The sequence below is a fragment of the Natronorubrum halobium genome, assembly GCF_051351675.1.
Lineage (GTDB): Archaea > Halobacteriota > Halobacteria > Halobacteriales > Natrialbaceae > Natronorubrum.
Window position 1 is genome coordinate 2,819,972 of sequence record NZ_CP195595.1, and the last position, 114,775, is coordinate 2,934,746.

The window sequence follows — 114,775 nt, forward strand, 5'->3', positions numbered from 1 at the left end:
ACTGATCGACGAACGCGACGCCTACATCGCGAATCACCTCGAACAACTCCGCATCCAGGGGTACGACGTCATCGCCGTCGTCGGCGCCGGTCACAAAGCCGGCATCGAACGCCACCTCGAGAACCCGTCGGAGATCCCGACGCTCGAGTCGCTCTCCGGAGCCGCTTCGGGAAGACGGTTCTCACCGCTGAAGATCGTCGGCTACCTGGTGACGCTCGGCTTCGTCGGCTTCTTCTTCCTCCTGATCATGGCCGGCGTGCAGGATACGTTCCTCCTGCAACTGTTCGCCGCGTGGTTCCTGTTCAACGGCTTCTTCGCGTTCACGCTCGCGCGCCTCGCCGGCGCTCGCTGGACCAGTGCCGGCGTCGGCGGCTCGGTCGCCTGGCTGACCAGCATCAATCCGCTGCTGGCTCCGGGCTGGTTCGCCGGCTACGTCGAACTCAAATACCGGCCGGTCAACGTCCGTGACATCCAGCAGCTCAACGAGATCGTCGGCGACACGGAGCGACCGATGGAGGACGCGTTCTCCGAAATGTTCGACGTACCGCTGTTCCGGCTCATCATGATCGTCGCGCTGACCAACGTGGGGAGCATGATCGCGACCCTGCTGTTCCCGATCGTCGTCCTGCCGTGGCTGGCACCCGAGATCGGCGGCGTCGACGCGCTGATGGGCGAACTCATCCGCGGGGCCGAAAACACGCTCGAGTTGCTCCGAGGGTGGTTGACGTGAGCACGCGAACCCGTCGGTCGGAGCCCGAGTTAACCTTCAGCAGCAAGGAACTGTTCGATCTCGCGGTCGCGTGGATCACGCTCTCGGTCGCGTTCGCGCTGTTGTTCGCGCCGATTCACCGTGCGCCGGTCGCGATCGGCTACTTCGCGGCGATGGTCGGGTTGAGTTTCGTCACCGTCGGCGTCGCCTTCCTCCTGCACGAACTCGCGCACAAGGTCGTCGCGATCGAGTACGGCCAGATCGCCGAGTTCCGTGCGGACTACCAGATGCTGTTTCTGGCCATCATGGGCGCCCTGGTCGGGTTCCTCTTCGCCGCGCCGGGAGCCGTCTACCACCGGGGCCGGATCACGAAGCGGGAGAACGCGATGATCGCCCTCGCCGGACCGATCACCAACCACCTCCTCGCGCTCATGTTCCTGCCGCTGATGATCTTTCCGAGCGTCCTCGGGACGATCGGTCAACTGGGCGTCGCGATCAACCTCCTCCTGGCCGCGTTCAACATGATCCCCTTCGGTCCGCTCGACGGAAAGTCGGTCTACGACTGGCACAAGGGCGTCTTCGCGCTCGTCTTCGTCCCGAGCGTCCTGCTCGCGGGGTACGTGTTGCTGTTCGTCGGGCTGTTCTGATTCTCGTCGGCCGACCGAACGCGGTTTTCCATCCGACCCCGCTCGAACTGCGGTATTCGATCGGTGACTGCGTCTCGCAGCGAGATATACTATATAAATCCGTCGCTACTTTGTGATGTAGAGTGATCTATTAGACAAGGTTTTTGGTCCTGTAAGCCGAGCATCAGGACGAGCCGATCGCGTTGCTGACACGACGCGCGGCCGCCACTCGAGAACCTGATCACAATGCCCGATACGACACCGCACGCGGTGCCCTGGACCGGCCAGGCGCGAGCGTTCACACGGCGTCACGTACAGCAACTGCGTCGCAACAAACTGATCGTCTTCCTCGCGGTCGGCTGGCCGGTCGCGTGGTACTTCCTGACGATGGCGTTTTTCATCGAGGGCGTCCCCGCCGGCGACCTCCCGTACGTCAAGGCTTCGCAGGGAATCACCTACGGACTGTTCGGCGCGTTCACCGTCACCATCGCGGTGTTCGCCGGCGAGTTCGCCCGCGATCTCGAGGGCGACCGGTATCGAAAACTCCGTGCGATGCCGGTGTCACCGACCGCGGATCTCGCCGGCCGGTTCGCCGCCGGCACCGCACTCGGCGGGTGTTCCTATCTCGTGACGATCCTCGCCGCGGCCGCTCACGGCGGGTCCTTCGAAGTGGGGCAGTTGCACGCGATTCAGTTCGTAATCCTCGCTCTCTCGTTCGTCCTGTTCTGTACGATCGCGATGGCGCTGGCCCTGCTTCTGGCGCTCGTGATCACCAAGCCGGAACATATGACGACGATTTCGGTCGTCGTCGTGCTGATGGCCTTCTACCTGACGGGGTTCAACGGAACCGTCCCGAGCCTGATCGGCAGCGATCCGGCGTTCGTCAACTACCTGCCGAACTCGCTGGCGACGCGGATGCAGATCGCCGCCTGGGCGGGCACCGAGAACGTCGACTTCATGACGCCGCCGGAGGCCCCGGTATCGCTCGAGTACGGGACGCTACTGGTCGGCTACGCGGTCGGACTGTGCGCCCTCGCCGTCGCGATCGTCCGACGGTTCGCCTACGGAGGTGAGGCCTGATCGTGACGACCGATATCTCGGACACCACGGATGGAGAGCCGGCCGATCGACCGCACGAACCGCTGCTCGAGGCCCGGAACGTCACGAAGGGGTTCGGCGACGGACGGGTCCTCACCGGTCTCGATCTGACGGTCGAGGAGGGGGAGTTGCTCACCCTGATGGGGCCGAACGGCGTCGGGAAGTCGGTGTTCCTCTCGTGTCTCGCCGGGAGCAGCCGACCCGAGACCGGATCGATCGAACTCTTCGACGGGCGCTCGCCGACCGAGGCGCGATCGGCGACGAGCGTGATGTTACAGGGTCAGTCGATCGATCCGGACCTGACCGGGCGGGAGAACATCCGGTTCTACGGCGACCTGCATCCGGGCGCGACCGAGGACTGGCGCGAGCTGGTCGATCGCCTCGAACTCGCCGACGACCTCGGCCGTCCGGCGCGGGAGTACTCCGGCGGGATGACGCGGAAACTCGAACTGGTGATCGCGCTCACCGTCGACGCGGAGCTCTACCTGCTGGACGAGCCGACCGCGGAACTGGATCTCTCGATGATCCAGGTCGTCCACGACCTGTTGCTCGAGTACCGCGCGGCCGGAAAGACGATCCTCGTGACGAGCCACGCGCCGCTGGACGCGGGGATCGCCGATCGGATCGCGTTCGTCCAGGACGGGCGCGTCGTCGCCACGGACGAGCCGACGGCGCTGCTCGAGGAGTTGCCGCCGGTCGTCCGGATTCGCGGGGCGATGGCGCCCGAATCACCGTTCCTCGGCGATCGGGTCTTCCAGCGGGGCGACGAAATTCGCGGGTTCGTGCCGCCGGGCGCCGATCTCGAATCGATCGAAGGCGCGATCGACCGGAAGCGAGAACGCGCGACCGTCGACCGCGACTCGCCGTCGTACACCGATCTCTTCAACTACTACACGTACGTGCAGCCGGCCCGGGTCGACGGGTCATCGGCCGAACCGACGGACGGTGACCGGCCCGATCGGTCCGGATCCGAGAGGAGCGAGGTGAGCCGACGATGACGGACAACGTCGACCGGACGGACGACCCCGCCCCGGACGGACAGCCGGACGTCGACGCGTTGCGCGAGGACATCCGGCAGATCAAGTCGGCGATGGCCATCGAGGATCGGTATCCCGGTCAGCGACGCCTGTGGCTCGTCCACGGCGTCGTCGTCGGATTGGCCGGCGTGCTGACGAACGTTATGTTCGTCTACCCGTGGCCCCAGTACGTCTACATTCTCGTCTGGGCGGCCGTCTTCGCGCTGGTCGGCTACACGCAGTGGCAGACGTCCGTCCGCGCCGGCATCGACGTCGACGATCCCACCCCGAAACCGAGCTGGAAGGTCGTCTTCGGGACGCTCGTCGCCGGGCTGTTCGTCCTGACGTCGATCGTCGACCCCGTGCTCGCCGACGTCGAGAGCGTCCTGCGGGGAGCGTTCTTCTTCAGCGTCGCGTTTACCGTCCTCGGGATGGGGTATCTGCTGGCCGGCACGATCCTGCGAGCCTACCGGATTCGGGCGATCGACCGCTATCCGTTCTACAGCAACGGCAGCTGGATCCTCCTCTTCGCCTGGCTGATGCCGTTCGTCGAGTGGCTCCACTACGCCGGCTACGCCGTCTTCGGAATCCTCTTTTTCCTGCACGGGGCAGGGACGTACTACCTGCTGACCTATCGCGTCGCCGACTGACCCCCTCATGGAATTCGACAAACTCGTCCACCAGCCGACCCGACTGCAGATCTTCGCCTATCTCTACCGCCACGACCGGGCGACCTTCTCCGAAATTCAGGACGAACTGGGCATCACCGACGGCAACCTCTCGGGACACGTCCAGCGTATGGAAGACGCCGACGCCGTCACCGTCGAGAAACGGTTCGTCGACCGACGGCCACAGACCACCTACGAACTGTCCGAGGAGGGCCGAGAGACGTTCGAATCCCACGTCGACACGCTCGAGGCGCTGCTCGAGCAACTCGAGCGAGACGACGACGAGTGAGCCGCGTTCGGCGCGTGAACTCCCGGCCGCTCCGGGACCGGTGACCTTTTGCTCACCCCGGGAGGTCGTTCAGACATGACCGATTCAGCGGACGACGGGAGCGAGGAACGGCTCACCTACGCCGAGACGGGCGTGGATATCGACGCCAGCGAGGACGCGACCGCGGCGCTGCTCGAGGCGTTCGGCAGCGGCCTGACGACCGAGTACGCCGGCTTGCTCGACATCGGCGACCGCTATCTCGCGCTCGCGACCGACGGCGTCGGCACCAAGCTCCTGGTGGCGGAAGCGATCTCGGACTTCTCGACGATCGGGATCGACTGCATCGCGATGAACGTCAACGACCTCGTGGCCGCGGGGGTCGAACCCGTCGCCTTCGTCGACTACCTCGCGATCGACGAACCGGACGACGACCTGACGAACGAGATCGGCGAGGGACTCGCGGTGGGCCTCGAGGAGTCCGGCATGACCCTTCTCGGCGGGGAGACGGCCGTCATGCCCGAGGTCGTCTCGGGTTTCGACCTCGCGGGCACCTGTGCCGGACTCGCAGCGAAGGACGACATTCTCGACGGCGAGGCCGCGGTCGGCGACGCGCTCGTCGGCTTCGCCTCCAGCGGGATCCACTCGAACGGGCTGACGCTGGCTCGAGAGGCCGTCACCCGAGACCACGACTACACCGACGAGTTCCCGCCGGATCCGGACCGAACGATCGGCGAGGAACTGCTTCGGCCGACGCGGATCTACACGGACTTGCTCGAGCCGATGCGCGAACACGACGTTCGGGCCGCAGCACACGTCACGGGCGGCGGCTGGACGAACCTGCTCCGAATGGGCGATCGACGGTACGTCGTCGACGATCCGTTCCCAGCCCAGCCGGTCTTCGAGTTCGTTCAGGAGGAAGGGAACGTGACGGACGAGGAGATGCACCGCACGTTCAACGTGGGTACCGGCTTCGTCGTCGCCGTTCCCGAAGACCGGGCCGACGACCTCGTTGCCGACACCGACGGGCGGATCATCGGTCACGTCGAAGACGGCGAGAGCGTGGAGATTCGCGGCCTCTCGCTCGAGTAACCGTCGAGAGAGCGATTCGGCTCCAGGGTGGTCGTCGCGTTTTGAACGGGGGCATATCCTGTCGTGAGTGACAACCGTGATATTAACACTCTCGTCGTTGAGCACAGATTCATGGACCGAAGACGATTCCTCACAGTCACGGCAACGACCGCGACGGTCTCGCTCGCGGGCTGTGCCTTCGGAGAGAGCGAAGAACTGGACGCGGAACTCGAGGACGACGGCACGGAATCTTTCGAGGCCGACGAGGGCGACGAACTCGAGGTCACCGTGACCGTCGAAGACGAGGGCGAAGTCGACGTCTGGATCAGCTACGATCTCGACGAAACCGTCGAGAACGCGGACGACGAGGAAGACGCGGCGAGGGCGTACTCCGGGCCCGTGCTCGACGAAACCGTCGAGGGCGAGGAGACGTTCGACGTCGAAATCCCGACCGACGGCTACTACGAGGTGACGGTGACCGGCGGCTCGGCGCGGGTCACCGTCGAGTGAGAGTACGGCCGATCGATTCGTCGCCGTCGCCGCCCTCGCTGCGGACGGTGTCGGCCCCGAACGAAACGCGCTCGACCGCGCAGCTATCGATCCGACTCGCTCGCTTCCGTAAACTCCGACTGATCCGCCTTCCCGGTCGCCGCGCGGATCGCGTCGTACTCCTCGTCGCTGTAGGCGATGAACTGAACGTCCTCGAGCGACTCGGGTTCGAAGCGCTCGATCTCTTCGCCGATGATTTCGGCTCCCTCGGTGAGTTCGAAGCCGGCGACGCCACAGCCGAGCGCCGGAATCACGACCGACTGACAGCCGAGTTCGTCCGCGCGCTCGAGCGCGTTCCGGGTCGCGTCGCGAACGCTTTCAGCCGTCGCCTGTCCGTCCCCGTAGTGGGGCATCGCCGCCGCGTGGATCACGTACTCGGCGTTCAGATCGTAGGCGTCGGTGACCGCGACTTCGCCGAGGTCGACCGGTCCCTTCCGCGTGGCGTCCTCATTGATCTCCTCGCCCGCACCTCGCCTGAGCGCACCGGCGACGCCCGAGCCCATCTCGAGGCTCGTGCCGGCCGCGTTGACGAGCGCGTCGGCGGACTGTGCGGCGATATCGCCCTGGACGATGTCGTACTCCATACGCGCGGGTGCGGCGGCGACCAGTTTGAAAGTGGTCCATGCAGCCGTCGAGGCGACGCGAACTCGTCAGCTCCCAGAATCTTAGGCCGACCAAAACCTTTTTAGATTTAGGTTCGCCTAACTTCACCTGATGGACGTACCCGCCCGCACGCAGGATTCCGACACCGACGAACGCGAGGAGCCGACGGCAGTCGTGAGCAGCCACGAGCCCCGCCCCGGCAAACTCGTCTTTACCGAACGCGGCAACACCGACGGCTGGATCGCCACCGATCTCGCCGTCGACCTCGAGCGGTGAGTCGGTCGAACCCGTCGAATCCGCCGTAGCCGGTCGATAGTCGCTTCGGGACCGTGTTCAGCGAGCGCGTTCGTAATCATCGATCTATCTATCTCGACTCCGACTCGAGCGACGACGCGTTCGTCTCCGCCCGTCGGAATCTCTCGTTTCTCCGGACCGTACAGCCGCGAACGATTCGTATTCCGCTCACGAAACCGACGACGATTCTCGTCGGTGTCGCGCTCTTCGCCCGGATCCGCTATCGGCATCGCTGAGCGCTCTCTAACCCGCATTCAGGAGCCGTAGCGCGATACGACCGAGCGCACAGCCGACGCTCGCGATGGACGAAAACGGCGAAAAACGGAGCAACTACCGCCGTCGGTCGGCGCTTACTTGGTCGCCTCTTCGAGCACGAGGGTGTCGTCCTCGAGGTAGTGCTCGAAGTGGTGACCGTCTTCCTCGAGCGTCACGAGGATCTCACGCAGGATCTCGGCGGTCGCGTAGTCGCCGAGGTTCTCCGCGAGTTCGATGCTGTCGCGCATCGATTCGATGATGTCGCCGTACATCTCGAGGTCGTTCTGGAACATCGTCCGGATGTCGTAGACGTCCTCGCCCTCGAACTCGACGGTCGCGCGACGTTCCTGGTTGGTCGGACCGGAGACGGGGACGCCACCGAGCGCCTGGGCACGCTCGGCGATGACGTCGGCCCCTTCTTCGACGTGCTCGTAGGCCTCCTCGAGGAACTCGTGGAGCGGGAGGAACTCCGCACCTTCGACGACCCAGTGGTGCTTTTTGAGCTGGTGGTACAGCACGTACGAGTTCGCCAGTTCCGTGTTGAGCGCTTCGACGATCTGTTCGGCTTTCTCCTGATCGAGACGGAGTTCGTTCTCCTCGACGACGTCGGCTTGCTGACGGACGGTCTTCTGGGTGCTCATCGTACGATGACAGTACACGCGCATTCCACTTAAAGATTTCCCATGACAAAATATTTCTTCATAAGACGAGAACTCGAGTTGGTGAATAGCGCATTATATTTTTCGTCAAGTCACCCCGTACCGCGTGTCGGTTGCTACCTCCACGCGTAATGTAGTTTTTTCGAGGGTGAGTAAACATTTTTAGTGCTGGCGTCCGAAGCGTCGGTATGGCAACGAGAGTCGCACAGCGGAGAGAGCGGATCTACGTCGACGGGGAGTGGCTCGAGATGGATAACGTCATCACGGTCTCGGATCTCGCCGACGGCGGCACCTTCGCACAGGTCGACGCCGCGGATCCGGCGACGGCACAGACCGCGCTCGAGGCGGCCCACCGGATCAAGCCCGAACTGCGCGAGACGACGGTCGTCGAGCGCGCAACGTGGTGTGAGGCGATCGCCGAGGGGCTTCGCGAGCGCGAAGAGGAACTCACGGAGATCATCGTCCGCGAGGCCGGCAAGCCCGTCTCGTCGGCCCGCGGCGAGGTCGGCCAGGCCGCGGAGCGATTCGACCGCGCGGCAGAGGAGGCCCGGAACATCGTCAGCAAGGGCGAGTTCCGCGAGGGCTCGACCGAGGGCCACGAGGGCTGGCAGGCCATCGTCAAACACGAGCCGATCGGTGCGGTGCTCTGTATCACGCCGTACAACTACCCGCTGGCTACGACGGCATTACAGGTTGCCCCTGCACTCGCCGCCGGCAACAGCGTCCTGCTGAAACCCGCCAGCAAGACGCCGATTTCGGCCGCGATCCTCGCGGACATCATCGCCGACGTCGACGGCATTCCGGACGGCGCGTTCAACTTCGTTGCCGGCGAAGCCAGCGAAATCGGTGACGTGCTGTCGGGCGACGACCGCGTCAACGCCATCGCGATGACCGGCTCCTCGGGCGCTGGGAAACACGTCGCGCGCGAGAGCGGGATGGTCAACCTGCACATGGAACTGGGCGGCAACGCGCCAGCGATCGTCTTCGACGACGCGGACCTCACCGACGTCGCGGGCAACTGCGCCAAGGGTTCGTTCAAGTACGCCGGCCAGCGCTGCTCGGCCGTGTCTCGCGTGCTCGCTCATGAGTCGGTCCACGACGACCTCGTCGACCTGATCGACGGGCAGATGGACGCCTGGCAGGCCGGCGACCTCTTCGACGAGGATACGGCCTTCGGTCCGCTCATCAGCGAAGCGCAGGCCGACTGGGTCGAGGAACTCGTCGAAGACGCCATCGACAAGGGCGCCGACCTCGTCCGCGGTGGCGAGCGACGCGCACCCGAGGGCGTCCCGGACGAACTCGGCAACCAGTTCTTCGAACCGACGCTGCTCGCGAACGTCCCCCGCGACGCCCGCATCGTCGACGAGGAGCAGTTCGGTCCCGTCGCCGTCGTCACCACCTTCGAAGACGAGGAGGAGGGCATCGATATCGCCAACAGCTCCGACCTCGCGCTCGACGCCGCCGTCTTCACCAGCGACCACAACCGCGCGATGGACGTCGCGAATCGCGTCGACGCCGGCGCCGTCCGCATCAACGGCGCGCCGAGCCACGGACTCGGCGACATTCCCTTCGGCGGCAACAAGGACTCCGGTATCGGCCGCGAGGGGCTCGACGCTTCGATCCACTCGATGCTCCGCAAGAAGAGCATCGTGCTCTAAGTCGGCGCCACGCGATCCTCGCTGACCCCGCCACCCGCATTGCGACCGCTCTCGTTTCTCGTCCGCTACTACAGTCGGCACTGACACCCCCGAGAGCGCTCGGTTAACAAAGGTACGTCTAACTTATCGGCCGTGAGAGTGACAGCTATGACTCGCGACGTACTCGTCGCCGGCGAGACGCTGATCGACTTCTTGCCCGAGCGATCGGGATCCCTCGAGGACGTGCCGGGCTTCGAGCGCCGGCCCGGTGGCGCTCCGGCGAACGTCGCCGTCGGCCTCGCCCGCCTCGAGCACGCGCCGCAGTTCTGGACCCGGGTCGGCGACGATCCGTTCGGTCGCTACCTCGAGTCGACGCTCTCCGACGCGGGCCTCCCGTCGCGGTTCGTCGAGTTCGACGCCGACGCGAAGACGACGCTCGCGTTCGTCACCCACGACGAGACGGGCGACCGCGAGTTCAGCTTCTATCGCGACGGAACGGCGGACACGCGCCTCGAGCCCGGTCGAGTCGACGACGCGACGCTCGCGGACCTCGACTGGGTTCACGCGGGCGGCGTCACCCTCGCGAGCGGCTCGTCTCGAGCGGCGACGCTGGATCTGCTCGAGCGGGCGTCTGCGGCGGGTTGTACCACCTCGTTCGATCCGAACTTCAGGCCGGAGCTGTGGCCTGACGGGGAGACCTTCGCTCGCGTGGGTCGGGACGCCCTCGCCCACGTCGACGTCTGCAAGGCGACCGTCGAGGAACTCGAGCGCCTCGGGTTCGAGGCCGAGTCGTCGCCGACGGACGGCGGCTCCGCGTCGAACGCCGGATCGGCGTCGAAGCCGGAAGCGCTCGCTCGAGCCGCGCTCGAGTACGGACGCAGCACCGAGATCGACGGAACGGGGCCGCACACCGTGTTCGTCACGCGCGGGAGCGAGGGCGCGCTCGCGGTCTCGTCCGCGCGTGCGGCGTGGGCGTCCACGGACTCGACGGCGACGACAAACGCGGCAGACGACGACTCGGCACCGATCGTTGCTGACCACCCCGGGTTCGACGTCGACGTCGTCGACACGACCGGCGCCGGCGATGCGTTCGTCGCCGGCGCGATCGTCGCCGTACGCGACGGGCGGTCGCTCGAGGGGACGCTCGAGTTCGCGACTGCGGTCGCTGCGACGACCACGACCGACTCGGGAGCGATGACCGCGCTGCCGACTCGAGACGGGGTCGACTCGATTCTCGAGAACGGGGAGAAGAGCCGGCCGGACGGGATCTGAGCTGGTAATACCGAACACGGTGGCTGCAAGCCAACGGCCTATCGTGGTTCGGTCCCGTTCCTCTCGTATGTCTACGGACTTTCGGGACGGCCTCTCCTTCGGGAAGACGGTCGTCGGCGGAATTCAGGAGAAGAACGTGCCGTTCATGGCCGCGAGCATCGCCTACCAGGCGTTCATTTCGTTGATTCCGTTGCTCGTGCTGGTCTTCTTCCTCGTGACGCTCGTCCCCGACGAGGAGTTCGCGACGCAGGTCACCGAGACGACCCAGGGATTCCTCCCGGAGAGCGGCCAGTTGCTCGTCGAAGAGTCGCTCGAGGATTCGCCCGCGACGGCGGGCTCGACGATAATCGGGATCGTCGTCCTCCTGTGGGGGTCGCTGAAGATATTCAGGGGACTGGATACGGCGTTCTCGGAGATCTACGGGACGACGAACGACGCCTCCTTCGTCGAACAGCTTCGTGACGCCATGCTCGTCTTCGGCGCGATCGGCGGCGCACTGGTCGCGGCGGCCGGCATGGGTATCGTCTTCGCGTTCCTGCCGGACGTTCCCGGGTTCGGCGTGTTGCAGTCGCTCCTGCTCGTCGTCGTCCTCACGGCCGCGTTCTATCCGATGTACTACTACTTCCCCGACGCCGAGGGGATCTCCAAGCGCGAGGTCATTCCCGGCGTCGTCCTCGCGGCCGTCGGCTGGATGGCGCTTCAGTCGCTCTTTCGAGTGTACGTTTCGTTCGCCGCCGACGAGGGGGGCGGAGCGGTCGGCGCCATCCTCCTGCTGTTGACGTGGCTGTACTTCGGCGGCCTCATCCTGCTCTCGGGGGCCGTCGTCAACGCGATCGGAACCGGCTATCTCGTGCCCGAAGACGAGTCCGAGACCGAGGACGAGGCCGTGGACCTGTCCGAGGAGTCCATCGCCGCGAGCGATCGCGACTCGTTCGTCGACGACGGCCAGCGAGAACGCGAGCGACTCGTCGACCGCGCCGAGAGCCTGGAGCGCGAGCGGAATCAGCTACGGCTCGACCTCGAGGCCCAGCGCGACCGTCGCTACCGACTCGAGGATCGCGTCGACGACCTCGAGGCCAAAAACCGGGACCTGTCGGAGGCGAACGAACGGCTGCGACGGGAACTCGAGGAGCACCGGCGAGCGGCGGCGGAGGTGCCGGCGTGGCGACGGGCGATACGAACGGTGGCACACCACGTCCAGACGCTGAAGGTCGGCACCGTCGAGCGACGGCGGGAGTAGCCTGGAGAGAGTCGGGAGACCTTAGTGACTCCCGCTCGCACTCGTAGCCGTGTCGTACCCCGTTCGAGACGCTCGACGCCGGATTCAGGACGAGCACGCCGCAATCGTCGAGGGGATCGACCGCTGTGCAGCACAGGTCGCCGAACCCTGGGATACCGCCCGCACGACCGATCCTAACGCGGTCGTCGACGGGCTTCGAGGAGCCCTCGAGGCGACCGGGCTGCTCGAGCAACTCCCGCTCGTACTCTCCGATATCGTCGACGCGACGGGCTACGGGTTGCAGGCGCAGCCGGTCGCCGCGCCGCCGTACGTCGTCGTGACGAGTCGCGGACCGGTGCTGCGGGCGACCATCGATCCCGGGCGGCTGGTCGTTCGGTTCGACGTCTTCGATATCGTCCGTGATCGAGAGCCGACGCAGCCGTCGGCCTATCGGCGCCGAAACGGCGTTCAGATCTCGGTCTCGCTCGAGTGAACGTTTTTGTGGTCTCGAGCGAAACGGAGCAGCCGATGCATCCACGCGCCACGGCCTTCGCCGAACGCGCCCGTCAGGAGTACGAGTTCGACCCCGACGTCGAGGAGTTCCCGGAGGGGACGAAGACGGCAGCCGACGCGGCCGACGCGGTCGGCTGTGACGTCGGCCAGATCGCCAGCTCGCTCGTTTTCGACGTCGACGGCTCGCTCGTCGTCTCGGTGACGAGCGGTGCGAACCGCGTCAGCGAATCGGCGCTCGGGGACGCCTTCGACGCCCCGTCGGAATTCGTCTCGATGGCCGACGCTGACAGGATTCGCGACGAGGTCGGCTGGTCGATCGGCGGCGTCCCGCCGTTCTGTCACGAGCAGTCGGTTCCGACCGTGCTGGACGAAACGTTGCTCGAGTACGAGACCGTCTGGGCCGCCGCCGGCACGCCGGAGGCCGTGTTTCCGATCGACCCGGCGGAACTCCAAACGTACGCCGACGCGGAACCGGTCGCGATCACCGACTGAGATCGGTATCCACCACTCTCGACGCAACGGTCCGTTCTCAGTTCGACACCGCTGTTACTAGCATCCCACCCTATATCTGCCACGGGTTAATAACTAATGAGTTTGTAATAATAATACTTTTATTCGACGGGGCGCATGTCCGGGTATGAAGCCGACACGACGAACACTACTGCAGGGCAGTGCCGGACTCATCGCTGCGAGTACGTTCGCCGGTTGTCTCGACGACGTCGGACTCGAGAACAGGGAGTTCGACTCGGGGTACGCCGCGTTCTTTACGCTGTGGGACTGGGCCGAGCGGGTCAGCGGTGACGAAATCGATTTCGAGGATCCGGTCGGAACCGGCGAATCGGGGCACGGGTGGCAACCGAGCGGCGACCTCACTCGCGACATCGCCGACGCGGGCGTCTTCGTCTACCTCGACACGCCCGAGTTCTCGTGGGCGCAGGACGTCGCGGAGACGCTCGAGGCAGACTACGACGACGCGGCCGTGATCGACGGACTCGCCGGCCTCGACGATCGACTGCTCGACTGGGATCACGAGGGTCACGACCATGGCGACCACGACGGCGATGACGACGATCACGATGATCACGATGACCACGACGATCACGGCGACGACCATGACGACCATGGCGACGATCACGATGACCACGACGATCACGACGATAACCACGAGCACGACCGCTCGTCGGTCGATCCGCACGCCTGGCTCGACCCAGTGCTCGCACAGGATATCGTCCGGAATATCGCCGACGGACTCTCCGAGGTCGATTCGGACAACGCCGAGACGTTCGAGGCTAACGCCGACGAATACGTCGCCGAGCTCGAGGAACTCGACGAGGCGTTCGAATCGATGGTCGCCGACGCCGACCGTCGCGTCGCCGTTCTCGCCGGCCACGATTCGTTCACCTACCTCGAGGAGCGCTACGGGTTCGAACTCCACACGCCGATCGGCGTCTCGCCGCAGGAGGAACCGAGCCACGACGCCATCTCCGAGACGATCGACCTCGTCGACGAGGAGGGGATCGATACGATCCTCTACGACGCCTTCGATGCGCCCGAAGGCGACTACCCGACCCTCGTCGAGACGATCCTCGACGGCAGCGACGCGACCGACGCGATGCCCCTCTCGCCCGCGTCGGGCACCCTCGAGACGTGGAACGAGGAGGGCTGGGGCTACCTCGAGCAAATGGAAGAAATAAACGTCCCCGCGTTCAGAGAGGCACTAGACGCACAGTGACCGCCGTCAGTCTCGAAGACGTAACGTTCGCCTACGGGGAGCAGCCTGCCGTCCAAGACGTCTCGCTGGACGTCGAGGAGGGCGACTTCCTCGGCCTGATCGGCCCCAACGGCTCGGGCAAGACGACGCTCCTGCATCTCATGCTCGGGCTGCTCAGCCCCGACAGCGGACGGATCGAACTGTTCGAACGGCCGGTCGACGAGTTCGAAGCGGGCGAACGGATCGGCTACGTCTCCCAGCAGGCGACCAACCGCGGCGGGACGATGCCGGTCACCGTCCGCGAAGCCGTGACCATGGGCCGGTTCGCCCACGTCGGTCACGGACGGATTCGAGACGCAGACCGAGAAATCGTCGACGAGGCCCTCGAGACGGTCGGGATCGCGAACCTCGCCGACCGACAGGTCAACCAGCTCTCGGGCGGCCAGCGACAGCGCGCGTATATCGCCCGGGCGATCGCCTCCGAAGCGGACTTGCTGGCGCTCGACGAGCCGACCGTCGGCGTCGACGCCGAGTCTCGAGACGCGTTCTACCAGTTGCTCGAGTCGCTCAACGACTCGGGGATCACGATCATCCTGATCGAACACGACATCGGCGTCGTCACGGATCGAGCCGACCGAATCGCCTGTATCAACACCGAACTCTTCCACCACGGCGACACCGAATCGTTCGTCGAAAGCGACGCACTCACCGAAGCTTACGGCGCGACGGGTCAAGTCGTCCATCACCATCACTGATGAGTCGGACCGGATCCCTTCGTCGACGGGTAGAATATCTCGGCATCGGACTGACTGCTCTCCTCGCGGTCGTGATGGTCGGTTTGCTCGCCGTCGATGCGCTACGGGCGTATCCGTTCGTCGGCGAACTGTACGACCAGGCCCGGATCGCCGGTTGGTGGGCTGATTACTACCTCGGAACGAACGTCTTCTATCATCCGTTCATGTGGCGATCGATCGCGACGGGCGTCCTGATCGGCGTCGTCGCGCCGCTGGTCGGGACGTATCTCGTCCACCGCGAGATGGCGCTGATCGGCGAGACGTTGGCCCACACCGCCTTCGCCGGCGTCGCGATCGGGCTGCTGTTCAGCGCCACGACGGATATGGGCGTCTCGCTGTTGCTCGCGGCGCTGGTCGTCAGTATCCTCGGCGCGCTCGGCGTCCAGTGGCTGACCGAACGAACGGACACCTACGGCGACGTGCCGATCGCGATCATGCTGACCGGCAGCTTCGCCGTCGGGACGCTCATCATCAGCTACGGTCGCGGGATGACCGGGATCAACATCGAGGACTACCTCTTCGGGAGTATCTCCGTCGTCACTCCGTCGGGAGCCCGGCTGATGGCGGTCCTCAGCATCCTCGTCGTCGCCGTCGTGATCGCGACCTACAAACAGCTACTCTTCATCACGTTCGACGAGCAGGCCGCCCGCGTCGCCCGACTCAACGTGACCTGGTACAACACCCTGCTGATCGTGATGACGGCCGTCGTCGTCGTCGGCGCGATGCAGATCCTCGGCGTGATCCTCGTCGCCGCGATGCTCGTTATCCCGGTCGCGGCCGCCACCCAGATCGCCCGGAGCTTCCGCGAGACGCTGTTCTGTTCGATCCTGTTCGGACAGCTGTCGATCCTCGGCGGCTTCGCGGTCTCGATCTCTCGTGGACTCCCCACCGGCGGCTCCATCGTCGTCGTCGCGATCACCTGTTACCTGCTCGCGATCCTCGCCTCGAGTCGCTCGACGGCGGCGATTTCGACGCACTGATGGGCGTGCGTCCTCGAAACGCCCGCTCCCAGTCGGCGGGAGCACGCCGCACGTTTAACACCTTTGTCGGTCAAACGTCGAGCGATGGGACGGTTATCCGCACTCTTCGACCCCCGGACCGTCGCCGTAGTCGGTGCCACTGACCGCGAGGGCGCCGTCGGCCGCGCGATCCTCGAGAACTTGCGAGACGAGTTCGACGGGGACGTCGTGCCGATCAACCCGACGCGCGACGAGGTGCTGGGACTCGAGTGCTACGGAGACGTGTCGAGCGCGCCGGCGATCGATCTGGCGGTGGTCGTGGTCCCGCCCGACGCCGTGATCGAGACGCTGCGCGACGCCGGCGAGGCCGGAACGGAGAGCGTCGTCGTCATCACCGCCGGCTTCTCCGAGACGGGCGGCGAGGGGGCTACTCGCGAACGCCAGTTACGCGAGGTCGCCGCCGAGTACGATCTCGACGTCGTCGGCCCCAACAGTCTGGGGATCATGTCGACGCCGAACGGCATGAACGCCACGTTCGGTCCCGAAAGCGCGGGCGAGGGATCGATCTCCTTTATGAGTCAGTCGGGGGCCTTCATCACCGCCGTTCTCGACTGGGCCAACGAACAGGAGATCGGCTTTCAGGACGTCGTCTCGCTGGGTAACAAGGCCGTTCTCGACGAGACCGACTTCGTTCGCGAGTGGGGCGACGATCCGAACACCGACGTCATCATCGGCTACCTCGAGGGGATCGACGACGGTGACGAGTTCATCGACGCCGCCCGCGAGGTGACCGACGACACGCCGATCGTCCTCGTCAAATCCGGTCGGACTGACGCCGGGGCGCAGGCCGCCTCCTCACATACGGGCGCCATCGCCGGCAGCGAGCGAGCCTACGAGGTCGGCCTCGAGCAGGCCGGCGTGATTCGGGCGAACTCCGTCCAGGGACTGTTCGACTACGCGCGGGCGCTGTCGGGACTCCCCGAACCCGAGAGCGACGGCGTCGCCGTCGTCACGAACGCCGGCGGTCCCGGCGTGCTCACGACCGACGCGGTCGGCGACTCGCGCCTCGAGATGGCAACCTTCACCGACGAGACGATCGACGCGCTGACCGAGACGATGCCCGAGGAGGCCAACGTCTACAACCCGATCGACGCCATCGGGGACGCGGACGTCGAGCGCTTCGGCGAGGCGCTCGACATCGCGCTCGGCGATCCGAACGTCGGCAGTGCGGTCGTCGTCAGCGCCCCGACCGCCGTCCTCCAGTACGACAAACTCGCCGAGACGGTGATCGAGAAACGCGAGGATCACGAGACGCCCGTCGTCACCTGTCTGATGGGCGGCGAGCGGGCGCGGGCCGCCGAGGAGGTCCTCCGGGAGTTCGGCATCCCGAACTACTTCGACCCCGCGCGGGCGGTCTCCGGGCTTGACGCGCTCGCCCGCTTCCGGGAGATTCGCGAGCGGACGATCGACGATCCGGAGCGCTTCGACGTCGACCGCGAACGCGCCCGCGAGATACTCGCGCGGGCCACGCGCCGCGACGACAACCGACTCGGCGTCGAGTCGATGGACCTGCTCGAGGCCTACGGGGTGCCGACGCCCGACGGCGAGATCGTCGACGACCCGGATCGGGCACGCGAGGTCGCGGCGTCGATCGAGGGCGACGTCGTCATGAAGATCGTCAGCCCCGACATCTCGCACAAATCCGATATCGGGGGCGTCAACGTCGGCGTCGCGAACGACGACGTGTACGACGCCTACGAGGATCTCGTCGCTCGAGCGCGCAACTACCAGCCCGACGCGGCGATTCTGGGCGTGCAGGTACAGGAGATGGTCGACCTCGACACCGCCACCGAGACGATCGTCGGCGTGAACCGAGACCCGCAGTTCGGTCCCCTCCTGCTGTTCGGTCTCGGCGGCATCTTCGTCGAGATACTGGAGGACACGTCGGTTCGCGTCGCCCCGATCGGGGCGGACGAAGCCCGGGAGATGGTCGACGAGATTCAGGCCGCACCGCTGTTGCGCGGCGCCCGCGGGCGCGACCCCGCCGACGTCGAGGACGTCGTCGAGACGATTCAGCGGCTCTCACAGCTGGTGACCGACTTTCCGGCGATCCTCGAACTCGACGTGAACCCGCTCGTCGCGGGGCCGGACGGCGTACAGGCGATCGACCTCAGACTGACCGTCGACACGGAGACGCTCGAGACGGACGATACGGAGGAACCATGACCGACACCGAATCCACGGACCCACCCACTGACCCCGAGACCGGCACCGAAACCGAGGCGGCCGAAGACGAATCGACCGCGACCTCGACGAGCGACGCCACGAGCGAGCGGGACACCGACACGATCCTCGTCGCCTCGCTCGAGGAGAGCACCGGCAAGACGGCGATCACGCTCGCGCTCGCCCGCATCGCCCAGCGCGAGGGCGACAGCGTCGGCTACATGAAACCCAAGGGAACTCGTCTGCAGAGCAACGTCGGCAAGACGCTCGACGAGGACCCGATGCTCGCTCGAGAGCTGCTCGATCTGGAGGCCGAGATGCACGACTTAGAGCCCGTCGTCTACTCGCCGACGTTCGTCGAGCAGGCGATGCGCGGCCGCGAAGACCCCGCGGAGCTCCGGGAGCGCGTCGTCGAGGCGTTCGAGACGCTCGCGGCCGACCGAGACCGACTGTTCGTCGAGGGCGGCGGCGAGTACGACGTCGGTGGGATCATCGAACTGACCGACGTCGACATCGCGGCGCTACTGGACGCCCGCGTCGTCCTCGTCGCACCCTACGCGGTTCCCGGCGACGTCGACGACGTGCTGGCCGCTGCGGACGCCTTCGGTGACCGCCTGACCGGCGTCGTCTTCAACGACGTCGCGGACGCCGCGTACGATCCGCTCGAGACCGACGTGGTGCCGTTTCTCGAGGGACGGGGCATCGAGGTCTTTGGCGTGGTGCCCAGCGAGCGGACGCTCTCGGGCGTGACGGTCGCCGAACTGGCGGAGGAACTCGGCGCGACGACGCTCGTCGACGAGGGCACGGACGGCTACGTCGAACGGTTCAGCGTCGGCGCGATGGGGGCTGACAGCGCCCTGCGTCACTTCCGGCGGACGAAAAACGCGGCCGTGATCACGGGCGGCGACCGCGCCGAGATCCATACGGCCGCGCTGGAGGCGCCCGGGGTGCGCTGTCTTATTCTGACGGGCGGCCACCGGCCGTCGGGCGCGATCATCGGGCAAGCGGCGGAGCAGGGGCTGCCGATCCTGTCGGTCCAGACGGACACGCTCACGACCGTCGACCGGGCCGAAGATATCGTCCGTAGCGGGCGGACGCGCGACGCGGAGACCGTCGACCGGATGGAGGAGCTGTTGTCGGATCACACGGCCGTCGACGCGATTCTCGAGGACCGGCAGTATTAGCATTCGGGCAGACGACGGTTCGGATTTCACGTATGCACATCTCGACGACTGTCGTGTCTGACCAAGATTAAAGAGTCCGCCACGCATGAGGCCAGACATGGACGACACTCCGCAAGAAATTACCTCTCTCGTCGGACGTGAGGTGTACTCGAACAACGGCGTCTTCGTCGGCGAAGTCGAAGACCTCCGCCTGAACGTCGACGGCCAGGCCGTCACCGGACTCGCACTCGGCGACCTGAACTCCGAACTATTCACGGGCGCCTCCCACGGCGGACAGGGCGTTATCGTGCCCTACCGCTGGGTTCGCGCCGTCGGCGACGTGATTCTGATCAACGATGTCGTCGAACGCGTCCGCCAGCCCGACGAGGAAGAGGACGAACTGATCGCCTGATCTGGGCTCGACGCTGTTCGTTGCGAGTCGATACTGCGCCGTGAGCGAGTCGCAAATTGCTCCGTGCGTACGGATGTGAGAGCTGAAAACAGGTCCGCCGCTCGATTCTATTCGTCCGTCAGTTTCCGTTCGATCCTTCGCTGGTTCCCTCGACGCCCATCGCGTCGAACAGCGTCCGTTTGACCGCTTCCTCGGTCAACTCGAGCAGCGTATCCCGCGTATCCTCCGAAATCTCGATGCCGGTGAAGATGCCCAGCGGGATCTCCGCGCTGGCCTGCGTCGAGTGGCCCGCGGTCTCGCCCATCTCGCCGTAGGCGTCCTCGAGCACCTTGCCGATGTTGATGCGGATGTCCTTCGAGCGACCGGCGAGGAAGATGGTCTCGTCGGCGATTCCGAAGACCGCCGTGGTGGTGACTCCCTCGAGGTCCAGCAGGTGGTTGGCGGCCTGGGTCAGCGCTTCGCGGTCGCGGACCAGTCCCGCGTTCGAGACCAGGTGGCTGCCCTGGACGTCCCGGTTGGTGATCGCTTCGGCGAGGACGTCCAGCGTCTCGGGGGACATCGACGGCGACTCGACCTGCTCGAGCGTGTCGTGGTTGGCGAAGGGGTAGAGATAGGCCGCGGCGGTGAGATCGGCGGGGGTAGTGTCGCGTTTGAAATCCAGCGTCTCAGCCCGGATACCGTAGAGGAGGGCGGTCGCGACCTCCTCGGAGACGTTCATATCGAACTCCTGAATGTATTTCGTCATGATCGTCGACGTCGAGGACATGTTGGGACGGATGTCGACGAACTCGGGTTCGTACTCCTCTTCGGGTTCGTGATGGTCGACGATGATGTCGACCGAGAGGTCCATCTCCGAGGACGTCGCGTGGTCGACCAGCGCGACGGTGTCGTACACCGTGTGATCCTCGATCTCGTCCCACTGGACCAGATCGATCCCCAGCAGATTGACGAACGCCCGGTTCTCCTGGTGACCGACGTCCCCCAGATAGATGATATCCGACTCGATGCCGAGATGGGTAGCGATGGCCTGTAAGGCCGCCGCACTCGCGATCGAGTCCGGATCCGGGCTGTCCTGCGTAACGATCGCCAGTCGTTCGGAGGTCTGCTCCAACAGCTGGGCGAGTTTCCCCGCGTTGTACTCGAGTTCGCCCGACTCGAGGGCGCGAAGCGCGGACTCGGCGATCACCGAGGAGGGGTTGATGACGATATCGGCGCCCAGTTCCTCGAGTTCGTCGCCGGAGACGGGATCGCTCGCGCGTGCGACGACGAACTGCGTGTCGTCGACGTTCCGGATGTGTTCGACGGCCCGTTTATTGGATTCGACGTCCGAGGCGAGGATGAGGACGACGTCGCGGTCGGCGACGAGGTCGGCCGTTTCGGGTTCGGAGATGTCGGCCGTACGAGCGTCCAGGTCCTGGTCGCGAAGCGACTCGACGCGGCTCTCGTCGCGATCGATGATCAGGACGTCCTTGCCCTGTTCGACGAGTTCCTCCGCGACGGCGTAGCCGACGCTCCCACAGCCCAAGATCGCGTAGTCAGAGATCGACGAGATCGTAACCCCCGTACTCATTGAACGTGTGGTCGGACCGACCACACTTAACGCTCCCGAAGATTGTTACGTAGCGAATTGAGCTTTCGTGAGAATGCGGCCGTCGTATGGCGGGATTACACGGAGTACAGGAGAAAGCCCACGGCTTTAGCCGTGGGATGAATCCGTCACGTCTGAATACAACTACGACCCTGTAGCCCGCCAGCAATCCCTACGTTTACAAACCAATCCACCGACACATAACGTGTGAGCGGCCGACCACGACGCACGAACGAGTACACTGTCAAACCCGTCAGCGAGCGGTATCGGCAGTGTCTGTTTGAGTGGTTGGCCGCCCATGCCCCCTTGTGGAATCAAATCACCTACCGGCGTCCCCAGAACGAAGTTCTGGTGGGCCATCCAGACGCTTCGCGTCTGGAGACGGCGACAAGAATACTTCGCCACCGACGGTGACGTCTGGGACGCCGAGTATACCGACCTGTACGACGAGTATGCGCCCATACTCGGCAAGGCCGCATGCCAGCAAGTCGCTCGCAAAAACAGTGAAGCCTGGCGCAGCCACTTCAAACTCCTCAAGAAATACCACGACGATTCAGGCCCCGCGGTCACTGAGAAACCCAATCCCCCGGGATACTGGGGGAATCGTGACGAGGGGTATGAGTTGCACGGTCTCGTCCGCAACGATCTCTACACGTTCGACTGGGACGAGGACAGGAGTATCCTCGAATTCGGCGTCGGAGATGCACTCGAAGAGAAGTACGACTTCGAGTACCAGGAACGCGTCACTGTTGAAGTTCGCGGCAATCCACAGTGGGATGGTGACGATTCGCGATTGGAACTCGTCTACGACGAAGCGGCTACCGTGCTTCGTGTCAAGCATCCGGTTCGCATTCGGCCAGACAAGCTACGTGAACAGCGATTGGATGCCTTCACTCACACACTCAACCCAGAGAACACGACGCATGAAGCTGCCATCGACGTGGGAGCAAACAACACGCTCGCAATCGTCACCACCACGGGAGAAACCGCAGTCTACCACGCTCGCCCAGAGTTCGAACGCTTCCAACTGTTGTCCGAATTGATTGCCGAATTGCAATCAGCGCTTCCCGAGAACCAGTACACGAGCGAGCGAATTCAGCGCGTGTACGATGAGCGTGGAGAGAAACGTGACCATTCGCGTGACGCTGCGGTGAAACACGCGGCGGACTGGCTGCTCGAACGCAACGTTGATACTGTGTACGTCGGCGACCTGACTGATGTATTGGATACACACTGGTCGGCGGACGTGAACGAGAAAACGCACGTGTTCTGGTCACACCGGCAACTCGTCGACCGTCTCGAACTAACACTCGGCGATGTCGGCATCACCGTCGAACAGGTGAGTGAGGCGGAGTCGAGTAGCGAGTGTCCCGCGTGTGGAAGCGAGGACGTGTCTCGAGACGGCGATTCGTTCCGCTGTCACGACTGTGAGTTAGACGCGCACAGTGACGTTGCAGGGGCGTGGAATCTGCTGCAAACCGAGGGTGGGCCGATGGCGCGGCCTGCCGCCCTATCCGCTGAACGCGATAGGGACGCACCCCGAGATGGGGCGTACTGGGAGTGGGATGGACACGACTGGACACCCAGCAGTTTTGGGGAACCGTCGAGTCCGTTCGACCAAACCAGTGTCGGCGAACCCGCAAGTTCACAGCCGGGGTGATCTGCTGGCCGGATTGCCCACGGAGGAATCCCACGACTTCAGTCGTGTGGAGGACGTCAATACGCTGTGATCCCGTTGACGTATGGTTACCCCTGCCACGACGCCGTCTAAGGGAAACGTATATCCCTGCCCGTGAAAAAGTCGCAGGTACAGGGCCGGTAGCTCAGTTAGGGAGAGCGTCTGACTCTTAATCAGACGGTCGCGTGTTCAAATCGCGCCCGGCCCGCTTCTGCGAGGAACAATTCGTGACGAGCAGAGCGGCGACCGCGATTTGAACGCAGGGAACACGTAGCGCGAACGAAGTGAGCGACCGTGTGACCGTGTGTTCATAATCGCGCCCGGCCCGCTATCCTGCTGCGAACAAACTCGTGAGCAGCAGGTCGCGGATCCGAAGCGATTTGAACTAGACCAGAAAGGCGCAGCGAAGCAAGCATTTCTGGGCGTAGTTCATAATCGCGCCCGGCCCGCGTTCTGCTACGAGCGCTTACGCGAGAGGCGATGTCCCGATGTGATCACCGGAACGGAAACTACTCAGTATCGTCCTCGAGACGGACGGTAACCTGCAGACCGTCGCGAACGACGATGTCGAACCCGTTGTACGAAAACTCGACACGGAGATCGGATCCGTCGCGACGGTCGTGCGGCTCGAAGAGTGCGTTGAGTGCGTCCGGGTTGACAGCATCGTAGAGGGGCGGTAGCTCGAGCGGATCCGCCCCCGAAACAGCGGCAACGGCCTTGATTACGGCGAGCGATGCCGTCTGTGTTCCCGCAAAGTCGTGGTGGACGCTGTTCGACGAGGTACTCCCGGCAGTAGCGTCGAAACGTGATTCTGGCTCCATAAGACTACTTGCTCTAACGGCATCGTTCTTCTATAAAAGGTTGTCCAAACTCGTTCCGTGTATATGATTGACCATGTACTTTTAGCCGTTAGCAGTGCTGAATATCGCATCGAATGTAATTTCCACTGGACGTAGTCAGTTCGACTACTCAGCCCTGCGGGTTCGCGTCTCGCTCGAGGCCAGACAGACCCGGGCCGGTGATCGCTGAACCGGGATGGCGTGATGCGGCGATTCAGGCCGCCGTCACCGGTCGTCCCGAACACCGTCGGGGAACTCGTTGCCCGCGAGACCGACGGCCCCGGAATCGCTGGTGATGCGAAGGGAATACCCGTCACCGGCGGACCGCCCGACGGTGTCTTCGATCGTGACGTCGTCTCCGCCGTTGACGACGATCGGCGTGTGTGTCGTCACGAACTCGCTGTCGGCGACGACGTACTCCGATCCCCGAAGCTCGAGCCCGCGTCGACTGTCGCCGCCCACCTGCTCGACGTCGAGGCCGACGAACTGACAGCCGGATCGCTCACAGAAGATCGCGTGACGATTTCGGGTTCCCGTCGCGTCGCCGGTGATTCGAACGTCCTCGAGGACGACCGGCTCCGCGTCCTCGCCGAGGATTCGAACCGCGTTGGCGCTACCATCGATGTCGATAGCAACGTCCTCGAGGGTCGTCGCTCCCGCTGTGGGATCGATCCGAATGCCGCTGTTCGGCCGGTCGCCGACGGTGAGTTCGGAACTCGAGATCGCGGCGCTGTCGACGCCGTTCATGATCCTGATCGCGTCGCCGTTCGGCTGCGGGACGTCGACGGTGACGTTCTCGAGTTCGTGGTCTCCGCCGTCGAGTCGAATCGCGTGCTGGCCGTTCGAGTCGTGCGGATCGTCGTCGACGACGACGGTCGCGTCTCTGATCCGACCCGTCGTTCCGCTGAGACGGACCGACGCGGTGGTGCTGTTCTGGAACCGGCCGCCGTCGACACCGACGCGTCCGGTCTCGTTCGACGCGTACAGCCCGTTGTCGGGGAACCCGCCCAGGCTGCAGTCCTCGAAGACGAGCGTTCCGCGGTGGTCCGGGTTGACGACGATGCCGGTCGCACCGCGCCACATGTTCCCCGCGTTCGGCGTCTCGTCGGCGTGGATGGCGCCGTCCTCGGCGCGGAACCGGGCGACGATTCCCTCTCCCTCGGGTTCGGTGACGTTGAACAGCCCCGGCCCCCAGGTTCCGCTGTCGTGGACGCCGCGGACGGTGACGTTCCGGACGACGAGTCCGTCTTCGACTTCGACACTGATGACGCGGATCCCCGTCTCGTCGGCGGTCTGGTCGACCTCGAAGCCCTCGAACCGGAGGTCGCGGCCGGGGACGTCGCTGGTCCCCAGTCGGAACAGGCGATACTGCGGTCCGTCGAACTCGTGGTAGGTCGCCGGGACCAGCGTCGCGTTCCGGCCGACGAATCCGACGTTCTCGAACCCGGTGACCCGCAACTGCTCGTCCATGTAGTATCGTCCCTCCGGGAACTCGAGGAGCGTATCGTCGCCGACGACCTCCCGTAACACGGGCGTGATCGATTCGTTCCCCTCGGGATCCGCGCCCGCTTCGACGACGTCGACGACGGTCTCGTACTGCTCCTCGATTTCCTCCTGGTCTTCGGTTTCGTTCGACTCCTCGGTCTCCTCCCGCTCTTCGGACTCGTCAGGCTCCTCGGCGGGACACTGGTTCCCGGACTCGTCCGCGACCGCCACACCGGTGACCGATAGCGTCCCGAGTCCGACGAGACTCCCTCTCAGATACGATCGCCGCCCAATCCTTCGACTGCGTGAATCGTCTGAAGTCACGTTCATCGCTCCGCAACGGGGGTTATTACGTATATTCGACGTAATCCCTCCCGAAACTGTCGCAGTTTTTGAACGAGTCGAGCAGCCGTCTCCGGCAGGCTCACGCCCGTCTGACGCGCGTATGACGTTCGGTCGCTCGAGTGCTTAGCGGAGAACTAAGCGAAGACGCCGCCGACGGTGGCGAGCGAAACTGTTGCGCTGACGCGGAGGGTTCGGTTTCGAGTACATCAAGTAACGTCGCTGTCAGTATCGAAACCCGTGGACCGTCTCGACAGCTACTTCCTCGTCGATCGGCGTCTCGAGTGCCTCGTTCGTGGGCAGTACGTTGGATCCGAAGGCGGTGACCAACCCGGATTATAAGACGAACCGTACCGTACGTCTCGAGCGACTATGTCTGTCACCTACGAGGGAATCACGTTCGAACGGATCGGCCACGCGAGCAAGCGGCTCGAGACCGACGACGGCCGAATCATCTACATCGATCCGTGGGGCGAAGTCCTCGAAGACGAACCGGGCGACGGCGATATCGTCTTCGTCACGCACGACGACTTCGATCACTACGATCCGGACGCGATCGAGGCCGTTGCGGGGCCGGACGCCACGGTCGCCGTCTACGAAGACGTCGATACCAGCGACCTCTCGTACGATGTCGTCGACCTCCCCCACGAGGGCGAGACGACCGTCGAGGGAATCGACGTGCAGTCGGTACCCGCCTACAACGATCCGGAGGGCGAGCACGTCGACGACGACGGGAGTCCCTTCCACGCCGAGGGCGAAGTGATCGGCCTCCTGATGACGCTCGAGGATACGACGATCTTCTTCCCGTCGGATACGGACTTCCTCGAACACCACGAGTCGATCAGCGCGGACGTGTTCGTGCCGCCGATCGGCGGCCACTTCACGATGGACCGCCACGAGGCCGCCGACTTCGCGCGAAGCGTCGAGGCCGAACTGGTGCTGCCCGAGCACTACGACACCTTCGAGCCGATCGAAACCGACGCCGACGCGTTCGCCGAGGAACTCGAGTCCGACGGCGTCCGCGTCGAGTTGTTCTGAGACGCGACGGACCGCCTGGGCGGCTCCGTCAGTACCGATTCGGGACCGACGGTTCCGCTCGACGAGCGGACTGACAGTCCGAGAACACCAATGGATATAATATTCAGTAAAGTGAAGTGATTCGTGCGCACGGAACGCGCCACGAGGTGAAGGTGGTCTGTGGGAGACTCTTCCCTCGTGCCTCACGCAGCTCCCGTTCGGGAGCAAGGGTCACTTGGGGGTGACCCTTGAAATAACCACTTGGAGTGTTGTAGAAAATGTAGCCGTAAAGACAGATGTCCCGGTTGGAGGTGTGAGCGTTGACGCTTTCCGGGAGCAGTATCGAAAATCCGCCGTCGTGCAGGACGAACCTTAGTCGAACTAATTCTCGCAGTGACGACACGACTCGAGCATCGCCGATTCGACGGTATTTGTCTTCCCACGCCCTGGGAACTCCCGACGAGTGAAATACCGGTTCGGGCCGAACGATCGGGTATGTCAGCCGAGCCACCCCGGACCGACGACGAGATCAGACGAGCGGTCGTCGACCGCGTGCGGGACGTCCAGGTTCCCGGCGGCGACCCGATCAGCGAGCAACTGCTCGAGGACGTCGCCGTCGAGGACGCGATCGTCACGTTCGTCGTGAACTTCGGCCGCCTCGACCAGCGGATGGGGGAGCGTATCACCGACCAGTTGCAGGGTGTCGGACTCGCGATCCGCGGCGTCGAGCACGCGCGAGTCGAAGCGGTCGAGGCGGAGGCGCCCGAGACCGGGCTGCCCGTCACCGGCGTCGACTCGCTGATCGCCGTCGGGAGCGCGAAGGGCGGGGTCGGGAAGACCACGGTGACCGTCTCGCTCGCGAAGGCGCTCGACGCGGCGGGTCTGGACGTCGCCGTCTTCGACGCCAACGTTCACGCGCCCGACGCGCCGGACCTGCTGGACGCGGAGGGGCCGGTGCAGTCGACGCCGTCGGGCGGTCCGATGCCCGTGCTGGCGGACGGGATCGAGGTCATCAGCGTCGAACTGATCGCCGAGGACGGGCCGGTCGCCTGGCGCGGCGCGATGGTCCACGACGTCGTCACCGACCTGCTGGGGAACGCCGTCTGGGCGGACAGAGACGTGTTACTCGTCGATCTCCCCCCGGGAATCGGCGAGGCCGTGACCACGCTCGTCCAGCAGGCCCCGCTCGACGGAGCCCTGCTCGTCAGCACGCCGACCGGCGCGGGCGTCCGGTCGACCGAGCGAACCGGTGTGCTGTTCGAAGCCTACGGCGTTCCGACGATCGGCGTCGTCCCGAACATGGTCGCGACCGATGAGGAGGGCTTCGAGTCCCCGTTCGACGGCGACGGCCGCTCGCTCGCGGACGAGATCGATTCCGTCGAGGTCGCAACCGAATCGCTCGAGCCAGTTCCGTTCGATCCGGCGCTCCGGGAGCCAGTAGCGATCGATTTCGACGAGCCGTCGACGCCGGGAGCGGCCTCGATCGCGTCGCTCGCAGCGGACGTCCGGGAGTTCCTGTCGGGATCGAACGGCCCCGAGGTGCCCGAGGACGCGGTCGACCTGCGCGGCCTGCCGCCGGCCGCGATCCATCGGCAGGCGGTCACCGAGTTCGGCGTCGTCGGTGACACGTCCGTCTCGATACTGATGCGCGGCGATCCCGACGAACTCGTCGACGTCGTCGCGGAGAGCCTCGAGCACGACGAACGCGCGCTCACACGGACGGCGATCGGCGACCTCGGCCGCGACGGATGGGTCGTCGAGTTCGAACTCGAGGCCGACGTGTCGACACCGTCGACGACGGAGCCAGCGGCGTAGACGGTCGGCGTTTCCCTCGAGACTGACTGCGCTCGATTTTCTCGCGCGTACGGACGATCTCCCCACGGAGACCGGTCCCGATATAAAGACCCACTATTGGGAGGATTCCGGGCGAGACGTCCCCAGAAGGTGGGAACAGGCGATTTTGGTTAAACGATGGCGGCCGCAGATTGAGCCGTGATGGAACACGGACATCCACCGACCGAGCGGCGCTGTCCGCACTGGCGGGCGACGGTATCGCCCTCCGACGACCGCCACGCTACGTGCGCGGGGTGGTACGATGAGTGAGACAGACGACGGCGGACTCGATCTGACCCGACGAGAGCTCGGCGCGGCGGCGGCCGGCGTCGCCGGCGCGTCCGGACTCGGACTGCTCGGGTTCCGACGGCTGACCGACGACGCCGAAACCGACGCCGACGACGGCCCGATGAACCCCTTCGAGGAGTATCCGAACCAGGGGTGGGAAGACCACTACCGTGACGTGTGGGAGCCCGACGACTCCTACATGCTCACGTGCACGCCGAACGACACCCACAACTGCTACCTCGAGGCCTCGGTCAAGAACGGCGAAATCACGCGCCTCGGTCCCTCGATGAACTACGGCGAGGCGACGGACCTCGACGGCAATCAGGCGAGCCAGCGGTGGGACCCCCGGGTCTGTAACAAGGGCCTGGCGATGGTCGATCGCTTCTACAACGAACGCCGCGTCAAGGCACCGATGGTCCGCGAGGGCTTCATGGAGTGGGTCGAGAACGGCTTCCCCCGCGACCCCGACGGCTCGATGCCCGCCGAGTACGCCGAGCGCGGCGAGGACGACTTCATCGAGGTCTCCCACGAGGAGGCCCACGAACTGGCCGCTCGCACCTTCCTCGAACTCGCCGACCACTACAGCGGCGAGAGCGGGGTCCAGTCGCTGCTCGAGCAGGGGTATGACGAGCGGGTCGTCGAGGAGACCCAGGGTGCGGGCGTCCGGACGATGAAGTTCCGCGGCGGGATGCCGCTGCTGGGCGTCATCAAGCTGTTCGGCCAGTACCGTAACGCCAACTCGATGGCGCTGCTGGACAATCACGTCCGCGACGTCTCCGAGGACGATGCCCTCGGTGCGATGGGACTGGATAACTACTCGTTCCACACCGACTTGCCGCCGGGCCACACGATGGTCACCGGCCAGCAGACCGTCGACTTCGACCTCGCGAGCATCGAGTACGCGGACCACATCGTGCTCGACGGGATCAACTACCTGACCTCGAAGATGGCCGACTGTCACTGGCTGACCGAGGCCAAACTGAAAGGGTCGAAGCTCACCGGGATCTTCACCGACTACAACGCGACGGCCTCGAAGTGCGACGAACTCATCACGGTCCGGCCGGCGACGGATTCGGCGCTGTTCCTCGGCGCGGCGCGGGTGATCATCGAGGAGGAACTGTACGACGAGGACTACGTCCGGAAACACACGGACCTGCCGCTGCTGGTCCGGATGGACGACAACGAGATGCTCCGGGCCAGCGACGTCTTCGAGGACTACGAACCCGCGGACCTCGAGAAGACTGACGCCGTCGGCGACGACGCGGAGCGACCCGGCGTCGACATGACGGACGTCGACGAGCAGGTCATCACCGAAGAACTCCGTCGGGAGTGGGGCGACTTCGTCGTCCACAACGGGGAGAGCGACGAGTTCGAGCCGGTCACGCGCGACGACATCGGGGACGACTTCGACGTTCCCGCGACGATCGACGGCGAGTTCGAGGTCGAACTCGCGGACGGTGACACCGTCGAGGTCCGGACGGTGTTCGACCTGATCACTGAGTACTTGGTCGGCACGTGGGACCTCGAGTCGACCGCCGAGGTGACCGGCACGGATCCGGAGGCGGTCGAGAACCTGGCCCACGACTTCGCGGACAACAAGCAGAGTACGATGCTGCTGACCGGGATGGGGCCGAACCACTACGCGAACGCCGACCAGCACGGCCGCGCCGCGTTCCTGCTGGCGTCGCTGACGCGCAACGTCGGCTATCAGACCGGCAACATCGGCAGCTATTCGGGCAACTACCGGATGGCCTACTTCAACGGCGTCGGGCAGTACGCCTTCGAAGACCCGTTCGACGTCGAACTCGATCCGGACGAACCGGCGCGAACCGACAAGCGCTGGGACGCCCACTCGGCGCACTTCTACACGAACCTCGACAAGCCGCTGAAGGTCGACGGCGAGTACTTCCAGGGCGACTCCCACATGCACACGCCCACGAAGTCGATCTGGGTGTCGGGGTCGAACTCCATCCTCGGCAACGCGAAGGGGACCTACAAGATCATCGAGAAGATGCTGCGCACCGGGAAGATAGAGGCCTTCTTCACCAACGAATGGTGGTGGTCGATGACCTGCGAGTACTCCGACATCGTCTTCCCGGCGGACTCGTGGGCCGAACACCACGTCCACGACATCACCGCCTCCGTGACGAACCCCTTTATCACGACGATGCCGGAGACGGAGATCGGCCGGATCTACAACACGCTGAACGACGCCCAGCACTACAAGGGCGTCGCCGAGCAGCTCGCCGAACTGACCGGCGACGACCGGTTCGCGGACTACTGGGCGTTCATCGACGAGGAGGAGTACCAGGCCAAGCCGTACCTCCAGCGCATCCTCGATCACTCCAATGCCGTCAAGGGGTACGACGTCGAGGAGCTGTTAGACGACGCCAGAGAGGGAACGCCGGCGATCATCATGACCCGGACCTACCCCAAGCACGTCGGCAACGAGCAGACCCAGGACAGTCAGCCCTGGTACACGAAAACCGGGCGACTCGAGTTCTTCCGCGAGGAGGAGGAGTTCGCCGAGGCCGGCGAACACATCCCGCTCCACCGAGAGCCGATGGACGCGACCCCCTACGAGCCGAACGTCATCGTCGACGACAGCGACAGTCCGGTGATCGCGCCCGAGACGCCCGCCGACCGCGACTGGGACGGCGAGGAGAAGGCCCACGATACCAACGATCGGCAGGTCCGCAACGTGGTCAGGTCGCCGAGCGAACTGATCGATACGGCCCACCCGCTGACCGAACTCGAGGACGGGTACAACTACGTCTACATGACGCCGAAGTACCGCCACGGGACCCACACCTTCGGGAGCGACCTGCCGAACATCGCGGTCTGGTGGAGTAACTACGGCGACATGGGTCGCGAGAACGGCCGAGACTCCTTCGATCGGCGCAAGCCCTACATCGGCGAGGGGTACATCGAGATGAACCCCGACGACGCCCGCGAGGAAGGACTGCAGGATGGCGACTACGTCTGGGTCGACGCCGACCCCTCGGATCGTCCGTTCCCGGACTACGACCCCGACGACGAGGACACCGAGTATACGCGTGCGCTGATGCGAATCCGCTATCAGCCAAGCCTCCCCCAGGGCGTCACCCGTAGCTGGATGAACGTCAGCCAGACCTCACACAAGAGCTACGAGGCCCAGGAGGAGCGCGACGACGGGATGGCCAAGGCCGAGGACACGAACTACGTGTCGATGTATCGTAGCGGCGGCCACCAGTCGATGACGACGACCTGGCTTCGTCGGACCTGGATGACCGACTCGATGGCCCGCAAGGACATGCTCGGGCAGAACATGGACGTCGGGTTCGAACCCGACGTCCACGCCGCCAACGGCGCGCCCAAGGAGTCCTTCGTACGGATCGAGAAGGCCGAAGACGGCGGCGTGAACGAGGACGGCGAACCCGGCGGAGACTGGAATCCCGTCGAACGCGGGATCCGACCCACTCAGGAGGACGACGAGATGAAACGGTACCTGAGCGGCGGCTTTGCGAGCGAGTCAGACGACTAATACGAGGTGACCACAAATGGCAGAAGTTTACAATTGGCAGATCGGACGCGAGATGGATTTCCCGTACGCTGAGTCCCGACCGGATCGACAGTGGGGCGCAGTGTTCGATATCAACAAGTGTATCGCGTGTCAGACGTGTACGATGTCGTGCAAGACGACCTGGACCAACGGCGAGGGCCAGGAGCACATGTTCTGGAACAACGTGGAGACGAAGCCCTACGGCGGCCATCCGATCGGGTGGGACAGCGAGATTCTGGACCGACTGGGCACCCAGAACTGGGGCTCCGACGGCGTCTACGAGGGCGACACGATCTTCGAGACGAACGACGTCGACTGGGACGACATGCTGATCGACGACGACATCGGTAACCAGCACGCGGAGGGCGTCGAGGGCTACCGCCCCGACGACGAGGACTGGGCCCACCCGAATATCGGAGAAGACGAGCCGGCCGGCGAATCGTTCGAATCGGACACCCACATCTCGGGCGAAGAGGAGACCCACCCGATGTGGTTCTTCTACCTGCCCCGGGTGTGCAACCACTGCTCGTTCGCCGCCTGTGCGGGGTCCTGTCCGGTCCAGGCGGCCTACAAGCGCCAGGAAGACGGCATCGTTCTCATCGACGAGGACAGCTGTCAGGCGGCTCAGGAGTGCGTGCGCGCCTGTCCCTACGGGAAGTCGATCTACAATCCCGCGAAAGGCAACTCCCAGAAGTGCGTCGGCTGCTACCCCAAGATCGAGCAGGGGATGGTTCCGCAGTGCTTCGAGAACTGCCTCGGCAAGATCCGCCAGCACGGCTGGGTCAACCCGCCCGAGGAAGCCGATCCGGACAACCCGATCGACTTCATGGTCCACGAGGCGGAGGTCGCACTGCCGCTGTACCCACAGCTCGGTCTCGAGCCGAACGTCTACTACGTCCCGCCGATCAACGTCCCCACGGACTACCTCTTCCAGATGTTCGGCCCCGGCGTCGAAGAGGCCAAGGAGACCTACAGGGCCGCCCGTCGCGGCGACGAAGCACACCGGAAGCTTCGCGGACTGCTCCACCTGATGGGATCGACCGAGTGGCGCATCGAGCAGTTCGAAGTCACCGACGAGGAAGCGATCGGGTACGACGGGAGCGGCTCGACCGTCGCCCGCGTCCCGATGGAAGAACCGCGGTACGAACGCGAGCGTTTCGACTCGCAGAACAACGCCTACCGACTCGACGTCACGTAACGATGACACCAGACATCCCAGACACGCACGTCCACCGCGCACGACTGTACAAGCTCGCGTCGCTGGGCTTCGACCGTCCGGACGACGAACTCGAGATGGCCCTCGTCTCGGGCGAGTTCACCAGCCAGTTGGTCGAATCGGCCGCACACCTCGAGGACGACGAACTCCGCGACCGCGCCGAAGCCGTCGCGGAGGCGGCGCCGACCGATCCGGAGGACGTCGACGAGCGCTACTCCGACTGGGCGACGCTGTTCGGTTACGAGAAGGGCGGCGAGATACAGCAGTACCAGATCGAGTACAGCCCCGGAACCCTCGTGACCAGCACGGACACGCTGGCGGATCTCTCGGGGTTCTACAGGGCCTTTGACCTGTCAATCGCGGCGGGGAACCGCGAACGGGCGGACCACCTCTGCCTGGAACTCGAATTCCTCTCGCACCTGGCCCTGCAGACGGCCTACCTCGAACTCGACGAGGACAAGAACGGAATCGAGATCGTCACCGACGCACAGGGTGACTTGCTCGAGGATCACCTCGGTCGCTGGATCCCCCGGTTCAACGAGACGATCCAGGAGGAAAGCGAGGTGTCGTTCTACCGGACCCTGGCGGAACTGGTCGAACGGCTCGTCGAGGTCGACGTCGAGCGGTTCGACGTCGAGCCGAAGGTCTTCGACGAGACACCGCCGTCACCGCTCGACGACTTCACCGACGCGGACGAGGGAGACTTCCGGTGTGGGACCTGCGGAACGACGCCCTCGCCGGCAGACGGGCAACGGGGCGGCCAGGGGTCACCGGAGCCACAGCCGCCACGAGGCGATCGGAACGGGCCGTACTGATCGAACGGGCGACGCGCCCGCTCGAGTCGGGTATCCCGCGATGCTCCGTCGGTCCGTTCGAACGTATCTTGTGTTCGCGTCCCGAATCGAGCGTGGTAGCGTATGAGTCACGGATCACCGCCCCGAATCGTCTGTCTCGCCGGCCCGAGCGGTTCGGGCAAGACCACGCTCGCCGAGACGCTCGTGCCGAGACTGGCCGACCACGGGCGCGTCGCGACCGTCAAATCGATCCACCACGACATCGAGATCGATACGCCCGGGACCGACACCCACCGCCACCGAACTGCGGGCGCCGAGACCGTCGTCGGTATTACTCCCGAACTCACCTTCGACATCAGCACGCGCGGCAAGCGTGATCCAGCCGAGGATCCCGCGAGTACCGGGGTTTTCGACACCGACGACCCCGAACTACGGGCTCTCGCGAGCACGCTCGCGCGCCTCGAGCGCCGGGGCTACGCGTTCGTCGTCGTGGAGGGCTTCTCGGCGGCACCCCTACCGACGATTCTCGTCGGCGACCGCGATCCGTCCGCGATCGGTGGCGAAATCGTCGGCCGCGGGGGTGACAGTATCGACGACCTCGTGGAAACCGTCCGGTCGCTCGACCCCACTCCGATTCTCGATCGTCTCGCGGACGATGCACGCGAGAACGAATCGCTCGAGAGCGACGACAAGTAGTACCGACGATGCGGCGGAACGCGAGACAGCGCGGTCGACTGGTCCGCGACGAGAACCCGTCGGTCGGACCGCAGGAGGGTCGGGCCGTCTCGGCGCGGTCGATCGAACGGTCGCCTGCTCGGCCGCGCTCGGCCTCATCGCGGCGGTCGCCGTGCAGTCGCCCGTCGGGCTCTCTCGACGGCACTACTAGTATTGTGACAAGAAGTCGGAAATGATTGCGATACGGAACAGATCACTCAAACTGTCATTCGGCATTGTCGAGGCTAATCTCTTTGGAAGTGGGGTTATTGGGATCGTCGCCGTAGCAGTGATTGAGAATCATGACATCGATTGCAGACATCGAGATTCCGGCCGAAGGAACCGGGGCTGGCGAGCTGTTCGAGGCCGTCCCATCGCTCACCTGTGAAATGGAGCGAGTGATCGCCTCGAGCGGCCACGGACTCTGGCTGTCGGGCCCCTCACAGGACGCGATCGAAGACGCGCTCGACGACGCTGCCGCGATCGGCGGCTACGCGTTGATCAACAGCGACGAGGACCGGTGGCTGTACGACATCGAGTTCGAACCGGACACCGTCGACGTCTTCGAACTGGTCATCCAAGAGGAGGGGACGGTACTGAGCGCGTCGGCCTCGAGCGGCACGTGGCTGTTGAGCATCCGATTCACCGATCGGGAGAGCGTCAGTTCGCTCTACGACCGACTCGACGAGGAGGGCGTCGTTCCGACGATCGTCCGCCTATTCGATCTGGCGGAGGAGAGCCACTCCCAGTGTGGCCTCACCGCTCGCCAGTACGAGACCCTCGTCGCGGCGATCGACCACGGCTACTTCGAGATCCCGCGCGAGGTGTCGATGCAGGAACTGTCCGAAGAACTCGGTATCTCCCACCAGGCGCTCTCGGAGCGACTCCGCCGCGCCTACCGGGCCCTCGTCACCTCGGAGTTGAACGTCTCCGAAGACGAGACCGTCGCCCCGCCGATGCCGTCCGACTGAATCGACCCCGACTCCCCGACAGCTATCGCTCGAGACTGCACGACGCCGACTGCCATCCGGCATCCCGGCAGCACTCGATGTTTTCACGCGAGAACGCCACCAGCCACGCTGCGTCGAGCGACTGCTCGGTAGGTGGCCGACTCGGTAGCGACGAACGAGTACCGTTATGTCGCCTGCCAGTCACTGTCGAGCCATGCACGTCGATAGCGACGACGGAATTCTTCGGATCGCGTTCGACCGACCGGGTGCGCTCAACGCCATCACGAGAGAGACCGCCGTCACGCTCGCCGAGACGATCGACGACGCCTCGCCGGAAGAGTACCACGCGATCGTCCTCACGGGCGAGGGTGACGCGTTCAGCGCCGGCGGCGATCTCCAAGCGCTGGCGGAGTTCCCCGACTCGGCACGGGACGCCTACGAGTCGGTCACCGACAGCTTCGGACGGGTCGTCGAGGCGATGCTCGAGTCGTCCGTCCCGATCGTCGCGAAGGTCAACGGCGACGCCATCGGAGCCGGGTTAGCGGTCGTCGCGCTCGCGGACATCGCCTACGCCGCCGCCGACGCGACCTTCTCCTGTGCGTTCGTCCGGGTCGGCCTCATCCCCGACACCGGCGGGACGTTCATGCTGCCGCACATCATCGGCCTGCGCGCCGCGAAGAAACTCGCGTTCACCGGCGAGTTCTTCGACGCCGAACGGGCCGCCGACCTCGAGTTGGTCAACGAGACGGTTCCGGCCGACGAACTGGACGACCGCGTCGAGGAGACCGTCGAACAACTGCGGAACCGCCCGACGGAGATCGTCGGCATGATGAAACAGGCGATGCACGAGAACATGAGTCGCCACTGGTCGGAGTCCCTCGACTACGAGAACCTCCTGCAGGTGCAGGCCCGAACCTCCGAGGCTCACGAAGAGGGGGTCACGGCGTTCCTCGAGGGCCGCGACCCCGAATTCGACACGTAACCGGACTAACACGCTAGATCGTGACTTCGACGGGATCTGGTACGGAACGTGTCACTACTCGAACCGCAAGCCACCGCAAGCACCACCAACTTCCACGGGTTCGCCGTCTAGTAGAGTGTAATGTCTCCAGAGTTTACCGACGACGACATCGGCAAGACCGTCGTGAACGCGAACGGCGAAGAAGTCGGTCTCGTCGCAGACGTCGAACACGGCACAGCGCACGTCGAACCGGACCCCGGAATCACGGACACGATCAAGGCGAAACTCGGCTGGGGCGGCACCGACGACGACACCTACCCGCTCCAGGAGGGCTCGGTAGCCCAGGTGACGGGCGACGCGGTCCACCTCGAGAGTGATCTGTCCGGCAGTGCTGGCGGCGGTGCCACCAGCGCCGGTGGGACCACGGACCTGGACGCCGGCTCCAGATCGACCGACACTGATGCGGGGACACCGGATACGGAAACTGGTACCGGAACGACGACTGGCACTGAGACCGGTGCCGGCGCGGCTGGCGCCGGAACGGATCGCGGAACCGGTACGGGTGACGACGATCTGATCGGCGACGACGATGATAGCCTGATCGGTGATGATGACGATGGCCTCACCGACGACGATGATAGTATGATCGGTGACGACGACGACGGCCTCACCGACGACGATGATAGCCTGATCGGTGACGACGACGACGGCCTCACCGACGACGATGATAGCCTGATCGGTGACGACGACGACGATCTCATCGGCGACGACAACGACAGAGCCGCTACCAACGACGACGATCTCATCGGCGACGACAACGACAGAGCCGCTACCAACGATGACGACCTTATCGGCGACGATGACGACGATCTGACCGGTGACGACGATAACGATGGCCTCACCGACGATGACGACGACCTCATCGGTGACGACGACGACGATGACGACGTCCTCGACGACCGAGACACTCGGTAGTCCCGATCACGACGTCGTCTCGAGTCGCTGTCGGTAGCTGCCTTCCGAACCGTACTTTTTGTTCGACGGGCCAGAACTGCCGATCGATCGCTCGGACGGAGACTGGTGCTCGCGCTGTCGGACTGTGCCTCGTTGTAAGCGAATGATCACACCCAAATGCGCCGCGAGACACGAATCGTAGGCAAGCGGGACGTTCTACCACGCGACTCGGGTCGATGTGAGCCGTGGCGCGAGGGTCGTCGCTACTCTGCCTGTTCGTCGTCTTCGTCGTCTTCGTCGTCTTCGTCGTCGGTCTCGTCTCGTCCTTGCTCGGCCGAGATCTCCATGTCGTCCTGTGGCATCTCCTCCTGATCGTCCACCTCTTCGGTCTCCTGTTCCGGCAATTCGGACGATTCGCCGGCGTCGAACTCCTCCGGGGACGACCCGCCACGCTGCCCCTGAGCGATCGGCTGTCGCTGCCGATCCTGATCGGACTCGCGTCGGTCCGCGTCGGTTCGCTGTGAGTACTGGTCCCGCAGACGTCCCTGATCGGTCTGGCGCTGCGACGACTGGCCGAACTCCCGACCTCGAGGTCGCTGTTCCTGATCACGTCCTCGATTCGACTGGTCGATTCCGCGCTGCTGGTGTGGCTGGGACTGTAGCCCCTGGTGTGACCGGTGTGAACTGGCCTGTGTCTCCGACTGGAACGACCGTCGACCCGACTGGTGATCCGGTTGTGAAGACTGGGGTTGTGGCTGTTGGCCCTGCTGCGTTTCCTGCTCGAACTGGCCGCCGGTATCCGTCTGCTGGGATCGTTGCCGGCCGGCCGATCCGGACGGCTCGCCGCCGTACGTCCCAGTCTGTGAGACCCATTCGCCAGTCTGTGGGTACTGCTGGCCCTGCTGGCGGGTGTGCTGTCCCGTTTGCTGGCTGGTTTGTGGCTGGCCACCCATTTGCTGACCGGACTGTGGCTGGCCGCCCATCTGTTGGCCGCTCGTCTGGCTAGCCATCGGATAATTCCCGGTCTGACCCGATTGTCCCATCTGTCCGCTCGTCTGTCGTCCACTCGGCTGACCCATCTGGGCACCGGTTTGCTGGCCGGTCAGTTGCTGACCGCCCATTCGACCACCCGACTGGTGAGTGCCCTGCTGGCCGCTCATCCGCTGCTGACTGCCGAACTGTTGTCCCGTCTGCTGCTGACTGCCGAACTGCTGGCCTCCCATCTGCTGGCCCTGTCCCGGCTGGGACTGCGTGGCGGCCTGCACGCCCTTCTCCATCGCACGTTCCATCTCCGGCACGACGGCCTCGAGGCCCTGCAGATAGCTCTGCATAATCGACTGCGTAAACTGTTGGCCCGGGAATCCTTGCATCATCGACTTCGTGATCTCGAGGCCCTGCTCCTGAGCCGTGTCCTGCCACCGCATCGCACTCAGGGTCATGCGCGCCATGTTCCGCTGGAGGTCGACGGCCTGTTCGAAGACCTTTTGGCCCTGGTTCATCGTCGACCGCTGGATCTGTTCGGTCGGCTCTCGCTGCGACTGCTGGGATTGGTGGTTCTCTCTCATGGGTAGTCACTCGAGGATCGGCGATCCTCGCTCACCCAGCAGGGGGACGGAGGGTCCAATAAAGGCCGCCCTCAGTTCCACTCGGAAGAGCGAGACCAATTAGTGAAACGACGCGCCGCGCTCGAGAGACTGCGAGAAACGATGGAAACGGTAACCAGAACCGACGGTCACGGCGAACTGTCACGAGCCGACGCGATTCCGTGCTGGCTCCCGTGTCGCCGTGATCGACGCGGGTGAACGATGAGTAATAGGCGGTTGACTCGCCTCGAGAGTTCGCTCAGGAGTCCGAATCCGGCTCACCGTGGGTCACACCGTCGCGTTCGTCGGCTCGCATGCGTCGCAGTGCCCCCCGGGCGTTGCTCGCTTCGTAGCCGAAGAAGACGTCATTCCCGTAGGCTTCGGCGACTTCGGTGGCGTGGATCAGGTTGTCGATATCGACGTTTACCGCGTACAATTCGATATTAAACGGCGTCTCGAGCGCGCTCTCGAACCCCCGGGCGATCGTCTCGAGCCAGTAGGTCGTCTCGTAGGCCATGTCGTACAGCGGAACGACGAACTCGTCGACGTGTTCCTCGAGGGCCTCGAGGTCGATCCCCGCTCGCTCGTAGAGGTGGCCGGGATAGGGATCGGGGTAGAGCGTCATGTAGACGCGACCGGGGATGCGCTCGACGGCCTCCTCGACGAACTCGGTGATGACGCCGGCGCGCCACTCGAGGCGGTCGTCGTACTCGCTGGCTTTGAACGATTCCTCGCAGACGCCACACCGGCAGTACTCGGCGCGCGGAAAGCCGATATCGTCGAGTCGAACGTCCTCGTTGGCGTCGACGCAGTCGTCGATGATCTCGAACAGGCCCTCGCGGTAGTCCTCCCGGGAGGGGCAGATGTAAGCCCAGTCGAAGTACGTCCGGTCGCGCGTGGCCGGGCGTCCGAGGTCGTCGACGGGAACCAGCGACGGATCGGCGTCCGCGGCGGCGTTGTCGCCGAAACAGGACACCATGTTCACGCCGTCTTCGATCGGTTCGGCGGACCGGCCGGTCACGTCTTTGACCTCGTAGAAGCCGCGGTCGAACTCCGGCCAGCGAACTTCTTCTGCGTTGCGCGTGACGACGCCGTACATACTGTAGGGTACGGCGCCGCATCCGTAAACCGTTCGGAATCGAACGGCGCTGTCTACCGTTACTCGACTGGGTCGTACTCGACCTCTTCGATATCGACGTCGGAGGAGCCGCTGAGTACGACTTTCCAGAGGACGGCGATGACGAACAGGGCGACCAGGATTTTGACTGTACGAGACATGTACATCTAGACACTACATTGCAGCCCACTTAGATATTCTGGATACGTTGCTAGAAATGAAGAACGGTTTACCGGAGTCCACTCGCCGCCAATGTTCTTCCCTCAGGTGTCGATCAACGACGCGATCTCCTCGCGGACGATCGTCCCGCAGTACGCACAGCGCACGCCGTCGTCGAGCACTTCGAACTGGGACGTGACCGGTTCGTCGCCGGTCGTGATACAGCCCGAGTTGGGACAGAAGAGCACGTCTTCGACGATTTCGGGGCGGTCGACGCGGTGTTTTTCGATCACCTCGTAGTCGCGGACGATGTTGATCGTCGCGTCCGGCGCGATCAACGAGAGCACGTCGACCTCGTCCTGGCTGAGTTCCCGTCCCTCGACCTTCACGATGTCCTTGCGCGCGAGTCGATCCGACGGGACGTTCATCCCGACCGAGAGCTCCTCACCCTCGCTGCCGTCGATGCCGAGAATCGCCAGCACGTTCAGCGCCTGTCCGCCGCGAACGTGGTCGATGACGGTTCCGCTGCGGATCTTGCTGACGCGCAACTGGTGATCGTCGCCACTTTCGGGGTCGCCGGCGTTCGTGTGCTCGTCGCGTCCGTTACTCATCGCCATCACCTCCCTCTTGCAAGAACAGATCGAGCAGCGCCATCCGTACCGGCACCCCGTTGTGCGCCTGATCGAAGTAGGCCGCGTACTCCGTCTCGTCGATCGCCGGTGCGATCTCGTCGACCCGCGGCAGCGGATGCATGATCGTCAGGTCGTCGCTCGCGGCCTCGAGCGTCTCCATATCGATCTGGTACTCGCCGGCGACCTTCTGGTACTCCTGTTCGTCGGGGAATCGCTCGCGCTGGATGCGGGTGACGTAGAGCACGTCCAGCGAGGGCAGGACCTCCTCGAGCGAGTCGTGTTCGCGAATCCCGGCGCCGCCGTCGGCCTGGTGGAGGTCGTAGACGACCTCGCGGGGTAACTGGAGGCTCTCGGGGCTGACGAAGTGCTGGCGCGCGTCGAAGTTCGTCAGCGCGTAGGCCAGCGAGTGGACCGTCCGACCGTACTTCAGGTCGCCCATGATCCCGATGGTGAGGTCGTCCAGTCCGGCGTTCTCGCGGATCGTGTAGAGATCGAGCAACGTCTGCGTGGGATGGTGGCCCGCGCCGTCGCCGGCGTTCAACAGCGGGACGTCGACGAACTCGCTGGCCATCGTCGCCGCGCCCTGCTTGGGGTGGCGCAGGACGAGCGCGTCGGTGTAGCCCTCGATGACTCGAACGGTGTCGGCGAGCGTCTCGCCTTTCTTGACGCTCGAGGATTCGACCGAACCCATGTCGACGACGTCGCCGCCGAGGCGTTTCATCGCGGTTTCGAAGCTCATCTTCGTCCGCGTACTCGGTTCGAAAAAGAGCAGGCCGAGCAATCGGTTCGCGTGACGATCGGCGACGGCCGAGGGATCGGCGTCGATCTCGGCCGCCCGGTCGAGGACGGTCTCGATGTCCGCCCGCGAGAGTTGTTTGCTCGTGATGAGGTGATCGTGGCGCATTCGTTCGTGTTAGCTCTTGGCGTCCCCTTGAATCTCTCCATTCGACATCGTCGGTAGCGCCAGCCGGTTCGGCCTGTTCGCCCGCCCGGTGCAGCGTCCCGTCGCACCCCATCGAATCACCGCGTATCGGGGTCGCGGGAAGTCCGTCAATCGACGGAACGGATCCCGAATCTGTTCCCGATCGTAACTGTCTCACGTCCGCGAATTGATCCGAAGCCAAAGAGTTATGCGGGCTCTGTGGTTACTGGTCACAATTGTATGGTCGGTCGGCTGGATACCGGGATCGACGTGCTGGATCGAAAACTCGACGGTGGGTTACCGCCGGGGTGTATCGTCGCGTACACCGCCGAGCCAGCCAGTCAGTCCGAACTCCTCCTGTACGAACTCACGGCCGCCCGCGGCACCCTGTATCTCTCGACCGAGCGCTCCGACGACGCCATCCGCCACGCGATCGAATCCTCCCCCTCCGAGGTCGGGAGTCCGACCGTCCGACACGTCACCAGCGAGAACCCGCTCGAGGAGGCGACCCGCCTCATCGGCGCGCTGCCCGACGGCGCGAATCTCATCATCGACACGATGGACGTCCTGGAAGACGCCGACACCGACGAGTACGTCAGCTTTCTCAACGAACTCAAGTCCCAGATGCTCGATACTAGTTCGATCGCAGTACTACACTGTCTGAAAGGCGACGACGTCCCCGTCGGCCGAACGCGGACGTTCCACGCCGCCGATGCCGTCTTCGACCTCCGAACCGAGACCGCCGGCAGCGAACTCGAGAACCACCTGACGATCCCCAAGTTCCGCGGCGGCGCCCAGCCGACCGACGCGATCAAACTCGAGTTGACGGAAGAGGTGGCGATCGACACGAGTCGGGATATCGCCTGATCGGCAACTTCTCCTGCGGAAGTACCTTTTTGCGCCTCGGGTTCGCTCGCTTCGCTCACTCACCTCTCAGCGCAAAAATCTACGCTAAAAAGGCCGCTCGGAATTCCGCGGTTCTCGGCCTTTGGCCTCCGAACCGCGTTCCGCTCGCGGGTGCTGCGCTTGCGACGCGACCGCAGTGATACGTCCTTGAACTGTACTGATCGGTCGATGAGGTCGCTGGAACGGATACTTGCCCTCGTGAGACTGCTCGAACGTTTCGACAGGAACGACTCTCGGTGACGACCAAAAACCGCGAAAAACGAACCGGAGCTGCTTACTCTTCGGCGCCTTCGAGCTCTTCGACGATTTCGTCGGCGTCGACGTCGGCGTCCTCGAGCGCTTCCTCGATGTCGCCGCCGCCCATGCCGCCCATACCGCCCATCATGCCGCCCATGCCGCCCATGCCCATGCCATCGATGACTTCCTGGACGATGACGCGGTCGACACCGATCTTGTCGATGATGTCCTGACCGATCTGCTGTTTGCCCATCATCCACTGCTGGTTCATGGTCATCTGGGGCGTGGCCTCGAGGTAGACCGTCTCCTTCTCGACGGTCTCGGTCTCGAACTCGGGCTCGGCGTCCTCGTCATCCTCGTCGGGTTCGACGGGAACCTCCTCTTCGACCTCGTCCGTCTCGATCCAGAGGTCGGGCTCCATGCCGAGGTACATCTCGAACAGGCCGGCGGCCTGCTGTTCGCGGTCCTCGACTTCCTCGACGATCTCGAACTCGTACTCGACGTCCTCGCCGGCAAGCGGGTGGTTGAAGTCGACGCGGGCGCGGCCGCCGATGATCGTGCTGATGTAGCCCTGCTGGCCGTCGATCTGCACGTTCGCACCGGGGTAGCGGTCGTCCTCGTCGATCTTCTCGGCGCTGACGGTCTGGACGTCGTCGGGGTCGTGCTCGCCGAAGGCCTCTTCGGCGGGAATCGTCACGGTGCCGGAGTCGCCGGGCTCGCTGCCGACGAGTGCGTCCTCGACACCTTCGAAGATGTGGCCCTCGCCCAGGACGATCGTTCGCGGCTTGAACTCCTGGCCCTGGTCGTCGACGCCTTCTTCCTCGGCGACTTCGGGGTCGGTCGTGTCGACCAGCTGTTCACCCTCGACGGTGTACGCGGTGTACTCGATTTCGACGAAGTCGCCGCGCTGCAGCCCGTCCTCGTCGGCTGCATCCGACTCGTCATCTACTTCTGCATCAACGTCATCGGCCTGCTCCTCTAGCTCGGCCTCCTGTTCCTCGGTCATACGTTGTACGTCCCGCCGTCTACATTTAAGGTACACGTTTTCACGCGAGACGGAGAGCGACCGATTCTTCCGACCGCATTCCGTGGTCTCGACCATGTACGAAGTCGAAGTGAAGGTCCCCGCCGACCTCGACGCGGTCCGGACCCGACTCGAGGCCCACGACGGGAGCCGCGAGCGGGCTATCGTCCAGGAGGATACGTACTACGACGCGCCCCACCGCTCGTTCGTCGAGACGGACGAAGCGCTGCGAATCCGCCGGGAGTCGAACCCCGAAGCCGGCACCGACGAGACGCGCATTACGTACAAAGGGCCACTCCTAGACGAGGAGTCAAAGAGCCGCGAGGAGTTCGAGACGGCCGTCGGCGACGGCGAGACGATGGACGCCGTGCTGACGAACCTCGGCTTCCAGGCGGCCGCGACGGTCCGCAAGGAACGCGAGCGATTCGCCCTCGACGGCTACACGATCACGCTCGATTCGGTCGACGACGTCGGCGAGTACGTCGAGGTCGAAAGGGACGTAGAGACGGAAGCCGAACTCGAGTCGGCGCGAGAGGGAGCCTACGACGTCCTCGAGCAACTCGACCTCGATCCGGACGAGCAGCTTCGGACGTCGTATCTGGGGCTGTTGCTCGAGTCCTGACACCGCCGGCTGACGCTCGGCGCGATTACCCGGCGTTCGGACGGGCGACCCGTATTACTTCCAGACATTTTCGTTTCGGTTTTGTTTCCGCAAGTTATAGAACGCCAGTCACCCAACTCCCGGTAATGAGCGAGCGGAACATTCGGGTCGAGCCGATCGACCGTCAGGCAGTCGAAGACCAGGAAGTAGAGATCGTCGAGCGGAAGGGAATCGGCCATCCGGACTCGATCTGTGACGGCATCGCCGAGGCCGTCGCCAGCGCACTGGCCCGCGAGTACATCGACCGCGTGGGCGAAGTGCTCCACTTCAATACCGACGAGACCCAACTCGTCGCCGGCGAGGCCGCACCCGCCTTCGGCGGCGGCGAAGTCGTCGATCCCATCTATCTGCTGATCGTCGGCCGCGCGACCAAACACTACGAGGGCCAGACCATCCCCGCCGAGCCCATCGCGCTGCGCGCCGCACGCGAGTACTTGGAGGAGACGATCCCACAGCTCACGTTCGGCGAGGACATCGTCGTCGACGTCAAACTCGGCGAGGGAAGCGGGGATCTGCAGGAGGTCTTCGGCGAGGACGTCTCGGATTCGGCGGACGGTGACGAGCCGTCCGCCCCAGTGAGCGTCCCGATGGCCAACGACACCAGTTTCGGCGTCGGCCACGCGCCGCTGACCGAGACCGAACAGATCGTCCTCGAGGCCGAGCACCGGCTCAACGGCGAGTACGCCGACGAGAACCCGGAACTCGGCACGGACGTCAAAATCATGGGCAAACGCGAGGGCGACGAGATCGACGTCACCGTCGCGGCGGCGATGGTCGACGAGCACATCGCCGATCTCGACGCGTACGCCGATGCCGTCGAATCGGTCCGGGAGTTCGTCGAGGAGGTCGCGAACGAGCACACCGACCGCGCGGTCGACGTTCACGTCAACACGGCCGACGACTACGAGGAGGGCTCGATCTATCTCACGGTTACGGGCACCTCCGCCGAGCAGGGTGACGACGGCTCCGTCGGCCGCGGGAACCGCGCGAACGGCCTCATCACGCCCAACCGCTCGATGTCGATGGAGGCCACGAGCGGCAAGAACCCGGTCAACCACATCGGGAAGATCTACAACCTGCTCTCGACCGAAATCGCCGACGAGGTCGTCGGTGAGGTCGACGGCATCCGCGACCTGCGGGTGCGTCTGCTCTCCCAAATCGGTCGTCCGATCGACCAGCCACACGTCGCCGACGTCCACGTCGTCACCGAAGACGGCGTCGCACTCGGCGACGTCGAAGCGGACGTCGAGGCAATCGTCGACGAGGAACTCGCGAACGTCACCGAGATCACGCGTCGCGTGATCGACGGCGAACTCACGACGTTCTGACCGGCGAAAGCGGACGTCGGGTTCTTCGTTTTCTCACTGGAACAGCCACTCGTACCCCTCGAGAACGGCCTGTTTGCCGCCGGTATCGACGATCTCGCCGTGGCCGGGAACGACGCGGTCGAACTCCCACGCGAGGACGTCCCGTATCGAGCGCCGGAACGAGGCCTCGTTTTGGATCGTGAGGCGTAACTCGACCGGCGGGCCGATCCGCTCGTAGACGCGCAGGGCGCGGGCCACGAGGCGAGTTTTCAACGGGCTACTGTCGCCGATGTGGAAGCCGACGTCGCCGAGGATAACCGTTCGACTCGGCCGGTGGAAGTAGGCGATTTCGGTGAGCCACCGGTGGCCGACGATCGCCACCTGATCGACGTCGGTTCCCCACTGCGGATCCGGCGTGTCGCCCAACAGGTGATCGAACCGCAGGTCGGGCCGCCGTGCGGGCAGTCCGGGTGCAGCGAGCAGTTCGGCGTCGGGATACGCCGCCCTGTACTGTTCCATGTGGAGGTGCCCGTGGAGTTTGCTCGCCGGGGCGACGAACCGAACCTCGCCGAGGTCGTCCAGCGCCGAGTTCAGTTCGGGAGTCAGTTCGGCCGGCGATTGAATAAACAGCCCGCCGCTCGAGAGCCGCATAACGGACATAATTCGCCCGATGTCGACGCCGAGAAACCGAAGCGGTTCCTCGTAGGTCCAGAATCGATCCCCTCGCTGTGTGAGCATTTACGTTGGCTCTGTCGACGGTGCGGGGTATATATCCGACAGCCGGCTCCGATTCACTGGGATTGGGCGGCCGAGTACGACGTCGCCGGATCGACCTCGGGAGCGCACCGGGAAGATGGGGGTGTTTCCGGGGAATCTCCGGTTTCGATAGACCCTTCAGCCACACGCTCGTGCTAGTCGTCTAGTGAGTTACGAATCGAAATAGCACTCGAGAGCGATCGCCAGTGAACCTCCCCTCAGCCGGTTCGAATCGGATCGTCTTCGCCGTCGTCGCGAGTACCTTCTTCGTCGGCTTCGGCGGCGGCGTCATCTTTCCGATCCTGCCGAACCTGGGCGAAGTGCTCGGTATTTCGGCCTTCATGGTCGGCCTCATTCTGAGCGCAAACCGGTTTACACGGCTCGTCGCGAACGCGCCCGCGGGCGTCCTCGTCGATCGGATCGGGACTCGAAAGCCGTTCGTCGCGGGGCTGGCGATCGAGGGCCTGGCGACGTTCATGTACGTCGTCGCGATCCTCTCGACGATACCGGAGTTCTGGTTCATGGTCGCCCGCATCCTCTGGGGGATCGGCAGCGCGCTCGTCTTCGCGACCGCGTACACGATCACCGCCGACGTGAGCGAGGCGGACTCGAGAGGAACCAGCATGGGCATCGTCCGCGCGGGCATCACCTTCGGTTTTCCCGCCGGACTCGTCCTCGGTGGCATCGTCAGCGACGTCTGGGGGAACGTCGAAGCCTTTGTTCTCGCCGCGTCGTTCGCCGGCCTCGCGAGTATCATCGCCTACCTGATCGTCCCCGAAACGCACGTCGAAGCCGAACAGACGTCGGTCAAGCCCTGGGACGTCGACGTGAGTGTCCCGGCGCTGACGATCGGTCTCGTCAACTTCGGGCTCTACTTCGCGTACATCGGCGTCCTCTTCTCGACGCTCGTGTTGTTGCTCGACGTCCGCGCGATCTCCATCTTCGGACTCGACGCGCAGGGTTCGTCGGGGATGCTGATGGGACTGACCGTACTGGCGGGCGCGGTGTTCACGCTCGGCGGCGGCGCACTGAGCGATTCGGTCGGCGCACGCGTCCCCGTCATGATCGCCTTCCTGATCACGTCGTGTGTCGGCTTCGTCGTTCTGGCAGTTGGCTCGAGTTTCGAAGTACTGGTTCTCGCGTGTCTCCTGATCGGCGCCGGACAGGGTGGCGTCGGCGGGCCGCTCACGGCGTTGCTCGCAGATCTAACGCCCGAGGAGCGCGTCGGCCGCGCGATGGGGACGAACAACGTCCTCGGCGACGTCGGCGGCGGACTCGGACCGCTCGTCTCGCTCCCGCTGGTCGACGTCGTCGGTTTCGAAGTTATCTACGGCGTCAGCGCGATCGTGCCGATGCTCGCGGGCGTCGTCCTCGTCGTCGGGATCTACTCTCACACCGGGCGGGTGAGTCCGACGATCAGCGAATCGGCCGGGTAACTAGTGTGGTCCCCCTACCTTGTTTCACGGTAACAGTTAACACTTCCGGACGCCTCTAGATACGTACGTTCTCGTTGCCTGACTGGCTCCTCGAGAGCCTGCAAGCGACGGTGAGGGCGTCAGGAGAGACAGATGTCAGTAGAAGCTACCGCCAAAGATAACGAACGCCTCGTCCGTGACTACGTCACTGCACTCTGGCAGGACCACGAGTTCGATCGAGTACCGGAGTTCGTCGCCGAATCGTTTACGTACGCGGATCCGACACTCTCGGAACCGATTCGCGGCCCCCGTGAGTTTACCGCGTACCTCCGCGAGACCGAATCGTCCTTTTCGGACTTCTACGTCGGGATCGACACGCTCGTCGCCGACGACGATGCCGTTCTCTGCGAGTGGACGCTCACGGCGACCCACGACGGATCGATGGACGGGATCCCACCGACCGATCGGCGAATGAGCATCAACGGCATGTCGATCGTCCACGTCGAGGACGGCAAACTGGTCGACGACCGCGCGTACTGGGACATGCAGGACGTGAGTGCCCAGCTCGGACTCGCCTTTCCGGCGGTCGTCGGACAGCTCCCGAAACTGGCCTACCGGAAAGTTGCCGGTCTGCGATAGGCCGCGTGACGTATCCGGACCGCGAACGAGACTCGATTCCGCGGACTCGCGTCTCGTCCGCTCCTCGTAATCCCCTTATAGCTCCGCCCGTCTATTCCGCCTATGCACCCGCCGGGAGCCGATACCGTCCTCCTCCGTCACGGGGACGTCAACACCAAGAGCAACACCGTCAAGCGGTATATGGAGGGGATCCTCGTCGAGAACCTCGAGGCCACGTTAGCCGACCGCTCGATCCCCGGCGAGGTCGAACGGCGGTGGAACCGACCGCTGATCCACACCACCGAAGACGCCGTCGCGGAGGCGACCGCGGCCGCAACGGACGTCTTCGGCATTGTCTCCGCGAGTCCCGCGCTGACCGTGAGTACGGACAAGGAACGGATCCTCGAGACGCTCGTCGAAACGGCCCGCGAACGGTACACCGGCGGGACGTTCGCGGTCGACGCCCGCCGATCCGACAAGACGCTCCCCTACGACAGCGAGGAGCTGGCACGCGAGGGCGGGACGGCCATCTGGGAGGCCGTCGAGGACGAGTTTGACCCCGAAGTCGACCTCGACGATCCGGACGTCACCTTCGGCGTCGAGGTGCGCGAGGACGTCGCGTTCGTCTACCTCGAGCACGTCCCCGGACCCGGCGGGCTCCCGCTCGGCGCCCAGGAGCCGGTCATCGCGCTGGTCAGCGGCGGCATCGACTCGCCGGTCGCGGCCTACGAGATGATGAAACGCGGCTGTCCCGTCGTGCCCGCGTACGTCGATCTCGGAGCCTACGGCGGCATCGACCACGAGGCGCGCGCGATGGAGACGGTTCGGAAACTCTCGCGATACGCACCCAACTTCGACATGCAGGTGTACAAGATCCCCGGCGGCGAGACCGTCGATCTGCTGGTCCGGGAGATGGAGCAAGGCCGGATGCTCTCCCTGCGACGCTTCTTCTACCGGGCCGCCGAGACGCTGGCCGAACTCGTCGACGCCAACGGAATCGTCACCGGCGAAGCCGTCGGCCAGAAGTCCAGCCAGACCGTCCGGAACCTCGGCGTGACGAGTCGCACCGCTCGCCTCCCCATCCACCGTCCGCTGCTGACGCTGGACAAACAGGACATCGTCGCGAAAGCCCGCGCGATCGACACCTACACCGACTCGACGATCGACGCCGGCTGTAATCGTGTCGCACCGGACCGCGTCGAGACGAACGCGCGCCTCGAGCCGCTCCTCGAGGCCGAACCCGACGACCTGCTCGAGCGGGCCGAGGAGGCCGCGCGAAACGCGGAACTGGTCGAGCCGTAGGCCCGCTTTTCGCCACGATAGCAACTGCTACAATGGTGGTACCTGTTGAATCGGTATGAGCGTCATTCTGGAGTTCTCCATCGAACCGGAGGAGTTCGTCCTCGGGCAGGCCCTGTCGAGCACGCCGAACGTCTTCCTCGAACTCGAGCGCATCGTCCCGACCGAGAACGACGTCATGCCGTTCGTCTGGGCGACCGGCGACGACCTGCCGTCGTTCGAGGCGACGGTTCGAGAGAGCGAGTACGTCAAGGAGCTGTACGCCGTCGACAGGGTCGGCGAGAGCGGCCTCTACCGCATCGAGTGGGAGGACCACGACGACGACGACCTGCTGGCGGGTATCGCTGCGACGGAGGCGACCGTCCTCGAGGGCCGCGCGAACGGCGTCTGGACGTTCCGCCTGCGGTTCAATGACCACGAGAAGCTCACGACGCTCTACAACTATCTGACGGACCACGACATCACCGTCCACGTCGAGCGAACGTACACGCTGACCGAGGACTCGGATCGCGGCCACCGGTTCGGCCTCTCCGAAGAACAGCGCGAGGCGCTCGTCCTCGCGCTCCGGAACGGCTACTTCGAGACGCCGAGCGAGGCCGATCTCGACGAACTGGCGGCGGAGCTCGACATCACCCGTCAAGCGCTCTCCGATCGAATTCGCCGAGGCAACGAGAAGGTCCTTCGGCGGGTATTGTTATCGTCTGTCGCGGATTTCGACTGAGTAGCCCACCCCATAAAAGCGAATTGACCGGTCAACGACCGGCTATTCGGATCTCGAGGGACTACTCGCTCGAGAGAAGCGTATGAAGGACGTCGATCACCGATTTCAGGACTGGCTTTCGTGTCCGGCCTGCAGCGGAGACACGGACGCCGGGATTCTCGCTCACGAAACCGATATCGTCATCGAATGTTACGACTGCGGCGCGACCTCCGAGTTCACGATCGGGCAGGACGTTCCGGTCAGCAACCTCAACATCGATCACATCGCCAGGTTCGCGGGCGACGACTGATACGGATTGCTGTAACGATTTACCGGCGCAACCGCAGACGGATCGCAGTTGCGCCGGAAATGACTTACAGTAGTCCGTATGAGTGACGCGGTCCGGACACTGCGGGTGGGCTAGCGAGAGCGAAACCCACATTACACCGACGCACGGAGGTGCACCCAGTGACGCGCGTCTGTCTCATCGGGACGGCCGACTGTAACCTCCAGTACGAACTCCTCTCCCGGGAGACGTCCCGCGAGGCGCTCGCGACGTACGATCTCGAGCGCCCCTTCGAGAACTCGATCGCCCTTCGAACGGTCAGCGTCGGCGCTGCGATCTCGCTGTTGAACGACCTGAACTGGTATCTCACCCGCTTCGTCGACGAAGCCCTCGTCCAGGAGCCAAGCATCAGCGACGACGAGTGGCTCTCGCGGCCGCTCGCCTCGGAACTCCGAAACGGCGCCGTCGAGCCGGCCGAAACCGCCGAGTTCTGCAAGATCTACGGCCTCGAGCGAGTCGGATCGGAACTGGAGCGGGAGACGGACTCGAGCGCAGCGAGCGACGGTGGAACCCCCGCAGGGTCGGCGACTGCAGCGGCCGGCTCGAGCGAGTCAGAGCGGCCGAGCGAATCGAGCGAAGAGGATGACGACGACTCGAGCGCTGACGACACCGACTCGAGCGATTCCGCCGGGTTCGTCGGCTCGCAGTGGCGACTCGTCGAACCGCTGTACGTCCGTCGAACCGACGGCGAACTCCCCGAGTACGATCTCCGCGACGTCGAGGAGACGCTCGTCGTTCGGCTCACCGAAGCCGAACACGCTCCCTGAGGATCGTCGATCGTCAGTCGCTGGTCGTCGACCGTCGATCGGTGTCGTTACTCGGCCTTCTAGAACCAGTCAATCGCGCTCAGGAGTCGTCACTGTCGCTCTCGACGTCGATATCGATATCGTGCGTCTCCCCGTCGGAATCGGCGATCGTCACCGACGCGCCGGTCGCGGGCTCGCCGTCGAACGTCGCGCGGACGAGTTGGCCGACGGCGGTCAGTTGCTGTCCGCACATCTCGTCGTCGCCCGAGTCGTCGGTCACCGCAGCCTCGATAGAGAGTCGGGCGTCGCCTGCGTCGTCGGCCTCCTCGAGCGTGACGTCCTCGAGTGTCAGTCCGTAGCAGAGGTTCGGTGCGTCGGCCTCGAGAGCGATCAGCACCGACTGCTCGAACGGCGTCTCCTCGACGAATTCGGAAATCGCGTCGTCGTCGAACGCGTGCTCGTCGAGCCAGCCGTCAGCACGGTCTTCGCTGGCGACGAACGTCGCCTCGGGCTCCGTCGGCACCTCCGTGTGATCGAAGGAAACGTTGTCCGAGGACTCGAGGTCACCGGTAGCGGTGGGTTCAGTGCCGTTCCCGCCGGATCCCGATTCGTTCCCACCGGTATCGTCATCGCCGTTGCCCGTCGAGAGGCCGGTATCGTCGAGACAGCCGGCTGCGAGGGTGAACAGTCCGGCGCCGGCACAGAGGAGCGTCCGTCTGGATTGTTCAGTCATTACGAGAGACACACACGGAGACGGGTAAAGTACGTTGGCCAAGGTGAAAGAGCGATTTTCGCTTCACGGCTCGGGGTTCGTTGCTCGTCAGTCGGCGGTTTTCGATCCGCTCGAGGCATCATACGGTCTGCTGTAAGTCATTTCCGGTGCAACCGCGACCGTCCTGCGGTTGCACCGGTAAATCGTTACAGCAAACCGTATCAGTCGAACAGCCCCGTCGAGAGGTATCGCTCGCCGCTGTCCCAGAAGATGGTCACCACGAGCGGGCAGTCGTCGAGTCGTTCGCCGCCGTCCGGTTCCGGCGTGGCGGCCGGTTCGTCGAACGCCCCCGGCACCTCCGGACAGTCGAGGGTGGGTTCGGCGATTTCGCGAGCGATCTGCTGGGAGACCAGACTCGTCGCGCCGCTGGACTGGCCGACGAGGACGCCCTCCTCGCGGGCGAGTCGGCGACACTCGGCTTCGGCCGACTCGAGTTCGACGGTCTCGACGCGGTCGATCAGATCGAGATCGAGGTTGTTGCTAACGAACCCGGGCCCCATTCCCTGGAAGTCGTCGTCACCGGCTTCACCCGTCGAGAGGACGGCGTTCGTGGCCGGCTCGACCGCGATAATGTCCATCTCGGGGAACTCCTCGCGGAGTCGACGGCCGGTGCCCGAAATCGTGCCGCCGGTGCCGACGCCCGCGACGAACGCGTCGATCTCGCGGTCGTCGACTTGCTCGACGATCTCCGCACCGGTCGTCCGGTAGTGGGCCTCCGGATTCGCCGGGTTCTCGAACTGACCCAACTGGATCGCCCCTTCGGCCTCGAGTTCGTCGGCGCGTGCGCGGGCGGTCTCCATGTTACCGTCGACCAGTTCGAGTTCGGCGCCGTAGGCGGCCATGATCCGGCGACGCTCTTCGGACTTGTCCGCCGGCATGACGATCGTCAGGTCGTAGTCCCGGGCCGCACAGACCAGCGCGAGGCCGATACCGGTGTTCCCGCTGGTCGGTTCGACGAGCCAGTCGCCGGGTTCGATCGTGCCGTCGCGTTCGGCCGCCCGGATCATCTGGAGGGCCGGCCGGTCCTTGGCCGAGCCGCCGGGGTTGAAGGATTCGACCTTCGCGGCGACGGTCGCGCCCTCCGGCGAGTCGACCTGGACGAGCGGCGAGCCGATCGTGTCCAGGATGCTCCCTTTCATTGGCAACCCGTAAGGATTCGAGGCATAAACCGATGCTGGACACTGGCAGGACGTGCCGGTGTATCGAATGTCCGGGTCGACAGGGTCTCGAAACGTGATCGCGGCGACGAGCGAAAGACCGCGTTCGAGCGAGCGCAGCGAACGACTGCCACGCGAGCGCCCCGTTCCCTCGAGTTACAGCGGAGTAGTCGACGTCCGTTCGCCCCCTTCGATGCGGTTTTCGGCGTACGCGTCGGCGGCTTCGAGCACCGTCGTGTCCCGCTCGTCGGCGAGTTCGATCATCTCGAGCAGTCGGTCACCGATCGCGGCCGCCTCCTCGTAGGCTTCCTCGCGGGTGCCGCCGAAATACTCCTTCGCGACCGTGATCAGACCGGCACCGTTGATCACGTAGTCCGGTGCGTACAGGATATCTTGCTCCCGGAGGACGGTCGCGTGCCGTCGTTCGGCGAGGATGTTGTTCGCCCCGCCCGCGACGATGTCGCAGTCGAGTCGGGGAATCGTGTCGTCGTTGATCACACCGCCGATAGCACAGGGTGCGAAGACGTCACAGGACCGGCTGTAGACTGCATCCGGCTCGACGGTTTCGACGTCGTACTCCCGTGCGAACGCATCGACGGCGTCGTCGTCGACGTCGGTAACTGTCACCGCGGCCCCGTCGGCGAGCAGTTCCTCGGCGAGCGATCGGCCGACCTTGCCGAGCCCCTGAATCACGACGTGGTGGTCGGCCATCGACCGCGTCCCGTAAACGGACTCCGCGCAGGCTCGAATCCCGTGAAAGACGCCGTGAGCCGTGATCGGTGACGGATCGTCCAATCCGTCGCTCGTCCCGACGACGTGGTCGGTTTCTCGAGCGATAACGTCCATATCCTCGACGCCGGAGTTGACGTCGACCGACGTGATGTATCGACCCGTGAGACAGTCGACGGCCCGGCCGTACGCCTCGAGCAGGGCCTCGCTTTTGCTCTCGTCGGGGTCACCGAGGATTACCGCTTTTCCGCCGCCCAGCGGGAGGTCGGCCGCGGCGGCCTTGTACGTCATCGCCCGAGAGAGTCGCAGGACGTCCTCGAGAGCGGCATCCTCGGACGCGTAATCGAGCATTCGCGTCCCGCCGAGGCTGGGTCCGAGCGTCGTATCGTGGATCGCGACGATCGCCTGCAGCCCTGTTTCGGGGTCCGTGAAGTACGATACCTGCTCGTGATCCGCGTGAGCGGTCGAGTCGAATACCATAGTTATAATGTTTGCGGTTAGTGTGAAAATTGCTTCGGATGGTCGATCGAGCTATCACTGTTTTTCACTCGAGGAGGGTCGTTCACATCGCACTCGAAGACGGCCGGTTTTAGTACTGAACGGGACCCGAGGGCACGAGCGAACTCCCCTGCCCGAAACACCGCCGTTAAGCCCCCGGACTCACTACCTCCGAGTATGAGTCTCGAGACCATGCAGCCGAATCCAACCTGGGACGAAGCGTCCTACCAGGAGGCTGTCGACACGCTCGAAGCGCACAACGACGAACTGGTGTACAATGTCTGGGGGGGCGACTGGTGTAAGGACTGCCGGAAACTCCTGCCGGATCTCGGTGCCGCACTCGAGGCGGCGAACGTCCCCGAGGACCGAATCGAGGAGTTCGCGCTCGACGAGGACAAGCAGGGACCCGGCGTCGAGGAGTACGACATCGAGTACATCCCGACGGTCGTAGTCGAGACCGACGAGGGCGAGGAGATTACGCGATTCGTCGAGTCGGAGGATCTCCCGCCGGCGATCTGGTTGGCCAAACAGTTCGAGGAAGAACTGTAGGCCCGTCTCGATATCGCCGTTTCGGTACCGTCGGTTCGTCTTCTCTCGAGTGATAGCAGCGAGCGGCGTTAGAACGGACTCTCCGGGTCGTCGGGCGACGCGCTATCCGGTTCGACAGCGTCACCCTCGTCACCCAGCCACTCGAGTGCGTCCGTTACGTCGTGCGTCGGCGGCGAACACGTCCGATCCCGACAGACGTACAGCGTCGGCTCGCCGTCGCGAGCCTCGCGGCCGGCCCAGATCGCGGGGGCCTCTTCGAGACCTAACTGGTGGAGCCAGTCCTCTAGTCCCTCCGCGGTCGGCGGCCGGAGCGCGAACAGCCGGTCGGGATAGTACCGCTCGGCGAATCGGTCGCGCCACTCGTCGGGGAGTTCGTCGGCGGCGACGGTGATCTCGAGGGCGCCCGCCTCGAGCCGATCCGCGGCGAGACAGAGCGAGGCGTGCTGGAGCGCGTTCGCTTCGATGCGGTTGGCGTGGGTCTCGAGGACGGTCGACGCGATGGTCTCGAACTCCTCGCCGTCCGCGAAGCCGTCGAGCGCGAGTAGCGTCTCGACCGCGACGCCGGTCGCCGAGGGCGTGGACTGGTCGTCGAGTTCTTGGGGCCGGGTGACGAGCGACTCGCCGCTCTCGGGCGTGAAGTAGAGCGTTCCTCGACCCTCGTCCCAGAACTCGGCCTCGATGGTGCGCGCGAGGTCGAGCGCGAACTCGAGGTGGTCGACGGTTCCGGTCGCCTCGTAACACCGGAGGGCAGCGCGGGCGAGGAAGGCGTAGTCCTCGAGGTAGCCGCCGACTTTGATATCCCCATTTTTGAACCGGCGAGAGAGCCGCTGCTCGTCTTCGTTCCAGAGCCGATCCTGAACGAACTCGAGAGCGTCGACGGCCATGTCGGCGTAGTCGTCCTCGCCCAGGACGAGCGCTGCCTCGGCGCAGGTGTTGATCATCAGGCCGTTCCAGCTCGCCAGCACCTTCTCGTCGCGGTTCGGTCGCGGGAGCTGTTCTCGGGCTTGGAACAGTGCTTCGCGGGCGGACTCGAGTCGCTGCTCGACGTCGTCTTCCCCGAGGTCGAACTCGTCGGCGAGGTCCGGAATCGAACGGACGCGGTTGGGCTGGTTCGCTCCCTCGAAGTTGCCGGACTCGGTGATGTCGTACCGGACGCAGAACAGTTCCGCGTCGGTTTCGTTCTCGAGGACGTCCTCGACTTCGTCCGGCGTCCAGACGTAGAAGACGCCCTCTTCTTTCTCGCCGTCTTCCGTCTCGCTCTGGGCGTCGAGCGTGCTGAAGAAGCCGCCCTCGTCGTGGGTCAGCTCCCGGTCGACAAACTCGAGGGTCTCCTCGGTCACTTCGCCGTATCTGTCGTCGCCCGTTAGTTGGTAGCCCGCGAGGAACGCGCGCGGAATCTCCGCGTTGTCGTACAGCATCTTCTCGAAGTGGGGCACCGTCCAGTCCTGATCGACGCAGTAGCGGTGGAAGCCGCCGCCGACGTGGTCGTACAGCCCGCCCGTGGCCATCGCGTCGAGGGACTCCTCGAGCACCTCACGGAACTGCTCGCGGCCCGTCCGGTCGTACGCGCGGGCGAGGACGTGGAGTCTGGAGGGCTGGGGGAACTTCGGCCCGCCGGAGCCGAAGCCGCCGTGCTGCCGGTCGGCGCTTCGGAGGGCTGCGTCGGCCGCGGTCTCGAGCACTTCGCTCGAGGGTGGCTCCGCCTGGGCCACGGAGTCGGGCGTCTCCTCGAGTCGGTCCTTCGCGGCGTCGGTCCACTGCTGGGCGCGGTTCTCGACCTCGTCTCGGTCCTGCTCCCAGGAGTTCACGAGTTGCTCGAGGACGTCGAGGAAGCCGGGCTGGCCTCGCTTGGCCTCTTTCGGGAAGTAGGTCCCGACGTAGAAGGGCTTGCCCTCGGGCGTGAGCCACGCCGAGAGGGGCCAGCCGCCACGACCGGTGACGAGCTGGGCGACGGTCATGTAGATGCTGTCGACGTCCGGGCGCTCCTCGCGGTCGACCTTGATCGGGACGAAGTTCTCGTTGAGCATCTCCGCGACTTCGTCGTCCGCGAAGCTCTCGTCTTCCATCACGTGGCACCAGTGACACGCCGAGTAGCCGATCGAGAGGAAGATCGGCACGTCGCGTTCCCTGGCCGCCTCGAGGGCCTGTTCGTCCCACGGCTGCCAGTTGACGGGGTTGTCCGCGTGCTGGCGCAGATACGGGCTCTCCTCCTCGTCGAGCCGATTTCGGGTGGTGGGATCGCTCATGGGTCTCCCTACGGTTGGGCGGTGTAAAAGGTCGGTGTGCGATGCTCGAGGTCGTCCGTCGACGACAGGAGGCAGTCGTTTCGAAGGAAGTGCCGAGTGAATCGGATCGCTCAAAAATTCTCTTCGGCTCGGGAACTGGACATCGTCCTGATCTGTGGCGGTGTCACAGAACCCTGTTTGTGCCGCTGTCAGCCGTACGTGTCGGTATCGGAGTCATTGGTTGGCTCGTCGGTATCGGAGTCATTGGTTGGCTCGTCGGTATCGGGTTCGGATTCGAAATCAGTGTCATGATCGCCAGGGCGCATCATGCTCGGTGGCTCGAACGGGACGAGAGGCCCGGCAATTGCGCCGCCGGGATGCTCCTGGGTATGGACGTTCACGTACGCCTCACCGGCGTCGATCTTTCCGAGTAATTCTTCGACGGTCTCCGATTCTGCCTCCGGCACGCGTCCCTCCGCGATGACCTCGTCGGTGATCGTCCCGACGTCCAAGATGCCGGAGAATCGTCCTTCCTCGAGCCGTTCGTCCTGCGTCCCGAAGTCGTACAGCCAGACGGCGATCGGTCCGAGAACCTCGTCCTCGTGAATGTGCCCCATGATCGTGTTCTCGAGGTTCGAGACTTCAACGACGAATTTGAGCCCATCGTGACGCTCCTGAACGATCGCTATTCCTCCCGCGTCCGTTTCGACGTCTTCCTGCGGCTCAAGGTGCGCGACGAAGAGATCGGAGGGGGCTGGATGCTCGTCGTCACGAGGGGCGTCATCGCGGTGTTCGTCGGCCGCCGCGACGCCGGAACTACCGGTCGCACCGACACCGAGGAGGGCGAGTACTTTGAGCGCTGTCCGTCGAGTGTGATCGAGGTCTTGCATCGGTTGTGGCACCTCCCACCTAGGGAGGAGAGCTTCCGTCATAGTTTTCTCGTGCCTATTTGAAATCCGCTAATTTAATACGGCATTCACTGTGACTAACCGGGTCATTTCCTCCGTTAAAACGCTCGTAATCCGCTTTATCCGAGAGATTACAGCGCGATGGGTCCGAGAACGCTCCGCGCCTTCCGAGCAGTCGCTCGTTTCATCTGCTTACGGGCGCTCCGCGCCCATCGCACGGTCCGGGGGACCAAAGGTCCGGCGCTACTCGCGACGACCTCGCACACCACCGATTCGCGGTGAACGAAGAGTGAGCCGCGAATCAGCGCGCGCCACCGCACGGTAGCTCAACAGTTCTACGCGATTATCGAACCAAAAATCAAACCGGCGCCTCGAGTCCGCTACCGCTCTATTCCGTGAGCAGGCGTCGGAGCACGAGGTGGAGCACGCCGCCGTTCTCGACGTACTCGACGGCCGCAGGCGTGCCGACCTGTGCGGTCACGTCGAACTCGGTCGTGTTGCCCTCGTCGTCCTCGGCGACGACGGTGAGTTCGGCGTTCGGCTCGAGGCCGTCGTCCAGCCCGTTGATCTCGAAGTATTCCGAGCCATCCAATCCGAGCTCCTCCCAGCCCTCGCCCTCCTCGAACTGCAGGGGCAGGACGCCCATCCCGACGAGGTTGTCGCGGTAGATGCGCTCGTAGCTCTGGCCGATCGTTGCACGAACGCCGAGCAGGTCGGTCCCTTTGGCGGCCCAGTCGCGGCTCGAGCCGGTCCCGAGTTCCTCGCCGGCCATGACGATGAGGGGTGTCTCTTCCTCGCGGTAGCGCTCGGAAGCCTCGAAGACGGTGGTGACTCCCGGCTCACTCTGTTCGCCGCTCGTCTTTTCCGAGGCGCTTCGCGCCTCGCTCTCTTCACCAGTCGGGTGGTGAATCGTATAGCCCCCCTCCTTGCCGTCGAGCAGCTGGTTCTCGATGCGGACGTTCGCGAAGGTGCCGCGCATCATGACCTCGTGGTTCCCGCGGCGGGAGCCGTAGGTGTTGAACTCGTAGGCTTCGACGCCGCGCTCTGCGAGCCACTGGCCGGCGGGGAGGTCCTCGCTGAACGGCCCCGCGGGGCTGATGTGGTCGGTCGTGACGGTGTCTCCGAGCGTGAGCAGACAGCGCGCGTCCGCGATGTCCTCGACGCCGGGCTCCTCGAGCGGGAAGTCCCGGAAGAACGGCGGTTCGCGGATGTAGGTCGACTCCGAATCCCAGTCGTAGACGTCGCCGGTAGGTGCGTCGAGCGCTTCCCAGCGGTCGTCGCCCTCGAAGACGCTCGCGTACTTGTCCTTGAATAGCTCGGAGGAGACGCTGTCGTGGATCGTCCGGCGGACCTCCTCCGGGTCCGGCCAGACGTCCTCGAGGAAGACCTCCTCGCCGTCGTCGTTCGTGCCGATCGGCTCGTTCTCGAGGTCGATGTCCATCTTGCCCGCGAGGCCGTACGCCACGACCAGCGGCGGGCTGGCGAGGTAGTTCGCGCGGATCTTCGGGTGGATCCGAGCCTCGAAGTTACGGTTACCCGAGAGGACGCTGGTCGTCCAGAGGTCGTGTTCGTCGATGGCGGCTTCGATCGGCTCCGCCAGCGGTCCGGCGTTGCCGATACAGGTCGTACAGCCGTAGCCGACGACGTGGTAGCCCAGGCCCTCGAGGTCGTCGAGCAGGTCGGCCTGCTCGAGGTACTCCGTGACGACCTTGCTGCCGGGTGCGAGGCTGGTCTTGACGTACTCGGGGACGTCGAGTCCCTGCTCGAGCGCGTTGCGTGCGAGCAGTCCCGCGGCGACCATCACCGACGGGTTCGAGGTGTTCGTACAGGAGGTGATCGCGCTGACCAAGACGGAGCCGTGGCCGATCTCGACCTCGGTCCCGTCCTCGAGCGTGACCGGGATCTTCTCGTCGAGGCCGGGCTGTTCCTTGGCGACGAGTCCGCCGTCGCTCTCGGCGGCTCCCGAATCTATGACACCTTCTTCAGCGAGCAGCGTCGGGAAGTGCTCGTCCAGGTCACCCATCGGAATGCGGGCGTGGGGCTTCTTGTGACCCGCGAGGCTGGGTTCGACGGAGCCGAGGTCGAACTCGACTTCCTCGGTGAACTCGGGATCGTGCTCGCCGAAGAGACCCTGGGCCTCGAGGTACTCCTTGACCAGTTCGATGTGGTCCTCGTCGCGGCCGGTCAGCTCGAGGTAGTCGAGCGTCGCGTCGTCGACGGGGAACATGCTGATGGTCGAGCCCTGTTCGGGGGCCATGTTCGCGATGGTCGCGCGATCCGCGACCGAGAGCTGCGAGACGCCGGGGCCGTAGAACTCGACGAACTTGTCGACGACGCCGACCTGGCGGAGCTTCTCGGTGATGTGGAGCACGAGGTCGGTCGCGGTCGCACCCTCCGGCAGTTCCCCGGTGAGTTTGACGCCGACGACTTCGGGCAGCGTCATCGTGATCGGCTGCCCCAGGAGGGCCGCCTCCGCTTCGATACCACCGACGCCCCAGCCGACGACGCCGATACCGCCGATCATCGGGGTGTGGCTGTCCGTGCCGACGAGCGTGTCGGGCACGAGCCACTGCTCCCCGTCCCCCTCGCGTGCGTGAACGACTTTCCCGAGGTGCTCGAGGTTGACCTGGTGGACGATCCCGGTTCCCGGCGGCACGACGTTGAAGTCCTCGAAGGCCTGCTGAGCCCACTTGATCGCGCGGTAGCGCTCCTCGTTTCGCTCGTATTCGAGTTCGACGTTCTGTTCGTAGGCGTCCTCGCTGCCGAAGTAATCGACCTGCACGCTGTGGTCGATCACGAGGTCACAGGGGACCTCGGGTTCGACGACCGAGGGGTCCTTACCGGCACGGTCTGCAGCCGAGCGCAGCGCGGCCAGATCGACGACCGCCGGAACGCCGGTCAGGTCCTGGAGAACCACGCGGGAAGGCTGGAAGGGGACCTCGACGTCGGGAACGTCGGGCTGCCAGGACGCCGCGTTTTCGACGTCCTGCGCCGAGATCATGTCGCCGTCCGCGTTTCGGAGGACTGCCTCGAGCAGCACGCGGATGCTCACCGGCAGTTTCTCAAGGTCACAGAGGCCCTGCTCCTCGAGTACGGTGAGGTCGGCCATCTTGTACGTCTCGCCGTCGTGTTCGAACTCCCGGATCGCCTCCGAGAACTCATCAGTTGCCATAGGAGGACTTCGAACCGGGGGGTTTTGAATCTCCCGAGAATCCGCTGTAGAACACATCAACGCCCCGTATTTGACGGGTATTGGTATGTGTTTATATAATAATGAGGATGATGTATCTTCGGTCTGATTACTTCGGCGGAACGATTGGCTACCGGAGGTGGCGGACGATGGAAAACCGGATGCAAGGGCTTACTCGAGACGACTGTACTCGAGAAACGCGAATCCGTCGCGGTCGTCTCGAGAGACTTCGTCGAACGCCTCTCGATCCCAGTCGGGAAACCGGGTGTCTCCGTCGGGGTCATCCGCGATTTCGGTCACGATCAGGCGATCCAGCGCGGGAAGGAACTGGTCGTAGACGGTCGCGCCGCCCGCGACGAAGATCCGGTCGGTGTCGCCGTGGCGCTCGCGCGCGGCTCGTTCCGCTTTTTCGAGTGCGTCCTCGAGATCGCCCGCGATCACGGCGTTTTCGGGTGTCTCGAGGTCCCGTCCCGTCAAGACGATCGTCGTCCGACCGGGGAGCGGCTCGCCGAGGGCCTCGAGAATTCCCTCGTAGGTCACCCGACCCATGATGATCGGATGGCCCATCGTCGTTTCCTTGAAGTGCTGCAGGTCGTCGGGGATGTGCCAGGGCATGTCCCCGTCTTTTCCGATGACGCCGTTTTCGGCGACCGCGACGATGCCGACGAGTTCGCGGTCGGTTTCCAGCCGTGTGGCTTCGTTCTCGCTCATTCTGCGACCGCGAACTCGAGTCCGTCGTGAGACTCGTAGTCCCGTAACTCGACGTCCTCGTAGCTCAGTTCGTCGATCGACGTCTCCGCGACCTCGAGCGTCGGTCGCTCGAGCGGCTCGCGGGACAGTTGCTCGAGCAGGCCGGGGACGTGATCGAGGCGTTCGTCGCCCTCGGCTTCGGCGGGGGCCTCGGACTCGAGCCACTCGCGGACCGCGAGGTAGTTCTCGCTACTGTCGGCGTCGTCGAGCCGAGACTGGAGCGCCTCGAGGTTGTCGGCGTACCACGCTCCGCGCGCGCCCCGGCCGCAGTAGACGTGTGCGTCGACGACCGTATGCGCGAACGTCCCGGGCTCGAAGCCGGTCTGTTGGGCGACAACCTTCGTCAGCAGCGCGTAGGCCGCGATGTTGAACGGGACGCCGAGCGCGATGTCGCCCGAGCGCTGGGTGAGGTGGCAGTTCAGCCGGTCGCCCTGCACGTTAAAGACGAACGAATAGTGGCAGGGCGGCAGCGTCGAGACCGCCGCGTTGGCCGGATGCCAGGCGTTGACCACGAGTCGGCGCGAGTTCGGCGAATCTGAGAGCGTGTCGACGATGTACTGGAGCTGGTCGAACGTCCGACGATCGTCTTCCTCCTCGGTGACCCACCGGTGGGACTCGTCGGGCCAGGACTCGCCCTCGAGTTGCGCTCCCTGTTCGGGAACCGGATACCGTCGCCAGAACCGACCGTACGCGGTGTCGAGTTTGCCCTCGTCGTCGGCCCACGCGTCCCAAATCTTGGTCTCCTCGCGGAGAGTTCGGATGTGCTCCTCCCCGGAGAGATACCAGCAAACCTCGTGGAGCATCGAGTTCCAGCGGTAGCCGTCCATCTGTTTGGTCGTCAGCAGGGGATATCCCTCCTGCAGATCGACCTCGTAGTGCTCGCTGAACGAGGAAATCGTGTCGACGCCGGTCCGGTTGGGCTTGTAGGTGCCCCCGCTAAGCGCCGCGTCGACGAGATCGAGGTACTGTTGCATTGTCGCGCCATTCGAAGTCCCGGACTAAAATCTTGTGCACTTAAGTCTTTAGTTTGTCAGCTTATTTCAGTGTGTTCACTTTCACCCCGGTGTCCAAACCCTCTTTATTACGCCGCGCGTTCCGACGAGCGATGACCGCTCGAGACGGCGCGACCCTCCTCGCCCTGCCACCCTCGGCGATCGCCGACCGGCCCGTCGCGACGCTCGAGGATCTCGATACGACCCTCGACCCCGACGCCGTCTGGGTGCTCGGACCGGCCCGCGAGCCACAGGCGTTCGCTCGGGCTCGCGGAGTATTCGACGCGCCGGCGTTCCACCCGCCGCTGGAGACCGGCGGTGACGGTTCACTTTGCCGGCAGGCGATCGGCAACGAGGGACTCGAGATCGCCGTGAGCGCAGGAGTCAGATCCCTCCGTGCAAATCCCGACGCCGTCTCGAGCGACCTCGACGCTCCGAACTCGACGCTCGCCGCGCTCGTCTGCGACGACGTGACGACGACCGTGCGTCCGACGGCTCTCGAGACGACCCTCGAGGGTGCAGCGACACTCGCCTCGGCGGTACCGGCCGGTCGAGTCACGACCGTGCTGACGGGCAGCGAGCCCGCGGGGTACGACGAGTTGTGGCACCTCGAGCCCGACACCGGCGCGGTCCGGGCCGTCGATCACGATCTGATCGGCGGCCTCGAGCCACTCGACGACGATTGTGTCTCCGTCCGCGTCCAGGGGACAGGTCCCGTCGAAGGGTACAACCAACGGCACTCCATCGCGAGCCTGACGCTCACCGCCGACGGCGTCGAACGCGTCGAGACGCACGAGGTGACCGATTTCGGCCTCGAGGCCGTCTCCGGAATCGGACCGAAGACGGCCGAGCGACTCGCCGAACGGGGAGTGACGACACGCGCGGACCTACTCGAGACGCCCGTCCAAACGCTCGCCGACTGCCCTGGCGTGGGTCCCAAGGGAGCGCAGACGATGCACCACCACGCGAGAGTCCTCGAGACGGGCGAGCCGCGTCGGCTCACGGACGAGTCGCTGCCAGGTCAGGACTGGCACACGCCGCCGCTCTGCGTCGACATCGAAACCGACGGTCTCTCGCCGACGATCATCTGGCAGGTCGGCGTCTACGATCCCGCGACGGACGAGTACCGCGCGTTCGTCGAGCGCGACGATCCGTCCGATCCGGGATCGGTGCTCGAGGCCTTCTGCGACTGGTTGCTGGGCGTCCATCCGAACCGGGCCCTGCTCACGTGGAACGGCTGGCGCTTCGACTACCGCCACCTCGGAGCCTTCATCGCCCGCCACGTCCCCTACTACACCGACGAGTGGGAATCGATCCCCAAATTCGACCTCTATCTCTGGGCCGCGAGAAACGAGAACGCGCTGCTCCCCGGGCGGACGAACAAACTCGAGGCCGTTTCGGACGCGCTCGGCTACGAAAGTGCAGGTACCGGCCTCGACGGAGCCCGGACAGCCGCCGCGTATCAGCGATTCGTGCGGACGGGCGAGCCACTCGAGTGGGATCGCCACGAGGCCTACTGCGAGGACGACTGCCGGGCGCTGTGGCACGTCTACGAGCGGCTTCTGGATGCGCCGGAGGCGGGTTCGACCTCGGTCGTCGAACGCGACGAGCGTCACGACGAGTCGACTCGAGCGAGCACGGACACCTCGAACGAGACAGCAACGCGGACGACGGACCGTCCCTCGAGCAACACGAACGACAGCGAACAGACCGGACTGAGCGATTTCTAATCCATGAGCGAGCAACACCCCGACGAAGCGGCGGATGTCCCGATCACCGGCGACGAACTGGTCGACACCTACCCCGGCTACCGGGCACCCGGCGACATTTCGCTCCTCGAGCGACCCGGGCAACCCGCGTCGACCGTTCCGAGCGCGGACGTGCTTCGCCCCGAACTCGCGGGGCCGCTCGAGCACGACCTCTACACGCATCAGGCCGACGCCCTCGAGGCGCTCGCACGCGAGGAGCACGTCTGCGTCGCAACGAGTACCTCCTCCGGGAAAACCCGGGTCTACGCGCTCCAGATCGCGCGGAACTACCTCGCAGCGAAGGCTCGAGGCGAGACCTCCACTGCGTATCTCCTGTATCCCACGAAAGCCCTCTCCCGGGATCAGGAACGGAGCCTGAACGACCTTTACGACGATCTGGGCCTCGAGATCACGGTCCGAGTTTACGACGGCGACACCGAACGCGGACAGAACCGTAAGCGGATCCGCGAGGAGGCCGACGTCGTCATCACGAACTTCGCGGGCGTGAACACCTACCTGCACGATCACGACCGCTGGGCGCGGTTTCTCTCGTCGTGCGATCTCGTCGTGATCGACGAGTCCCACACCTACACCGGCGTCCACGGGATGCACGTCGCCTGGATCGTTCGGCGGCTGAAACGCGTGCTCGGCTACTACGACGCGGATCCCCGGTACGTCCTCACGAGCGCGACGATCGGTAATCCCGGCGAACACTCCGCGGCGCTGATCGACGAGTCCGTCACCGTGGTCGACGAGGACGGCTCCCCGGCGGGGCCGCGGGATCTGGTGCTCTGGAATCCGCCGCCTCGAGCGAGCGAGGACGAGCGAAGCGAGTCCTCGGATACGCGAACGGGAGCGACGCGGGCCGAGCGACACGTGAGCCGCGAGGACGCGGACGACGGGCGAGCGAACCGGACCGGCGACGGAGATGAACCGGACGACAGCGGAATCGGAGCCGACGACGACCTCGCGGACGACGCCGTCGTCGAGCGCGTTCCCGCCACCGTCGAGGCCCCGCGGCTGCTCTCGCATCTGACCTATCAGGACGCCCAGACGCTGCTGTTCACCCCTTCGAGAAAGCTCGCGGAACTCTCGATCAAGCGCGCGTCGAAACACCGCCACGACAACCCGTACTACACGAATCCCGACCGCGGAAGCGCGATCGAACCCTACCACGCGGGTCACTCCCGGAAGAAGCGCCACGGCACCGAACACCAGCTCAAGACCGGGATTCTGGACGGCGTCGCCTCGACCAACGCCCTCGAGTTGGGGATCGATATCGGCGCGATGGACGCGACGGTCCAGCTGGGCTACCCCGGCCAGCGCCAGTCGTTCTGGCAGCAGATCGGGCGGGCGGGCCGGGGCGCGAAGCGTGCCCTCTCGGTCCTCGTCGCCGAACACCGGACGCTCGACCAGTACGTCGTGAACAATCCGGACTACCTGCTCGAGAACGACGTCGAGGACGCCGTCGTCAATACCGACAACGACGCCGTCTTCGCCCAGCACCTGCGGTGTGCGGCCGACGAACTCGCGCTCGACGATGCGGATGCGGGGACGTTCGCCGAGCGCGAGCGCCTCGAACGCGCCGTCGAGATGTGGCGTCGCGCGGGGCAGTTGACCGGCGCGCTCGAGACCGGCGTCTCCTACGCGGGGCCGCCGCGGCCACAGCAGTCCATCTCGCTGTACGCGACGACGGGCGAGGAGTACGAGGTGGTCCTCGCCGACGGCGTCGACGCGAAGGCGGATCCGGAGATGGAACCGCTCGCGAAGGAGCGCGTCCTCCGGGACTTCCACGAAGGGGCGGTCCGACTCCACCAGGGCCAGCAGTACGAGATCACCGACGTCGATCACGGCTCACCCCGACCCTCGGTCACGCTCCGGCCGACGAACGTGGATTACTACACGCGCACGCGCACCGACGTGACCGTCCTCGACGCGGTTTCGGAGGAGTCCCGTGACGTCGGCGACTTCACGCTGCACTTCGGCCGCGGCCGGGTGCTGGTCTACCACGGCACCTACGACAAGGTCGCGATCCACGGCGGCAAGAAGAAAGAGCAGTCGATCCCGACCGAGAATCCGCCGCTCTCGATGGAGACGCAACTGTGCTGGCTCGAGGTGCCCGAGCACGTCGAGCGCGCGCTGATAGAGAAATACCGGTCTCACTCGGTACCGGAACTCGAGGACGGCCTCGCGGGAACGGCCCATCTCGGCTACGCGGGCGGGCTCCACGCCGCCGAGCACGCGACGATCGGCGTGGCGCCGCTCGAGTTGATGGTCGACAAACGGGATCTGGGCGGGCTCGCGACGCTGACGATCGACTCGCACCTCGATCAGGCGGTCGCTGCGGGTGCCGATGCGGCGTCCGAGATGGGGCCGGGGGCCGGACCCAGCACTGCAACGGGCGGGGACGACGCCCCCCAGAACATCGCCGCCGCCGAGGCGACGGTGCGAGAGATCGCGATGGACCTCGAGCGAACTCCCGCGAGCGGCTGGTTCATCTACGACGGTATCGAGGGCGGTCTCGGGTTCGCGCGGGCGATTTACGAGAACTACGAGGCCGTCGCCCAGCGGGCTCGAGACCTCATCGCGGACTGCGACTGCGGCAACGTCGGCGGCTGTCCCGCCTGCGTGATGGACGAACAGTGTGGGAACGACAACCAGCCGCTACACCGCGGGGCCGCCGTGGACGTGCTGGATCAGTTGCTCGGGACCGAGGACGTGAGCGCGCTCGAGGACCACTTGCCCGACGAGGAGCACGGTGGCGACCGTCGGCCGCCGCTGTTCTACGCCTGACTGGGGCGCACTCACCGACTGCCTGCCACCAGCCACTGCAACGCTTACGACCTTGTAGATCCTGTCGGTAGGGAAGATATGACCACCCACGTTCTCGTTCCGTACGACGACTCGGAGTTCGCCCACGCCGCACTCGAGTACGCGCTGACGGAGTACTCGGAAGGAGCGATTACGATCCTCTACGTGTTCGAACCGGCGGACGGCTACGGCGGGACGAACACGGCGGTCGTATCCGACGAGGAGACGGGAGAAGAGACCCCCGACGAGGACGGTGACTCGGTCCTGGGACAGGCTCGAAAACGGGCGATCGAACAGGACCGACAGCTGTCGACGGCGCGAGCGGCAGGTGATCCACCACGCGCGATCCACCAGTACGCCACCGAACACGACGTCGACCACATCGTCGTCGGCGGCCGTGACCGGAGTGGTGCGAGCAAATTACTCGAGCAGAACCTCGCAGACGGCGTCATCCGTGGGTCGCCCGTTCCAGTGACCGTCGTCTGAAAGTCTGAAATATACACGGGTATGGATACAATTCACTCGATCAAAGAGCAACGTTTACAGGTTCGTGCGTTCCGCTATCTCCCATGCGAGAGAACGTGCTCCTGATCGGCGGCGGCGGCCGCGAACACGCCATCGCTCGCGCGTTAGCGGACAGCGAGGCCGACCTCTACGCTTGCGCGGGGAACCGAAACCCGGGGATCGCTCGGATCGCGACCGAGTTCGAGACGCTCGAGACGACCAACCCGAAGGCGGTCGTCGAATACGCCGAGGACGTCGACGCGACGATCGCCGTTATCGGCCCCGAAGCGCCGCTCGAGGCCGGCGTCGCGGACGAACTCGAGGCGGCCGGAATCTATCCGTTCGGACCGAAGGAGGAAGACGCCAGGATCGAGACGGACAAGGCGTTCCAGCGCCGGTTCATGGCGGAACACGATATCCCGGGCTGTCCGGACTTCGAGACCTTCGACGACATGGAGGCCGCGTGCGACTTCGTCGACGACTACGACGGCGACCTGGCGATCAAGCCCGCCGGCCTCACGGGCGGGAAGGGCGTCAAGGTGATCGGCGACCAGGTCACGCCCGAGGAGGGCAAGGAGTACATCCGCGCGTCGGAGTACGACCGAATCGTCCTCGAGGAACGGCTGATCGGCGAGGAGATCACGATTCAGGCGCTCGTCGCCAACGGGTCGTTCGAGACCGCACCCGCCGTCCAGGACCACAAGCGCGCCTACGAGGGCGACGAGGGACCGAACACGGGCGGCATGGGCAGTTACTCCGACGCGACCAACGAGTTGCCGTTCATGACCGAAGCCGACTACGAGGAGGCCGTCTCGATCATCGAGGCCACCGTCGACGCCCTCGAGGACTACCGCGGCATCCTCTACGGCCAGTTCATGCTCACCGCCGAGGGGCCGAAGGTCATCGAGTTCAACGCCCGCTTCGGCGACCCCGAGGCGATGAACACGCTTCCCGTCCTCGAGACCGACTTCCTCGACGTGCTGACGGCCGCTCGAGACGGTGAGGCGCCGCCGGAACTCGAGTTCGCCGACCAGGCGACGGTCTGCAAGTACGCGGTTCCGGAGGGCTATCCGACGGATCCCGAGGCGGGAGCGAAGGTGCAAGTGGACGAGGAAAGTGCAGGTAACGCGCTACTGTACTACGCCAGCGTGGACGAGCGCGACGACGGCATCTACACGACGACCTCGCGCTCGTTCGCCGTCGTCGGCCTCGCGGACTCGATCACCGAGGCAGAAGAAATCGCGGAGGACGCCCTCGCGGTCGCCGGCGACGAGGGACTGCACATGCGCCACGACATCGGCAAACCGGATCTCGTCCAGCAGCGAATCGATCACATGAACGAACTCCGCGGAGAATAGCTCGACCGGCCGGTGCCGGCGTTTCGTCGGTACGATTCGTACTATTCCGCGCCCGGCCCCTGTTCGTACTCGTCGTCGAACTCGTCCGTCTCCTCGATCGACGACTCCACGTCCGACTGGACGTTTCCGATGTCGACGGTCGAGCGCAGTTGGTCTCTATCGATCGCTTCGTCGATCGTTCCGACGTCCGTGACGGCTTGCAGGCCCTTCTGGTCGATCGCCGCCTCGAGCGATTCGGCGTCGATTGCCGCGCCGAGCGAGTCCTCGTCCGCCTCCGTCGCCGCTCGCAGCGCGCGCCGAACCGCGACGTAGCCGACGAGGACCGCCCCGCCCGAGACGACCGCTCCCGGGACGCCGTAGCGTTTGTAACCGAACGACACCGCCTTTTTGCCGATCGAGAGTGCTCCAATCATCGTACGCTCCGTTCACGCGGTAGCGAAAAGAGGCCGAGGCTTTCGTACGACGACCGGTACTCGAGCGTCGAATCGGGGCGATCGACGAGGTCGCGGACCGTTACTCGAGCGTCGAATCGGGGCGATCGACGAGGTCGCGGACCGTTACTCGAGCGTCGAATCGGGGCGATCGACGAGGTCGCGGACCGTTACTCGAGCGTCGAATCGGGGCGATCGACGAGGTCGCGGACCGTTACTCGAGCGTCGTCGCGACCTCGTCGATCGCCTCGAGCAATAGCTCCACTCCGAGGTCGATCTCTCGATCGGTGACGTCCAGCGGCGGCAGCAGTCGGAGCGTCTTGTAGCCACAGCCGAGGGTGAGCAGTCCGCGTTCGAACGCCGCCTCGAGGACGGCCTCCCGTCGTTCTTTCGTCTCGAACTCAACGGCGAGCATCAGCCCCCTGCCGCGGACGTCGATCGCACCGGGTGTCTCGTCGTCCGCCATCGCGTCCTCGAGTCGGTCGCGAAGCTGTCGGCCCCGCTCGCGGACGTTCGCGAGCAGGTCCTGTTCGTGGATCACGTCGATCGTCAGCGCGCCCTGCATCGAGGCGATGACGTCGCCGGCGCCCCACGTCGAAGAGAGGCGTCCCGTTTCCGCGGGGAAGACGTCCGAGCGCGAAATCGTCGCCCCGACGCGCAGGCCCTTTCCGGCCGTGATGACGTCCGGCGTGAGATCGAGGTCGTCGACGGCCCATAGCTCGCCGGTCCGTCCGACCCCCGATTGAATCTCGTCGGCGACGATATTGAGATCGTAGCGCTCGCGGAGATCCTCGAGATCGCGCGCAAAGTCGGGGTGTGCGGGCCGGTAACCGCCTTCACCCTGTATCGGCTCGAGGATCAGGAAGGCGACCTCGTCGGGATCGATCACGCCGCGCAGGTGGAGTTTGTCGGCGACGACGTTGCCGCCGGGGCCGTCGGTCAGCCACCGACTCTCGTAGGCGTCTTGCGTCGAGGGGAAGGGCACGCTGACGACGCCGGGAACCTCGGGAAAACCGGATCGGTGGACGGCTTTCGACCGATTGAGCGAGAGTGCACCGAGGGTGCGCCCGTGAAAGGCACCCTCGAAGGTGAACGCGCGGTGGCCACCCGACGCGTAACAGATCTTGATCGCGTTCTCGATGGCCTCGGCCCCGGAGTTCGAGAGGAAGACCCGGTCCATGTCGTACCGGTCCGTCATCGCGACCAGCCGGTCCATGAGCTGGGTCGGCCCCGGAAGCTCGGGGTCGTCCGGCGACCCGCCGTGGCTGACGTAGAAGTCCTGGCCGGCGATCTTCAGCGGATCCACGAGATCGAACGCCTCGAGTTTCTCGCGAATGTCGGGGTTGTTGTACCCCAGCGGCGCGGCGGCGACGTGACTCGTGAAGTCCAGCAAGACGTTGCCGTCGACGTCGGTGCAGAACGGCCCGACGGCGTCGGCGCTCGTGTCCCAGACGAACTCGTAAACGTACGTACTCGGGGCGGCAAACCGGTGGTGGTACTCGGCCCACCGGCTGGCTCGTTCGCCGGGCATCGTCGCGACCTCGGGCTCGACCGTATCGCGGTCCATACGTCGTGTTAGCACGCGGCTGTGAAATAGACGCCCCCCGGAGATCGACACCAGAGAGCGAGGTCGGTCCAGCGAACCGACATCGGCGCAGTCCAGTCGGGCCCTAGATGACGATGATAATCGACGCCAGCGCGCCGCCGACCAGCAACATCGCGCTGTAGCCCGCGACCTGATTGCGGAAGTCGTGGTTCGCCGACGTCGACGCGAGGAGCGTCTTGACGACGATACTCGAGACCGTCGCGAGCAAAATCGCGATCGTCGCCTCGGCCGCCCCGAGTTGGCCGCCGCGATAGAGGACGACGGCCGAGGTGGTCGCGCCGGCACTCGAGACGAAGCCGCTCGCGACGGCGGTCGCGTAGAAGCCGAGCGTCCCGAACCACGTCTCGGCGAGCGACCCGAAGACGAGCACGACGAGGAAGACGGCCCCGAACGCGAGCGCGTTCTTCATCGAAAACGGGCTCTCGAGCTCGATCGGCCCGGACTCGCTCCAGTCGGCGGTCGTGGCCGCGATGGCGAACGCGATCAGGATGACCGCACCGAGGGGGATGATCGCCTCGAGGAGAATGTCGGAACCGCTGCCGACCGTAAAGCCGACCGCGATGGCGAGGTTGCGCGCGGCCATCGCCGCGTTCGCGAGGAGGATTGCGGCGACGGCGTACGACGCCGCTTCGGGGCGCTGGCTGACGTGATCGAGCATCGTTCCGACGACGGCCGTCGAGGAGGCCAGCCCGCCGAAGAACCCGGTGACGGCGATTCCGCGGCCGCCGTAGGTGGAGACGATCGCGTAGTTGACGATCCCGATCCCGGCGACGGCGACGACCATGAGCCAGATGACCTGTGGCTCGAGCGGGATGACGACCCCGGCGATTTCGGGATTCCACTCGGCGGGTAACAGCGGGTAGATGACGAACGCCAGGATGGCGAACTCGGTCGTCGAGCGCATCTCCTCGTGGGAGAGCCCCCACGCGAACTCGTGGAGTTCGCGCTTGAGGACGAGCAGCAGCGACGAGAGCACGGCGACCGTGACGCCCTCGAGGATGAACCCGGCGGCGACCAGCGCACCGATGCCGTAGGCGACGAGCATCGACACCGAGGTCGTCAGCGAGAGTCCGGCACCGTCGTCGCTCAACAGCCCCTGAATCGCCAGCATCACGCCCTGGACGATGACGAGCAGTCCGCCCAGTATCAGCAGTGACTCGCCGACGTCGGTCTCGAAGACCAGCAGGGTGAAGACGGCTCCGAGCAGGCTGATCAGCGAGAACGTCCGGATCCCGGCGGACTTCTGGGACCACTCGCGCTCGAGGCCGAGGAACATGCCGAGCGCTCCGGCGAGCGCGAGTCGGACGACGGTCTCGTCCAGCGGCGCGTCCACGATTTGTAACGTAACCTCGTTCACTGCCGACCGTTCACCACGAGTCTACATAAGCGGCGTGCCCGAGTCGGCGGTGTGGGTGCCTCTCGCTGGATATCGACGGCGGCGTGTTCGATCGGCACCGGCGACGAAAGACGACGACGCTCACGGAGTCGGTCGCTCGAGGCGTGCGAACGACGGCTCCGTGGTTCGAAACGAACACTCCGGACAGCGTTTGGTCGCCGACTGGGACTGCCGGCCGCCCCTCCTGATCGGCTCCAACCGAAGACAAATTGGGCGAACGGGAGGAAGAACGAGAATAGAACCGGCTCGTAGTACACTCGGACGGCGATGCTTACCGCTGCTCCGAGACCCAATCCTGCGAGCGCGGAGATCGTTCGTGACCGGACCACTTCCTACAGTTCGACGTACTGCCCTTCCCACTCGCGGCGTGCCTCGAGTTCGCGTCGGCCGCGACGAGTGAGCGTGTAGAAGTTGGTTCGACGGTCGCGCCGCCCCTTCTCGACGAGGCCCTTGTCGACGAGCGTATCGAGGTTCGGGTAGAGCCGTCCGTGATGGATCTCCTTCTCGTAGTACTGTTCGAGCTCCTCTTTGATCGCCAGTCCGTGGGGCTCCTCCTCGCCGGCGATGACGTACAGCAGGTCACGCTGAAATCCTGTCAAGTCGTACATTGGGAAAGTACCAATTGTACTTACTGTCGAATTTTAATAAGGCTATCGGGTTGTTTCGATCGAAACAGGGATATTACCGACGAGGGTGGAGTTCTGTGGATAGAACGAATGATAACGGCTATGATGGGTTCTCCGGTGAATTTAGGTAACGTGCGGTTCATGTTTACAGTCCATCTGTATTATTTCGGTATTATTATATTAGTGGGACGCGAATATTGCCGTTCGATCTCTCGTAGTTCGGCGACGAACGAGCCGGCGGCTGTTCGATCGTTGGTCATCGAAACAGGAAAGCAAATCGCGTGGCGGAAAAATGCCACGCGATCGCTTGCCGCCCTGAATTGGTCCCCGCTGACGCTTCGGCCCTCCAAGCGAAGCGTCAGGTGAACGATTTTGCCGAGTCTACTTAAAGGTAACGACACCGCCCGGACTCGTGATACGTCCGTTCCGGCGACGTCAGATGTGCTCCTCTTCGAGGACCCAGCCGATAGCCCGCTTGTAGTAGGTAAACATCTCTCTGACGCCGTCGTGGCGCATATCCTCGCTCTCGAGATGTTCGGTGAGGAACTCGTACTGCTCGCGGATTTCTTCTTCGTCTCGCATGAGCGGGGAGTACACGCGCAGAACGGAAAAAAGGTCGCCGTGATCGGCCCACCCGGGCCGGAAACTGCCGGCGGCCGTTCGCGTTCGGCCCGACGGGTACCGCCAGCGGCGGTAGTCGTCCGGTCGGGTACGGGAGTAACACGTGGTATCTCACGGACCAACAGCGCATTAGGTCCGACCCCCGAGACTGTTACCGCCATTTTCAGCGCGAAGCTGTCGGTTTCGATTCGACAACAGTTGTGCAAACAGTTCACAGGGTCGGCGTCCGAACCGCGGGCGGGTCACGCGTTCGATCCGTCTCACGAACGCCCACGCTGCAGCCACGACTTCGAACGGCGTATTGTCTCGAGTCGCGGTCCGAACAGCAGTCGCTGGCTGACCTATCGCGCCGAAGAAAATCGATGGGACACGGCGACCGATCGGTCGATCGGCCGCCAGTATTCGTAGCGGTCGCAGCGTGCACTCGAGCGTCGACGTCGCTACCGATTAGAGTCCGTCGTCACTCGTTGTCGTCGGATTCGTTGTCGTCGGATTCGTTGTCGTCGGACTCGTTGTCTTCGTCCGCGAGGCCGTTCCCGCCGTCCTCGCCGAGGGTCAGCGTGAGTTCCTCGTCGTCGCCGTCGATCTCGACTTCGTCCTCGGCCTCCTCACCGTCGGATTCGGCCGTGACGGTGTACTCGCCATCTTCGAGTTCGTCGAATTCGACTTCACCGTTCTCGTCGGTCTCCTCTTCTCGCGGGAAGTCCTCTCCCCCGTCGTCGGCGAGGCCGTTCTCTTCGGTCTCGTTGTCGTCGGTTTCGTTGCCGTCGGTCTCGTTGTCGTCGGTTTCGTTGTCCTGAATGGACGCACCGGTCTCCGTCTCGTTGTCGTCGGTCTCGTTATCGTCTGACTCGTTATCGTCGGTCTCGTTGTCGTCCGCGAGACCGTTTTCCTCGTCGTCCATCATGCCGCCGTCGGCTTCGTCGAGTTCGACGGTCGCGCCCTCGACGGGTTCCTCGCTGTCGTCTTCGACGGTAACGGTCAGCGTGTACGTCTCACCGTCTTCACCTTCGTCCTCGGTCTCGTTGTCCTCCGTCTCATTGTCCTCTTCTCCTGGCTCTTCATCTTCCCCTGGCTCTTCTTCGGCTCCCGTATCGTTTCCGTTTTCTTCGTCACCGGGACCCTCGTCGGCACAGCCGGCGAGGACGAGTGCACTTGCGGTACCTGCGGCGGCGACGAACTTGCGTCGGTTCAGTTCTGAATCGGACATATCTCTGGATAGGACGTTTCCGTTGGTTTCAGTGCGGCCTGCAACTGCCGTCCGTTAATCACGTGTTGAACGTAACCACAGAACGCGTGACCGTCATCGGGGAAGAACCGTTCGGCGGGTAACCCCGTTCTGGAGCGGCGAAACCGTCACTCGAACGGGAGAAAATCGGGCGAAACGATCGGCAGAAGATTACCGTCGAAACGGTCCGTCGATTAGTCATCCCCCGAGAGCGATAAATACGATTGCCAATTCTTTCACAACATAGTTGTAGGGTCAGTGCAATGTTCGGGTCGTGAAGCGCCGGATCGCCCTCGGATTTGTGTTCGCTGTCGTCCTCCTCGCCCTCCTCGTCCGCGCCGTCGGCAGCCAGGATATCGCCACCGAGCTGTCGAAGGCGAACCTCCGTCTGCTGAGCCTGGGATTCCTCTCGGGACTGCTCGCGCTAACCTTTCGTGGACTGGTGTGGGAGCGGTTCATCGCACTGGTAGACGGAACGATATCTCGCAGTCGGATCACCGGCATCTTTCTGACCGCGATGTTCGTCAAGTACGCGACGCCGTACGGCCAACTCGCGACGGAACCGTTCGTCGCCTATCTGGTCTCGCGCGACGGCGAGATGGCCTACGAGGACGGACTCGCGAGCATCATCTCCGCCGACCTGCTGAACTACGTCCCCTACTACACGTTCGGCTTTCTGGCGCTCGGAATGATCGCCGGCCGCGGCGCTATCGGTACCGGAATGGGCACCCAATTCGCCGCGTTCGGTGCGCTGTTCGTCGTCGTCGTCTTACTCGTGTTCGTCGCCGTCCGCCGACCGACGATCGTCTATCGACTCGTTCTCGGACTCGCCGGACTCGGTCGTCGTATCGTCGGTCGGTTTACCGACCGGTTCGACGAACAACTCTCCGCCAGTGCCGTTCGCTCGCGGCTGGACGGGTTCTACGCCACGATCGAAACGATCACCGCGGACAAACGGACGCTCGTGATCGCATCCGTCTACGCACACCTCGGCATGGCCTTCCTGATGCTTCCGGTGTATATCGGCGCGATCGCACTGGGCTATCGCCTCACCCTGCCCGTCGTCGCCATCGTCGTCGCGCTCGGGAAGCTGGGAGCGGTCGTCCCGTCCCCCGGTGGGACCGGGGGCGTCGAAGCGGTCGTCACGGCCGGACTCACGACGCTCGGCTCGCTCGAGCCGGCCGCCGCCCTGACCGTCGCGCTCATCTATCGGTTCAGTACGTACTGGCTCACGGTCGGAATCGGCGGTATCTCCGCTGCCGGGTTGTTCGTCAGGGACCCGTAGCCTCTCCTGTCTCGACTGCACCGGCGAGCCGACCCCGACGGTAGGTGTCGACTCGAGGCGACGCCCGGACGAGCCGCGGGCAGCGAGTCCGCGACGCCGAGCGGTCGACTCCGGTGTGGTTTTTGGTGTCCTGGTCGTACGGACGCGTATGAAAATACGGGGTGAGCGAGAGTGTACGGAGTGTGGGACCCGCTGGTCGTACTACGAGACGGGCAGCGTCGGCTGTCCCGCCTGTGGCAGCCTCCGCAGCGTCGGCGTCGACGACCGAACCGAACACACCGATATGCCGGTGGCGTTCGATCTCACGGGGGTTCGCAACGCCATCGACGAGGTCTCGAACGACGACCTCGCGGATCGCGCCCGCGAGGAGTGTCGCGAGTACATCCGTCGCCGCGGATTCGTCAACGCCGGAACCCTCCGCGACCTCGACGACACCTATCTGGCCGCGGCCGAACTGCTCCACGTCGCCGACGTGGTGGCTCGAGACATGCGCCTCGAGGAACGCGAAGAGCTCTACTTCCTCTCCCTGCTTCGCGACGCCGATAGCGGTGAGCGTCCGCCCGCCGACGAAGTGCCGCGAAGCCTCCGCGCCGCGCGCGGACTCGCCTACGCGAACGCCGTCCGCGAGTACCGTCGCGACGTCCGAACCTGGGTCGAAGGTCGCGAGCTGACGACGGCCGAGCGCAGCGCCCTCGAGACGCTCGGCGAACACGTCACCAGAATTCGGATGCTCGAGGGCGACGTCGACCCCCGAACGGCAGACCGACTGATCGCGGCGACCCGCGACCTCGTGAACGGCCTGCGCGGCGACGAGGTGTCCTTCTCGCAGGCACAGGATCGGCTCGAGGGGCTCGAGTTCGACAGTTAACCTCGCAACAGATCGCGCGCACGCGGAACGACGGATAGAATCGAGATCCATCGCACGGAAATCGGCGCTCGTTGCGGGTCAGAACGGCCACGCGACCGTCGGGAGGGAATCGAAGAAGTGACGCGGCGAACTCGAAGGCAGTGAGAAACCGAATCGGACGGACCGCGTCTCAGGGCAACTCGACGTCGACGTCCGTCTGCAGGCTCGCGGCTTTGACCGTATTATACAGTAACATCGCGCGCGTCATGGGACCGACGCCGCCGGGGACGGGGGTGATCGCGCTGGCCTGCTCCGTCGCGCTCTCGAACTCGACGTCGCCGACGAGTTCGTACCCCTTCTCGTTGTCCGACTGGTCAGACTTCGTCTGACTGTCCTCCGAACGTCGTTCGGAGACGTCCACGCGGTTGACACCCACGTCGATCACGACGCTTCCCTCGCCGATCATCGAACCGTCGACGAGTTCGGGGACGCCGGCAGCGGCAACGACGATATCCGCACTGCGAGTCTTCTCGGCGAGATTCTCGGTTCGGGAGTGACAGACCGTCACCGTCGCGTTGCCGTCGTCGGCCTTCTGGATCAACAGATTCGCGAGCGGTTTGCCGACGATATCCGAACGACCGACGATCGTCACGTCTTTCCCCTCGGTCTCGACGTCGGCGCTCTCGAGCAACTTCTGGACGCCGTGGGGCGTACACGGTCGGAACCGAGCATCACCGGCGACGACGCGGCCGACGTTCTCGGGGTGAAAGCCGTCGACGTCCTTCGCGGGATCGACGCGACGGATAACCTCGCGATAGTCGACGTGATCCGGGACGGGTGCCTGGACGATGTAGCCGTGGACCTCCGGATCGTCGTTGAGGTCGGCGATCGTCTCGTACAGCTCTTCCGGGGGCGCGTCCCCGTCGACGTCGACGTGAACGCTCTCGATGCCGACCTCCTCGCAGTCGCGCTGTTTCATGTTCACGTAGGTCTGACTGGCGGGGTCGTCGCCCATCAGGACGGTCGCGAGTCCCGGTCGCGCGCCCGCGTCGGCGAGTGTTTCGATTGCGTCCGTCAGATCGTCACGGATCTGGCTCGCGACGGCGTTGCCGTCGATGATCTCGGTCATCACTCGAGTAGGCGACCGCGAGGCTATTCAACCCTCGGGTTCGTGCCCAGAATCGGGGCCGGTGAGCTCTAAATGATCACGAACGTGGATACACTTCTCGGTCAGAACCGCTCGTCGAGGAACGATCGAATCGCCTCGTTGACCGGCTCCGGTCGCTCGAGGTTCGACGTGTGCCCCGCCTCCGGGATCCGCTCCATGCGGGCGTCCGGGAGTTCCTCGAGCATCGGTTCGGCTCGCGAGGGGGCGATCGACGGGTCCTCCTCCCCGTGGACGACGAGGACGGGGACGTCGATCTCCGCGAGCCGGTCCGTGACGTCCGGCCGCTCGAGCCACGAGTGCAGTTCGTTGTACACTGCCGCGCCGGGGTAGGTCGCCCACCGGTCCACCCACTCCTCGACGAGTTCGGGATTCTCTTCGCGGGTCGTCTCGCCGAAGAGGTAGCCGGTCACGCCTTCCGCCAGCGATCGCGGATTCGGATCGGTCGACCCCTCGAGCGGTGCGACGAGTTGGCCGTACGTCTCCCGCTCTTCGGGCGTGTGCGGTGTCGCCATCGAATCGAGCAGGATCAGCCCGTCGACTCGCTCGGGGTACTCGAGCGCGAAGCGCAACGCCACGAACCCGCCCATCGACATCCCGCCGATGACGGCGCTCTCCTCGCCGATTCCGTCGAGTAGCGCGTCGCAGTCGGCGACCAGATCCGAGAGATCGTACGCCGGGGCGTACTGGTCCGTTCGTGCGCGGAGGTCGTACGCGACCGCCCGGTAGTCGGGAGCGAGCGCCTCGAGTTGCGGCCGGAACATCTCGCGATCCATCAGCGTGCCGTGAGCGAACACGACCGGCTGTCCCTCCCCGCGATCGGTCGTCACGGTCGCAGTTCTCGTTCGATACAGTGTCGTCGCCGCGTCGTCAGTCATGCTAACAGGGAACGTGATAGGCCACAAAAAGGTGCGTAATCCGGACGGTTCGAAGCCGACGCTCGAAGCCGTCTCGACAAACAGTGTCCCGTCTGACGGTAATTTGCCGGTCGGATCACCGAGAAGGATACGGTCACGGGTCGTGAGTAGTTGTGTGCCGGACAGATACGGCGAACGGATTCAGCACCAACAACCATTTTAAAGAAGGCATGGGTGTCATGCTGTAACGTACAATCGATGTCGGGGGACGAATTCAAGCTGATCAACGAGAAAGTTGGACCGATTGCCGCAGTCGCGCTACTCATCGGGACGGCGGTGGGGATGAGCATTTTCATCGTGCCGACGCAAATGGCGGCCACCGCGGGACCGAGTATCGTCGTCGCGATACTGCTCGCTATCGTACCGATGGTACTCGGCATTCTGTTGCTGTTACAACTCGGCGGGGCGATTCCGGTCGCCGGTGGGGCCTACGTCTACGCCTCGCGGCTCGTCGGTCCCTACTGGGGGTTTCTGGGGGTTGCGGTTCCGGTCATGTCGGTGTGGGCGTACCTCCTGTTCGCGGCACTCGGCTTCGCCGAGTACGTTCCCGTCTTCGCCGACTTACCCACGCTGGTCTCGGTATACCTCCTGCTCGGCGCCTTTCTGGCGTTCAACTACGTCGGCGTTCGACTGGCTGCGAACATCCAGATCGTCCTCGTCTGCCTGCTGATGGCGGCGATGATCACGTTCATCGTCGGCGGCTTCACCTCCTTCGACGCGGCGAACTTCGACCCGCTGTTCCCGTCGGGGAAGGGTGAACCGTTCGCTGACGGCTACGCGCCGTTCTTCCTGGCTGCCGTGACCCTGTACATTCCGTTCCAGGGCTTCGCGATGATCATCGAGATCGGTGAAGAACTCGAGAACCCGGCGAAGAACATCCTGCGCGTACTGGCCGCCGGGATGACGCTCGTCGCGATCCTGACGATCGGCGTCGTCGTGGCGCTGGTCGGCGCGGTGCCGTGGGAGTCGATCATCGGTGCGGACGGTGAAGCCGTGGAGGGCGGTCTCGCGGCCGTCGCCGAAGGGATCATGCCCGGCTGGGCCATCGCGTTCGTCGCCGCCGGGGCGCTCATCGCGGCTGCCACGACGACGAACACCCTGTACACCTCCTACTCGCGAACGATCATGCGTGCGGCTCGAGACGACGTCATCCCCGGCTACTTCGCGGGAATCGACGACCGGTTCGGCACGCCGAACCGCGCGCTGTTGTTACTCGCACTCCCGCCGCTGCTCTTCGCGCCGTTTACCGGTTCCTTCGACGGGATCATCGCCGTCGACGTCATCGACTGGCTCGTCACCGTTACCGTCACCGGAATCTTCATCAGTTTCATGATCAGCGGCGTCGCACTGTGGAACCTCCCGAAGATCTTCCCCGATCGGTACGAGTACTCGTTCTACAGGCTCCCGTTGCCGCTGCTCAAGGTCGTCGCCGTCGGCAACACCGTCGTCTCGGCCGTGTTCATGGTGTTCGTCGCACTGGGCGCGCCGTCCGCACTCGGACTCCAGTTCGGCTGGATCCTGCTGGTCTCGCTGCTGTACGTCTACCGGATCCGAACGTACGACACGGACGGCGAGGACCTGCGGGACAAGATGTCGCTGTTACACAAACACGAGGCGATCGACGGCGACAGTGACGGTAGCGACTGATACGGTCTGCTGTACCGATTTACCGGAGCAACCGCAGGCCGGCTCGCGGTTGCTCCGGAAATGACTTACAACAGACCGTATGACGCGCCCCGCTCTCGAATGCCGTCTTTTCGACCCGGTCGAATCCGTTAGCGTCGATCGGCCGTGCCCGGCTCCGAGACCTCCCACTCGTCGGTGTCGCGTTCGGCCGTGACGACGGCCTCGTACGCCGCCTCGAGGTCGGTGTACTCGTCCGTCTCGACGGCGTCGAGCAACCGGGTCGCCTGTCGCTCGTGAACCTCTCGGGCCGCCTCGAGTGCGTCCGCGTCGACGGTCACGTCGTTCGCCTCGAGTTCAGATCCCAGACGGTCCGTCCACGCGTCAGCCTCGAGCAGGACGACCGCCCGGTCGTCGACCGACAGCGGCGGTTTCCCGGCGACGTGTTCACCGGTGCCGACGAGGCCGTGGGTCTCGATGGCCTCGAGAATCCCGACGACGGCCGATTCGGGGATGTCGTTCGCCACGTCGGCCATCACGCCGTCGAAGACCACGGGATCGATCGGTGCGTCCATCGTCTCGGGGCGCGGCGTGGGATCGCCCTCGCGCTCGCGGGCGATGGTCTCCTCGGCGACGGGATCGCTGTCGTCGGCCACGCCCGGGAGCGGTTCGGCGCGGTAGGGTTCGCCGTCGTCGAACCGAACCGGGACGAAACCGATCGTCTCGGCGGCCGTAATCGCGTCGAACAGCAGCGGTCGGGCGGCGTCGTAGGTATCGAGGTCGAGCCCCAGTCCCTCGGGCGGTTCGGCCCGCACCAGCGGATCGGGGACCGGGGCGACGATTTCGCCGTCCTCCTCGCGAAGCTGTCTGGGATACGGCGCGTCGGCCGTCTGCTCGTCCGGAATCCCGCTGACGACGAGCATCGGCTCGTCCTCGTACTCGTCGATCCCCCAGTCGACGTGGTCACCGCTCTCGGCGTCCATGAACTCGGCGACCGGCGTCAACTCGAGGGCGAGTTCGGAGGCCGCCGTGGTTTCGGTCTCCCGGAGCTCGAGCAGCCGCTCGTCGTCCAGAATCGTTCCGGTCGGGTTGATCGACATCGACGGCGCTACGGCGAGCCGAAGCAAAAGCCGCGTGCCGGCGAGTGGCAGGGCCGACGGGAGCGGCCGAGAGCGGGCCCGTCGTTCCGATCGGCGAGCGAACGGCCCGCCGATCCACCCACCAACCAGTCGACAGCAGATACCGCGGACGCGCAGGGTGACGGCAAAACCACTGCGTGCATATTCCGGTGCGATACCGTACGGGTCGCTCGAGGGCCCTCGCTATCGCCGACCACTTACGCGTCTTCCTCCGGTTCGACGGGTTCTCCGCCGCCGCGACGCCGCTCCCGTTCCTGCTGTGGGGCCGCCTCGTCGTCGCTCGAGTCGTCGTCCGCGTCGACCGGTTCGGCGTCGGAATCAGTCTCGTCCTCGGTGCGTTCCTGTTCGTCGTGCGGCGGTCGTTCCGGGTCGTCCGGCCTGGATTCGTCGGTCATGGGTGAACTGAGTCCGTTTCGGTCGGTCGTGAGTCGGTTCGACTCGACGGTGGTGTGTCGTCATCCCAATCGTGTCGGAACACCCTCACGTTGAATGTTACCGTACACCACTGTCGGCGTTGTGCCTGAGTGTTCCGACCGTCATCCGAAAAACGAGACTCGAGTGCCTAGCGGAGCAGTAACGCCGAATTCTACTCGTACAGCGGGTTCTCGTCACACAGCGACTGGACTTCCTCGCGGACCTCGCCGATGACCGACTCGTCTTCCGGCGCGTCGATGACGCGGGCGATCAGGTCGCCCACCGCGCGGCAGTCGTCCTCGTCGAAGCCGCGGGTGGTCAGCGCGGGCGTGCCGGCGCGGATGCCCGAGGGGTCGAACGCCGAGCGCGTCTCGCCGGGGACCGTGTTCCCGTTGAGGACGATGCCGGCGTCCTCGAGCGCCTCTTCAGCGTCGCCGCCGGACGTGTCGGGGTGGCTCTCCCGGAGGTCGACGAGCACGAGGTGGTTGTCCGTGCCGTCGGAGACCAGCGAGAATCCGTTGTCGACGAGGCTCTCGCCGAGCGCTTTCGCGTTCGCGATCGTCTGGGAGGCGTAGTCTTCGAACTCTGGCTCGAGCGCTTCCTTGAAGCCGACGGCCTTGCCGGCGACGTTGTGCATGAGGGGACCGCCCTGCCCGCCCGGGAAGACCGCCGAATCGATGTCGTCGGCGTACTCCTCGTCGCACATGACGATGCCGCCGCGACCGGAGCGGATGGTCTTGTGGGTCGAGCCGGTGACGAAGTCGGCAGTACCGACCGGCGAGTCGTGGACGCCGGCGGCGACGAGACCCGTGATGTGAGCGATGTCGGCGAGGTGAAGCGCGTCGACGCTGTCGGCGGCCTCCTGGATGCGCCCCCACTCGATCTCGCGCGGGTACGCGGAGTAGCCCGAGACGATGACGTCGGGTTCGAACTCCTCGGCCTGCTCGGCCAGCCCTTCGTAGTCGAGGTAGCCCGTCTCGGGGTCGACCTCGTACTGCTCGACGTCGTAGAGCTGGCCGACGAAGTTCGCCGGATGACCGTGGCTCAGGTGACCGCCGTGGGTCAGGTCCAGCGAGAGAATCTTGTCGCCGGGCTCGAGCATCGCGAAGTAGACGGCCTGATTGGCCTGCGTGCCCGAGTGGGGCTGGACGTTGACGTGCTCGGCGCCGAAGAGCTCTTTCGCGCGGTCGATGGCGAGCTGTTCGACCTCGTCGGCGTACTCACAGCCGCCGTAGTAGCGCGAGTCGGGATAGCCCTCCGCGTACTTGTTCGTCAGCGCGCTGCCCTGGGCGTCGATGACCGCCTCGCTGGCGTGGTTCTCGCTGGCGATCATCTGGAGCGAGTTCCGCTGGCGATCTACCTCTCCCTCGAGTGCATCGGCGACGGCGGGATCGACGTCCCGGACGTGCTCGTGTTCCATGTTCGATGTGCGGTCTGGCGTCCGCATAAGTGTACCCGTCTTCGGCAAGTGGAGCCACTACTCGCCGCGTCTCGAGCGGCGTATCGACGGTACATCGACGAAGATCGAGACGGTCGACGCCAGCCCCGAACCGACGAGTTTCGGCAGTGCTGGAAACGAGCGGTCGCACACTCGTTTTTCGGGCACCCGATACAACTAACTTTCCGGAGGAACATTCAGCGTACCGAATGATAGAGTGGGCGATGGACGACGGGACGCTCCGTGTGACCGACGCCGATAACACCGAGTTGTCGGTTCACGGTGGCGAACTCGCCGTCGATGGTCCCGGTCCCGATATCCAGCGCCCGGTCGACGAGACAGTCGTCGTGACGACGGACGAACTCCGATTTCCCCACGCCGTCGCCTACGCGTTCTCGCTCGGGTCCGACGAACAACACGAACTCGATCCCGACGGCTCACCGCTCTCGCTTCCGCCCGGCGAGTACGTCGTCGACATCGACACCGAGATCAAGACCTATCTCCGCTTTTCCGGCTCGGCGACGATCGAAAAGACCGACGGCTTCGAGGAGACCGTCGTCACGTTTCCGGATCGTATCCGCGTCGTCGTCGGCTTTCGAAGCCACCACGAACTCCCCGCAGGCACGATTACCGTCCCGGACACGCCGGACGGAATCGCAGCGGGAATCTCGCATCTCGCCTCCTCGCACAAGACGGACGGACCGGACCGAACCTATCCGACCCTCCGCGGCCACCCCTCGCGCCTCGAGTGTGGCGACTCCCTCGAGATACCCGACTGCATTCGCGAGGACTTCTCCGGATCCGGCATCGAACTGGTCGTGCCGCCGGAGTACGAGTCGCTGTTCGTGACCGCCCCGCTGGCCTACTACCTCCAGGCGACCGTCCGGACCAGCGATCGCCGCGGAACCGAGCCCGTTCGTCCGACACTCCGGGTTCCGGAGTTCGCGGTCGAAAAACGCCTCTCGCCGATGCCCGGACTCGAGTCCGACGTCGAGCGCCTGCTACGCAAGACGTTCTTCCTCGACTGTCTCGTGCGCAACAGCGGGCCGTACGGGACGGCTCTGGCGGAACAGAGCGTCCTCGAGGTGCTCGGTCTTGATGCCGACGAACTCTACGAAGCGAGCCCACAGGAGCGACTCGCGACCTATCTCGACGTCCCCTACGCCGCGATCGAACACCGACTCCCCGACTGGCACCTCTCGACGTACGTCTCGCCGACGTACGAGAGCGTCGAGTCGCTCCCTTTCCTGCTCGACCGGCTGAGCATGATCTACACCCCCCGTACCTCCGAACTCGAGGGGCGGGAACTGGTCGAACGGTCGCTGGAGGACTTCTACCGCGGCGGCGCTCGCGGCTCCGGTCCCGAACCGGCCCCGCTCGATAGAGCGAGCGCCGGCAAAATCGCGTCGGTAGACATCGTCAAACCCGAACTCCGGAACGGGCGGGTCCACGGCTGGCTGGCGGACGGCGTCCCCATCGACGTCTTCAAAACGACGCTCGACGCCTACCACAACCGACTCGACTTCATCGAGCGCTCGAGCGATTCGACCTCGATCTGTGTCGTCCTGAACGATCCGGAGATGGCCGGAGAGCACGACGACGTCGCCAGAATCTACCGCCAGCGCTCCGAGGAGCTGACGATGGACGTAACGGTCGAGGAGTCGCTCACGACGGCCGAACTCGCTCGCGTCTTCGAGGACGAGCACGACTTCGTCCACTACATCGGCCACTGCGAGACCGACGGACTGCGCTGTCCGGACGGCTATCTCTCGACCGACTCCCTGCGTCGCAGTAACGCCCAGACGTTCTTCCTCAACGCGTGTGGCTCCTACTACGAGGGGATGGGACTGATCGAGAAGGGCAGCGTCGCCGGGGCGGTCACGTTCACGAAGGTGTTGAACGACCACGCGATCAAGGTCGGCTCGACGTTCGCCAAACTGCTCGTCCACGGGTTCAGTATCGAGCGCGCGATGGGGCTCGCACGCCGGCGTATCATGATGGGGAAAGACTACGCCGTCGTCGGCGACGGAACCCACTCGCTCATCCAGGGCGAACACCAGCTTCCGATCACCATCACGCTCGAGCAACTTGACAACGAGACCGACCAGTATCTGGCCACGTTCGACTGCTACTCGACGCGCGTCACCGGCTCGTACTACTTCCCGCACACCGAAGATAACGAGTACGCGTATCTCTGCGGCGGGACGTCGAACTTCACGCTCTCCGCGTCCGGAGTACACTCCTTGCTCCACGAAACCGACGCGTCGGTCATCTACGACGGTGATCTCTACTGGTCGAAAGAACTCGCAGACCGATTCGACCGCTGACTAGGGCCCGCTGTAGGTCGTGACTCGTTTCGACCGTAGTATCTCCGACTGCGACGACTGGTCAACTCCGTCGACCGTCACGTCTCGAGAACGGTTGTACGTGTCACGCATGCAACCGTCTTTGGCCGACATATTTATATGCATGTTGGATCAGTAACCGCCGGACTCACCCTCATTTTACCGCCGCGTTCGAGAACGTATCCTCGAGTCGACGACGGCCGTGTGTTCACCGGGGGAATCGACGTCTCTATCCCGCGATAGCGAACGCATCGGCAGTGTCGCGGTAACTGATCGATTTCTGTCGATCGTCGTCGGGCCGCTTCCAGCTGGTGACTCGAAGCTCGTCGGCGGGCCGCTTCCAGCTGGTAACTCGAAGCTCGTCGTCGGACCGCCTCCAGCTGGTGACTCGAAGCGGTCCCGATTCAGTTACGGTTCGATGCAGTTATCTAAACCCCTCGATATGTTTAAATAGAGTTGTGTGTACCGTGGTACCGTATGGAACCAATGCTCATACTCGAGACCAGTACCGCACTGTACGATGCAGCTATGGCCGCGGCATCGCTGGTGGGAGACCTCGATATTCTCAACCGGGTCAGTACGTACAGCGGTCCCTGAACCGAGCGACACCGCCGACCGTTCGTTCGAGATCGGCGTCGGTCCGAGAGCGTCCCGATCGGTCGATCGAACCGACCGCCCACCGCACGACCCGCCCGCGATCTTGTTACGCGATCGTCATTGAATCTTGAAAGCCCGCTGAAAAATCGATGGAAGAATCGACAAATCCTACCGCGAACCTCGACAGAGTTCAAGTTGTAGCGACGAATCGGCCAACAAAATTAAGTGCTTCGCAAACGCTTACTTCTGTATAGACATGACCTCGAATTTACTCAACCACCAGATTGACGATATCCTCGAATCCATCCTCGAGGACGCGTCGGGGGACGTTTACATGGTCAACCCGTCGGCGGATGCGATCGAAGAGTTCGTTTCAGTCGCGACCGCGTTCGACGGCGACCTGCCGTCGGTACACATGCTCGCCGACGAGCGCACCCTGAAGGACGTAATGGACGACTTCATCGTCGCCTCGAACGCCGCCGACCTCATCAGCGAGGACGCGCTCGCACTCCGCACACTCGAGGAGGCGCCCGAGAACTCGCTGCTCGTGACCGACGAGCGCGTCATCGCCGTCGTCCACGCCGGCGACCGCGTCGGCGGCCTCGTCACCGACGACGACAGTTTCGTCGAGGACACATTCGATACCTACGCAGCCCGCTGGGACGACGCCTCCCAGTTCAACCTCCGGACGCCGCCGATTACGGCCGTTCGCGAGACCCTCTCCGACGAGATCAGTCCCGACGCCGAGGCGGACTTCACGGCGATCCTCGACTCGCTCGAGACCGCCCGCGGCGACGGCGACGGTCTCGACGAAGTGACGATTTCGCTGCTCGTCGCCGCCAAGAACGAAGCGCTGCTGTACGACATCAGCAAGTGGGGCGAGGACGTCGGCATCGCGTCCAAGGCCACGTTCAGCCGAACGAAGACCAAACTCGAGGATATGGGCCTCATCGACACCGAGAAGGTCCCGATCGACGTCGGCCGGCCGCGACTCCGACTCAAGATCGGCGACGACCGACTCCGCGAGGCCGACAACGGTCAGCTCGCGACGGTGGCGCAGTCGATTCTCAACTAGGACAAACGAAATTTCACTCTGCGTTTGTTTCGCGCTGACGGCAGCGTAGCTGCCGCACAGCGCGCTGGCACTCGGTAAAATTTCGATCAAAAGCACTCCTCCTTCCGTTCTCTCGCTCGATAGCGACGCTTCGCGTCGCACTCTCGCTCGGCTCACGGCTTCGCCGTTCGCTTTCCGCGGCGCTACGCGCCGCGCTACTCACATCAGTCGTCGGCCCGCTCGCTCACTACGTTCGCTCGCGGTGAGCGTCGGGTGACGGCCTGCCCTCCCCCGGGTCGCACGCTCGCCGGGTTCCGGCGAGCGTGCTCCCGGCCACGAATTTCTGTTCGGTAGATGGCGCAAACCCCAAGTCGCCGCCGTGAGACGACTCGAGTATGTACGAGGCCGTCCACGCCCATCCCGACGGAGAGAGCACGGTCGCCAGACTCGCGAAGACGGCGGCCGACTACGGCTTCGAGGGCGTGGTCGTGCGCAACCACCACGACTCGCGGGCGGAGTACGACGCGGCGGCGATCCGCGAGGAGTACGACATCGACGTCGTGGAGGGCGTCGAGATCCGAGCCGACAGCCCCCAGCAGGCCGGTGGCTCCGTCGGCAACTATCGCACCGATCAGACCATCGTCGCGCTACACGGCGGGACGAACGATATGAATCGGTTCGCGGTCGAGAACGACAAGATCGACATCCTCGCCCATCCGATGACCGACCGCGGCGACATCAATCACGTCCTCGTGAAAGCCGCCGTCGAGAACGGCGTCCGCCTCGAGTTCAACCTCTCGGGCGTCCTCCGAAAGAGCGGCGGCCGTCGGGTCAGGGTCGTCCAGTCGCTGCGCAAACTCGAGGAGATCGTCGACTACTACGACGCGCCCTACGTCGTGAGCGCGGACCCCACCTCGCACCTCGAGTTGCGCGCGCCCCGAGAACTGATCGCCGTGGGAGAGCAACTCGGGTTCTCGAGCGAGTTCGTCGAGGACGGGCTCGCGGAGTGGGGCCGGTTGGCCGAGCGCAATCGAGAGATCCAGTCCGAGTCGTTCATTGAGCCCGGGGTCGAACGAGGGAGATATGAAGAAGAGCCTTGAGGACCACGCCGCTCGATTCGACGAGAAAGCCGGCGAGTACGACGAGTCGAAGTCCGACGAGTACCGCGCCTGTGCGAACCTCGTGATCGAACACGCCGCCCCCGAGGAAGACGACATTATCCTCGACCTCGGAACGGGGACGGGTGCCATCGCGCTCGCACTCGCGCCCGACGCGGACCGCGTCGTCGGCCGCGACATCAGCAAGGGCATGATGGCCGAAGCCGAAGCGAAAGCCGAGGAGGAGGGGCTCGAGAACCTCGAGTTCGGCCGCGGAACCTTCCGAGAGCCGGATTACGACGACGACATCGACGTCGTCACCTCGAACTTCGCGCTCCACCACCTCTCGGACGAGGAAAAACGCGAGGCGATCGAGGTCATCGCCGGGCTCGAGCCCCGGAAATTCGTCCTCGGGGACGTGATGTTCTTCGGCGAACCCGATCCCGAGGCGCCGTTCTACTCCCCCGACGTGGACGATCCGGCGACCGTCGGCGTCCTCGCGGACGCCTTCACCGACGCGGGCTTCTCGCTGACCGCCGTCGAGCGGGTCCACGATCAGGTCGGGGTACTGGTCGCAGAACGAACGCCGACCGCGACGGGGACGGTGGCCGACGAGGTGGACGGTGACGCCACCGACGGCGCCGGCGACGAATGAAGCACCTCCCGAAACACCTCCAGCCGCGCTGGCGGTATCTCGCCGTCGAACTCGAGAGCTGGCCCGACGCGTCGATCGACCGGCGCGCGTTCCAGCGCGAGTGCTGGTACGCGGCCCAGAACCTGCTGGGCGATCCGGGCAGCGCTCGCGCCGATATGACGGTCGTCAGATTCGATTTCGACGGCGGAACCGGCAAAGCGATCGTTCGAGTCCGCCGCGGCGAAACCGAACCGGCTCGCGCGGCCGTCGCCTGTATCGACCGTATCGACGGCTCTCCGGTCGGAATTCGGCTCCGCGGTATCAGTGGTACGATCCGTGCCGCTGAAGAAAACTATTTAGGTAAACGCCGGCAAGATTCGGAAGAGAGAAACGTCGTGTTCGGGAACGAGGAGCGAGTCGCCGTCCTGCGGGAATGCGGTGCAGACGTGCGAGTCGATGAGGCGTTCACGGGCGCGACAGACCTCGATTACGATTTAGCGTGAGACTATGCAGGGACAACAACAACAGCAGGCATACGACCGAGGCATCACGATCTTCTCGCCGGACGGCCGACTCTACCAGGTCGAGTACGCCCGCGAGGCTGTCAAACGAGGAACAGCGAGTATCGGCGTCCGAACGAAGGACGGCGTCGTCCTCGCCGTCGACAAGCGAGTCCCCTCCCCGCTGCTCGAGGACTCGAGCGTCGAGAAGATTCACAAGGCCGACAACCACGTCGGGATCGCGAGCGCCGGCCACGTGGCCGACGCCCGCCAACTGATCGACTTCGCCCGCCGCCAGACGCAGGTCAACCAGCTCCGATACGGCGAGCCGATCGGCGTCGAGACGCTGACCAAGGAAGTCACCGACCACATCCAGCAGTACACGCAGGTCGGCGGTGCCCGCCCGTTCGGCGTCGCGCTGATCGTCGGCGGTATCGACAACGGCGAACCGCGCCTGTTCGAGACCGACCCGTCGGGCACCCCGTACGAGTGGAAGGCCCTCGCCGTTGGCTCGGACCGCGGCGAACTCCAGGAGTATCTCGAGGAGAACTACGACGAGGAATCCGACCTCGACGGCGGCATCGCGCTCGCACTCGACGCGCTCGCGTCAGTCAACGAGGGCTCGCTGCTGCCCAACGAAGTCGGCCTCGCGACGATCGACGTCGAGAGCGAATCCTTCGAGCAGTTCGACCACGACACGATCGAGTCCCACCTCGAGGAGAACGAACTCCTCGACGACGGTGAGGACGAGGAACCCGAAGAGTAATTGACATCCTCCCGCGCCTAAAGACGTCTCCAGAACGCTCCGCGTTCTGGTGTGCGAACGAGACGCGTCGCGTCTCGTTAACGCGGGAATCCACGAAGTGGATATTCAGGTTGCGCGTTTCCTCGGGGTTCAAGTACGCTTTCGCGTGACCCTTCGACGGTAGCCGCCCAGTTGTGACCAAGGCCGTGGCATTGCGCCTGTTCAACCTGTAATCGAGACGGCGGCACTCCTCGCGGTTTCGTACCGATCGGCCCGCGCGAAGCCGGACGATCGCGGCGGATGCCGTCAGGAAAAGCTCTTTTAGGCGGCCGGGGGTACTCCCTGGTATGATATCGCTCGACGAGGCGGTGACGGCGCGACTCGAGTCACACGGGGCGCGCTTCGAAGTGCTCGTAGACCCGGATGCGGCGCTTTCGATCAAACGCGACGAGTTCGACGGCGACCTGGAGGGGGTCATCGCCGCCGAAGACGTCTTCGAGGACGCCTCCCGCGGCGACCGCCCCGCCGAGGACGACCTCGAGAAGGTCTTCGACACGACCGACCCGCTCGAAATCATCCCGGAAGTGATCAAGGAGGGAGAGATCCAGATCACGGCCGACCAGCGCCGCGAGATGCAAGAACAGAAGCGCAGACAGTTGATCGACACCATCACGCGGAACGCGGTCAACCCGCAGATGGACAACGCGCCGCATCCACCCGAGCGTATCGAGAACGCGCTCGAGGAGGCCGGTTTTACCGTCGATCCGATGGAACCGGTCCAACAGCAGGTCGACGACGCACTGGATGCACTGCGGCCGGTGATTCCGATCCGGTTCGAGGAAGTGACGATCGCGGCCCAGATCCCCGCCGAGTACGCCGGCAGCGCGCAGGCACAGGTCCGCCAGTTCGGCGAACTCGAGCGCGAGGAGTGGCAGCCCGACGGCTCCTGGATCGGCGTCGTGACGTTTCCCGCGGGGTTGCAAAACGAGTTCTACAACGTCGTCAACGAGCACTCGAGCGGGAACGCGGAGACGGAGATCATCAAGGACAAGGACGATCTGAAGACGCGATGAGCCGAGGGAGCGTCGGTCGAAACCCGACGCGATGAGGCGGGGCCGATCGCTAGCCGCGGTGATAGCCGATCAGGAATCCGCTCGTAAACCCGCCGCCGATCGCCACCATCGAGAAAACCGACTCGAGCCAGTGGATCTCCTGTGCGTGGTCCTGCGTTTCGACGAGGCCGGCCGTGAGACGATTCCAGTCGACGGTTACGATCTCCTGTGACTCGAGGTAGCGGAAGGCCATCAACTGGACGCCGATGACGATAGCGAGAAGTTTCGCGACCTGCTTCGTGGCGAATCCCAGTACCGCCCCGATGACCGCCCCACCGCCGAACTCGAGACCGAGCGTCGTCGGATCGACGTTTAGCATCACGGCTTCGTATTCGAGTCGGGTACAATGACTGTTGTGATAGACGTACTGTCCGCGAAGCTGATAGTAGTGGCTGTCGCCCCGAAGTTCGTCACGGAAGTGGTGTGGTATGGGACGTCGTCCGTCGAGGCGTGATCGAACCGCAAGACGGCATCGTGCACGGGATTCAAGACGATCGGATGCGTATGGGTAGCTATGACTATCGTCCGTCTAACGGAGGTGTTCGGCCGGCATCCGTAGCGTGGTTGGGCACCTGTCGCGTCGATCCCAGCGTCGGCGCGACCAGTGCACGCGAGCGACGACTCGCCGGGTCGACGAGTGCATCGTCTCACGAGCAGCCGTGCAGCGCCGCCCGACCACCCCTACCGACTTGCCATCCGCATGAAAGCCATCATCGCCAAACGCGTCGATTCCGGAACGCCCGACACGAGTGAGATCCGCGACCTCGCCACGGCCGCGGGCTACACCGTCGTCGGAGAGGTCACCCAGTCACGGCGGGCCGACGCCGCCCTCCAACTCGGCGAAGGAAAAGCCGAGGAGTTGGCCGAGGTCGCTGCCGGCACCGAGGCGACGACCGTCATCTTCGACAACCGACTCGGACCCTACCAGACCTACAACCTCGGGCAACTGCTGCCCGACGGCGTCGAAGTTATCGACCGGTTCACGCTGATCCTCGAGATCTTCGGCCAGCGTGCCCAGACGCGCAAGGCGCAGCTACAGGTCGAACTGGCCGAACTCCGGTACGAACTGCCCCGCGCCGAGGCCAAGACCAGCCTCGCCAAACGGGACGAACACCCCGGCTTCATGGGGCTGGGGGAGTACGACGAGAGCCGCGAGCGGGACATCAAAGACCAGATCAGCCGGATCAACGACGAACTCGAGCGGATCGAGCAAACGGAGGAACACCGCCGGGAGCGCCGACGCGACTCCGGCTTCGATCTGGTCGCGCTCGCGGGCTACACGAACGCCGGCAAGTCGACGCTGCTGCGACAGCTCGCCGACGACCTCACCGTCGAGGAGAACGAGGGTCTCCACCCCGATCTCGACGCGACGGCCGAGTCCCAGGACAAGCTGTTCACGACGCTGGGGACGACGACCCGGCGTGCCTCTATCGAACCGCGAGACGTGCTGGTAACCGACACGGTCGGGTTCATCAGCGACCTGCCCCACTGGCTCGTCGAGTCGTTCAAGTCGACGCTCGACTCCGTCTATCGGGCCGATCTCGTCCTGCTCGTCGTCGACGTCAGCGAACCGATCGACGAGATCCACGAGAAACTCGTCACCTGCCACGACACCCTCTACGAGCGCAACGAAGCGCCCATCGTCACGGTGTTGAACAAGATCGACAAGGTCGACGACGAGGTGCTCGCGGAGAAACGCGAGGCCCTCTCGGCGCTCGCGCCGAACCCGGTCACCGTCAGCGGCAAGGAGGGAACGAACGTCGAAGCCCTGCTCGATCGGATCGACCGAGAACTGCCGGCCTGGGAGGAAGAGCGCCTCCTCCTGCCGATGACCGACGACACGATGAGCGTGGTCTCGTGGATCCACGACAACGCGAACGTCGACGACGTCACCTACGGCGACGAGGACGTCGTCGTCTCCTTCGAGGCTCGCCCCGCGGTTATCGAGCAGGCCCGGTCGCGCGCGACCGAGTTGCGGACGACCGCCGCCGAATCCGCGTAGGCCCGTCGCTCGAGCGGACTCGGTTCCGGCTAGAACTCCCACGAACGCTGTCGAGACCCCATCTTATAAATCGCTGACCGAAGTCCAGTAGGATATGGAACGTGTTGCAATCATCGGAGCCTCGATGACCCAGTTCGGGCAACGCGAGGGAGAGTGGGTGATGGATCTCCTCGCGGAAGCCGGGATCGACTGTCTCGAGGATTCGGGTGTCGACGCCGCGGACGTCGAGCACCTGTACGTCTCGAACATGGCCAGCGGCGAGTTCGAAGGACAGACCGGCGTGCCGAACGCCCTGGCCCACGACCTCGACGCGATGCCGGCCTACACCCAGCGCGTCGATCAGACGAGTTCCAGCGGCGGGGCGGGAATCTACGCCGCCTGGCAGTCCGTCGCCAGCGGGGCCAGTGACATGACCATGCTCGTCGGCGGCGAGAAGATGACGCACCGGACGACCGGCGAAGCGACCGACGTCATCGCGTCGCTGACCCACCCGGTCGAGTACAAGACGGGCGTCACGCTCCCCTCCTTCGCGGGACTGACGGCGCGTCACTACCTCGAGCGCTTTGACGCGCCCCGTGACAGTCTCGCGAAGGTAGCCGTCAAGAACCACAAGAACGGCGTGGACAATCCCCACGCGCAGTTTCGGAAGGAGATCGACGAGGAGACCGCACTCGAGTCGCCGATCGTCGCCGACCCGCTGCGACTCTACGACTTCTGCCCGATCACGGACGGCTCCGCGGCGCTCATGCTCTGTCCCGAGGACATCGCGCGGGAGTACGCAGACGACTACGTCGTCGTCTCGGGCATCGACGGCGCGACGGATACCCACGTCGTTCACGAGCGCGAGGATCCGACCGTGATGGGCGGCGTCGTCGAGAGCGGGAAGGGTGCCTACGAGATGAGCGGCTACGGCCCCGACGATATCGACGTCGCCGAACTCCACGACATGTTCACCATCCTCGAGTTCCTGCAGATGGAGGGCCTCGGGTTCGCAGAGCAGGGCGAAGCGTGGAAACTCGTCGAGGAGGGCTACACCGAACGCGACACCGGTGAACTCCCGATCAACACCTCCGGCGGGCTCAAGTCCAAGGGCCATCCGCTCGGAGCCAGCGGCGTCGCACAGGGGGTCGAAATCTACGAACAACTGGTCGGCGAGGCCGGTCCGCGACAGGTCGACGCGGACGTCGGACTCTCTTGTAACGTCGGCGGCTTCGGAAACTGCGTTATCACGACCATCATGGAGGCAGGACAATGACGATGGAAGCCTACAGGTACGAGGACGGGTCGATCAGCTACCCCGGTCATCCGCGCGGCCCCGGCGGCTCGGAACCGGTGGAAACGATAGACCTGAGCGAGTACACCGCGGAAGTAGTCACCTGGACGACGAGCATGGCGACGCCGCCGGGCGTGCGGGAACCGAACACGCTCGCGATCGTCGAGTTCGACGTGGACGGCGAACCGGTCCGCGCGATCGGACAGGCCACGAGCGACGAGATCGAAACCGGCGACGAGGTCGAACCGGTGTACGTCGACGAACTGCGCGAACCCGGGGCCGGCATCCGGGAACCCGAGAGCCAGGAATGGGACGGCTACCGGTTCGAGCCGGTCTGATCCCTGCGTTCTGTGGCGAGCACCCGTGAGCGACAGACGCAGACGTCAGTGACCCACGACTGAAGTCGTGGGCTTGTCAGTGGACTCCCCTTCTACCGACGCAAAGTCGGAGGCGTGGAAATCGCCATTCAGGTTCAGCGTCCCTGACGTTAGCGCACACTGACAGGGTGCGCCTCCACCCGAAGACTTCTGCCCCGAATGGAGTTGCTTGAGAAGTTTACGAGCGATGTTCTTACTCGCGTTGTAATCCGCGTTCAGTTCGTACTTGCACTTCTGGCAGACGAACTGGTGCTTTGACTGCCGATTTGACTCGTGGGTAAACCCACATGACGAACACCTCCGAGATGTGTACGTAGGACTCACTTGGTTGACTTTGATACCGACCATCTCTGCCTTGTATTCGACGTACTGGTACAGGCGGCCGAACGCCCATGTGTGGAATCGCTTTGCACCAATTATTCGATTACGAATGCTGGTCAGGTCCTCGAACGCGATGTGGGTACAGTCGTGGTCACGAGCCTCTTTAAGAATCTGGTTGGATGCCCGATGAAGTTCATCCCGCATCCAGCGGTGTTCGCGGTCCTTCATCGACTGAATCGACAGGTGTGCCGACCGCGTACCCGCCTGTTGCATCGACCCCCGAGTCTTCTCAAACTCTCGGCGCCGATGGTTCATCTCGTCAGCGTTCCCGATAAACGCGCCCGTAGAAGTTACGGCGAGTGAGCCGTCCACGTTCAGGTCAACACCAAGGACTGTTCGGTGCTTGGTATCAGAAGAAGCCGTGGACTGCTCTCGATCGTCGTTTTCGATTCGGCGCATCCGTGCGTGGAGATAGAACGACTCCGTGGAGCGGTCATACTGAAGTGTGGACATACGGAACTCGTAGTCCTCGTTCAGCAGGTACTTGCCAATCGGTGTTCCCTCGGCGTCGTCAGGAATCACGTAGTCGCACTCAACACGCCCGTTCACTGTGGAAAGCGAAACGTGGTCACGGTGGAAGGTCGCAGAGCGTTTGTCGTAAACGACACTCCACGCATTGAAGTGCGGTTGGCTAGTGTTGTCGCCGCTCTTGAGTCGGGAGACACCACTTTTGGTGGCCTCGATAGCGCGTCGAATCCCTTTCTGGACGAGATTCGCAGTCAACTCAGTCTCGCCACGAAGTTGCTCGTAGAGGGCGTTCTCGGCTTTTTGTTTTGAGGTCACACAGTAATCGTGTGGGTGTCTCCACGCCCACTCAGCCGTTGTGTTCGCACAGTGGATGAACTGATTTTTTGTCTGATGGAGATCGTCGCACCGCTCTGCGGGTACGTCGAGTTTGACTTTGACGGTACGAATCACCTCCATCGTTAATTCACATATCGAATTAGTTATTTATAATAATTCAGGTTGACGTGGGAGAGTCAGACTGCTATCGCTCGTAGATTGGTTCGAGTCTTGTCGGATTCCTCCCACGGCTAAAGCCGTGGGCTTCCTCCTTGCATCTCTGTGAAGCCGGTTCGAATCAGGTAGGAGCTTCGCTCCGGCCGTGGTTCGAACCGGTTTAGGAGTCCGAATCGGCGTCGGCTCCGTCAGCATCTGTGTCGGAGTCGTCGGAATGGGATAGATCAGAATCGCTCCTCCCGTTTTCGTCGCTCCCGGTTGAATCGTCGTTGCCATCGTCAGCGTCGGATTCGCCGGCAGCGTGTTCGTCCTGTTCGGCAGGATTTGCATCACCTGAGTCCGCTTCCTCTGAGCCGTACTGATCTTTCAGGGTCTCGAGTTCGGCGTCGACGTCGACGCGCGAGGCCGGTTCGTCGCGTTCCGCGTCGGCGGGGCTGTCGGCATCCCCGACTTCGTCGATGCCGCCGTCTTCGATGTCGATCCGAATCGCGTCCGTCGACGACTCGGGTCGCTCGAGGTCGTCGTCGACGTCCCGAAGTCGGCTGTCGACGTCGTCGCGTAACGCACGGGCCTGCGCGAGCAACTCGTCGAGCTGCTCGTTCGACGTGTCGGATTCTGCGGTCGTCGCTCGCTGGAGTTGTGCCAGCACGGTGTCGAGCTGGGAGAGCGTCGTCCGTCGCAGCGCGCTCGCACGCTCGCCGGCGGTGTCTGCGGCCTCCGTGGTCCGGTCGCGAACCTCCTGTTCAGTGCGTGTGAGTTCGATTGCGCGCTGGAACCCCTCGAGCGCTCGCACGCTGGTCTCGAGGACGGTAATCGCGGCGGGGATGGCGATCTCGTCGGCGAAGCGGAGGAGCTCTCGCGGCGTCGGTGGTCGTAGTGCCGGCGGCCCGAGTCGAGGACGGCCGTGCGAGGACTCGAGTTCCGCCCGGAGATCGTCGATCGTTCGCGTGAGCTCGCGGACGGCGGCTGCGAGTTCGTCGTCGTAGTCGGCCATAGCTGGCCTACGGACGCCGAGTGCAAAAATCCGGTCGGTCGAGTCCGTCGGCCGAACCACATCTCTCGAGTCGATCAGCGGACTGGTTTTGCAGTCGACCGGGATGGGGCGAACTATCCGCGATATTCGATAACACACTAATAGATCTAAACGAGAGATGGACGATGACCGTGGTGGTGAGTTGGTAGCAGGGGCAGCCTAGCACGACCGCTCGTAACACTCGAACGCGAGGGCTGTACCATCCTGCTCGTTGGGACGGAACGCCGGACGCACACGCGGCGGTCTGTCACCGGTTGCTCGGGGACGACGAGTTCGGATCGCGACATCGACTGTTCGTCACCGGCAGTGGCGACCTCGCCGCCACGGACCAACACGACGGGACGGACGAGTCGGAGCCGGTGACGACCCGGACGGTCGATTACGCCGATCTCTCCCTCACCGGAGCGTCGCGGATCGACGGCGTGAGCGAACGGATCCCACGCGGCACGCTGGACATCGAAATCGTCGATGCGATCGGCGACCTTGACGAGATGGCCGACGGTCTCGAGCCTGAAAAGTCGGATCGTGGGTCGGACCTTCACCGAACGAAATCGCCTGTAACGACCGTCCTAAACGGTAACAGTCCAGTGTTATTGGTGTTACGGCAGAAGGTCTATATATCGAACGACCTATCGGATTACAGAGTACCATATATGGTCGAACTTGACATTCAGCTTCTCGTAGGGGCTGCAGTAACCGTTTTCCTTGCGCTCATCTTTTTCGGCGTCGTCGTGCTCTGGGACGTCGCCCTCGCACTCCGCAGTGTCGGGGACAAGATCGACAAGCTGGAGGACAACGTCGACGACGATTTGATGGATATCGCACACGCGCTGGACGGTATTTCGAACGCGCCGGGCAACGGCGGCACACAGCTCCATCTGAGCGGCGGAACGATCAGTTCCGGTCCGACGAACGGACAGGAACAGGGACAGCCGACACAGGGACAACAGGTACAGGGGCCACAGCAAGCGCCACAACAGGCTGCCGGCGAAACGGCACGACAGGGGTACCAGCATCCGCAAGCTGGTCAGCAGCCGCCACAGGCCGGTGGTCCCGCTGCTGGCGACGACGTGGACGAAGCAGCGGCGACCGAAGAGAGCCCGAATGCCGACAACCTCGAGCAGTCAGCCGCCGGTGGAGAGGCTGAAGACGACGATGCGGCCGCCGAGTCCGCTCTGGACGGAGACGACACCGAGTCGGCGACGAACGAGGCGACGGCCGAACCGGTCCACCCACGGGCAGCCAGCAATCGCGGGCGATTCATCACCTCACCCGATCGAACGGCCTGGTACGCGACCCCGCTCGACCGCGAGGCGATCCGACCGTCGGAGCCGGCAATCGCCGGTGCCCTGACAGATGGTTCGGACACGAGCATCGACGAGTCCGAAATCATCGCTGCGGGCCCGGTCGAATCGGCCGCACCGTCCGACCCAGCCGAAGCAGCCGACGCGACCGAGGCGGACGGCGCAGTCGGTGCAGACGAGACGGTCGATACCGATCCGGACGAACCGAACGATTCGGCCGATGGTGTCGATGCGAATCGGGGCGACGAAAGGGACGAGACGAACTCAGGCGACGGCTCGGCAGCCACCGAGTCGAACGAACCCGACGCAGTCGGCCAGGAGTCCACCGAGTCCGACGAGACCGCTGACTCCCCGTCGACCGACACAGACGTTCTCGCGTTCGAAGAGGACGAGACGGATGCCGATACAGACTCGAGGCCGACGGGATCGGACGACGCGAGCGTGGCCGGTGACAGCGACGTCCCCGAAGCCGATACGGACAGTCAGCCGACGACGGAGACTGGCACGGAACCCCCGGGCGAGACCGGCGTCGACGTCTACGAGGTGGAGTCCGACGGTCCGCCCGACTCGCTTCAGCGACCGGACGACGAATCCGACGCCCTCGGGAGTGAAGATTCGGACGACGAAACCGCCCTCGAGACCGAGCCCGACGCGGCACCCGAGACCGCGACGGACGTGGCTGCCGACCCGTTCGGCGGTGACGATAGTGCGTTCGAGTTCGACGACGCAGACGACGTGACCGTCGAAGAAGCCGTCGAGACGCTCAACGAGAACGCACCGGCCCCGGAGCTCTCGAGCCACCACTTCGAGGTGACGGCGGAGGTCTACGGAAGCGAGGACGACGACCGCGACGGGGCCGTGCTGCTGTTCGAGTTCGACACGGAGACGGTCGACATCAGTGGCTCGACGAAGCGGCTGCTCCAGTACCAGATGCGGAGTTTCGCCGACCGCGACTCGACCCCCGACGGCGACGTGAGTATCGGACGGGACCGAATCGTCATCGAGATCCCCGACTCGGACGGGAGCGCCGTCCAGCGGTGGGGCGAGGCGGCCGTCGGCATCATCGATCGGACGCTGTACCTCTCGGACAACAGCTCCGACGGCAACTGATCGGAAGCGATCCGCGGTCACTCCGCAGCTAATTCACAGTCGGTTCGTATTACTCTCGGTCGACAGCTACTACGCACTCGATTTTCGCCCGAGACCGACAACCGCCCGACCCGATCCAATCGCTTTTAGTTCGCTCGTCCCCCTGTCACTGGTGTGCGAATCGAGAACAGTTTCATTCCCGTCCGTGGGGTCGGGGAAACCACCGAACGCAAGCTTTGGCAACAGGGGATCACCCACTGGGACGAGTTCGACGGTAGCGTCGTCGGCACCACGTTGGCCGACCGTATCGAATCGTTCATCGAGGAAGGCAAAGCCCACCTCGAGCGCGGCGACGTCTCCGTCTTCACCGAGGCGCTGCCGGCAGCCAGCCGGTGGCGCTGCTACGAGAACGTCCGCGAGAACACCTGCTTTCTGGACATCGAGACGACCGGCCTCGACGCGAGCTGTAACGACGTCACGACCGTCAGCGTCCATCGCGGCGGCGAGACGAAGACCTTCGTCCGGGGTCGGGACCTGACGAGTCAGCGTCTCGAGGCCGAACTCGAGGCGTCGTCGCTGCTCGTGACGTTCAACGGCCAGCGGTTCGACGTGCCGTTCCTCGAGACCTGCTACGATATCGACGTCGCGACGCCACACGTCGACCTCATGTATCCGTGTAAGAAGATCGGTCTCGACGGCGGACTGAAGGCCATCGAAACAGACCTGGGTATCGACCGAGAAATGCCCGATCTCTCCGGCCGCGACGCCGTCCGGCTCTGGCACGAGTACGAGGCCGGCGACGAGGGCGCACTCGAGACGCTCGTCGAGTACAACCGTGCGGACACGAAAAATATGGAACCGCTGATGGAGATCGTCACGAATCGGCTTCACGAGACCGTCTTCGAAGCGGCCTGTGCGAGCGAGTGAGCTAACGGATCACTGCGAACGGAACTCGAGTCTCGTGGACGTTCGTATCGGCCGTTGCGCTCGGGAGGTGACATCGATGAGAGAGATGAAGCGGCGACGGGGAACGTACCGATCGCGAACCTTATCGTCCGGTATCGAGGTCGGTGACGCTTACTTCGCCATCACTCGAGACGACGACCTGATAGCCACAGAAGGGAAATTCGACGCGACCGGGCGCTCGGGGGGTGCCGTCCTCTCGCGGCGCAAAGAGTGCGTCGAGGGCTTCCGGATTGATGGCGTCGTACAGCGCTTCGTACTCCGGTGGTTCGATATCCATCGGATCGACACCCTCTCGCTCGGCGATTGCGGTAATGACGTCAAAACTGACTGAGTGGACGGCAGCGGTATCCGATCGGTCGACTGAGAGTAGCATTGGCCAGACTCTTACAGTCACCGAATATAAATCCTCTGGCCCCAACGTCACCTTGTTGGACAATACTGTACAACAAGGTATGTTACTGTACATCACTGATTATTTTTCTATTTTTTAGAAGTTTAATATAAATATATAAATGATATCCTGAACTATTCAGGCGGTAATATTCACCGTACAGGCAACCATTGTGATGGGTGATACCGGGAATATGTTCGGGGCATATTACTGGAACACCGCGGCTCTATTGCTAGTCGTAATGAATCCCTTCACCGCCGATAACGCCTCTTCGGCCGAGACTAACCGCGATACCGACGGCTTCGACGGGTGGGAAACGTTCGTCCCCGATCACGTCCCCACACCCGGCCCGTTCCTCGAGGGCCACGCCGTGCTCGCGGGCGACGATCACGCCGCCTTCCACCGACTCACTCGAGCCCTGTTCGAGGAGCGCGGCGTCTACGACGCGACGTTCGGCTACAATCTCGCACGCCTCAACCTCGATCGGCGACATCCCGAGTCGGGCTTTCGCTACGCCGTCGACGCCAACGAACCGTCCGTCCTCCGAGCGGAGTTCACGCCGACGACGGAGTTCTGCCCGGCGGCGGACGCACTGATCAAGGGGGCCTTTCGGGCGTGGAACGGCCTCGCGCACCGCCACGAGTACGAACTCGTCCGCGTTCGGGTGCACCCGTCACACCACCAGGCCGACGCGCTCGACGCCTCGCTCGAGCGCCTCGAAGCGCAGTTCCGGGAGTCGGGCGAAGTCCCGCGTGACTCCCTCGAGCGGAGTCCGAGCAGTGATCGGGACGGAAGCGGGACCGAGACGACCGAGCAATCGCCGTTCTGACCGATGGCGGGGGTGCCGGGACGGCCGCCGCGACGGTCGCGCGCGTTCGTCGCGACCGGTATCGGCTTCTTCGTGGCGTGGCACGTCGCCGTCGCGATCGGCCTGCCGCGAGGAGCGACCGTCCCGCTCGGCGTCTTCGGATTCGTCTTCCACGTCGTCTTCGGGAAGGCCTACACGCTGCTCCCGTCGTACTTCGCCCACGATCTCGCGGTCCCGTACGCGCCGGCGCTCCACCTCCCGCTCGCGCTGGTCGGTACCGTCGGTGCGTTTGCGTCCGGAGCCGGAATCGGCCCACCCGCCGTCGGGGTCGTCGGTGCGGCGAGCTGGTTCGTCGGCTGTCTCGTCCTCGTCGCTACGCTCGGCTGGACCGTCCGGGACAATCCGACGGGCGGCGCCACCGGTACCGGAACGACGGACGCCCATCGCGAGCGGATCGACCGGATCGCCAATGCCACCGTTCCCGTCGTGCTCACCTATCTGCTCGTCGGCTCCCCACTGCCACTGGCGGCCGAGGTCGGCCTCGAGCTACCGGTACTCGCCGCGTCCGGTCCGGCAGCGACCCACGTGCTGGCGGCCGGGACGGCGGCGCTGCTCGTGTTCGCCGTCGGATTCCGACTGCTGCCGCGAGTGCTCGTCGCCTCGCCGAAACCGGCGCTCGTCGGCGTCGTGCTGGCCGCCGGGGTCGCCGGTCCCGCACTGCTCGCGATCGACTTCCGCGGTAGCACCCCGTTTCGCGTCGGTGCCGGCCTTCAGGCGACCGCGCTCGTCGGCTTCGCGGTCGTCGTCTCCGACCTCTACCGTCGGAGCGATCGCCGCCGCGTCGGCGGGCGAGCGTTCCTCGGTGGCGCCGCTTGCGCCGCGCTCGTCGCCTTGCTGGGACTCGCGTTCGCCATCGTACCCGCCTCCAGCGTCCCGCCGACCGCGTTCACCGCCCACTACCGGCTCGCCGTCCTCGGCGCCGTCCTGTACGCCGCCGTCTGCTGGACGATCTTCTTCGAGCGAGCGGGCTGACGGCGCTACGCCGCTCGCGCCTCGAGCCACCGGACTGCGGGGGTCGCGGTGATCCCGTGGACGACGATGGACATGAGGACGACGGCGCCGACGATGGCCCACAGCAGGCCCGCGTCGGGGAACGCGGCCTCGTTCAGCCCGTGGGCGAGGTAGTAGAACGAGCCGATCCCGCGCACGCCGAAGAAGGCTATCGTCGCTCGTTCGGCGGGATCGCGGTCGAATCCGAGAAAACCGATCGCGCCGGCGAGCGGACGGACGACGAAGACGATCGCGACCGCTACGACGAACGTTTCGACCGTGAGCGGCTCCAGGAGGCCGCCGACGATCGCGCCGCCGAAGAAGACCATGACGAGGGCCATCATCACCTGTTCGGCGAACTCGCTCACTTCGTGGAGCGACTGATTGTAATCGTGCGTGCGCTCGTAGTGGCGGACCATCAGCGCCGCCACGAAGACCGCGATGAATCCGTAGCCGCCCAGGAGTTCGGCCGCCCCGTAGACGAGCAGGGTTCCGGCGATCGCCTCGAGCCCCTGAACCGACTTCGCGACGGGTGTGTCGGGCTCCGTGGCGAAGACGAGGCGAGCGGTCAGATAGCCGAGGACGACCCCGAGGACGACCCCGACGACGATTCGGTAGCCGACGTCGACGATGAGCCACTCGCCGAGCCAGTTGCCGGGCGCGAGCCCGACGAGGGCCACCGCGATCGCGAGGTTCGTAAACGGAAACGCGAGCCCGTCGTTGAGTCCGGCCTCCGAGGTGAGCGCGAACCGCACCTCGTCTTGCTGTCCCGCCGCCTCCTCCAGGGATTCCGCTTCGGTACCCATCCCCGGGCCGCCGACTTGCACTTCCGACGCCAGCACCGGGTCGGTCGGGGCGAGACACGCCCCTAACAGGATCGCCGTCGGGACCACGAGGCCGATCCACCACCCCAACAACGCTGCGCCGGCGATCGACAGCGGCATCGTGATCGCGAGCAACCGCCACGTCGACGCCCACGCGCGTAGCCCCGGCGGTCGATCGATCTTCAGCCCGACGCCCATCAGGGCGATGATCACACCCAGTTCCGCGAGGTGTTCCGTCGTCGTCCCCTGCTCGAGGGGATCCGGTGCGGGGAGTCCGATCGGCAGTCCGAACACGAGCATGCCGAAGCCGACGAAGAAGATCGGCATCGAGATCGCCCGATCGGAGACGAACCGGGGGAGGACGGCGACGCCGAACAGTGCCACACCGATCACGACCAGGCCGACGTTGTACAGCTCTAGCGCCATTCAGCTAGGCCCCCCTACGTGAAATCGCGCCTTTATCCCGTTGCCGGCGTTTGCAGAAGGAATCGACTTCCCGCGAGACGACGAATCCGTACGCATGGACCTGACGACGTCGGCCGGGGAGACGACGCGGCGGCGATTCCTCCAGGCGAGCGCAGTAGCCGCGACCGTCGGACTCGCCGGCTGTATCGAGGAGATGGGAACGGAGTTTCCACCGAACGAGGAGTGGCCGGTCTCGGAACGAGTTCCCGACCTCCCCGTCAGGGAGCGAGCGGACGTACTCGAAGAGCGGATCCCGGAACTCGCGAGCGCCGAGATCGACGATCCGGAGAAACTCGCATCGACGCTCGAGGAGTACGATCTGGTCGTCGAATCGATCGAACGCGAACGCGACGTGTTGACGATCGAGTACGTCAACACGGACCGCCACGACGAGGGGAACCTCCACGACGTCGCCCTGATCGCGGGCGGCTACGCGGCGCTGGTCGACGCCGGCTACGACGCCGTCGCACTGGGGGCGACGATCCTCGACGACGCGCCGGCGTCGTACGGTTCCGCGACGGTCGAGACGGCGTGGACGACGGCGTACAATAGCGGCGAGTTGACCGCCGCCGAGTACGGCGAACTCGTCGTGGGGACGATCGAGTCACAGCGGTACGATCCGGAGGTCGAGGTCGAGCCCGAGGAATAACCGCGCCGAGCCGGCCTCGACGACCGATGCGGCGTTCGACTACTTGTCAGGGACGCCACCGACGTCGGGATCGCCTGCACTCGCCGCCACGGATTCGTCGGTCGACCCGAGCGTCCCTCTCAGGACGCCACTGATCCCACCGGATGCGTGTCGGTGGATCGTCAGGAGGATATTCAGGACGAATAGACAGAACCCGAGCGTCGCGAGAGTCGAACCGACGACTATCACTGCGGTCGGAAGCTCGAACAGCGGGCCGGCAGTCATCCCGAGGAGGCCGACGAGCGTGAGCCCGAAGTCCGCTCGCTCGAGTCGGGCGTCGTACAGATCGTCGACCATCGGCACCTGCTCGAAGCCGAGCCGATCGCTGTAGCGCTCGAGCCAGACGATGAAGGGGACGATGTGGTAGAGCGAGCCGACGACGACGAAGGCGAAGACGCCGAAGAGGAGCAGGTTCGCGGCGTCGGGGTGGCCGAACAGGGTCGCGTAGCTCAGCGGCTCGAGCCACCACGCGGAGACGGTGAGGGCGATCCAGGCCCACAGCGACCCGGCGACCACCCAGTACCGTGCGATCATCGGCGAGCGGTCGACGGTCGATCGCGCGAGTTGACGCGCGACGACGACGGTGAACGCGGCGAGCCCGACGAGGAGGGCGAGTGCGCCGACTCGAGCGAGGGGCTCCAGACCCAGCCCGCGGCCCGCGGCGAAGACGAGCAGACCGGCCGGGAACAGCGGTTGCTCGAGTCCGAGCAGCCGGTCGTCGAACGGCGTTCGATCGGTCTGTGTGAACATCGTCGCGAGCTGGGCGAGCGCGCCGACGATGGTCGCGAGGACGGCGCCGAAGAGCGCGAGCGTCGTGTGGACCAGCAACACGTCGCCTCTGGCGACGACGGCCGAGTCGAATACGCCGACCGTGAAGTCGACGGCGAGGAGGAACCCGAGCGGCGCGGCGAGCGCGAAACAGGCGAGCGCGAACGCGAAGTGTCGCTCGGTCAGGTCGAACGGCCGTGCCCGTAGCAGGGTTCGACCGACGTTGTAGACGAAGAGCCAGAGTCCGATCAGGAGGGCTGTGGCCGCGACGGGGAGCCAGGACAGCGCCGTCGCGAGCAGTGCAGCCGCGAATCCGAGCACGCCGACGGCGACGAGGACGAGGTGGACGACCGCCAGTCGCCGCGAGTGGATCGTCACGCCCGACCAGACGGGGACGAACTGCGTCATCGCCCCCATGATCGTGATCGCGATCCAGCCGATCAACAGGAGGTGGACGTGGGCGGCGTTCGACAGCCCCGGCACCGTCGTGACGGCCATGACGGTCCCGCCGACGACGCCCGCCACGAGAAATGCGAGCCCGACGACGAAGTGGCCGAGCGGGATCGCCATCGGCGGTTGCTGGTCCGTCCGAAGTCCGCCTGGAATCTGGTTCATAGTTCCCACTCAGGTAGCCACTGCCGTCCAGTTGTGTCCGAACACGTTCGGGATCGAACGGTTGCGCCTCGCGGTCGTACCATCAGGTATGACAGCCGAGTCGATCCAGCAAGACGCGCGAGAAGCGGAGCAGCCGGAAACGACCGTCACCGTTCGCTGTACCGGCCACGTTCGCGACGCCGTCGGCACTCACGAACTCGAGTTCACCTTTCCGGGCGTCCGACTCCGAGACTTCCTCGAGGCCTTTTTCGCCGAGTACGACGTCGAGGAGATGCTGATCGCCGAAACCGAAGCGGATGCGACCGCCCACGGCTGGGCACCCGCGCCGGACGACCTGCCCGGCACCTGGCGCAAGAACCCCGAGGGCGAGCAGACCCGGGCGTTCGCTCGCGTCTGTATCAACGGCCGGTTCAACGAACACTACGAGGGACTCGAGACCGAACTCGAGGATGGCGACCGCGTTGCCCTCATCTACCCGTTCATGTTCTGCTGTTGAGAACGGCTGCGAACACGTTCGGAGCAGCGCTTTGGGTCCCTCCCGAAAACACTGCGCACGATGTCAGCCGAGGTCGACTCCAGTCGGGCCGACAGCGCGACGACCGTCACCGTTCGCTGTACCGGCCACGTTCGCGACGCCGTCGGCAGCCGCGAACTCGAGTTCGCCGTCGCGAGCGACCGACTCCGAACGTTTCTCGCCGCGTTCGCCGCGACGTACGACCTCGAGGCGTTCTTCGACGTCGACCTCGAACGCGAGTCCGATCCGATGGCACGTCTCTGGGCCCGCCCGGCGGGCGAGTTCCCGGGCTGGCGACCGCCCGACGACGATCGGTGCAGACCGTACGGTCGAATCTGCCTCAACGGGCAGTTCAGCGTCCATTTCGACGGTCTTGAGTCGCGTCTCGAGGACGGCGATCGGATCGCCCTGCTGTACCCGTTCCTGTTCGCGCCGTGACTCGGTCGGGAACGCGACCCACCCCGTTGCAGCCCGAACGTGTTCGTCTCAGGGCTTACTGCCGTTAGTACCGACGTATCGACTATGAGCAACAGTACCGACCCGACCATCGAACCCGTGACCCGGCGCGACCACGACGTCTCCTGGTCCGCGAACCTCGAGCAGCCGTACCACGCGGCGGACCGGGACCTCGTCGTCGAACAGGCCGTCGACGCGGTCGAGGCGACGGCGAGCGGAACGCACGTCAATCTCGTCACGCACCGCGATCACGGTCGGCCCGAGCAGTACCTCTGGGACGCGCTCGAGGAGCCGTTCGACGATATCGGACTCGAGTACGTCGATCAGTGTGGCTGTGGCGGGCACGTGACTCGCGTCCACGTCGGCGGCGAGTGAGCCGACCGCGACCGACGTTCTTGCGACGGGGCTGAGTACACTCGAGCAGCCGCCTCAGTCCGCGATGCTCCCGGATGGGGTGTCACTACATCGTTCGTCGTCGGAGAGGTAACACTGCGGATCGGGAGCGAACGGGTCACCCGTCGTCGCGAGCGCCCGCAATCGGGATCCGCCGCGACAGATCGACTGGTATCGGCACTCCGCACACGTCCCCGTGAGGTACTCCTCCCGATTTCGAAGCGCGGACAGGAGCGGGTTCGACTCGTCCTCCCAGATCTCGCCGAACGGACGGTCACGGACGTTGCCGAGACTGTACCCCTGCCAGAACTAGGTCGGGTGGACGTTGCCCGCGTAGTCGACGTCCGCGATCCGCTCGCCCGTGGGATCACCGCCGTTTCGCTCGAGGTGGTCGGCGACCGCTCGGGCTTTCGCTTCGCCGAACTCCTCCCGGGCGTACTCGACGAGGAAGGCGGCGTCGGCGTAGTTACCGACGAGCAGCGTCTCGATCTCCTCGCCGCGGTCGTGGTACTCGAGCGTGAGATCGGCGACGCGCTCGACGGCCTCGCGTTTGTCCGCGGGAGAGAGGTCGGCATCGACGATCTCGGCTCCGCGGCCGCCGTAATCGAGGTGGTAGAAACAGAACCGATCGAGTCCCTTCTCGGCGAGCAGGTCGACGACCCCCTCGAGATCCGGCGCGTTGGCCTCGGTGATCGTGTACCGCAGCCCGGTCTTGAGCCCGACCTCGAGACAGTTCTCGATGCCCCGGACGGCGGCCTCGAACGCACCGTCTTGCCCCCGGAATCGGTCGTTTCGCTCGGGCAGGCCGTCGACCGAGATTCCCGCGTACTGGAGACCGGCGTCTCGAAGCGCTTTGGCGTTCTCCCGCGTGAGCACGGTGCCGTTCGAGGAGAGCACCGGCCGAAGGCCGAGATCCGCGGCGTAGTCGACGAGTTCGATCAGGTCGTCCCGGACGAGCGGCTCGCCGCCGGAGAAGAGGACGACTGGAGCGCCGTAGTCGGCGAGTTGCTCGAGGAACGTCTTCGCCTCGGTCGTCGAGAACTCGCCCGGCGCGGCCTCGAAGTCGGCGCCGGCGTAGCAGTGCGAGCAGTAGAGGTTGCACCGTCGGGTCGCGTTCCAGACGACGACCGGCTTTTGCTGTTTGTCCTCGGTGATCTGCGGTTTCGAGGAGCCGTCGGCCGCGTCGTACCGCAACCCGTCCCCCTCGGCGTCGAGATCACAGAGGAGTTTGCTGATCGAGATCACGTGTCGGTCACCCGAGCCTCGCCGTCGCGGGGTTTGCCTTCGGTTTCCTCGTAGACGCGCGGTTCGCCGCACTCGCCGCCCTCGTCCCGTTCGGTCCGGTTCTCGTCCTCGCGTTCGTCCGTCGACTCGAGGCCCCGCGTCGAGTAGCGCTCCACGTCGTCGGCCGGACAGATCCAGACGTCGACGGCGTACCAGCCGAACAGCCTCGAGGCGTGTTCGTGGGCTTCCGTCCCGCTCGCGGCGGCGACGCTGCCGACGTGACGCAGCGGATCGCCCGATTCGTCGCGACAGAACACCTCCCACTGCCGGATCGGATTACCCCGTTCGTCGGTAGCTACGCGCTCGCGTCGTGCCTTCTCGACCATACGAGCACGTAGGGAACCCGGTCGAAGAGCGTTACTGAAACTCCCATCGCGTGGGAACGTCGAGCACTCGTGCCGAACTCGTTCGGCGGTGTTCCCGATCGACGGGAACGACGGAGAGCTATTCAACCGATCCTCGCCGATAGTCGACGATGCGCCCCGGTACCCTCGACGCGGCCGAGCGACCGCTCGTTCTCATCTGGGAACTCACCCAGGCGTGCGGGCTCGCCTGCGACCACTGTCGCGCCGACGCACAGCCGAACCGCCACCCGGACGAACTCTCGACCGCCGAGGGGAAACGGTTGCTCGAGGAGGCCGCTGCGTTCGGCGACGGACAGTTGGTCGTGCTCTCGGGCGGCGACCCGCTCGTCCGAGACGACGTCGAGGAACTGATCGCCTACGGCGACGAATTGGGCCTGCGGATGACGATCACCCCGAGTGGCACCCGCTCGCTGACGACCGACCGAATTCGAGCGCTGGCCGACGCCGGACTCAAACGCGTGGCCGTCAGCCTCGACGGCGCCTCGCCCGAGGCCCACGACGCCTTCCGGGGCGAGACGGGAAGTTTCGCGGAGACCGTCCGTGCGGTCGAGGACGCTCGAGCCGTCGGCCTCCCGGTGCAGGTCAACACCACCGTCTGTCGGCAAACGGTCGGCGAACTCCCCGCGATCCGCGACCTCGTGGGCGAGGTCGGCGCGGTCATGTAGAGCGTCTTCTTCCTCGTTCCGATCAGTCGCGGTGCGATTCTCGAGCCGATCGATCCCGACGAGGCCGACACGGTAATGGCCTGGCTCGACGACGTGAGTCGGGCGGAGCCGTTCGGGCTCAAGACCACCGAAGCCCCGCAGTACCGGCGGGTGTCGATCAAACGCCAGCGGAGAGTGTCCCAGGATCCGGACGGCGAAGCGGCGAACCCCGGCCTCCGGCGACGCACCGGTATCGTCGCCGCCGACGGCTTCGCGTTCGTCAGTCACACGGGCGAGGTCTTCCCCTCGGGGTTCTTGCCGAAATCGGCCGGCAACGTCCGCGACCAACCGGTCCACGAACTCTACCGGGAGTCGCCGCTCTTCGAATCGCTGCGCGACCGCGACCGACTCACGGGCAAGTGCGGCGCCTGCCCCTATCGGACCGTCTGCGGCGGTAGTCGCTCCCGCGCGTACGCACACACTGGCGACCCGCTCTCGAGCGATCCGCTCTGTCCGTTCGTTCCCGACGGCTACGACGGACCGTTGCCGTGGGACTCGAGCGACGGCGTCTCCGTCAATGATTGATCGAGCCAGTTCCCCTCCGACCGAACCGCGTGCGGTGGCGCGCGCCGTCCCGCGATGAACGAGAAGTGAATCGCGGACGAAACTGTGCGAGGTCGTCGCGAGCGGAGTGAGCGACGGCTTGGAAGACGCAGCGCGTCTTCCGTTGGATGAGCGAACAGTGCGGAACCAGCGGTCCGCACGCCATGCGAATAGTGCGAGATCAGAGATCTCGCAGACTATGCGAGCGGGCCGTCGGCCCGCGAGCAGACGGCGTGTCGCGCCGTGAGCAGACGGGCCGTCGGCCCGCGAGCAGACGACACAACGCGCCGTGAGCGGACGAAGTGAGCGGATCGGTTGGGACGGACGTGGAACTCATCGTCGCCATCGGCAGCAGAACACCCTTCCTCACGGAAACCGCGTCGAAACGGTCCGAGAGACTCGCGCAGCAGAGCGCTCGTCGTTCGCTATCGAGAACGAGAGGGTGGGTAGCCGGAGCACCAATGACTGACCAGTCAGACGCCGGATCGGGCACCACCCCGACCCGGTGTCGCTCCGAACGCTACCCGAACCGATCGTTCGGCGTGTCATCCGCGCACCGATCGTCAGGAACGATCGGGCGGCACGGTGTCGTCGCAGCGGCGTCGAACTGCAACCGTTCGAGGCCGCGTGCACCGGCCGTTTCGGGTGCCCCCACTTCACTGCTGGCCCGCACATATTCACTGATACTCCCAGGAGCGAGTCCGCGATCACGGGCGGGAATTAGCTGTCCGTTCGATCGACGGGAGTCGACCCAGCCGGGTCGACCGAAGCAACCCGCCTCGAGAAAATAATCGCCCTATCCGAGACCGAGATCCGCCCTACTCGAGGACGACCAACGTATCGCCCATATCCACGCTCTGGTCCTCCTCGACGGCGATCTCGGTGACGGTGCCGCCCTTGGAGGCGACGATGTCGTTCTCCATCTTCATCGCCTCGAGGACGACCAGCACGTCGCCGGCGGCGACCTCGTCGCCGACTTCGACCTCGACGTCGAGGATGGTTCCCTGCATCTCGGCGTCGATCGTTTCGCCGCTGCCCTCGAGGTCGCCGCCGCCGCTTTCTCCACCCGCGGGCTGTGGCGGTTCGGCCTGGCCGCCGCCGTCGACGTCACCGGCAGGGATCGCGGGCGCGCCGTGTTCCGCGAGTTCGACCTCGAAGCGCTTGCCGTTGACCTCGACGGTGAACTCGCGTTCGACGCTCTCCTCGTCGCCGCTGGCTCCGTCGCCGACGTCGCCGCCCCACTGCTCCTGGGCCTCCTCGATGCGGCTCTCGTCGATCTCCTCGTCGAGGTACTTCGTCGTGTGCGTACTCCGAACGAACTCCTCGTCGGTGAGCATGAGTCGGTGGAACGGGATGATCGTCGGAATCCCCGCGATCTGGTACTCCCGCAGGGCGCGCAGCGAGCGCTCGATACACTCGTCGCGGTCCTCGCCCCAGACGACGAGTTTGGCGATCATCGAGTCGTAGTCGGTGACGAGGTCGTCGCCCTGACGCAGGGCGTCGTCCAGTCGGACGCCGATGCCGCCCGGCGGATCGTACGTCTCGAGCGTGCCGCCGGTCGCCGGCGCGAAGTCGTTGGCCGCGTTCTCGGCGTTGATTCGGAACTCCATCGCGTGGCCGTCGATGTCGACCTCGTCCTGCTCGAAGTCGAGTTCCTCGCCGGCGGCAATCCGAATTTGGCGCTTGACGATGTCGATACCCGTGATCTCCTCGGTGACGGTGTGTTCGACCTGAATCCGGGTGTTGACCTCGAGGAAGTAGAAGTTGGCGTCGGGACCGAGCAGTTCGCCCGGCTCGCGGTCCTCCTCCTCGACGAGGAATTCGACGGTGCCGGCGTTGGTGTACTCCGCGGCGGAGACGCCCCGACGGGCGGCTTCGCCGATCTTCTCGCGCAGTTCGTCCGAGAGGGCCGCAGACGGTCCCTCCTCGATGACCTTCTGGTGACGCCGCTGGAGCGAGCAGTCGCGCTCGCCCAGGTGGCGGACGTTCCCGTGCTGGTCGGCGACGATCTGCACCTCGATGTGGCGCGGCTGTTCGAGGTAGCGCTCGAGGTAGACCGAGTCGTTGTCGAAGTAGGCCTCGCCCTCGCGCTGGGCGCTCTCGAGTTGGTCCTCGACCTCACTTTCGTCCCAGACGACCTTCATCCCGCGGCCGCCACCGCCGCCTT

Annotated in this window: 102 protein-coding genes, 1 tRNA gene and 3 pseudogenes (2 of these 106 cut by a window edge); 67 read left to right on the top strand and 39 right to left on the bottom strand. The window is 64.7% G+C overall.

What is annotated here, in order from left to right:
* The 8 genes from ACSFC7_RS13950 to ACSFC7_RS13985 all read left to right on the top strand — a co-directional run.
* Positions 1-730 carry the end of a TraB/GumN family protein gene (locus ACSFC7_RS13950; protein ID WP_436343430.1) on the top strand. Its footprint begins 1,040 nt before the window's first position, so only the last 730 of its 1,770 coding nucleotides appear in the window; its start codon lies beyond the left edge, outside the window; it ends in the stop codon at positions 728-730.
* Positions 727-1,356, top strand: a complete 630-nt coding sequence (locus ACSFC7_RS13955) for a metalloprotease (RefSeq protein ID WP_436343431.1) — start codon at positions 727-729, stop codon at positions 1,354-1,356. Before ACSFC7_RS13950 ends, ACSFC7_RS13955 begins: the two co-directional genes overlap by 4 nt.
* A 225-nt stretch (positions 1,357-1,581) precedes the next feature.
* Positions 1,582-2,415, top strand: a complete 834-nt coding sequence (locus ACSFC7_RS13960; protein WP_436343433.1) for an ABC transporter permease — start codon at positions 1,582-1,584, stop codon at positions 2,413-2,415.
* A 2-nt stretch (positions 2,416-2,417) separates the two neighbouring features.
* Positions 2,418-3,431 (top strand): ABC transporter ATP-binding protein, encoded by a 1,014-nt coding sequence (locus tag ACSFC7_RS13965; protein ID WP_436343434.1) that lies wholly within the window; start codon positions 2,418-2,420, stop codon positions 3,429-3,431.
* Positions 3,428-4,099, top strand: a complete 672-nt coding sequence (locus ACSFC7_RS13970) for a hypothetical protein (RefSeq protein ID WP_436343436.1) — start codon at positions 3,428-3,430, stop codon at positions 4,097-4,099. The genes ACSFC7_RS13965 and ACSFC7_RS13970 overlap by 4 nt, the downstream gene beginning before the upstream one ends.
* 7 nt (positions 4,100-4,106) lie before the next feature.
* Positions 4,107-4,406, top strand: coding sequence for a winged helix-turn-helix domain-containing protein (locus ACSFC7_RS13975; protein ID WP_436343438.1), 300 nt, complete (start codon positions 4,107-4,109; stop codon positions 4,404-4,406).
* A gap of 75 nt (positions 4,407-4,481) precedes the next feature.
* Positions 4,482-5,474 carry a phosphoribosylformylglycinamidine cyclo-ligase gene (purM, locus tag ACSFC7_RS13980; RefSeq protein ID WP_436343440.1) on the top strand — a complete coding sequence of 331 codons (993 nt, stop codon included), beginning with the start codon at positions 4,482-4,484 and terminating at the stop codon, positions 5,472-5,474.
* A 111-nt stretch (positions 5,475-5,585) separates the two neighbouring features.
* Positions 5,586-5,963: a hypothetical protein gene (locus ACSFC7_RS13985; protein WP_436343442.1), complete on the top strand. Its 378-nt coding sequence runs from the start codon at positions 5,586-5,588 to the stop codon at positions 5,961-5,963.
* An 83-nt stretch (positions 5,964-6,046) separates the two neighbouring features.
* Here ACSFC7_RS13985 and ACSFC7_RS13990 read toward each other — a convergent pair whose 3' ends face one another.
* The gene (locus ACSFC7_RS13990; protein WP_436343444.1) at positions 6,047-6,586 is read right to left on the bottom strand and encodes a macro domain-containing protein; all 540 of its coding nucleotides are present in this window, start codon (positions 6,584-6,586) and stop codon (positions 6,047-6,049) included.
* Between the two features lie 130 nt (positions 6,587-6,716).
* Here ACSFC7_RS13990 and ACSFC7_RS13995 point away from each other — a divergent pair, with 130 nt between their 5' ends.
* Positions 6,717-6,881 (top strand): hypothetical protein, encoded by a 165-nt coding sequence (locus ACSFC7_RS13995; protein WP_436343446.1) that lies wholly within the window; start codon positions 6,717-6,719, stop codon positions 6,879-6,881.
* A gap of 368 nt (positions 6,882-7,249) precedes the next feature.
* Here ACSFC7_RS13995 and dpsA read toward each other — a convergent pair whose 3' ends face one another.
* Entirely contained in the window at positions 7,250-7,795 is a 546-nt protein-coding gene (gene dpsA, locus ACSFC7_RS14000) for a DNA starvation/stationary phase protection protein DpsA (protein ID WP_436343447.1), read from the bottom strand.
* A gap of 206 nt (positions 7,796-8,001) precedes the next feature.
* On the opposite strand from dpsA, the gene ACSFC7_RS14005 reads away from it, so the two are divergent.
* The 11 genes from ACSFC7_RS14005 to ACSFC7_RS14055 all read left to right on the top strand — a co-directional run bounded on the left by ACSFC7_RS14005 (position 8,002) and on the right by ACSFC7_RS14055 (position 19,716).
* A complete protein-coding gene (locus ACSFC7_RS14005; protein ID WP_436343448.1) occupies positions 8,002-9,471 on the top strand; it encodes an aldehyde dehydrogenase family protein in 1,470 nt (489 codons plus the stop codon).
* Between the two features lie 147 nt (positions 9,472-9,618).
* Positions 9,619-10,722, top strand: coding sequence for a carbohydrate kinase family protein (locus tag ACSFC7_RS14010; RefSeq protein ID WP_436343449.1), 1,104 nt, complete (start codon positions 9,619-9,621; stop codon positions 10,720-10,722).
* A gap of 67 nt (positions 10,723-10,789) precedes the next feature.
* On the top strand, positions 10,790-11,962 hold the full coding sequence (locus ACSFC7_RS14015; protein ID WP_436343450.1) for a YhjD/YihY/BrkB family envelope integrity protein: 1,173 nt from the start codon (positions 10,790-10,792) through the stop codon (positions 11,960-11,962).
* A gap of 49 nt (positions 11,963-12,011) precedes the next feature.
* Positions 12,012-12,434 (top strand): hypothetical protein, encoded by a 423-nt coding sequence (locus ACSFC7_RS14020; protein ID WP_436343451.1) that lies wholly within the window; start codon positions 12,012-12,014, stop codon positions 12,432-12,434.
* Between the two features lie 35 nt (positions 12,435-12,469).
* Complete coding sequence (locus tag ACSFC7_RS14025) at positions 12,470-12,946, top strand: YbaK/EbsC family protein (RefSeq protein WP_436343452.1); 477 nt, start codon at positions 12,470-12,472, stop codon at positions 12,944-12,946.
* A gap of 145 nt (positions 12,947-13,091) precedes the next feature.
* The gene (locus ACSFC7_RS14030) at positions 13,092-14,186 is read left to right on the top strand and encodes a metal ABC transporter substrate-binding protein (protein ID WP_436343453.1); all 1,095 of its coding nucleotides are present in this window, start codon (positions 13,092-13,094) and stop codon (positions 14,184-14,186) included.
* Entirely contained in the window at positions 14,183-14,920 is a 738-nt protein-coding gene (locus ACSFC7_RS14035) for a metal ABC transporter ATP-binding protein (protein ID WP_436343454.1), read from the top strand. Before ACSFC7_RS14030 ends, ACSFC7_RS14035 begins: the two co-directional genes overlap by 4 nt.
* Positions 14,920-15,939 (top strand): metal ABC transporter permease, encoded by a 1,020-nt coding sequence (locus tag ACSFC7_RS14040; protein WP_436343455.1) that lies wholly within the window; start codon positions 14,920-14,922, stop codon positions 15,937-15,939. Before ACSFC7_RS14035 ends, ACSFC7_RS14040 begins: the two co-directional genes overlap by 1 nt.
* 84 nt (positions 15,940-16,023) lie before the next feature.
* Positions 16,024-18,144, top strand: coding sequence for an acetate--CoA ligase family protein (locus tag ACSFC7_RS14045; protein WP_436343456.1), 2,121 nt, complete (start codon positions 16,024-16,026; stop codon positions 18,142-18,144).
* On the top strand, positions 18,141-19,325 hold the full coding sequence (locus ACSFC7_RS14050; RefSeq protein ID WP_436343457.1) for a phosphotransacetylase family protein: 1,185 nt from the start codon (positions 18,141-18,143) through the stop codon (positions 19,323-19,325). Before ACSFC7_RS14045 ends, ACSFC7_RS14050 begins: the two co-directional genes overlap by 4 nt.
* A 97-nt stretch (positions 19,326-19,422) precedes the next feature.
* Positions 19,423-19,716 carry a PRC-barrel domain-containing protein gene (locus ACSFC7_RS14055; protein WP_436343458.1) on the top strand — a complete coding sequence of 98 codons (294 nt, stop codon included), beginning with the start codon at positions 19,423-19,425 and terminating at the stop codon, positions 19,714-19,716.
* A gap of 118 nt (positions 19,717-19,834) precedes the next feature.
* Here the strand turns inward: ACSFC7_RS14055 and ACSFC7_RS14060 are convergent, their stop codons facing one another.
* Positions 19,835-21,286, bottom strand: a complete 1,452-nt coding sequence (locus tag ACSFC7_RS14060) for a DHH family phosphoesterase (RefSeq protein WP_436343459.1) — start codon at positions 21,284-21,286, stop codon at positions 19,835-19,837.
* Between the two features lie 225 nt (positions 21,287-21,511).
* On the opposite strand from ACSFC7_RS14060, the pseudogene ACSFC7_RS14065 reads away from it, so the two are divergent.
* Both ACSFC7_RS14065 and ACSFC7_RS14070 read left to right on the top strand, forming a co-directional pair.
* Positions 21,512-22,964: pseudogene (locus tag ACSFC7_RS14065) on the top strand (transposase).
* A gap of 152 nt (positions 22,965-23,116) precedes the next feature.
* A tRNA-Lys gene (locus tag ACSFC7_RS14070) sits at positions 23,117-23,190 on the top strand.
* Positions 23,191-23,491: 301 nt separating this feature from the next.
* Here ACSFC7_RS14070 and ACSFC7_RS14075 read toward each other — a convergent pair.
* Positions 23,492-23,803, bottom strand: coding sequence for a HalOD1 output domain-containing protein (locus ACSFC7_RS14075; RefSeq protein ID WP_436343460.1), 312 nt, complete (start codon positions 23,801-23,803; stop codon positions 23,492-23,494).
* A gap of 243 nt (positions 23,804-24,046) precedes the next feature.
* On the bottom strand, positions 24,047-25,630 hold the full coding sequence (locus ACSFC7_RS14080; protein ID WP_436347962.1) for a hypothetical protein: 1,584 nt from the start codon (positions 25,628-25,630) through the stop codon (positions 24,047-24,049).
* 390 nt (positions 25,631-26,020) lie between these two features.
* Here ACSFC7_RS14080 and ACSFC7_RS14085 point away from each other — a divergent pair, with 390 nt between their 5' ends.
* From ACSFC7_RS14085 to ACSFC7_RS14125, 9 genes are all read left to right on the top strand, one after another.
* Positions 26,021-26,686 (top strand): MBL fold metallo-hydrolase, encoded by a 666-nt coding sequence (locus tag ACSFC7_RS14085; protein ID WP_436343461.1) that lies wholly within the window; start codon positions 26,021-26,023, stop codon positions 26,684-26,686.
* 474 nt (positions 26,687-27,160) lie between these two features.
* Positions 27,161-28,480: a P-loop NTPase gene (locus ACSFC7_RS14090; RefSeq protein WP_436343462.1), complete on the top strand. Its 1,320-nt coding sequence runs from the start codon at positions 27,161-27,163 to the stop codon at positions 28,478-28,480.
* A 280-nt stretch (positions 28,481-28,760) separates the two neighbouring features.
* A complete protein-coding gene (locus ACSFC7_RS14095) occupies positions 28,761-32,309 on the top strand; it encodes a molybdopterin-dependent oxidoreductase (protein WP_436343463.1) in 3,549 nt (1,182 codons plus the stop codon).
* A 16-nt stretch (positions 32,310-32,325) separates the two neighbouring features.
* Positions 32,326-33,525 (top strand): 4Fe-4S dicluster domain-containing protein, encoded by a 1,200-nt coding sequence (locus ACSFC7_RS14100; RefSeq protein ID WP_436343464.1) that lies wholly within the window; start codon positions 32,326-32,328, stop codon positions 33,523-33,525.
* Between the two features lie 2 nt (positions 33,526-33,527).
* Positions 33,528-34,358: a TorD/DmsD family molecular chaperone gene (locus ACSFC7_RS14105; protein ID WP_436343465.1), complete on the top strand. Its 831-nt coding sequence runs from the start codon at positions 33,528-33,530 to the stop codon at positions 34,356-34,358.
* A 102-nt stretch (positions 34,359-34,460) separates the two neighbouring features.
* Positions 34,461-35,033: a molybdopterin-guanine dinucleotide biosynthesis protein B gene (gene mobB / locus ACSFC7_RS14110; protein WP_436343466.1), complete on the top strand. Its 573-nt coding sequence runs from the start codon at positions 34,461-34,463 to the stop codon at positions 35,031-35,033.
* Between the two features lie 320 nt (positions 35,034-35,353).
* Entirely contained in the window at positions 35,354-36,022 is a 669-nt protein-coding gene (locus ACSFC7_RS14115; RefSeq protein ID WP_436343467.1) for a helix-turn-helix domain-containing protein, read from the top strand.
* A gap of 193 nt (positions 36,023-36,215) precedes the next feature.
* Complete coding sequence (locus tag ACSFC7_RS14120) at positions 36,216-36,983, top strand: enoyl-CoA hydratase/isomerase family protein (RefSeq protein WP_436343468.1); 768 nt, start codon at positions 36,216-36,218, stop codon at positions 36,981-36,983.
* Between the two features lie 120 nt (positions 36,984-37,103).
* Complete coding sequence (locus ACSFC7_RS14125) at positions 37,104-37,937, top strand: PRC-barrel domain containing protein (RefSeq protein WP_436343469.1); 834 nt, start codon at positions 37,104-37,106, stop codon at positions 37,935-37,937.
* A gap of 242 nt (positions 37,938-38,179) precedes the next feature.
* On the opposite strand, the gene ACSFC7_RS14130 is transcribed toward ACSFC7_RS14125, so the two are convergent.
* The 4 genes from ACSFC7_RS14130 to pyrB form a co-directional block, all read right to left on the bottom strand.
* Positions 38,180-39,481, bottom strand: a complete 1,302-nt coding sequence (locus ACSFC7_RS14130; protein ID WP_436343470.1) for a hypothetical protein — start codon at positions 39,479-39,481, stop codon at positions 38,180-38,182.
* Positions 39,482-39,758: 277 nt separating this feature from the next.
* Entirely contained in the window at positions 39,759-40,598 is an 840-nt protein-coding gene (locus ACSFC7_RS14135) for a hypothetical protein (RefSeq protein WP_436343471.1), read from the bottom strand.
* Positions 40,599-40,879: 281 nt separating this feature from the next.
* Complete coding sequence (gene pyrI, locus ACSFC7_RS14140; protein WP_436343472.1) at positions 40,880-41,392, bottom strand: aspartate carbamoyltransferase regulatory subunit; 513 nt, start codon at positions 41,390-41,392, stop codon at positions 40,880-40,882.
* Positions 41,379-42,311, bottom strand: coding sequence for an aspartate carbamoyltransferase (gene pyrB, locus ACSFC7_RS14145; RefSeq protein ID WP_436343473.1), 933 nt, complete (start codon positions 42,309-42,311; stop codon positions 41,379-41,381). Before pyrB ends, pyrI begins: the two co-directional genes overlap by 14 nt.
* A 258-nt stretch (positions 42,312-42,569) precedes the next feature.
* Between pyrB and ACSFC7_RS14150 the strand changes: the two genes are divergently transcribed.
* Positions 42,570-43,196 carry an RAD55 family ATPase gene (locus ACSFC7_RS14150; RefSeq protein WP_436343474.1) on the top strand — a complete coding sequence of 209 codons (627 nt, stop codon included), beginning with the start codon at positions 42,570-42,572 and terminating at the stop codon, positions 43,194-43,196.
* 313 nt (positions 43,197-43,509) lie between these two features.
* On the opposite strand, the gene ACSFC7_RS14155 is transcribed toward ACSFC7_RS14150, so the two are convergent.
* Positions 43,510-44,478 (bottom strand): FKBP-type peptidyl-prolyl cis-trans isomerase, encoded by a 969-nt coding sequence (locus ACSFC7_RS14155; RefSeq protein WP_436343475.1) that lies wholly within the window; start codon positions 44,476-44,478, stop codon positions 43,510-43,512.
* Between the two features lie 94 nt (positions 44,479-44,572).
* Between ACSFC7_RS14155 and cyaB the strand changes: the two genes are divergently transcribed.
* Positions 44,573-45,118, top strand: a complete 546-nt coding sequence (gene cyaB / locus ACSFC7_RS14160; RefSeq protein WP_436343476.1) for a class IV adenylate cyclase — start codon at positions 44,573-44,575, stop codon at positions 45,116-45,118.
* A 125-nt stretch (positions 45,119-45,243) separates the two neighbouring features.
* Positions 45,244-46,485 carry a methionine adenosyltransferase gene (locus tag ACSFC7_RS14165; RefSeq protein ID WP_436343477.1) on the top strand — a complete coding sequence of 414 codons (1,242 nt, stop codon included), beginning with the start codon at positions 45,244-45,246 and terminating at the stop codon, positions 46,483-46,485.
* Positions 46,486-46,518: 33 nt separating this feature from the next.
* On the opposite strand, the gene ACSFC7_RS14170 is transcribed toward ACSFC7_RS14165, so the two are convergent.
* A complete protein-coding gene (locus ACSFC7_RS14170) occupies positions 46,519-47,202 on the bottom strand; it encodes a DUF4336 domain-containing protein (protein ID WP_436343478.1) in 684 nt (227 codons plus the stop codon).
* Positions 47,203-47,426: 224 nt separating this feature from the next.
* On the opposite strand from ACSFC7_RS14170, the gene ACSFC7_RS14175 reads away from it, so the two are divergent.
* The 6 genes from ACSFC7_RS14175 (at position 47,427) to ACSFC7_RS14200 (ending at position 52,365) form a co-directional block, all read left to right on the top strand.
* Entirely contained in the window at positions 47,427-48,656 is a 1,230-nt protein-coding gene (locus ACSFC7_RS14175; RefSeq protein ID WP_436343479.1) for an MFS transporter, read from the top strand.
* Between the two features lie 132 nt (positions 48,657-48,788).
* A complete protein-coding gene (locus ACSFC7_RS14180; RefSeq protein ID WP_436343480.1) occupies positions 48,789-49,274 on the top strand; it encodes an ester cyclase in 486 nt (161 codons plus the stop codon).
* A gap of 102 nt (positions 49,275-49,376) precedes the next feature.
* Positions 49,377-50,555: a tRNA sulfurtransferase gene (locus ACSFC7_RS14185; RefSeq protein WP_436343481.1), complete on the top strand. Its 1,179-nt coding sequence runs from the start codon at positions 49,377-49,379 to the stop codon at positions 50,553-50,555.
* 55 nt (positions 50,556-50,610) lie between these two features.
* On the top strand, positions 50,611-51,273 hold the full coding sequence (locus ACSFC7_RS14190; protein ID WP_436343482.1) for a helix-turn-helix domain-containing protein: 663 nt from the start codon (positions 50,611-50,613) through the stop codon (positions 51,271-51,273).
* A gap of 82 nt (positions 51,274-51,355) precedes the next feature.
* Positions 51,356-51,562, top strand: coding sequence for a hypothetical protein (locus ACSFC7_RS14195; RefSeq protein WP_436343483.1), 207 nt, complete (start codon positions 51,356-51,358; stop codon positions 51,560-51,562).
* Between the two features lie 158 nt (positions 51,563-51,720).
* Complete coding sequence (locus tag ACSFC7_RS14200) at positions 51,721-52,365, top strand: DUF5804 family protein (protein ID WP_436343484.1); 645 nt, start codon at positions 51,721-51,723, stop codon at positions 52,363-52,365.
* A gap of 79 nt (positions 52,366-52,444) precedes the next feature.
* Here ACSFC7_RS14200 and ACSFC7_RS14205 read toward each other — a convergent pair whose 3' ends face one another.
* From ACSFC7_RS14205 to ACSFC7_RS14215, 3 genes are all read right to left on the bottom strand, one after another.
* Positions 52,445-53,077: a hypothetical protein gene (locus ACSFC7_RS14205; protein WP_436343485.1), complete on the bottom strand. Its 633-nt coding sequence runs from the start codon at positions 53,075-53,077 to the stop codon at positions 52,445-52,447.
* 200 nt (positions 53,078-53,277) lie between these two features.
* The gene (locus ACSFC7_RS14210) at positions 53,278-54,255 is read right to left on the bottom strand and encodes a PLP-dependent cysteine synthase family protein (RefSeq protein ID WP_436343486.1); all 978 of its coding nucleotides are present in this window, start codon (positions 54,253-54,255) and stop codon (positions 53,278-53,280) included.
* Positions 54,256-54,429: 174 nt separating this feature from the next.
* Positions 54,430-55,482, bottom strand: coding sequence for a Leu/Phe/Val dehydrogenase (locus ACSFC7_RS14215; protein WP_436343487.1), 1,053 nt, complete (start codon positions 55,480-55,482; stop codon positions 54,430-54,432).
* Positions 55,483-55,677: 195 nt separating this feature from the next.
* Between ACSFC7_RS14215 and ACSFC7_RS14220 the strand changes: the two genes are divergently transcribed.
* Positions 55,678-56,049 (top strand): TlpA family protein disulfide reductase, encoded by a 372-nt coding sequence (locus tag ACSFC7_RS14220; RefSeq protein WP_436343488.1) that lies wholly within the window; start codon positions 55,678-55,680, stop codon positions 56,047-56,049.
* Positions 56,050-56,117: 68 nt separating this feature from the next.
* Here ACSFC7_RS14220 and ACSFC7_RS14225 read toward each other — a convergent pair whose 3' ends face one another.
* From ACSFC7_RS14225 to thyA, 5 genes are all read right to left on the bottom strand, one after another.
* Positions 56,118-58,295: a thioredoxin domain-containing protein gene (locus ACSFC7_RS14225; protein WP_436343489.1), complete on the bottom strand. Its 2,178-nt coding sequence runs from the start codon at positions 58,293-58,295 to the stop codon at positions 56,118-56,120.
* Between the two features lie 188 nt (positions 58,296-58,483).
* Positions 58,484-59,164, bottom strand: coding sequence for a CHRD domain-containing protein (locus ACSFC7_RS14230; RefSeq protein ID WP_436343490.1), 681 nt, complete (start codon positions 59,162-59,164; stop codon positions 58,484-58,486).
* 406 nt (positions 59,165-59,570) lie between these two features.
* Positions 59,571-62,354 (bottom strand): aconitate hydratase AcnA, encoded by a 2,784-nt coding sequence (acnA, locus tag ACSFC7_RS14235; protein WP_436343491.1) that lies wholly within the window; start codon positions 62,352-62,354, stop codon positions 59,571-59,573.
* A 189-nt stretch (positions 62,355-62,543) separates the two neighbouring features.
* Positions 62,544-63,083 carry a dihydrofolate reductase gene (locus tag ACSFC7_RS14240; RefSeq protein WP_436343492.1) on the bottom strand — a complete coding sequence of 180 codons (540 nt, stop codon included), beginning with the start codon at positions 63,081-63,083 and terminating at the stop codon, positions 62,544-62,546.
* Positions 63,080-64,096 carry a thymidylate synthase gene (thyA, locus tag ACSFC7_RS14245; RefSeq protein ID WP_436343493.1) on the bottom strand — a complete coding sequence of 339 codons (1,017 nt, stop codon included), beginning with the start codon at positions 64,094-64,096 and terminating at the stop codon, positions 63,080-63,082. Before thyA ends, ACSFC7_RS14240 begins: the two co-directional genes overlap by 4 nt.
* 131 nt (positions 64,097-64,227) lie before the next feature.
* Here thyA and ACSFC7_RS14250 point away from each other — a divergent pair, with 131 nt between their 5' ends.
* From ACSFC7_RS14250 to purD, 4 genes are all read left to right on the top strand, one after another.
* A complete protein-coding gene (locus ACSFC7_RS14250) occupies positions 64,228-65,844 on the top strand; it encodes a ribonuclease H-like domain-containing protein (RefSeq protein ID WP_436343494.1) in 1,617 nt (538 codons plus the stop codon).
* 3 nt (positions 65,845-65,847) lie between these two features.
* On the top strand, positions 65,848-68,655 hold the full coding sequence (locus ACSFC7_RS14255) for a DEAD/DEAH box helicase (protein ID WP_436343495.1): 2,808 nt from the start codon (positions 65,848-65,850) through the stop codon (positions 68,653-68,655).
* Between the two features lie 78 nt (positions 68,656-68,733).
* Positions 68,734-69,159: a universal stress protein gene (locus ACSFC7_RS14260; protein ID WP_436343496.1), complete on the top strand. Its 426-nt coding sequence runs from the start codon at positions 68,734-68,736 to the stop codon at positions 69,157-69,159.
* An 83-nt stretch (positions 69,160-69,242) separates the two neighbouring features.
* A complete protein-coding gene (gene purD / locus ACSFC7_RS14265) occupies positions 69,243-70,535 on the top strand; it encodes a phosphoribosylamine--glycine ligase (protein WP_436343497.1) in 1,293 nt (430 codons plus the stop codon).
* Between the two features lie 41 nt (positions 70,536-70,576).
* Here purD and ACSFC7_RS14270 read toward each other — a convergent pair whose 3' ends face one another.
* From ACSFC7_RS14270 to ACSFC7_RS14295, 6 genes are all read right to left on the bottom strand, one after another.
* Positions 70,577-70,948, bottom strand: a complete 372-nt coding sequence (locus ACSFC7_RS14270) for a hypothetical protein (RefSeq protein WP_436343498.1) — start codon at positions 70,946-70,948, stop codon at positions 70,577-70,579.
* A 232-nt stretch (positions 70,949-71,180) separates the two neighbouring features.
* Entirely contained in the window at positions 71,181-72,533 is a 1,353-nt protein-coding gene (locus ACSFC7_RS14275) for an aminotransferase class III-fold pyridoxal phosphate-dependent enzyme (protein WP_436343499.1), read from the bottom strand.
* Positions 72,534-72,636: 103 nt separating this feature from the next.
* The gene (locus ACSFC7_RS14280) at positions 72,637-73,929 is read right to left on the bottom strand and encodes an MgtC/SapB family protein (RefSeq protein ID WP_436343500.1); all 1,293 of its coding nucleotides are present in this window, start codon (positions 73,927-73,929) and stop codon (positions 72,637-72,639) included.
* Positions 73,930-74,300: 371 nt separating this feature from the next.
* The gene (locus tag ACSFC7_RS14285; RefSeq protein WP_436343501.1) at positions 74,301-74,576 is read right to left on the bottom strand and encodes a PadR family transcriptional regulator; all 276 of its coding nucleotides are present in this window, start codon (positions 74,574-74,576) and stop codon (positions 74,301-74,303) included.
* 453 nt (positions 74,577-75,029) lie between these two features.
* The gene (locus tag ACSFC7_RS14290; RefSeq protein WP_207288344.1) at positions 75,030-75,176 is read right to left on the bottom strand and encodes a hypothetical protein; all 147 of its coding nucleotides are present in this window, start codon (positions 75,174-75,176) and stop codon (positions 75,030-75,032) included.
* 499 nt (positions 75,177-75,675) lie between these two features.
* Positions 75,676-76,425, bottom strand: a complete 750-nt coding sequence (locus tag ACSFC7_RS14295) for a hypothetical protein (protein ID WP_436343502.1) — start codon at positions 76,423-76,425, stop codon at positions 75,676-75,678.
* A gap of 292 nt (positions 76,426-76,717) precedes the next feature.
* On the opposite strand from ACSFC7_RS14295, the gene ACSFC7_RS14300 reads away from it, so the two are divergent.
* Both ACSFC7_RS14300 and ACSFC7_RS14305 read left to right on the top strand, forming a co-directional pair.
* Complete coding sequence (locus ACSFC7_RS14300) at positions 76,718-77,728, top strand: lysylphosphatidylglycerol synthase transmembrane domain-containing protein (RefSeq protein ID WP_436343503.1); 1,011 nt, start codon at positions 76,718-76,720, stop codon at positions 77,726-77,728.
* Between the two features lie 148 nt (positions 77,729-77,876).
* Positions 77,877-78,596: a DUF7117 family protein gene (locus ACSFC7_RS14305; protein WP_436343504.1), complete on the top strand. Its 720-nt coding sequence runs from the start codon at positions 77,877-77,879 to the stop codon at positions 78,594-78,596.
* Between the two features lie 169 nt (positions 78,597-78,765).
* Here the strand turns inward: ACSFC7_RS14305 and ACSFC7_RS14310 are convergent, their stop codons facing one another.
* Together ACSFC7_RS14310 and ACSFC7_RS14315 are read right to left on the bottom strand one after the other, a co-directional pair.
* Complete coding sequence (locus ACSFC7_RS14310; RefSeq protein WP_436343505.1) at positions 78,766-79,704, bottom strand: bifunctional methylenetetrahydrofolate dehydrogenase/methenyltetrahydrofolate cyclohydrolase; 939 nt, start codon at positions 79,702-79,704, stop codon at positions 78,766-78,768.
* 101 nt (positions 79,705-79,805) lie between these two features.
* Positions 79,806-80,618 carry an alpha/beta fold hydrolase gene (locus ACSFC7_RS14315; protein ID WP_436343506.1) on the bottom strand — a complete coding sequence of 271 codons (813 nt, stop codon included), beginning with the start codon at positions 80,616-80,618 and terminating at the stop codon, positions 79,806-79,808.
* 237 nt (positions 80,619-80,855) lie between these two features.
* On the opposite strand from ACSFC7_RS14315, the gene ACSFC7_RS14320 reads away from it, so the two are divergent.
* Entirely contained in the window at positions 80,856-82,304 is a 1,449-nt protein-coding gene (locus ACSFC7_RS14320; protein WP_436343507.1) for an APC family permease, read from the top strand.
* A 128-nt stretch (positions 82,305-82,432) separates the two neighbouring features.
* Here ACSFC7_RS14320 and ACSFC7_RS14325 read toward each other — a convergent pair whose 3' ends face one another.
* From ACSFC7_RS14325 to glyA, 3 genes are all read right to left on the bottom strand, one after another.
* Positions 82,433-83,380 carry a hypothetical protein gene (locus tag ACSFC7_RS14325; protein WP_436343508.1) on the bottom strand — a complete coding sequence of 316 codons (948 nt, stop codon included), beginning with the start codon at positions 83,378-83,380 and terminating at the stop codon, positions 82,433-82,435.
* 236 nt (positions 83,381-83,616) lie between these two features.
* Positions 83,617-83,814, bottom strand: a complete 198-nt coding sequence (locus tag ACSFC7_RS14330) for a hypothetical protein (protein WP_436343509.1) — start codon at positions 83,812-83,814, stop codon at positions 83,617-83,619.
* Positions 83,815-84,005: 191 nt separating this feature from the next.
* On the bottom strand, positions 84,006-85,253 hold the full coding sequence (gene glyA / locus ACSFC7_RS14335) for a serine hydroxymethyltransferase (RefSeq protein ID WP_436343510.1): 1,248 nt from the start codon (positions 85,251-85,253) through the stop codon (positions 84,006-84,008).
* Between the two features lie 227 nt (positions 85,254-85,480).
* Here glyA and ACSFC7_RS14340 point away from each other — a divergent pair, with 227 nt between their 5' ends.
* The 7 genes from ACSFC7_RS14340 to ACSFC7_RS14370 all read left to right on the top strand — a co-directional run bounded on the left by ACSFC7_RS14340 (position 85,481) and on the right by ACSFC7_RS14370 (position 93,316).
* Positions 85,481-87,598, top strand: coding sequence for a hypothetical protein (locus tag ACSFC7_RS14340; RefSeq protein WP_436343511.1), 2,118 nt, complete (start codon positions 85,481-85,483; stop codon positions 87,596-87,598).
* A gap of 871 nt (positions 87,599-88,469) precedes the next feature.
* Complete coding sequence (tbsP, locus tag ACSFC7_RS14345) at positions 88,470-89,288, top strand: transcriptional regulator TbsP (protein WP_436343512.1); 819 nt, start codon at positions 88,470-88,472, stop codon at positions 89,286-89,288.
* A gap of 374 nt (positions 89,289-89,662) precedes the next feature.
* Positions 89,663-90,367, top strand: a complete 705-nt coding sequence (locus tag ACSFC7_RS14350; protein WP_436343513.1) for an RNase P subunit p30 family protein — start codon at positions 89,663-89,665, stop codon at positions 90,365-90,367.
* Positions 90,351-91,019, top strand: coding sequence for a class I SAM-dependent methyltransferase (locus tag ACSFC7_RS14355; protein WP_436343514.1), 669 nt, complete (start codon positions 90,351-90,353; stop codon positions 91,017-91,019). Before ACSFC7_RS14350 ends, ACSFC7_RS14355 begins: the two co-directional genes overlap by 17 nt.
* A complete protein-coding gene (locus ACSFC7_RS14360; protein WP_436343515.1) occupies positions 91,016-91,501 on the top strand; it encodes an Rpp14/Pop5 family protein in 486 nt (161 codons plus the stop codon). The genes ACSFC7_RS14355 and ACSFC7_RS14360 overlap by 4 nt, the downstream gene beginning before the upstream one ends.
* A gap of 4 nt (positions 91,502-91,505) precedes the next feature.
* The gene (gene psmA / locus ACSFC7_RS14365; protein ID WP_436343516.1) at positions 91,506-92,264 is read left to right on the top strand and encodes an archaeal proteasome endopeptidase complex subunit alpha; all 759 of its coding nucleotides are present in this window, start codon (positions 91,506-91,508) and stop codon (positions 92,262-92,264) included.
* 326 nt (positions 92,265-92,590) lie between these two features.
* On the top strand, positions 92,591-93,316 hold the full coding sequence (locus ACSFC7_RS14370) for a ribosome assembly factor SBDS (protein WP_436343517.1): 726 nt from the start codon (positions 92,591-92,593) through the stop codon (positions 93,314-93,316).
* Between the two features lie 49 nt (positions 93,317-93,365).
* Here ACSFC7_RS14370 and ACSFC7_RS14375 read toward each other — a convergent pair whose 3' ends face one another.
* On the bottom strand, positions 93,366-93,674 hold the full coding sequence (locus ACSFC7_RS14375; RefSeq protein ID WP_436347963.1) for an FUN14 domain-containing protein: 309 nt from the start codon (positions 93,672-93,674) through the stop codon (positions 93,366-93,368).
* A 381-nt stretch (positions 93,675-94,055) separates the two neighbouring features.
* On the opposite strand from ACSFC7_RS14375, the gene hflX reads away from it, so the two are divergent.
* The 3 genes from hflX to ACSFC7_RS14390 all read left to right on the top strand — a co-directional run bounded on the left by hflX (position 94,056) and on the right by ACSFC7_RS14390 (position 96,968).
* The gene (gene hflX / locus ACSFC7_RS14380) at positions 94,056-95,357 is read left to right on the top strand and encodes a GTPase HflX (protein ID WP_436343518.1); all 1,302 of its coding nucleotides are present in this window, start codon (positions 94,056-94,058) and stop codon (positions 95,355-95,357) included.
* Between the two features lie 94 nt (positions 95,358-95,451).
* Entirely contained in the window at positions 95,452-96,612 is a 1,161-nt protein-coding gene (locus tag ACSFC7_RS14385; protein WP_436343519.1) for a thiolase C-terminal domain-containing protein, read from the top strand.
* Positions 96,609-96,968, top strand: coding sequence for a nucleic acid-binding protein (locus tag ACSFC7_RS14390; RefSeq protein ID WP_436343520.1), 360 nt, complete (start codon positions 96,609-96,611; stop codon positions 96,966-96,968). The genes ACSFC7_RS14385 and ACSFC7_RS14390 overlap by 4 nt, the downstream gene beginning before the upstream one ends.
* A 45-nt stretch (positions 96,969-97,013) precedes the next feature.
* Here the strand turns inward: ACSFC7_RS14390 and ACSFC7_RS14395 are convergent, their stop codons facing one another.
* Both ACSFC7_RS14395 and ACSFC7_RS14400 read right to left on the bottom strand, forming a co-directional pair.
* On the bottom strand, positions 97,014-98,312 hold the full coding sequence (locus tag ACSFC7_RS14395) for an RNA-guided endonuclease InsQ/TnpB family protein (protein ID WP_436343521.1): 1,299 nt from the start codon (positions 98,310-98,312) through the stop codon (positions 97,014-97,016).
* A gap of 196 nt (positions 98,313-98,508) precedes the next feature.
* Positions 98,509-99,342, bottom strand: coding sequence for a DUF7547 family protein (locus ACSFC7_RS14400; protein ID WP_436343522.1), 834 nt, complete (start codon positions 99,340-99,342; stop codon positions 98,509-98,511).
* 233 nt (positions 99,343-99,575) lie between these two features.
* On the opposite strand from ACSFC7_RS14400, the gene ACSFC7_RS14405 reads away from it, so the two are divergent.
* Positions 99,576-101,795: a DUF7504 family protein gene (locus ACSFC7_RS14405; RefSeq protein WP_436347964.1), complete on the top strand. Its 2,220-nt coding sequence runs from the start codon at positions 99,576-99,578 to the stop codon at positions 101,793-101,795.
* Between the two features lie 153 nt (positions 101,796-101,948).
* On the top strand, positions 101,949-102,701 hold the full coding sequence (locus tag ACSFC7_RS14410) for a ribonuclease H-like domain-containing protein (RefSeq protein ID WP_436343523.1): 753 nt from the start codon (positions 101,949-101,951) through the stop codon (positions 102,699-102,701).
* Positions 102,702-102,822: 121 nt separating this feature from the next.
* Here the strand turns inward: ACSFC7_RS14410 and ACSFC7_RS14415 are convergent, their stop codons facing one another.
* Positions 102,823-103,113 (bottom strand): HalOD1 output domain-containing protein, encoded by a 291-nt coding sequence (locus ACSFC7_RS14415; protein WP_436343524.1) that lies wholly within the window; start codon positions 103,111-103,113, stop codon positions 102,823-102,825.
* A gap of 211 nt (positions 103,114-103,324) precedes the next feature.
* Between ACSFC7_RS14415 and ACSFC7_RS14420 the strand changes: the two genes are divergently transcribed.
* Both ACSFC7_RS14420 and ACSFC7_RS14425 read left to right on the top strand, forming a co-directional pair.
* Positions 103,325-103,960 (top strand): hypothetical protein, encoded by a 636-nt coding sequence (locus ACSFC7_RS14420; RefSeq protein WP_436343525.1) that lies wholly within the window; start codon positions 103,325-103,327, stop codon positions 103,958-103,960.
* A gap of 3 nt (positions 103,961-103,963) precedes the next feature.
* A complete protein-coding gene (locus tag ACSFC7_RS14425; protein ID WP_436343526.1) occupies positions 103,964-104,971 on the top strand; it encodes a hypothetical protein in 1,008 nt (335 codons plus the stop codon).
* Between the two features lie 5 nt (positions 104,972-104,976).
* Here the strand turns inward: ACSFC7_RS14425 and ACSFC7_RS14430 are convergent, their stop codons facing one another.
* A complete protein-coding gene (locus tag ACSFC7_RS14430) occupies positions 104,977-106,239 on the bottom strand; it encodes a cation:proton antiporter (protein ID WP_436343527.1) in 1,263 nt (420 codons plus the stop codon).
* A gap of 94 nt (positions 106,240-106,333) precedes the next feature.
* Here ACSFC7_RS14430 and ACSFC7_RS14435 point away from each other — a divergent pair, with 94 nt between their 5' ends.
* Positions 106,334-106,927, top strand: coding sequence for a twin-arginine translocation signal domain-containing protein (locus ACSFC7_RS14435; protein WP_436343528.1), 594 nt, complete (start codon positions 106,334-106,336; stop codon positions 106,925-106,927).
* Between the two features lie 39 nt (positions 106,928-106,966).
* Here ACSFC7_RS14435 and ACSFC7_RS14440 read toward each other — a convergent pair whose 3' ends face one another.
* Positions 106,967-108,349: a hypothetical protein gene (locus ACSFC7_RS14440; RefSeq protein WP_436343529.1), complete on the bottom strand. Its 1,383-nt coding sequence runs from the start codon at positions 108,347-108,349 to the stop codon at positions 106,967-106,969.
* An 88-nt stretch (positions 108,350-108,437) separates the two neighbouring features.
* Between ACSFC7_RS14440 and ACSFC7_RS14445 the strand changes: the two genes are divergently transcribed.
* From ACSFC7_RS14445 to ACSFC7_RS14455, 3 genes are all read left to right on the top strand, one after another.
* Positions 108,438-108,845 carry a MoaD/ThiS family protein gene (locus ACSFC7_RS14445; RefSeq protein ID WP_436343530.1) on the top strand — a complete coding sequence of 136 codons (408 nt, stop codon included), beginning with the start codon at positions 108,438-108,440 and terminating at the stop codon, positions 108,843-108,845.
* A gap of 60 nt (positions 108,846-108,905) precedes the next feature.
* A complete protein-coding gene (locus ACSFC7_RS14450; RefSeq protein ID WP_436343531.1) occupies positions 108,906-109,301 on the top strand; it encodes a pterin cluster protein in 396 nt (131 codons plus the stop codon).
* 84 nt (positions 109,302-109,385) lie between these two features.
* Positions 109,386-109,694 (top strand): CGCGG family putative rSAM-modified RiPP protein, encoded by a 309-nt coding sequence (locus ACSFC7_RS14455; RefSeq protein ID WP_436343532.1) that lies wholly within the window; start codon positions 109,386-109,388, stop codon positions 109,692-109,694.
* Positions 109,695-109,748: 54 nt separating this feature from the next.
* Here ACSFC7_RS14455 and ACSFC7_RS14460 read toward each other — a convergent pair.
* Positions 109,749-110,957, bottom strand: a pseudogene (locus ACSFC7_RS14460) (TIGR04347 family pseudo-SAM/SPASM protein).
* Positions 110,954-111,322, bottom strand: coding sequence for an Htur_1727 family rSAM-partnered candidate RiPP (locus ACSFC7_RS14465; RefSeq protein ID WP_436343533.1), 369 nt, complete (start codon positions 111,320-111,322; stop codon positions 110,954-110,956). Before ACSFC7_RS14465 ends, ACSFC7_RS14460 begins: the two are co-directional and overlap by 4 nt.
* 149 nt (positions 111,323-111,471) lie before the next feature.
* Between ACSFC7_RS14465 and ACSFC7_RS14470 the strand changes: the two are divergent.
* Positions 111,472-112,590 (top strand): annotated as a pseudogene (locus tag ACSFC7_RS14470) (TIGR04053 family radical SAM/SPASM domain-containing protein).
* Between the two features lie 836 nt (positions 112,591-113,426).
* Here ACSFC7_RS14470 and ACSFC7_RS14475 read toward each other — a convergent pair.
* Positions 113,427-114,775, bottom strand: the 3' portion of a protein-coding gene (locus tag ACSFC7_RS14475; protein ID WP_436343534.1) for an acetyl-CoA carboxylase biotin carboxylase subunit. The gene runs 481 nt beyond the window's last position; 1,349 of the gene's 1,830 nt are visible here — the last part of the coding sequence; the start codon falls outside the window, past its right edge; the stop codon is at positions 113,427-113,429.

Excerpts from the sequence above, each read along its gene's own strand:
- ACSFC7_RS14400 (WP_436343522.1), bottom strand. The coding sequence starts at position 99,342 with ATGGCCGACTACGACGACGAACTCGCAGCCGCCGTCCGCGAGCTCACG.
- ACSFC7_RS14105 (WP_436343465.1), top strand. The coding sequence starts at position 33,528 with ATGACACCAGACATCCCAGACACGCACGTCCACCGCGCACGACTGTAC.
- psmA (WP_436343516.1), top strand. The coding sequence starts at position 91,506 with ATGCAGGGACAACAACAACAGCAGGCATACGACCGAGGCATCACGATC.
- ACSFC7_RS14340 (WP_436343511.1), top strand. The coding sequence starts at position 85,481 with ATGATAGAGTGGGCGATGGACGACGGGACGCTCCGTGTGACCGACGCC.
- ACSFC7_RS14415 (WP_436343524.1), bottom strand. The coding sequence starts at position 103,113 with ATGCTACTCTCAGTCGACCGATCGGATACCGCTGCCGTCCACTCAGTC.
- ACSFC7_RS14430 (WP_436343527.1), bottom strand. The coding sequence starts at position 106,239 with ATGGCGCTAGAGCTGTACAACGTCGGCCTGGTCGTGATCGGTGTGGCA.
- pyrB (WP_436343473.1), bottom strand. The coding sequence starts at position 42,311 with ATGCGCCACGATCACCTCATCACGAGCAAACAACTCTCGCGGGCGGAC.
- ACSFC7_RS14170 (WP_436343478.1), bottom strand. The coding sequence starts at position 47,202 with ATGCTCACACAGCGAGGGGATCGATTCTGGACCTACGAGGAACCGCTT.
- ACSFC7_RS14165 (WP_436343477.1), top strand. The coding sequence starts at position 45,244 with ATGAGCGAGCGGAACATTCGGGTCGAGCCGATCGACCGTCAGGCAGTC.
- ACSFC7_RS14250 (WP_436343494.1), top strand. The coding sequence starts at position 64,228 with ATGACCGCTCGAGACGGCGCGACCCTCCTCGCCCTGCCACCCTCGGCG.
- ACSFC7_RS14120 (WP_436343468.1), top strand. The coding sequence starts at position 36,216 with ATGCACGTCGATAGCGACGACGGAATTCTTCGGATCGCGTTCGACCGA.
- ACSFC7_RS13990 (WP_436343444.1), bottom strand. The coding sequence starts at position 6,586 with ATGGAGTACGACATCGTCCAGGGCGATATCGCCGCACAGTCCGCCGAC.
- ACSFC7_RS14220 (WP_436343488.1), top strand. The coding sequence starts at position 55,678 with ATGAGTCTCGAGACCATGCAGCCGAATCCAACCTGGGACGAAGCGTCC.
- ACSFC7_RS14100 (WP_436343464.1), top strand. The coding sequence starts at position 32,326 with ATGGCAGAAGTTTACAATTGGCAGATCGGACGCGAGATGGATTTCCCG.
- ACSFC7_RS14425 (WP_436343526.1), top strand. The coding sequence starts at position 103,964 with ATGGCGGGGGTGCCGGGACGGCCGCCGCGACGGTCGCGCGCGTTCGTC.
- ACSFC7_RS14205 (WP_436343485.1), bottom strand. The coding sequence starts at position 53,077 with ATGACTGAACAATCCAGACGGACGCTCCTCTGTGCCGGCGCCGGACTG.
- ACSFC7_RS14240 (WP_436343492.1), bottom strand. The coding sequence starts at position 63,083 with ATGAGCGAGAACGAAGCCACACGGCTGGAAACCGACCGCGAACTCGTC.
- ACSFC7_RS14320 (WP_436343507.1), top strand. The coding sequence starts at position 80,856 with ATGTCGGGGGACGAATTCAAGCTGATCAACGAGAAAGTTGGACCGATT.
- ACSFC7_RS14005 (WP_436343448.1), top strand. The coding sequence starts at position 8,002 with ATGGCAACGAGAGTCGCACAGCGGAGAGAGCGGATCTACGTCGACGGG.
- acnA (WP_436343491.1), bottom strand. The coding sequence starts at position 62,354 with ATGGCAACTGATGAGTTCTCGGAGGCGATCCGGGAGTTCGAACACGAC.
- ACSFC7_RS14450 (WP_436343531.1), top strand. The coding sequence starts at position 108,906 with ATGTCAGCCGAGGTCGACTCCAGTCGGGCCGACAGCGCGACGACCGTC.
- ACSFC7_RS14090 (WP_436343462.1), top strand. The coding sequence starts at position 27,161 with ATGTCAGCCGAGCCACCCCGGACCGACGACGAGATCAGACGAGCGGTC.
- ACSFC7_RS13975 (WP_436343438.1), top strand. The coding sequence starts at position 4,107 with ATGGAATTCGACAAACTCGTCCACCAGCCGACCCGACTGCAGATCTTC.
- ACSFC7_RS14305 (WP_436343504.1), top strand. The coding sequence starts at position 77,877 with ATGAAAATACGGGGTGAGCGAGAGTGTACGGAGTGTGGGACCCGCTGG.
- ACSFC7_RS14275 (WP_436343499.1), bottom strand. The coding sequence starts at position 72,533 with ATGGACCGCGATACGGTCGAGCCCGAGGTCGCGACGATGCCCGGCGAA.
- ACSFC7_RS14455 (WP_436343532.1), top strand. The coding sequence starts at position 109,386 with ATGAGCAACAGTACCGACCCGACCATCGAACCCGTGACCCGGCGCGAC.
- ACSFC7_RS14075 (WP_436343460.1), bottom strand. The coding sequence starts at position 23,803 with ATGGAGCCAGAATCACGTTTCGACGCTACTGCCGGGAGTACCTCGTCG.
- ACSFC7_RS14315 (WP_436343506.1), bottom strand. The coding sequence starts at position 80,618 with ATGACTGACGACGCGGCGACGACACTGTATCGAACGAGAACTGCGACC.
- ACSFC7_RS14115 (WP_436343467.1), top strand. The coding sequence starts at position 35,354 with ATGACATCGATTGCAGACATCGAGATTCCGGCCGAAGGAACCGGGGCT.
- ACSFC7_RS14420 (WP_436343525.1), top strand. The coding sequence starts at position 103,325 with ATGTTCGGGGCATATTACTGGAACACCGCGGCTCTATTGCTAGTCGTA.
- ACSFC7_RS13995 (WP_436343446.1), top strand. The coding sequence starts at position 6,717 with ATGGACGTACCCGCCCGCACGCAGGATTCCGACACCGACGAACGCGAG.
- hflX (WP_436343518.1), top strand. The coding sequence starts at position 94,056 with ATGAAAGCCATCATCGCCAAACGCGTCGATTCCGGAACGCCCGACACG.
- ACSFC7_RS14330 (WP_436343509.1), bottom strand. The coding sequence starts at position 83,814 with ATGACCGACGAATCCAGGCCGGACGACCCGGAACGACCGCCGCACGAC.
- ACSFC7_RS14195 (WP_436343483.1), top strand. The coding sequence starts at position 51,356 with ATGAAGGACGTCGATCACCGATTTCAGGACTGGCTTTCGTGTCCGGCC.
- ACSFC7_RS14055 (WP_436343458.1), top strand. The coding sequence starts at position 19,423 with ATGGACGACACTCCGCAAGAAATTACCTCTCTCGTCGGACGTGAGGTG.
- ACSFC7_RS14465 (WP_436343533.1), bottom strand. The coding sequence starts at position 111,322 with ATGGTCGAGAAGGCACGACGCGAGCGCGTAGCTACCGACGAACGGGGT.
- ACSFC7_RS14350 (WP_436343513.1), top strand. The coding sequence starts at position 89,663 with ATGTACGAGGCCGTCCACGCCCATCCCGACGGAGAGAGCACGGTCGCC.
- tbsP (WP_436343512.1), top strand. The coding sequence starts at position 88,470 with ATGACCTCGAATTTACTCAACCACCAGATTGACGATATCCTCGAATCC.
- ACSFC7_RS14215 (WP_436343487.1), bottom strand. The coding sequence starts at position 55,482 with ATGGTATTCGACTCGACCGCTCACGCGGATCACGAGCAGGTATCGTAC.
- ACSFC7_RS14360 (WP_436343515.1), top strand. The coding sequence starts at position 91,016 with ATGAAGCACCTCCCGAAACACCTCCAGCCGCGCTGGCGGTATCTCGCC.
- ACSFC7_RS14270 (WP_436343498.1), bottom strand. The coding sequence starts at position 70,948 with ATGATTGGAGCACTCTCGATCGGCAAAAAGGCGGTGTCGTTCGGTTAC.
- glyA (WP_436343510.1), bottom strand. The coding sequence starts at position 85,253 with ATGGAACACGAGCACGTCCGGGACGTCGATCCCGCCGTCGCCGATGCA.
- ACSFC7_RS14370 (WP_436343517.1), top strand. The coding sequence starts at position 92,591 with ATGATATCGCTCGACGAGGCGGTGACGGCGCGACTCGAGTCACACGGG.
- ACSFC7_RS14210 (WP_436343486.1), bottom strand. The coding sequence starts at position 54,255 with ATGAAAGGGAGCATCCTGGACACGATCGGCTCGCCGCTCGTCCAGGTC.
- ACSFC7_RS14040 (WP_436343455.1), top strand. The coding sequence starts at position 14,920 with ATGAGTCGGACCGGATCCCTTCGTCGACGGGTAGAATATCTCGGCATC.
- mobB (WP_436343466.1), top strand. The coding sequence starts at position 34,461 with ATGAGTCACGGATCACCGCCCCGAATCGTCTGTCTCGCCGGCCCGAGC.
- ACSFC7_RS14015 (WP_436343450.1), top strand. The coding sequence starts at position 10,790 with ATGTCTACGGACTTTCGGGACGGCCTCTCCTTCGGGAAGACGGTCGTC.
- ACSFC7_RS14150 (WP_436343474.1), top strand. The coding sequence starts at position 42,570 with ATGGTCGGTCGGCTGGATACCGGGATCGACGTGCTGGATCGAAAACTC.
- ACSFC7_RS14125 (WP_436343469.1), top strand. The coding sequence starts at position 37,104 with ATGTCTCCAGAGTTTACCGACGACGACATCGGCAAGACCGTCGTGAAC.
- ACSFC7_RS14190 (WP_436343482.1), top strand. The coding sequence starts at position 50,611 with ATGAGCGTCATTCTGGAGTTCTCCATCGAACCGGAGGAGTTCGTCCTC.
- ACSFC7_RS14290 (WP_207288344.1), bottom strand. The coding sequence starts at position 75,176 with ATGCGAGACGAAGAAGAAATCCGCGAGCAGTACGAGTTCCTCACCGAA.
- ACSFC7_RS14025 (WP_436343452.1), top strand. The coding sequence starts at position 12,470 with ATGCATCCACGCGCCACGGCCTTCGCCGAACGCGCCCGTCAGGAGTAC.
- ACSFC7_RS14095 (WP_436343463.1), top strand. The coding sequence starts at position 28,761 with ATGAGTGAGACAGACGACGGCGGACTCGATCTGACCCGACGAGAGCTC.
- purD (WP_436343497.1), top strand. The coding sequence starts at position 69,243 with ATGCGAGAGAACGTGCTCCTGATCGGCGGCGGCGGCCGCGAACACGCC.
- ACSFC7_RS13970 (WP_436343436.1), top strand. The coding sequence starts at position 3,428 with ATGACGGACAACGTCGACCGGACGGACGACCCCGCCCCGGACGGACAG.
- purM (WP_436343440.1), top strand. The coding sequence starts at position 4,482 with ATGACCGATTCAGCGGACGACGGGAGCGAGGAACGGCTCACCTACGCC.
- ACSFC7_RS14310 (WP_436343505.1), bottom strand. The coding sequence starts at position 79,704 with ATGACCGAGATCATCGACGGCAACGCCGTCGCGAGCCAGATCCGTGAC.
- ACSFC7_RS14130 (WP_436343470.1), bottom strand. The coding sequence starts at position 39,481 with ATGAGAGAGAACCACCAATCCCAGCAGTCGCAGCGAGAGCCGACCGAA.
- ACSFC7_RS14295 (WP_436343502.1), bottom strand. The coding sequence starts at position 76,425 with ATGTCCGATTCAGAACTGAACCGACGCAAGTTCGTCGCCGCCGCAGGT.
- ACSFC7_RS14050 (WP_436343457.1), top strand. The coding sequence starts at position 18,141 with ATGACCGACACCGAATCCACGGACCCACCCACTGACCCCGAGACCGGC.
- ACSFC7_RS14085 (WP_436343461.1), top strand. The coding sequence starts at position 26,021 with ATGTCTGTCACCTACGAGGGAATCACGTTCGAACGGATCGGCCACGCG.
- ACSFC7_RS14390 (WP_436343520.1), top strand. The coding sequence starts at position 96,609 with ATGACGATGGAAGCCTACAGGTACGAGGACGGGTCGATCAGCTACCCC.
- cyaB (WP_436343476.1), top strand. The coding sequence starts at position 44,573 with ATGTACGAAGTCGAAGTGAAGGTCCCCGCCGACCTCGACGCGGTCCGG.
- ACSFC7_RS14435 (WP_436343528.1), top strand. The coding sequence starts at position 106,334 with ATGGACCTGACGACGTCGGCCGGGGAGACGACGCGGCGGCGATTCCTC.
- ACSFC7_RS14185 (WP_436343481.1), top strand. The coding sequence starts at position 49,377 with ATGCACCCGCCGGGAGCCGATACCGTCCTCCTCCGTCACGGGGACGTC.
- ACSFC7_RS14010 (WP_436343449.1), top strand. The coding sequence starts at position 9,619 with ATGACTCGCGACGTACTCGTCGCCGGCGAGACGCTGATCGACTTCTTG.
- ACSFC7_RS14255 (WP_436343495.1), top strand. The coding sequence starts at position 65,848 with ATGAGCGAGCAACACCCCGACGAAGCGGCGGATGTCCCGATCACCGGC.
- ACSFC7_RS14155 (WP_436343475.1), bottom strand. The coding sequence starts at position 44,478 with ATGACCGAGGAACAGGAGGCCGAGCTAGAGGAGCAGGCCGATGACGTT.
- ACSFC7_RS13985 (WP_436343442.1), top strand. The coding sequence starts at position 5,586 with ATGGACCGAAGACGATTCCTCACAGTCACGGCAACGACCGCGACGGTC.
- ACSFC7_RS14285 (WP_436343501.1), bottom strand. The coding sequence starts at position 74,576 with ATGTACGACTTGACAGGATTTCAGCGTGACCTGCTGTACGTCATCGCC.
- ACSFC7_RS14385 (WP_436343519.1), top strand. The coding sequence starts at position 95,452 with ATGGAACGTGTTGCAATCATCGGAGCCTCGATGACCCAGTTCGGGCAA.
- ACSFC7_RS14260 (WP_436343496.1), top strand. The coding sequence starts at position 68,734 with ATGACCACCCACGTTCTCGTTCCGTACGACGACTCGGAGTTCGCCCAC.
- ACSFC7_RS14225 (WP_436343489.1), bottom strand. The coding sequence starts at position 58,295 with ATGAGCGATCCCACCACCCGAAATCGGCTCGACGAGGAGGAGAGCCCG.
- ACSFC7_RS14135 (WP_436343471.1), bottom strand. The coding sequence starts at position 40,598 with ATGTACGGCGTCGTCACGCGCAACGCAGAAGAAGTTCGCTGGCCGGAG.
- thyA (WP_436343493.1), bottom strand. The coding sequence starts at position 64,096 with ATGCAACAGTACCTCGATCTCGTCGACGCGGCGCTTAGCGGGGGCACC.
- ACSFC7_RS14230 (WP_436343490.1), bottom strand. The coding sequence starts at position 59,164 with ATGCAAGACCTCGATCACACTCGACGGACAGCGCTCAAAGTACTCGCC.
- ACSFC7_RS14045 (WP_436343456.1), top strand. The coding sequence starts at position 16,024 with ATGGGACGGTTATCCGCACTCTTCGACCCCCGGACCGTCGCCGTAGTC.
- ACSFC7_RS14030 (WP_436343453.1), top strand. The coding sequence starts at position 13,092 with ATGAAGCCGACACGACGAACACTACTGCAGGGCAGTGCCGGACTCATC.
- ACSFC7_RS14180 (WP_436343480.1), top strand. The coding sequence starts at position 48,789 with ATGTCAGTAGAAGCTACCGCCAAAGATAACGAACGCCTCGTCCGTGAC.
- ACSFC7_RS14440 (WP_436343529.1), bottom strand. The coding sequence starts at position 108,349 with ATGAACCAGATTCCAGGCGGACTTCGGACGGACCAGCAACCGCCGATG.
- ACSFC7_RS14445 (WP_436343530.1), top strand. The coding sequence starts at position 108,438 with ATGACAGCCGAGTCGATCCAGCAAGACGCGCGAGAAGCGGAGCAGCCG.
- pyrI (WP_436343472.1), bottom strand. The coding sequence starts at position 41,392 with ATGGCGATGAGTAACGGACGCGACGAGCACACGAACGCCGGCGACCCC.
- ACSFC7_RS14355 (WP_436343514.1), top strand. The coding sequence starts at position 90,351 with ATGAAGAAGAGCCTTGAGGACCACGCCGCTCGATTCGACGAGAAAGCC.
- ACSFC7_RS14060 (WP_436343459.1), bottom strand. The coding sequence starts at position 21,286 with ATGAGTACGGGGGTTACGATCTCGTCGATCTCTGACTACGCGATCTTG.
- ACSFC7_RS14395 (WP_436343521.1), bottom strand. The coding sequence starts at position 98,312 with ATGGAGGTGATTCGTACCGTCAAAGTCAAACTCGACGTACCCGCAGAG.
- ACSFC7_RS14375 (WP_436347963.1), bottom strand. The coding sequence starts at position 93,674 with ATGCTAAACGTCGATCCGACGACGCTCGGTCTCGAGTTCGGCGGTGGG.
- ACSFC7_RS13960 (WP_436343433.1), top strand. The coding sequence starts at position 1,582 with ATGCCCGATACGACACCGCACGCGGTGCCCTGGACCGGCCAGGCGCGA.
- ACSFC7_RS14325 (WP_436343508.1), bottom strand. The coding sequence starts at position 83,380 with ATGTCGATCAACCCGACCGGAACGATTCTGGACGACGAGCGGCTGCTC.
- dpsA (WP_436343447.1), bottom strand. The coding sequence starts at position 7,795 with ATGAGCACCCAGAAGACCGTCCGTCAGCAAGCCGACGTCGTCGAGGAG.